Source organism: Pseudomonas sp. E1BtOHC1, assembly GCF_058744285.1.
Genome location: NZ_CP196023.1, coordinates 450,688 through 562,079, shown reverse-complemented (window position 1 = coordinate 562,079; position 111,392 = coordinate 450,688). Strand labels below are relative to the sequence as shown.

General features: G+C 61.7%; 109 protein-coding genes, 1 other RNA gene and 1 pseudogene (2 of these 111 only partly in view). 59 read left to right on the top strand and 52 right to left on the bottom strand.

Features of this window, described 5'->3' with window-relative positions; translation table 11 throughout:
• The 6 genes in view from ACSSVC_RS02645 to lptM are tightly spaced (at most 13 nt apart) and all read right to left on the bottom strand, a layout consistent with a single transcriptional unit that may run on beyond the window.
• Positions 1-480: the 5' portion of an HAD family hydrolase gene (locus ACSSVC_RS02645; RefSeq protein WP_346633372.1), read on the bottom strand. It extends 225 nt beyond the left edge of the window; the window shows 480 of its 705 coding nt (coding positions 1-480); it begins with the start codon at positions 478-480; the stop codon falls past the left edge of the window.
• Complete coding sequence (gene xerC / locus ACSSVC_RS02640; RefSeq protein ID WP_123726803.1) at positions 480-1,376, bottom strand: tyrosine recombinase XerC; 897 nt, start codon at positions 1,374-1,376, stop codon at positions 480-482. Before xerC ends, ACSSVC_RS02645 begins: the two co-directional genes overlap by 1 nt.
• A gap of 2 nt (positions 1,377-1,378) precedes the next feature.
• A complete protein-coding gene (locus tag ACSSVC_RS02635) occupies positions 1,379-2,104 on the bottom strand; it encodes a DUF484 family protein (RefSeq protein WP_404937893.1) in 726 nt (241 codons plus the stop codon).
• A gap of 13 nt (positions 2,105-2,117) precedes the next feature.
• Positions 2,118-2,948, bottom strand: coding sequence for a diaminopimelate epimerase (gene dapF / locus ACSSVC_RS02630; RefSeq protein WP_346633369.1), 831 nt, complete (start codon positions 2,946-2,948; stop codon positions 2,118-2,120).
• A gap of 4 nt (positions 2,949-2,952) precedes the next feature.
• Entirely contained in the window at positions 2,953-4,200 is a 1,248-nt protein-coding gene (lysA, locus tag ACSSVC_RS02625; protein ID WP_346633368.1) for a diaminopimelate decarboxylase, read from the bottom strand.
• A 9-nt stretch (positions 4,201-4,209) separates the two neighbouring features.
• Positions 4,210-4,368, bottom strand: a complete 159-nt coding sequence (gene lptM, locus ACSSVC_RS02620; RefSeq protein WP_011064184.1) for an LPS translocon maturation chaperone LptM — start codon at positions 4,366-4,368, stop codon at positions 4,210-4,212.
• Positions 4,369-4,607: 239 nt separating this feature from the next.
• On the opposite strand from lptM, the gene cyaY reads away from it, so the two are divergent.
• From cyaY to rnk, 3 genes are all read left to right on the top strand, one after another.
• Positions 4,608-4,940 (top strand): iron donor protein CyaY, encoded by a 333-nt coding sequence (gene cyaY, locus ACSSVC_RS02615; RefSeq protein ID WP_011064183.1) that lies wholly within the window; start codon positions 4,608-4,610, stop codon positions 4,938-4,940.
• A gap of 4 nt (positions 4,941-4,944) precedes the next feature.
• Entirely contained in the window at positions 4,945-5,178 is a 234-nt protein-coding gene (locus ACSSVC_RS02610; protein ID WP_346633367.1) for a DUF1289 domain-containing protein, read from the top strand.
• Positions 5,179-5,320: 142 nt separating this feature from the next.
• On the top strand, positions 5,321-5,734 hold the full coding sequence (rnk, locus tag ACSSVC_RS02605) for a nucleoside diphosphate kinase regulator (RefSeq protein WP_011064182.1): 414 nt from the start codon (positions 5,321-5,323) through the stop codon (positions 5,732-5,734).
• A gap of 7 nt (positions 5,735-5,741) precedes the next feature.
• Here rnk and ACSSVC_RS02600 read toward each other — a convergent pair whose 3' ends face one another.
• The 3 genes from ACSSVC_RS02600 to ACSSVC_RS02590 form a co-directional block, all read right to left on the bottom strand.
• Entirely contained in the window at positions 5,742-8,588 is a 2,847-nt protein-coding gene (locus ACSSVC_RS02600) for a class I adenylate cyclase (RefSeq protein WP_492611967.1), read from the bottom strand.
• Between the two features lie 167 nt (positions 8,589-8,755).
• Positions 8,756-9,001 carry a TIGR02647 family protein gene (locus ACSSVC_RS02595; RefSeq protein ID WP_123726799.1) on the bottom strand — a complete coding sequence of 82 codons (246 nt, stop codon included), beginning with the start codon at positions 8,999-9,001 and terminating at the stop codon, positions 8,756-8,758.
• Positions 9,002-9,194: 193 nt separating this feature from the next.
• Positions 9,195-9,479, bottom strand: coding sequence for a hypothetical protein (locus ACSSVC_RS02590; RefSeq protein WP_102862226.1), 285 nt, complete (start codon positions 9,477-9,479; stop codon positions 9,195-9,197).
• A gap of 125 nt (positions 9,480-9,604) precedes the next feature.
• On the opposite strand from ACSSVC_RS02590, the gene ACSSVC_RS02585 reads away from it, so the two are divergent.
• Positions 9,605-10,252 (top strand): glutathione S-transferase family protein, encoded by a 648-nt coding sequence (locus ACSSVC_RS02585; protein WP_492611966.1) that lies wholly within the window; start codon positions 9,605-9,607, stop codon positions 10,250-10,252.
• A 60-nt stretch (positions 10,253-10,312) separates the two neighbouring features.
• Here the strand turns inward: ACSSVC_RS02585 and argH are convergent, their stop codons facing one another.
• Complete coding sequence (gene argH, locus ACSSVC_RS02580; RefSeq protein ID WP_346633364.1) at positions 10,313-11,707, bottom strand: argininosuccinate lyase; 1,395 nt, start codon at positions 11,705-11,707, stop codon at positions 10,313-10,315.
• 625 nt (positions 11,708-12,332) lie between these two features.
• On the opposite strand from argH, the gene ACSSVC_RS02575 reads away from it, so the two are divergent.
• The 7 genes from ACSSVC_RS02575 (at position 12,333) to ACSSVC_RS02545 (ending at position 18,655) form a co-directional block, all read left to right on the top strand.
• Positions 12,333-13,079 carry a LytR/AlgR family response regulator transcription factor gene (locus ACSSVC_RS02575; protein ID WP_123726797.1) on the top strand — a complete coding sequence of 249 codons (747 nt, stop codon included), beginning with the start codon at positions 12,333-12,335 and terminating at the stop codon, positions 13,077-13,079.
• 126 nt (positions 13,080-13,205) lie between these two features.
• Positions 13,206-14,147 carry a hydroxymethylbilane synthase gene (gene hemC, locus ACSSVC_RS02570; RefSeq protein WP_346633363.1) on the top strand — a complete coding sequence of 314 codons (942 nt, stop codon included), beginning with the start codon at positions 13,206-13,208 and terminating at the stop codon, positions 14,145-14,147.
• Positions 14,144-14,911: a uroporphyrinogen-III synthase gene (locus ACSSVC_RS02565; RefSeq protein WP_346633362.1), complete on the top strand. Its 768-nt coding sequence runs from the start codon at positions 14,144-14,146 to the stop codon at positions 14,909-14,911. The genes hemC and ACSSVC_RS02565 overlap by 4 nt, the downstream gene beginning before the upstream one ends.
• Before the next feature lie 16 nt (positions 14,912-14,927).
• Positions 14,928-16,067 (top strand): uroporphyrinogen-III C-methyltransferase, encoded by a 1,140-nt coding sequence (locus ACSSVC_RS02560; protein WP_346633361.1) that lies wholly within the window; start codon positions 14,928-14,930, stop codon positions 16,065-16,067.
• Positions 16,064-17,302, top strand: coding sequence for a heme biosynthesis protein HemY (locus tag ACSSVC_RS02555; RefSeq protein WP_492611965.1), 1,239 nt, complete (start codon positions 16,064-16,066; stop codon positions 17,300-17,302). The genes ACSSVC_RS02560 and ACSSVC_RS02555 overlap by 4 nt, the downstream gene beginning before the upstream one ends.
• Positions 17,303-17,467: 165 nt before the next feature.
• Positions 17,468-17,989 carry a disulfide bond formation protein B gene (locus ACSSVC_RS02550; RefSeq protein ID WP_492611964.1) on the top strand — a complete coding sequence of 174 codons (522 nt, stop codon included), beginning with the start codon at positions 17,468-17,470 and terminating at the stop codon, positions 17,987-17,989.
• 207 nt (positions 17,990-18,196) lie between these two features.
• Positions 18,197-18,655 carry an Rsd/AlgQ family anti-sigma factor gene (locus ACSSVC_RS02545; RefSeq protein WP_011064170.1) on the top strand — a complete coding sequence of 153 codons (459 nt, stop codon included), beginning with the start codon at positions 18,197-18,199 and terminating at the stop codon, positions 18,653-18,655.
• Positions 18,656-18,716: 61 nt separating this feature from the next.
• Here ACSSVC_RS02545 and ACSSVC_RS02540 read toward each other — a convergent pair whose 3' ends face one another.
• A complete protein-coding gene (locus ACSSVC_RS02540; protein WP_346633358.1) occupies positions 18,717-19,382 on the bottom strand; it encodes an FKBP-type peptidyl-prolyl cis-trans isomerase in 666 nt (221 codons plus the stop codon).
• Positions 19,383-19,575: 193 nt separating this feature from the next.
• Between ACSSVC_RS02540 and ACSSVC_RS02535 the strand changes: the two genes are divergently transcribed.
• Complete coding sequence (locus ACSSVC_RS02535) at positions 19,576-20,676, top strand: AlgP family protein (protein WP_446439389.1); 1,101 nt, start codon at positions 19,576-19,578, stop codon at positions 20,674-20,676.
• Here ACSSVC_RS02535 and ACSSVC_RS02530 read toward each other — a convergent pair.
• Positions 20,673-21,137 carry a TIGR02444 family protein gene (locus tag ACSSVC_RS02530; RefSeq protein ID WP_492611963.1) on the bottom strand — a complete coding sequence of 155 codons (465 nt, stop codon included), beginning with the start codon at positions 21,135-21,137 and terminating at the stop codon, positions 20,673-20,675. The two genes, ACSSVC_RS02535 and ACSSVC_RS02530, sit on opposite strands and share 4 nt — an antisense overlap.
• 50 nt (positions 21,138-21,187) lie before the next feature.
• Here ACSSVC_RS02530 and ACSSVC_RS02525 point away from each other — a divergent pair, with 50 nt between their 5' ends.
• From ACSSVC_RS02525 to ACSSVC_RS02515, 3 genes are all read left to right on the top strand, one after another.
• The gene (locus ACSSVC_RS02525) at positions 21,188-23,098 is read left to right on the top strand and encodes an ATP-binding cassette domain-containing protein (RefSeq protein ID WP_404937885.1); all 1,911 of its coding nucleotides are present in this window, start codon (positions 21,188-21,190) and stop codon (positions 23,096-23,098) included.
• Entirely contained in the window at positions 23,098-23,679 is a 582-nt protein-coding gene (locus ACSSVC_RS02520) for a mechanosensitive ion channel family protein (protein ID WP_123726787.1), read from the top strand. The genes ACSSVC_RS02525 and ACSSVC_RS02520 overlap by 1 nt, the downstream gene beginning before the upstream one ends.
• A 115-nt stretch (positions 23,680-23,794) precedes the next feature.
• Entirely contained in the window at positions 23,795-24,427 is a 633-nt protein-coding gene (locus ACSSVC_RS02515; RefSeq protein ID WP_492611962.1) for a LysE family transporter, read from the top strand.
• 57 nt (positions 24,428-24,484) lie between these two features.
• Here ACSSVC_RS02515 and ACSSVC_RS02510 read toward each other — a convergent pair whose 3' ends face one another.
• The 5 genes from ACSSVC_RS02510 to ACSSVC_RS02490 form a co-directional block, all read right to left on the bottom strand.
• Positions 24,485-25,228 (bottom strand): penicillin-binding protein activator LpoB, encoded by a 744-nt coding sequence (locus ACSSVC_RS02510; RefSeq protein WP_123726785.1) that lies wholly within the window; start codon positions 25,226-25,228, stop codon positions 24,485-24,487.
• 3 nt (positions 25,229-25,231) lie between these two features.
• Positions 25,232-25,819, bottom strand: a complete 588-nt coding sequence (gene lpoB, locus ACSSVC_RS02505; protein WP_123726784.1) for a penicillin-binding protein activator LpoB — start codon at positions 25,817-25,819, stop codon at positions 25,232-25,234.
• 33 nt (positions 25,820-25,852) lie between these two features.
• A complete protein-coding gene (locus tag ACSSVC_RS02500; protein WP_346633354.1) occupies positions 25,853-26,224 on the bottom strand; it encodes a YcfL family putative periplasmic lipoprotein in 372 nt (123 codons plus the stop codon).
• 12 nt (positions 26,225-26,236) lie between these two features.
• Positions 26,237-27,730: a COG3014 family protein gene (locus ACSSVC_RS02495; protein WP_346633353.1), complete on the bottom strand. Its 1,494-nt coding sequence runs from the start codon at positions 27,728-27,730 to the stop codon at positions 26,237-26,239.
• Positions 27,731-27,950: 220 nt separating this feature from the next.
• Entirely contained in the window at positions 27,951-29,324 is a 1,374-nt protein-coding gene (locus tag ACSSVC_RS02490) for a COG3014 family protein (RefSeq protein ID WP_492611961.1), read from the bottom strand.
• A 242-nt stretch (positions 29,325-29,566) separates the two neighbouring features.
• On the opposite strand from ACSSVC_RS02490, the gene ACSSVC_RS02485 reads away from it, so the two are divergent.
• The gene (locus ACSSVC_RS02485) at positions 29,567-31,465 is read left to right on the top strand and encodes an FTR1 family protein (RefSeq protein WP_346633351.1); all 1,899 of its coding nucleotides are present in this window, start codon (positions 29,567-29,569) and stop codon (positions 31,463-31,465) included.
• Between the two features lie 82 nt (positions 31,466-31,547).
• Positions 31,548-32,003 carry a YaiI/YqxD family protein gene (locus ACSSVC_RS02480; RefSeq protein WP_346633350.1) on the top strand — a complete coding sequence of 152 codons (456 nt, stop codon included), beginning with the start codon at positions 31,548-31,550 and terminating at the stop codon, positions 32,001-32,003.
• 42 nt (positions 32,004-32,045) lie between these two features.
• Here the strand turns inward: ACSSVC_RS02480 and elbB are convergent, their stop codons facing one another.
• The gene (elbB, locus tag ACSSVC_RS02475) at positions 32,046-32,714 is read right to left on the bottom strand and encodes an isoprenoid biosynthesis glyoxalase ElbB (RefSeq protein ID WP_346633349.1); all 669 of its coding nucleotides are present in this window, start codon (positions 32,712-32,714) and stop codon (positions 32,046-32,048) included.
• Positions 32,715-32,763: 49 nt separating this feature from the next.
• The gene (locus tag ACSSVC_RS02470) at positions 32,764-33,390 is read right to left on the bottom strand and encodes a DedA family protein (protein ID WP_346633348.1); all 627 of its coding nucleotides are present in this window, start codon (positions 33,388-33,390) and stop codon (positions 32,764-32,766) included.
• A 207-nt stretch (positions 33,391-33,597) separates the two neighbouring features.
• On the opposite strand from ACSSVC_RS02470, the gene hemB reads away from it, so the two are divergent.
• Both hemB and ppk1 read left to right on the top strand, forming a co-directional pair.
• Entirely contained in the window at positions 33,598-34,611 is a 1,014-nt protein-coding gene (gene hemB / locus ACSSVC_RS02465) for a porphobilinogen synthase (RefSeq protein ID WP_060841658.1), read from the top strand.
• 18 nt (positions 34,612-34,629) lie between these two features.
• Entirely contained in the window at positions 34,630-36,843 is a 2,214-nt protein-coding gene (gene ppk1 / locus ACSSVC_RS02460; RefSeq protein ID WP_346633347.1) for a polyphosphate kinase 1, read from the top strand.
• A gap of 171 nt (positions 36,844-37,014) precedes the next feature.
• Here the strand turns inward: ppk1 and ppx are convergent, their stop codons facing one another.
• From ppx to ACSSVC_RS02435, 5 genes are all read right to left on the bottom strand, one after another.
• A complete protein-coding gene (gene ppx / locus ACSSVC_RS02455; RefSeq protein ID WP_346633346.1) occupies positions 37,015-38,517 on the bottom strand; it encodes an exopolyphosphatase in 1,503 nt (500 codons plus the stop codon).
• Between the two features lie 154 nt (positions 38,518-38,671).
• Positions 38,672-39,406 carry an amino acid ABC transporter ATP-binding protein gene (locus tag ACSSVC_RS02450; protein WP_346633345.1) on the bottom strand — a complete coding sequence of 245 codons (735 nt, stop codon included), beginning with the start codon at positions 39,404-39,406 and terminating at the stop codon, positions 38,672-38,674.
• The gene (locus ACSSVC_RS02445) at positions 39,393-40,043 is read right to left on the bottom strand and encodes an amino acid ABC transporter permease (RefSeq protein WP_346633344.1); all 651 of its coding nucleotides are present in this window, start codon (positions 40,041-40,043) and stop codon (positions 39,393-39,395) included. The genes ACSSVC_RS02450 and ACSSVC_RS02445 overlap by 14 nt, the downstream gene beginning before the upstream one ends.
• Positions 40,040-40,708 carry an amino acid ABC transporter permease gene (locus ACSSVC_RS02440; RefSeq protein ID WP_213665230.1) on the bottom strand — a complete coding sequence of 223 codons (669 nt, stop codon included), beginning with the start codon at positions 40,706-40,708 and terminating at the stop codon, positions 40,040-40,042. Before ACSSVC_RS02440 ends, ACSSVC_RS02445 begins: the two co-directional genes overlap by 4 nt.
• 21 nt (positions 40,709-40,729) lie before the next feature.
• A complete protein-coding gene (locus tag ACSSVC_RS02435; RefSeq protein WP_404937880.1) occupies positions 40,730-41,515 on the bottom strand; it encodes a transporter substrate-binding domain-containing protein in 786 nt (261 codons plus the stop codon).
• Positions 41,516-41,770: 255 nt separating this feature from the next.
• Here ACSSVC_RS02435 and ACSSVC_RS02430 point away from each other — a divergent pair, with 255 nt between their 5' ends.
• The 6 genes from ACSSVC_RS02430 to ACSSVC_RS02405 all read left to right on the top strand — a co-directional run bounded on the left by ACSSVC_RS02430 (position 41,771) and on the right by ACSSVC_RS02405 (position 47,854).
• Positions 41,771-42,475, top strand: coding sequence for a FadR/GntR family transcriptional regulator (locus tag ACSSVC_RS02430; RefSeq protein WP_346633341.1), 705 nt, complete (start codon positions 41,771-41,773; stop codon positions 42,473-42,475).
• 120 nt (positions 42,476-42,595) lie between these two features.
• Positions 42,596-42,925 carry a thioredoxin TrxA gene (gene trxA, locus ACSSVC_RS02425; RefSeq protein WP_016967174.1) on the top strand — a complete coding sequence of 110 codons (330 nt, stop codon included), beginning with the start codon at positions 42,596-42,598 and terminating at the stop codon, positions 42,923-42,925.
• Between the two features lie 247 nt (positions 42,926-43,172).
• On the top strand, positions 43,173-44,432 hold the full coding sequence (gene rho, locus ACSSVC_RS02420) for a transcription termination factor Rho (RefSeq protein ID WP_017125454.1): 1,260 nt from the start codon (positions 43,173-43,175) through the stop codon (positions 44,430-44,432).
• A 125-nt stretch (positions 44,433-44,557) separates the two neighbouring features.
• Entirely contained in the window at positions 44,558-46,024 is a 1,467-nt protein-coding gene (ubiD, locus tag ACSSVC_RS02415; RefSeq protein WP_492611960.1) for a 4-hydroxy-3-polyprenylbenzoate decarboxylase, read from the top strand.
• Positions 46,024-46,992 carry a CDP-6-deoxy-delta-3,4-glucoseen reductase gene (locus ACSSVC_RS02410; RefSeq protein ID WP_492611959.1) on the top strand — a complete coding sequence of 323 codons (969 nt, stop codon included), beginning with the start codon at positions 46,024-46,026 and terminating at the stop codon, positions 46,990-46,992. The genes ubiD and ACSSVC_RS02410 overlap by 1 nt, the downstream gene beginning before the upstream one ends.
• A 211-nt stretch (positions 46,993-47,203) precedes the next feature.
• Positions 47,204-47,854 (top strand): gamma-glutamylcyclotransferase, encoded by a 651-nt coding sequence (locus ACSSVC_RS02405; RefSeq protein WP_346633339.1) that lies wholly within the window; start codon positions 47,204-47,206, stop codon positions 47,852-47,854.
• Positions 47,855-47,870: 16 nt separating this feature from the next.
• Here ACSSVC_RS02405 and ACSSVC_RS02400 read toward each other — a convergent pair whose 3' ends face one another.
• The gene (locus ACSSVC_RS02400) at positions 47,871-48,848 is read right to left on the bottom strand and encodes an NADPH:quinone oxidoreductase family protein (RefSeq protein ID WP_346633338.1); all 978 of its coding nucleotides are present in this window, start codon (positions 48,846-48,848) and stop codon (positions 47,871-47,873) included.
• Positions 48,849-49,006: 158 nt separating this feature from the next.
• Here ACSSVC_RS02400 and ACSSVC_RS02395 point away from each other — a divergent pair, with 158 nt between their 5' ends.
• Positions 49,007-49,414 (top strand): flagellar basal body-associated protein FliL, encoded by a 408-nt coding sequence (locus ACSSVC_RS02395; protein ID WP_123726765.1) that lies wholly within the window; start codon positions 49,007-49,009, stop codon positions 49,412-49,414.
• A 102-nt stretch (positions 49,415-49,516) separates the two neighbouring features.
• Here the strand turns inward: ACSSVC_RS02395 and ACSSVC_RS02390 are convergent, their stop codons facing one another.
• From ACSSVC_RS02390 to ACSSVC_RS02375, 4 genes are all read right to left on the bottom strand, one after another.
• Complete coding sequence (locus ACSSVC_RS02390; RefSeq protein ID WP_492611958.1) at positions 49,517-50,635, bottom strand: ABC transporter permease; 1,119 nt, start codon at positions 50,633-50,635, stop codon at positions 49,517-49,519.
• On the bottom strand, positions 50,635-53,352 hold the full coding sequence (gene rbbA, locus ACSSVC_RS02385) for a ribosome-associated ATPase/putative transporter RbbA (protein ID WP_492611957.1): 2,718 nt from the start codon (positions 53,350-53,352) through the stop codon (positions 50,635-50,637). Before rbbA ends, ACSSVC_RS02390 begins: the two co-directional genes overlap by 1 nt.
• Positions 53,349-54,314, bottom strand: a complete 966-nt coding sequence (locus ACSSVC_RS02380; RefSeq protein WP_492611956.1) for an HlyD family secretion protein — start codon at positions 54,312-54,314, stop codon at positions 53,349-53,351. Before ACSSVC_RS02380 ends, rbbA begins: the two co-directional genes overlap by 4 nt.
• Positions 54,315-54,498: 184 nt before the next feature.
• Positions 54,499-54,948: an EVE domain-containing protein gene (locus ACSSVC_RS02375; RefSeq protein WP_492611955.1), complete on the bottom strand. Its 450-nt coding sequence runs from the start codon at positions 54,946-54,948 to the stop codon at positions 54,499-54,501.
• A gap of 47 nt (positions 54,949-54,995) precedes the next feature.
• Here ACSSVC_RS02375 and ACSSVC_RS02370 point away from each other — a divergent pair, with 47 nt between their 5' ends.
• Positions 54,996-55,292, top strand: coding sequence for a hypothetical protein (locus ACSSVC_RS02370; RefSeq protein ID WP_102862188.1), 297 nt, complete (start codon positions 54,996-54,998; stop codon positions 55,290-55,292).
• A gap of 33 nt (positions 55,293-55,325) precedes the next feature.
• On the opposite strand, the gene ACSSVC_RS02365 is transcribed toward ACSSVC_RS02370, so the two are convergent.
• The 4 genes from ACSSVC_RS02365 to ACSSVC_RS02350 all read right to left on the bottom strand — a co-directional run bounded on the left by ACSSVC_RS02365 (position 55,326) and on the right by ACSSVC_RS02350 (position 56,752).
• Positions 55,326-55,931 carry a 5-formyltetrahydrofolate cyclo-ligase gene (locus ACSSVC_RS02365; RefSeq protein ID WP_346633334.1) on the bottom strand — a complete coding sequence of 202 codons (606 nt, stop codon included), beginning with the start codon at positions 55,929-55,931 and terminating at the stop codon, positions 55,326-55,328.
• An 89-nt stretch (positions 55,932-56,020) separates the two neighbouring features.
• A non-coding RNA gene (gene ssrS / locus ACSSVC_RS02360) (6S RNA) lies at positions 56,021-56,199 on the bottom strand.
• Positions 56,200-56,222: 23 nt separating this feature from the next.
• Positions 56,223-56,546, bottom strand: coding sequence for a cell division protein ZapA (locus ACSSVC_RS02355; protein WP_016962902.1), 324 nt, complete (start codon positions 56,544-56,546; stop codon positions 56,223-56,225).
• Positions 56,543-56,752 (bottom strand): TIGR02449 family protein, encoded by a 210-nt coding sequence (locus tag ACSSVC_RS02350; RefSeq protein ID WP_011064144.1) that lies wholly within the window; start codon positions 56,750-56,752, stop codon positions 56,543-56,545. Before ACSSVC_RS02350 ends, ACSSVC_RS02355 begins: the two co-directional genes overlap by 4 nt.
• Positions 56,753-56,987: 235 nt before the next feature.
• Here ACSSVC_RS02350 and ACSSVC_RS02345 point away from each other — a divergent pair, with 235 nt between their 5' ends.
• The 9 genes from ACSSVC_RS02345 (at position 56,988) to gcvH (ending at position 66,330) form a co-directional block, all read left to right on the top strand.
• On the top strand, positions 56,988-57,545 hold the full coding sequence (locus ACSSVC_RS02345) for a YecA/YgfB family protein (RefSeq protein ID WP_123726759.1): 558 nt from the start codon (positions 56,988-56,990) through the stop codon (positions 57,543-57,545).
• A 23-nt stretch (positions 57,546-57,568) separates the two neighbouring features.
• Complete coding sequence (gene pepP / locus ACSSVC_RS02340) at positions 57,569-58,903, top strand: Xaa-Pro aminopeptidase (RefSeq protein ID WP_346633333.1); 1,335 nt, start codon at positions 57,569-57,571, stop codon at positions 58,901-58,903.
• The gene (gene ubiH / locus ACSSVC_RS02335) at positions 58,900-60,087 is read left to right on the top strand and encodes a 2-octaprenyl-6-methoxyphenyl hydroxylase (RefSeq protein WP_446439383.1); all 1,188 of its coding nucleotides are present in this window, start codon (positions 58,900-58,902) and stop codon (positions 60,085-60,087) included. Before pepP ends, ubiH begins: the two co-directional genes overlap by 4 nt.
• Positions 60,080-60,565, top strand: a complete 486-nt coding sequence (locus ACSSVC_RS02330) for a DUF4442 domain-containing protein (RefSeq protein WP_346633331.1) — start codon at positions 60,080-60,082, stop codon at positions 60,563-60,565. Before ubiH ends, ACSSVC_RS02330 begins: the two co-directional genes overlap by 8 nt.
• A 9-nt stretch (positions 60,566-60,574) precedes the next feature.
• Positions 60,575-61,792 carry a 2-octaprenyl-3-methyl-6-methoxy-1,4-benzoquinol hydroxylase gene (locus tag ACSSVC_RS02325; protein WP_492612548.1) on the top strand — a complete coding sequence of 406 codons (1,218 nt, stop codon included), beginning with the start codon at positions 60,575-60,577 and terminating at the stop codon, positions 61,790-61,792.
• Positions 61,793-61,929: 137 nt separating this feature from the next.
• The gene (locus tag ACSSVC_RS02320; protein WP_346633330.1) at positions 61,930-62,931 is read left to right on the top strand and encodes an extracellular solute-binding protein; all 1,002 of its coding nucleotides are present in this window, start codon (positions 61,930-61,932) and stop codon (positions 62,929-62,931) included.
• Positions 62,932-63,041: 110 nt separating this feature from the next.
• The gene (locus ACSSVC_RS02315; protein WP_346633329.1) at positions 63,042-64,658 is read left to right on the top strand and encodes an ABC transporter permease; all 1,617 of its coding nucleotides are present in this window, start codon (positions 63,042-63,044) and stop codon (positions 64,656-64,658) included.
• A gap of 154 nt (positions 64,659-64,812) precedes the next feature.
• On the top strand, positions 64,813-65,895 hold the full coding sequence (gcvT, locus tag ACSSVC_RS02310; RefSeq protein WP_346633328.1) for a glycine cleavage system aminomethyltransferase GcvT: 1,083 nt from the start codon (positions 64,813-64,815) through the stop codon (positions 65,893-65,895).
• Positions 65,896-65,946: 51 nt separating this feature from the next.
• On the top strand, positions 65,947-66,330 hold the full coding sequence (gcvH, locus tag ACSSVC_RS02305) for a glycine cleavage system protein GcvH (protein WP_346633327.1): 384 nt from the start codon (positions 65,947-65,949) through the stop codon (positions 66,328-66,330).
• A gap of 60 nt (positions 66,331-66,390) precedes the next feature.
• Here gcvH and ACSSVC_RS02300 read toward each other — a convergent pair whose 3' ends face one another.
• Positions 66,391-67,530: a DegT/DnrJ/EryC1/StrS family aminotransferase gene (locus ACSSVC_RS02300; RefSeq protein ID WP_492611954.1), complete on the bottom strand. Its 1,140-nt coding sequence runs from the start codon at positions 67,528-67,530 to the stop codon at positions 66,391-66,393.
• 191 nt (positions 67,531-67,721) lie between these two features.
• Here ACSSVC_RS02300 and gcvP point away from each other — a divergent pair, with 191 nt between their 5' ends.
• Positions 67,722-70,595 carry an aminomethyl-transferring glycine dehydrogenase gene (gcvP, locus tag ACSSVC_RS02295; protein WP_492611953.1) on the top strand — a complete coding sequence of 958 codons (2,874 nt, stop codon included), beginning with the start codon at positions 67,722-67,724 and terminating at the stop codon, positions 70,593-70,595.
• Between the two features lie 7 nt (positions 70,596-70,602).
• Here gcvP and ACSSVC_RS02290 read toward each other — a convergent pair whose 3' ends face one another.
• The 6 genes from ACSSVC_RS02290 to ACSSVC_RS02265 form a co-directional block, all read right to left on the bottom strand.
• Complete coding sequence (locus ACSSVC_RS02290; RefSeq protein ID WP_492611952.1) at positions 70,603-71,535, bottom strand: fumarylacetoacetate hydrolase; 933 nt, start codon at positions 71,533-71,535, stop codon at positions 70,603-70,605.
• Positions 71,536-71,541: 6 nt separating this feature from the next.
• Complete coding sequence (locus ACSSVC_RS02285) at positions 71,542-72,819, bottom strand: MFS transporter (protein WP_346633323.1); 1,278 nt, start codon at positions 72,817-72,819, stop codon at positions 71,542-71,544.
• A gap of 112 nt (positions 72,820-72,931) precedes the next feature.
• Entirely contained in the window at positions 72,932-73,981 is a 1,050-nt protein-coding gene (locus ACSSVC_RS02280) for a type III polyketide synthase (protein WP_346633322.1), read from the bottom strand.
• 208 nt (positions 73,982-74,189) lie between these two features.
• Positions 74,190-74,630: a Zn-ribbon domain-containing OB-fold protein gene (locus ACSSVC_RS02275; protein WP_102862172.1), complete on the bottom strand. Its 441-nt coding sequence runs from the start codon at positions 74,628-74,630 to the stop codon at positions 74,190-74,192.
• A 12-nt stretch (positions 74,631-74,642) separates the two neighbouring features.
• Positions 74,643-75,839: a thiolase family protein gene (locus ACSSVC_RS02270; RefSeq protein WP_346633321.1), complete on the bottom strand. Its 1,197-nt coding sequence runs from the start codon at positions 75,837-75,839 to the stop codon at positions 74,643-74,645.
• Positions 75,840-75,868: 29 nt separating this feature from the next.
• Positions 75,869-76,957, bottom strand: a complete 1,089-nt coding sequence (locus tag ACSSVC_RS02265) for a hydroxymethylglutaryl-CoA synthase (RefSeq protein ID WP_404937875.1) — start codon at positions 76,955-76,957, stop codon at positions 75,869-75,871.
• A gap of 461 nt (positions 76,958-77,418) precedes the next feature.
• On the opposite strand from ACSSVC_RS02265, the gene ACSSVC_RS02260 reads away from it, so the two are divergent.
• Entirely contained in the window at positions 77,419-78,021 is a 603-nt protein-coding gene (locus ACSSVC_RS02260; protein WP_346633319.1) for a TetR/AcrR family transcriptional regulator, read from the top strand.
• Positions 78,022-78,073: 52 nt separating this feature from the next.
• Here ACSSVC_RS02260 and phlG read toward each other — a convergent pair whose 3' ends face one another.
• Positions 78,074-78,958, bottom strand: a complete 885-nt coding sequence (gene phlG, locus ACSSVC_RS02255; RefSeq protein ID WP_346633318.1) for a 2,4-diacetylphloroglucinol hydrolase — start codon at positions 78,956-78,958, stop codon at positions 78,074-78,076.
• Positions 78,959-79,100: 142 nt separating this feature from the next.
• Here phlG and ACSSVC_RS02250 point away from each other — a divergent pair, with 142 nt between their 5' ends.
• The gene (locus tag ACSSVC_RS02250) at positions 79,101-79,775 is read left to right on the top strand and encodes a TetR/AcrR family transcriptional regulator (RefSeq protein WP_346633317.1); all 675 of its coding nucleotides are present in this window, start codon (positions 79,101-79,103) and stop codon (positions 79,773-79,775) included.
• A 74-nt stretch (positions 79,776-79,849) separates the two neighbouring features.
• Here ACSSVC_RS02250 and ACSSVC_RS02245 read toward each other — a convergent pair whose 3' ends face one another.
• The 7 genes and pseudogenes from ACSSVC_RS02245 to ACSSVC_RS02215 form a co-directional block, all read right to left on the bottom strand.
• Entirely contained in the window at positions 79,850-80,167 is a 318-nt protein-coding gene (locus ACSSVC_RS02245) for a DUF2388 domain-containing protein (RefSeq protein ID WP_016966055.1), read from the bottom strand.
• 71 nt (positions 80,168-80,238) lie between these two features.
• On the bottom strand, positions 80,239-80,688 hold the full coding sequence (locus tag ACSSVC_RS02240) for an NfeD family protein (protein ID WP_346633316.1): 450 nt from the start codon (positions 80,686-80,688) through the stop codon (positions 80,239-80,241).
• A gap of 10 nt (positions 80,689-80,698) precedes the next feature.
• The gene (locus ACSSVC_RS02235; protein ID WP_102862164.1) at positions 80,699-81,619 is read right to left on the bottom strand and encodes an SPFH domain-containing protein; all 921 of its coding nucleotides are present in this window, start codon (positions 81,617-81,619) and stop codon (positions 80,699-80,701) included.
• A gap of 130 nt (positions 81,620-81,749) precedes the next feature.
• Complete coding sequence (locus ACSSVC_RS02230) at positions 81,750-82,463, bottom strand: methyl-accepting chemotaxis protein (RefSeq protein ID WP_430962719.1); 714 nt, start codon at positions 82,461-82,463, stop codon at positions 81,750-81,752.
• Positions 82,464-82,604: 141 nt separating this feature from the next.
• Positions 82,605-82,931 (bottom strand): annotated as a pseudogene (locus ACSSVC_RS02225) (HAMP domain-containing protein); the annotation flags it as partial.
• 506 nt (positions 82,932-83,437) lie between these two features.
• Complete coding sequence (gene tfpB, locus ACSSVC_RS02220) at positions 83,438-85,216, bottom strand: type IV pilus assembly ATPase TfpB (protein ID WP_492611951.1); 1,779 nt, start codon at positions 85,214-85,216, stop codon at positions 83,438-83,440.
• A 111-nt stretch (positions 85,217-85,327) separates the two neighbouring features.
• Positions 85,328-85,657, bottom strand: coding sequence for an ACT-like domain-containing protein (locus tag ACSSVC_RS02215; protein WP_346633313.1), 330 nt, complete (start codon positions 85,655-85,657; stop codon positions 85,328-85,330).
• A gap of 124 nt (positions 85,658-85,781) precedes the next feature.
• Between ACSSVC_RS02215 and ACSSVC_RS02210 the strand changes: the two genes are divergently transcribed.
• On the top strand, positions 85,782-86,252 hold the full coding sequence (locus tag ACSSVC_RS02210) for an Lrp/AsnC family transcriptional regulator (RefSeq protein WP_065902318.1): 471 nt from the start codon (positions 85,782-85,784) through the stop codon (positions 86,250-86,252).
• 9 nt (positions 86,253-86,261) lie between these two features.
• Here the strand turns inward: ACSSVC_RS02210 and ACSSVC_RS02205 are convergent, their stop codons facing one another.
• A complete protein-coding gene (locus tag ACSSVC_RS02205) occupies positions 86,262-87,629 on the bottom strand; it encodes a CYTH domain-containing protein (protein WP_346633312.1) in 1,368 nt (455 codons plus the stop codon).
• A gap of 159 nt (positions 87,630-87,788) precedes the next feature.
• Between ACSSVC_RS02205 and argE the strand changes: the two genes are divergently transcribed.
• The 11 genes from argE (at position 87,789) to coaA (ending at position 99,181) form a co-directional block, all read left to right on the top strand.
• On the top strand, positions 87,789-88,946 hold the full coding sequence (gene argE, locus ACSSVC_RS02200) for an acetylornithine deacetylase (protein ID WP_404937872.1): 1,158 nt from the start codon (positions 87,789-87,791) through the stop codon (positions 88,944-88,946).
• 136 nt (positions 88,947-89,082) lie between these two features.
• On the top strand, positions 89,083-90,381 hold the full coding sequence (gene argA, locus ACSSVC_RS02195) for an amino-acid N-acetyltransferase (RefSeq protein WP_123726743.1): 1,299 nt from the start codon (positions 89,083-89,085) through the stop codon (positions 90,379-90,381).
• A gap of 499 nt (positions 90,382-90,880) precedes the next feature.
• On the top strand, positions 90,881-92,242 hold the full coding sequence (locus tag ACSSVC_RS02190) for an OprD family porin (RefSeq protein WP_346633310.1): 1,362 nt from the start codon (positions 90,881-90,883) through the stop codon (positions 92,240-92,242).
• Between the two features lie 274 nt (positions 92,243-92,516).
• Positions 92,517-93,155, top strand: a complete 639-nt coding sequence (locus ACSSVC_RS02185) for a peroxiredoxin (RefSeq protein WP_492611950.1) — start codon at positions 92,517-92,519, stop codon at positions 93,153-93,155.
• A gap of 313 nt (positions 93,156-93,468) precedes the next feature.
• Positions 93,469-94,062, top strand: coding sequence for an NADPH-dependent FMN reductase (gene ssuE, locus ACSSVC_RS02180; protein WP_123726740.1), 594 nt, complete (start codon positions 93,469-93,471; stop codon positions 94,060-94,062).
• A 91-nt stretch (positions 94,063-94,153) separates the two neighbouring features.
• Entirely contained in the window at positions 94,154-95,119 is a 966-nt protein-coding gene (locus ACSSVC_RS02175; protein ID WP_346633309.1) for a sulfonate ABC transporter substrate-binding protein, read from the top strand.
• Positions 95,120-95,143: 24 nt separating this feature from the next.
• Positions 95,144-96,292 carry an FMNH2-dependent alkanesulfonate monooxygenase gene (ssuD, locus tag ACSSVC_RS02170; protein WP_446439380.1) on the top strand — a complete coding sequence of 383 codons (1,149 nt, stop codon included), beginning with the start codon at positions 95,144-95,146 and terminating at the stop codon, positions 96,290-96,292.
• 9 nt (positions 96,293-96,301) lie between these two features.
• Entirely contained in the window at positions 96,302-97,090 is a 789-nt protein-coding gene (gene ssuC / locus ACSSVC_RS02165) for an aliphatic sulfonate ABC transporter permease SsuC (protein WP_346633307.1), read from the top strand.
• The gene (ssuB, locus tag ACSSVC_RS02160) at positions 97,087-97,893 is read left to right on the top strand and encodes an aliphatic sulfonates ABC transporter ATP-binding protein (protein WP_492611949.1); all 807 of its coding nucleotides are present in this window, start codon (positions 97,087-97,089) and stop codon (positions 97,891-97,893) included. Before ssuC ends, ssuB begins: the two co-directional genes overlap by 4 nt.
• Before the next feature lie 34 nt (positions 97,894-97,927).
• Entirely contained in the window at positions 97,928-98,143 is a 216-nt protein-coding gene (locus ACSSVC_RS02155; protein ID WP_011064106.1) for a TOBE domain-containing protein, read from the top strand.
• 120 nt (positions 98,144-98,263) lie between these two features.
• Positions 98,264-99,181, top strand: coding sequence for a type I pantothenate kinase (gene coaA / locus ACSSVC_RS02150; protein ID WP_346633305.1), 918 nt, complete (start codon positions 98,264-98,266; stop codon positions 99,179-99,181).
• 4 nt (positions 99,182-99,185) lie between these two features.
• Here the strand turns inward: coaA and ACSSVC_RS02145 are convergent, their stop codons facing one another.
• Complete coding sequence (locus ACSSVC_RS02145; protein WP_346633304.1) at positions 99,186-99,824, bottom strand: TetR/AcrR family transcriptional regulator; 639 nt, start codon at positions 99,822-99,824, stop codon at positions 99,186-99,188.
• A gap of 136 nt (positions 99,825-99,960) precedes the next feature.
• Positions 99,961-101,337, bottom strand: a complete 1,377-nt coding sequence (locus tag ACSSVC_RS02140; RefSeq protein WP_346633303.1) for a glutamine synthetase family protein — start codon at positions 101,335-101,337, stop codon at positions 99,961-99,963.
• Between the two features lie 278 nt (positions 101,338-101,615).
• On the opposite strand from ACSSVC_RS02140, the gene ACSSVC_RS02135 reads away from it, so the two are divergent.
• The 8 genes from ACSSVC_RS02135 (at position 101,616) to ACSSVC_RS02100 (ending at position 110,801) form a co-directional block, all read left to right on the top strand.
• Positions 101,616-102,398, top strand: coding sequence for a gamma-glutamyl-gamma-aminobutyrate hydrolase family protein (locus tag ACSSVC_RS02135; RefSeq protein ID WP_446439379.1), 783 nt, complete (start codon positions 101,616-101,618; stop codon positions 102,396-102,398).
• Positions 102,399-102,436: 38 nt separating this feature from the next.
• A complete protein-coding gene (locus ACSSVC_RS02130) occupies positions 102,437-103,795 on the top strand; it encodes a glutamine synthetase family protein (RefSeq protein WP_346633301.1) in 1,359 nt (452 codons plus the stop codon).
• Between the two features lie 56 nt (positions 103,796-103,851).
• Positions 103,852-105,216, top strand: coding sequence for an aspartate aminotransferase family protein (locus ACSSVC_RS02125; protein ID WP_346633300.1), 1,365 nt, complete (start codon positions 103,852-103,854; stop codon positions 105,214-105,216).
• 185 nt (positions 105,217-105,401) lie between these two features.
• Positions 105,402-106,499 (top strand): polyamine ABC transporter substrate-binding protein, encoded by a 1,098-nt coding sequence (locus tag ACSSVC_RS02120; protein WP_102862145.1) that lies wholly within the window; start codon positions 105,402-105,404, stop codon positions 106,497-106,499.
• 189 nt (positions 106,500-106,688) lie between these two features.
• A complete protein-coding gene (locus ACSSVC_RS02115; protein ID WP_446439378.1) occupies positions 106,689-107,783 on the top strand; it encodes a polyamine ABC transporter substrate-binding protein in 1,095 nt (364 codons plus the stop codon).
• Positions 107,784-107,854: 71 nt separating this feature from the next.
• Positions 107,855-108,997 (top strand): ABC transporter ATP-binding protein, encoded by a 1,143-nt coding sequence (locus tag ACSSVC_RS02110; protein ID WP_346633298.1) that lies wholly within the window; start codon positions 107,855-107,857, stop codon positions 108,995-108,997.
• A 35-nt stretch (positions 108,998-109,032) separates the two neighbouring features.
• Complete coding sequence (locus ACSSVC_RS02105) at positions 109,033-109,914, top strand: ABC transporter permease subunit (protein WP_170001853.1); 882 nt, start codon at positions 109,033-109,035, stop codon at positions 109,912-109,914.
• A complete protein-coding gene (locus ACSSVC_RS02100; RefSeq protein WP_346633297.1) occupies positions 109,911-110,801 on the top strand; it encodes an ABC transporter permease subunit in 891 nt (296 codons plus the stop codon). The genes ACSSVC_RS02105 and ACSSVC_RS02100 overlap by 4 nt, the downstream gene beginning before the upstream one ends.
• A 184-nt stretch (positions 110,802-110,985) precedes the next feature.
• Here the strand turns inward: ACSSVC_RS02100 and ACSSVC_RS02095 are convergent, their stop codons facing one another.
• Positions 110,986-111,392, bottom strand: the 3' end of a protein-coding gene (locus ACSSVC_RS02095; protein ID WP_492611948.1) for a penicillin acylase family protein. The gene runs 2,002 nt beyond the window's last position; 407 of the gene's 2,409 nt are visible here — the last part of the coding sequence; its start codon lies off the right edge, out of view; it ends in the stop codon at positions 110,986-110,988.

The window sequence follows — 111,392 nt, the reverse complement described above, 5'->3', positions numbered from 1 at the left end:
CCGGGCGTCCGGCTTGGCGATGCCAATGTCTTCGGCGCACAGTGCGAACTTGAAGTAGTCCGCCAGGCCCAGGCGACGCACGTCGGCATTGCCGTTGGTGACGACCCCGAGGGCGAAGTGATTGGCCAGGGCTTCCAGGGTCGGCTGGACCTCGGGAAAGATCTCCAGCTGATGCCGCGCATGCAGGAATACTTCGAAGCTCTGATCGGCCAGCTGGTTGGCTTGACTGTGCTCATACCCGGCCTCTTCCAGGGCATGAAACAGCACCTGGCGGCGCAGGGCGCTGATCCGGTACTTGAGGTGTGGTTGTTCGAGCAGCACGCGCTCGCGAATGGCCCACAGGTGTTCCACCGGTACGCCGCCAAGATTCGGTGCGTGGTCCGTCAGCCACTGACGCAGAGTGGCTTCGGCGCTGACGATCACTGGAGCGGTGTCCCACAGGGTGTCATCGAGGTCGAAGGTGATCAGCTTGATGGTCATTACTCACCGCCTTTGTTGCGTTTGGCCCGTGGATGGGCGCTGTCGTAGACCGCTGCCAGGTGCTGGAAGTCCAGGTGGGTATAGATCTGTGTGGTCTTGATGTCCGAATGCCCCAGCAGCTCTTGCACAGCGCGTAGGTCCTGGGAGGATTCCAGCAAATGGCTGGCAAAGGAATGGCGCAGCATGTGCGGGTGCAGGTTCTGTCCCAGTTCCCGCTCGCCGGCGGCCTTGACCCGCAACTGGATGGCCCGTGGCCCCAGGCGCCGGCCCTTTTGGCTGACGAACAGGGCGCCATCGGGCGGGTTGCTCAGGGCTCGCAGCGGCAGCCACAGCGCCAGGGCTTCCCGGGCCTTCTTGCCCACCGGCAGGACCCGGGTCTTGCTGCCCTTGCCCAGGACCTGCACCAGGCCGTCCGCCAGATCCAGCTGTTCGAGGTTCAGGCTGGTCAGCTCGGAAAGACGCAAGCCGCAGGAGTAGAACAGTTCCAGGATCGCCTGGTCGCGATGCGCCAGGAAGTCGTCTTCCACCGCACCATCGAGCAGTTGCAGGGCGCGATCGGTATCCAGGGTCTTGGGCAGGCGACGTTCGCCTTTGGGCGGCGCCAGGCCGTTGGCCGGGTCGTGATCGCACAGCCCTTCGCGGTTCAGGTAGTGGTAGAGCCCGCGCACTGCGGACAGTAGCCGTGCGAGGCTGCGCGATGACTGACCCTGTTGGTGCAGGCGGGCAATCATGCTGCGCAAGCCCTGGATATCCAGGTCGGTCCAGCTGCGCACCTGCTGCTTTTCACAGAACCCCAACACCTTGTCGAGATCGCGACGGTAGGCCAGCAGGGTGTGGGGCGACACCTGGCGCTCACTGCGCAGGTGTGCGCAGTAGGCGTCCAGCTGTTGTTGCATGGTCAGCGTACCGAGCGCAGCGAGTGGGTGAAGCGCGGCAGTACGCGGCCTGTGACTTCGGCGATGTAATTGAGGAACAGGGTGCCTACCGAGCTCTTGTAGTGCTGCGGATCACGGCTGGCGATGGCCAGTACCCCGTGCATGCCCTGGTGCGCCAGGGCGACAACCGCCGTGGAGCCGATCTGCTTGCGCTGCTCTTCGCCAAAGAGAAAGTCCAGTTCGTGCTCGCGCAGGCTGCCACTGACACTCTTGCCTTCCGACAGCAGGCCGCCGATGGCGCCCTGAGCTTCGGCGGCCGAGACCCAGCGGCCTACCGGCATGGAGCTGTCGCTGAACAGGATCAGGCTGACGAAGGGCACCTGGAAATCCTGGCGCAGGCTGTCTTCGACACTCATCACCACCTCTTCCAGGCTGGTGGCATCCATCAGGGCGAGAATCAGGCGGCGGGTCTTGTCGAACAGCCGGTCGTTGTCCCGGGCCACGTCCATCAACTGCGACAGGCGATGGCGCATCTCGATGTTGCGCTCGCGGAGGATCTTCATCTGCCGCTCCACCAGCGACACGGTATCGCCGCGCTGGTGGGGGATGCGCAAGGCCGGAAGCAATTCGTCGTGGTCGACGAAGAAATCCGGGTGGGCTTCCAGGTAGGCGGCGACGGTCGCCGCCTCCAGGTTTACGGACGGTGACTCGTCGGGCTTTTCGGCGGGAACCTGAGGCTGATCAGTCATGGATTTCGCTCACTTAAAGACGCACCTGTCCTTCGTATACGCGGACTGCCGGGCCGGTCATCATCACCGGTTGGCCAGGGCCTGCCCATTCAATGGACAGGCGCCCGCCCGGCAGGTCGATCAATAGGGGCGAATCCATCCACCCCTGGCTGATCGCGGCCACAGCCGCTGCACAGGCGCCGGTACCGCAGGCCTGGGTTTCCCCGGCGCCACGTTCCCAGACCCGCAATTGCGCGCGCTGGCGGTCCAGGACCTGAAGAAAGCCCACGTTGACCCGCGCCGGGAAGCGCGGGTGATGTTCGATCTTCGGCCCCAACTCGTGCACCGGCGCGCTGTTGATGTCATCCACCCGCAACACAGCGTGGGGGTTGCCCATGGACACGGCTGCCAGCTCGACCTGACGGCCGTCGACGTCCAGCGTGTAGCTGTCGGCTTGGGCCGGTGCCTGGAACGGAATGTCCGCTGGCACCAGGCGCGGAGCACCCATGTTGACGCTGATCTGTCCGTCGTTGCGGATATCCAGTTCGATGACGCCGCTCTTGGTCTCGACGCGGATCTGACGCTTGGTGGTCAGGCGCTTGTCCAGTACGAAGCGGGCGAAGCAGCGGGCACCGTTGCCGCACTGTTCCACTTCGGAGCCGTCGGAGTTGAAGATCCGATAGCGGAAGTCCACGTCCGGGTTGCTCGGAGCCTCGACGATCAGCAGTTGATCGAAGCCGATTCCGGTATTGCGATCACCCCATTGTTTGGCGTGCTTGGGCAGAATATGCGCGTGCTGGCTGACCAGGTCGAGAACCATGAAGTCATTGCCCAGACCGTGCATCTTGGTAAAACGCAGCAGCATGGTCTTACTCCGGCAGCAGGCTTTCGCCAGCGAATAACTCGGCTACCGTCTCGCGGCGACGCACTTCAACAGCCTGGTCACCATCGACCAGTACTTCTGCGGCACGGCCGCGGGTGTTGTAGTTCGAGCTCATGACGAAACCATAGGCGCCGGCGGAATGCACCGCCAGCAGGTCGCCCTCGGCCAGGGCCAGGTAGCGCTCCTTGGCGAGGAAGTCGCCGGTTTCGCAGATCGGTCCGACAATGTCGTAGGTGCGGGGTTCGGCATCCCGTGGCTGGACGGCACTGACATCCATCCAGGCCTGGTAAAGCGCTGGGCGGATCAGGTCGTTCATGGCGCCGTCGACGATGGCGAAATCCTTGTGTTCGGTGTGTTTGAGGTACTCGACCCGGGTCAGCAGTACACCGGCGTTGGCCACGATGAAGCGGCCCGGTTCGAACACCAGGGCCAGGTCGCGGCCATCGAGGCGTTCACGCACGGCCTTGATGTAGTCGGCGGCCAGTGGTGGCTCTTCGTCGCGATAACGCACACCCAGACCGCCACCCAGATCGATGTGGCGCAGGTAGATGCCGCACTCGCCAAGGCGATCCACCAGATCCAGCAGGCGGTCGAGGGCGTCGATGAAAGGGGCCAGGGTGGTCAGCTGAGAGCCGATGTGGCAGTCGACACCGACGATGTCCAGGTTCGGCAACTGTGCGGCGCGGATATACACGTCCTCGGCAGTCGCAATGTCGATGCCGAACTTGTTTTCCTTGAGGCCGGTGGAGATGTACGGGTGGGTACCGGCATCGACGTCGGGATTGACCCGCAGCGAGATCGGCGCGCGAACACCCAGCTCGGCGGCCACCAGTTGCAGGCGCTCAAGCTCTTCGGCGGACTCGACGTTGAAGCAATGGACGCCCACTTCCAGGGCCCGGCGCATGTCGTCACGGGTCTTGCCGACGCCGGAAAAGACAATCTTGTCGGCTTGGCCGCCAGCGGCCAGGACACGCTCCAGCTCGCCCCGGGAGACGATGTCGAAACCAGCGCCCAAGCGCGCCAGGACATTCAGCACGCCCAGGTTGGAGTTGGCTTTTACCGCGAAGCAGACCAGGTGCGGCATGCCGGCAAGCGCCTCGGCATAGGCCAGGTACTGGGCCTCGATGTGCGCTCGGGAATAGACGTAGGTCGGCGTGCCGAAACGCTCGGCAATGGCGGACAGGGCTACGCCTTCCGCGAACAGCTCACCGTCGCGGTAGTTGAAAGCGTCCATGGTGAGCCCTTAGTAGGTGTCGTGCTTGTGCGACTGCGATTGCGATTTCGCCTGTTCTTCAGGGGATTTGCTGTCATCAGGCAGATACAGCGGGCCTTTCTGGCCGCAGGCGGTAACAAGGCAGGCAACCGCGACGAGCGCAGCAAGGGAAGAGATCAGGCGCTTCATGGCGAAATCCTTGAGAATGCGTAAATTGCGCCCGAGTATACCGGCCACCCGGCAGCTTGCCTATGCAGCGTAACTCCCGTCCAGCGGGCCTTTGCCAGGGGCTGCTGAGAGGCTTTGGTCGGCTTCCGGCACAATGGACGTCGCATTTATCCGCCTGTTCGGTATCCTTTGCATTCGCCGGGGAGCGCCCGTATCTTGCGGCGCTTGAGCGTGAGTAGACACTTTTTGAGGTTCCCGCAATGAGTTTGACCGAAGCCCGTTTTCACGACCTGGTGGACGCCACCCAGCAGACGCTGGAGGATATTTTCGATGAGAGCGACCTGGACATCGACCTGGAAAGTTCCGCCGGGGTGCTCACCGTCAAGTTCGACAACGGCAGCCAGGTGATCTTCAGCCGCCAGGAGCCTTTGCGCCAACTGTGGCTGGCCGCCCGCTCCGGTGGTTTCCACTTCGACTACGACGAGGAAAGCGAGCGCTGGATGTGCGACAAGAGTGAAGAGCAGTTGGGGGAGATGCTGGAGCGCATCGTTCTCGAACAGGCAGATATCAAACTCGAGTTCGAAGGTCTCTGAAGTCGTGACTCAGCCTGCCGCAGCCCGACCGCCCAAGCCGCTGTACAGCAACGTCAGTCCGGCGGTCAGTTCGCCATGCATCAGCCTGTGCCGTCTCGATGAGGAAAAGGTCTGCCGTGGCTGTTTCCGCCATGTGGAGGACATTCGCGAGTGGCGTTCGGCCGATGACGAGCGGCGCCGAGTGATCTGCGCACAAGCGTTGCAGCGCAAACAGAGCGCTACAGCCGGGGGGCTTTAGGTTCGTACTGGTACGGTTTGTTTATTCAGTGTGCTGTGATAGTGTCCGACTTCGCCTCGCTACATCGAGGCCGGTGAGAACCCCGTCTTATTTGGCGGGGTTTTGCTTTTTTGTGCAGAAAAAATAGGAGTCAGCCAGGATCATGAGTACTGCACCATCCATCATCCTTACCCGCCTTGACGTGCAACGTCTGGAGCGCCTGATCGACAGCCTGGACGACTCGCTGCCAGGCGTCATTGCACTGCAAACCGAGTTGGATCGTGCCGAAACGCTGGTGGGTCACGATGAAGTCCCGGCCGGTGTCGTAACCATGAACTCGCGTGTGCATTGCCGTGAAGAAAGCAGTGGCAAGGACTACCACCTGACCCTGGTTTATCCACAGGACGCCAACGCCGACGAAGGCAAGATTTCGATCCTTGCACCCGTGGGCAGCGCCTTGCTGGGCTTGCAGGTTGGTCAATACATCGACTGGCCGGCGCCGGGTGGCAAGACTCTGAAGCTGACCCTGCTGGAAGTGGAATACCAGCCGGAAGCCGCAGGCGACTACCACCTCTGATTTGCGGCTAGACCTGCTCGAGCGCGTCGTTCAGTGCGCGCTCCAGGCTGGCCTTGTAGCGCAGATACACAATGCTCGAACTTTGCCCATCACCGAGCAGGCCGGACAGGTCCAGATCGGTGATGTAGCAGCGGTAGCGCTCCGGTTCACGGCGCTGTCCGACGATTTCCTGGGCCACCACGCTGAACAGCTGGTTGCCATATTCCAATTCAGAAAACTCCCGTTGATTGCAGTACAGCGAGACTTGCACCTGGCCAGGTGCAGCTTTGCCGATGATCGCCTGCACGTCATAAAAGGCCTTGTCCACGGGTGTCGCAGGTGCTGGTCGCGCCTCTACCCGGCGCGCCCGACCGGTGCCTGAGGGCAGTATCTGCAAGTAGAGTGTGTCCAAAGGTTTCTCGTCCTGACTATTGTCCATCGACAGTAGCGCCTCGCGGCGGTAGAGGATCGACTGCAGGAAGCGCTGCAGGGGCACCAGCAGGCTTTGTTCGTCGTGGTAGGGCAGGGTCTGCTGCCACAGAGCGTTGTGCTCATCGAGGACATAGAGCTCGGCATGGTGCTCGATGATCCGGTAGAACACCTGAATGCAATCCGGCTGGCCCATGGGCAGGATCAGCGCCAGATCGTGATCTTCCAGGGCCATCGGATCGAGGTGCAGGGGGCTGTAGCGGGCTTGTTCCTGGCCCAGGTATTCAAGCAGCGCGGCGGGTGTCGCCATGGCCCGATGCCGAACCTGGCCGGGCACCAGTTCGAGGACGTGAAAGTGCTGCTGAACCTGGATCAGGTAGCGGTAATTGAGCTGACTGAGCAGGAGGTGGTGCGCAGTTTCGAACAGCTCCTCCACCCGTCGGGCGATGAACTGCGCGCGGTTGTGGCAGAAGCAGCGGACCCGCAGCCGTGGTTGTGAGTCGGACGGCAGGTTGTTGAGGTAGTCCCGCAGGCAATCGAGTAATGCATGTTCAGCGTCGTAGCGACCGACCATGACCTCGTTCCAGCTATTGAGGGTGACCTGATCCAGGGTCAGCACCAGGTTCTCTCGCACCCCGGCGTAGCTCAGAGAGTCGGTGCGCTCGGTGGTCATGAGAATGTTCAGGTCGCGGTGATGCTTGAGTGGGTCGACTCCGACGTTCACCAGAATCAGCACTTCGCCGGGCACGCTGGCATGCAGCAACTGCTCTTCGCCGACGGTGGTCAATGGCAGGGCCACGGTCTGTTGCAGGCTGCCGAGCAAGTTGAACAGTTCGAATTCGCTCAGGTCGCTGCTGCCAGGGTGCAGGGCCAGGCGCGTGCTGCTGTCGATCACCCCGTTGCGATGGCACCAGGTCAGCAGCTCAAGCAATTCACGGCTGCGCTTGATAGGGGCGAAGTGTTCCCACTCCAGGGCGGTCAGGTTGCCGTTGTATAGGCCCCAATGAGTCTGCCCCGGTTCTTTCTTGTTTGGTGACTGCACCAGGGTCAGGGTGTCTTCCGCGAGGTCCGGGGCGATGCCGGGGTTGATGAACTCGATTTTCCCCGCCTTGCGTTCGAATGCCGCGTACAGGCGCCGGCCCAGCACGTTCAAGTCACGTTTGTTGATCAGGCTGGCGGCCTGTTCGGTGCGGGCGAACTGGGTCAGGAAGCGGTAGCTGTAGTTGAGCTCGTTGACCAGCGCCCGGCGCTCACTGCTGACCTGGCGTACCTTCCATTGGCTGCGGCTGTCCAGCAGGGCCAGTTGGCGCTGATCCCAGCCCCATTCGCTGGCCAGGCGCTCAAGCAGCGCTCGCTGCCAGCTCGGACTGCGAGCGCCATTGCCGCTGGAAAGCTTGCGGTTGACCTTGAGATACAGGCTGCGCCGCACCAGCTCCAGACGCTCGGGCTCACCACGAGCCTTGAGGTATTCCTCGATGCGTCGATAGACCACGATATAGGGGTCCAGCTCGTCCAGATCCAGGCGGTTGGCGAATACCGCCTGCTTGAAGCGCAGGCTCAGGCACTGGACCTTGGGATGCTCGCTGGCGTAGACCTCGATCAGCAGCAGCTTGAGCACCGACTTGTAGGGCGACTCGATGCCTTTGAATAGCTGCCAGAGTCCAGCGCCGATGAATTCCCCGGGAGGGATGCGGGCCATGTGGCCCAGGTCGAGGTTTTCCTCGGCGGGGACAAAACGTTTGGACAGCAGCGTGTGGATATACCGCTCGTAGCGACCTTCTTCATACACCGGTACCAACCACCACAGGGGCGTGCGTCCGGCCAGCCAGATGGCGGTGCGGTAGAACTCGTCCAGCAGCAGGTAGTGCTGGGTGGTGCCGCAATCGTCCGAACTCAACTGTGTATCCCGCTCGCCGCGGATAAAGCGGCTGGGGTCGATCAGGAAAAAATGCGCCTCGGCGCCCTGGCCCGCAGCCCAGGCTTCCAGCAACTGGCATTTCTTCTGCAGTTCCGCCAGCTCGGTTTCGTTCAGGTCTGGGGCATGGCAAACCCAGACATCCATGTCGCTTTGGTCGGCCTGGGCCAGGGTGCCCAGGCTGCCCATGAGAAACAGGCCGTGGATAGGTCGAGGTGGGTTGCCATGACGAGGCTTGTAGGAAAAGGAACGGGTCAGGCGCTGGGCTTCAGCCAGGGCTTGCGGGTCGGGCTCGTAGTTGGACAACCCCGCCGGGGTAGCGCCGGAAACATAGCCGGGCAGCAGTGGATGATTGACGTGAAAGAACAGTGGCAGCAGGTTGAGGACCAACTGCTGGCGTGCCGACAACCCTTCCATTGCCCGAGCCATGCGTCCTGCATTGAGGGTGAGAAAGCGCGCGCGCAGTTGACTGAGAACCTTGCGATCGATTCCTTCATCCAGATCGGGACGGATTTCATGGGTATGGGGCATTTCAAGCGGAGCTCGAACGTGGCGGTTTGAGGACGGCAGCAGTTTATCGTCAGACAAGGCTGAGCCTTAAGCTGATTTTGTTTTTTGACGCCAGATTTCTAGCGTATTGGCGGGAGGGTGCCTACGGAATCCGACAGACGGGAACCCCGCAGGCCGAGGAGCAGTGTTCAGGCGGTTTCTTTGACGCTCAGGATGGTCAGCAGGCCTTGAGCATGCTCGGCTGCATCCCGGCCAAGGCTGGTCAGGTAGCCCCCATCGGGTTGGGTCAGCAGTTCTTTGTCAAACAGGCGTTGGGCGGCGGCGATGGCAGAAGGGGCAGCGGTCTGATGGATTTTCAGGCCTTCCTGGGAGTTGTCCAGGTTGAAGAGTGCAAGGATTTCCAGTTCGGCAACCAACTCAGGGGTATACGACATAAGGACTCCAGACTTTCTAGGAATGAGAGGTCAGCGTTCTTAAGGTGACCGCAGAACGGCGGCGTGTCCAGCGTTCGCTGAGGACTTTTGTACCTGAGGGCAGCGGTCTTTGGCCGCAGGGTGCCTGCAGTGTAGTCAGGTCGGCAGTGGCGTGCCGGAACGTTGCTGCGGGCAGCGCTCCGGTGGTACCGGCTTACTGCTTCTCTGGAGGCAGTTCTGGCAGGGCGCGCAGCGCGGCTTCGTACCATTGGGTATCGAAGGCGCGGTCTTCCTCGAGGATCGCATCGATCTCGACAGCCAGGACGTGGGCCATCAGGTTGAGGATTTCTTCGCGCTCGTAACCCACCAGGGTCAGCTTGTTGAAGGTGGCCTTGGCTGCTGGCGGATTGTCGCTTTCGATCTGGTTCTCGATCGCTTCGATCAGGGTGTTTTCGGCGAACTCTTCTTCGTCGTTGTCGATATCGGTTGGCTCGCTCATGGCAGGCTCCTCAAGGAAAGGTCGCCAGTTTACTCGTATTCAGAGGCTGGATGCTGCTGGTCAGAAGCGGATTAACCTTCTATAAAAAGTCCTGCCGACCCCCTGCACGGCCTGGAGGCTATGGGATGTTCAAGCTTTATGGGTTCGCCATCAGCAACTACTACAACATGGTCAAACTGGCCCTGCTGGAAAAGGGCCTGCCCTTCGAGGAGGTGCTGTTCTACGCCGGCCAAAGCCCCGAGGCGCTGGCCATCAGTCCCCGGGGCAAGGTTCCGGTGCTGGAAGTGGAGCAGGGCTTTATCAGCGAAACCAGCGTGATTCTTGATTACCTGGAGCAGGTCCATCCTGAGCCGGCGCTGCTGCCGGGAGATGCCTTCGAACGAGCTCAGGTGCTGGCACTGGCCAAGGAGATCGAACTCTATATCGAGCTGCCGGCCCGGGCCTGTTTCCCCGAAGTGTTCTTTGGTGCGACGCTGCCCGAGGCGATCAAGGAAAAGGCCGGAATCGAATTGCTGCAGGGCTTTGCCGCATTGCGCCGGCATGCCCGGTTCGCGCCTTATGTGGCGGGTACCAGCCTGAGCGTGGCGGACCTGTATTTCCAGTACAGCGTGAACCTGGCCCTGGTAGTCGGGGACAAGCTGTTCGGGATCGACTTTCTGGCCGATATGCCAGAGGCCAAGGCCCTGTTGGAGCGCCTGGAACAGACGCCCAACGCCAGGCGGATTGCCGCTGACAAGGCTGCGCTTATTACCGCCAGGCGATCGGGACGCTAGCGCCGGGCAGCCAGTTTGCAAGGACCGGCAGAGGGTTGCCGGCCCCTGCGGGCAGGGTGCTTAGCGGCTGGCCAGCAACGCCTGGCCGCGAGCCACCGCAGCCCGGACCTGAGTTGGAGCGGTGCCGCCGATGTGGTTACGGGCATTGACCGAGCCTTCCAGGGTCAGTACGGCAAACACGTCCTGCTCGATCTGGTCGCTGAATTTGCGCAGTTCTTCAAGGCTCATTTCTGCCAGGTCCTTGCCAGTCTCCACACCGTACTTCACGGCGTGGCCGACGATTTCGTGGCAGTCACGGAACGGCAGGCCACGGCGCACCAGATAGTCCGCCAGGTCAGTGGCGGTGGAGAAGCCGCGCAGGGCCGCTTCACGCATGATGGCGTGCTTGGGCTTGATGGCTGGGACCATGTCGGCAAAGGCCCGCAGCGAGTCGCGCAGGGTGTCGGCGGCGTCGAACAGCGGCTCCTTGTCTTCCTGGTTGTCCTTGTTGTACGCCAGGGGCTGGCCCTTCATCAGGGTCAGCAGGCCCATCAGTGCGCCAAACACCCGGCCGCTCTTGCCCCGTACCAGCTCCGGCACGTCGGGGTTTTTCTTTTGCGGCATGATCGAGCTGCCGGTGCAGAAGCGGTCCGGCAGATCGATGAACTGGAATTGCGCGCTGGTCCACAGCACCAGCTCTTCGGAGAAGCGCGACAGGTGCATCATCGCCACGCTGGCGGCGGCGCAGAATTCGATGGCGAAGTCACGGTCCGAAACGCTGTCCAGGGAGTTGCCGCCCACGGCTTCGAAGCCCAGCAGCTGGCAGGTCAGCTCGCGGTCGATGGGGTAGGTGGTGCCGGCCAGCGCAGCGCTGCCCAGGGGCATGCGGTTGGTGCGCTTGCGGCAGTCCACCAGGCGCTCGTAGTCGCGGCTGAGCATTTCGAACCAGGCCAGCATATGGTGGCCGAAGGTCACGGGCTGGGCGGTCTGCAGGTGAGTGAAGCCCGGCATGATGCTCTCGGCTTCGCGCTCGGCCAGCTCCAGCAGGCCTTTCTGCAAGCGGGTGATTTCGGCCAGGATCAGGTCGATTTCGTCCCGCAGCCACAGGCGGATGTCGGTGGCCACCTGATCATTGCGGCTGCGACCGGTGTGCAGCTTCTTGCCGGTGATACCGATGCGATCGGTCAGGCGCGCTTCGATGTTCATGTGCACGTCTTCAAGGTCCACGCGCCAGTCGAAGCTGCCGGCCTCGATCTCGCCCTGAATGGTCTTCAGGCCGTCGATGATGCTGTCACGCTCGGCGTCGGTGAGCACACCAACCTTGGCCAGCATTGTGGCATGAGCGATGGAGCCCATGATGTCGTGGCGATACAGGCGCTGGTCGAAAGTGACAGAGGCGGTGAAGCGGGCGACGAAGGCGTCGACGGGTTCACTGAAGCGGCCGCCCCAGGACTGATTGGTCTTGTCAGTGCTCATGAATTCGCTCGTGATCTGCTGAAGGAAGATGGCGTGAAAAACAGGCGCCGATAATAACAGGGTTGCCTGGGCTGTCGCTGGCACTGGTCGGCAGCTTTTTTTCTCCTGGCCTGCGCTGCATGGCTTGTCGCCGGCCCCGAGGGCGCAGAGACTGAGATCGGCACAATTCGGAGCGCACCAGGGCAGGGGCGCCTTGAGTGCGGAAGGTGATATCGATCAAACGATATTTATCGATTGAGCAATATCGTCTTGGCAACCGTCTACAGTTGGACAGGAGGACCGGCACAATTGCGTAACACCCCTCGCGTGTTCGCACTGGGTCTGTCCATCGAGTTCACTCCGCGCAGGTCCATGCAACCCGTCCACGAAACGAGGCGGGTGTGGCCAGGGTGGACGCCGACCACAGTAACGAGGGGGGCTTTGTGTTGAATACCAGCATTCCCTGCGACGCCGTCGCGCATCCACCGACCTGGGGCGGTATCGGGCAGGTACGGGTAAATATTGGTGCCCGACTTGCGGCACTTTTTGGCCTTAGCACTAGTCTTAGCGTGGATCGCCGTGACGGACGTCACTCCACCTGTCTACGCTATCCTTGTGCGAGACTCACGCAGGAATCCAGCGCAATATGAATGTCCTGATCGTTGATGACGAACCCCTAGCCCGCGAGCGCCTGAGCCGAATGGTCAGTGAGCTTGAGGGATACAGTGTCCTGGAGCCCAGCGCCACCAATGGCGAAGAGGCGCTGAGCCTGATCGAGAGCCTGAAGCCGGATATCGTCTTGCTCGATGTCCGCATGCCGGGCCTGGACGGTCTGCAGGTCGCCGGTAAATTGTGCGAGCGCGAGACGCCTCCGGCGCTGGTGTTTTGCGCGGCCCCGGACGAATTTGCCTTAGAGGCTTTCAATGCCAGTGGGGTCGGCCACCTGGTCAAACCCGTGCGCCCAGAGCTGCTGCTGGAGGCGCTGAAAAAGGCCGAGAAACCCAATCGTGTGCAGTTGGCGGCCCTGACTCGGCCGGCGGCGGAAAGCGGCAACGGCCCACGCAGTCACATCAGTGCTCGCACCCGTAAGGGGATCGAGCTGATTCCTCTGGCTCAGGTGGTGTATTTCATTGCTGACCACAAGTACGTGACTTTGCGCCATGAAAGCGGCGAAGTACTTCTGGATGAGCCATTGAAGGCATTGGAAGACGAATTTGGTGAACGCTTTGTGCGTATTCATCGCAATGCGCTGGTGGCCCGCGAGCGGATCGAGCGTCTGCAACGTACGCCCCTGGGGCATTTTCAGCTGTACCTCAAGGGGCTCAATGGCGATGCCCTGATCGTCAGCCGGCGCCATGTGGCGGGTGTGCGCAAGATGATGCAGCAGCTCTAGACCGAGACTCAAGGCCCGCAAAAAGGCAAGCCTGGCGTCGGGAGGACGCTGCGTTTCTGATACAAGTCAAAGCTGCTTTGGCTGAGCTGTTATTATCTGCCGTATCTATTCAGTACGGATTGATCCATGTCCTCTCGCGAAATCCGCATCGCTACCCGCAAAAGTGCACTGGCCTTGTGGCAGGCCGAATACGTCAAAGCCCGTCTGCAAGAGGCCCATCCGGGCCTCGTCGTGACCCTGGTGCCCATGGTCAGTCGCGGCGACAAACTGCTGGACTCGCCCCTGTCGAAAATCGGCGGCAAGGGCCTGTTCGTCAAGGAACTGGAAACCGCACTGCTGGAAAACCAGGCCGACATCGCCGTGCATTCGATGAAAGACGTGCCCATGGACTTCCCCGAAGGCCTGGGGTTGTTCTGCATCTGCGAGCGCGAAGACCCACGTGACGCTTTCGTCTCCAATACCTACGCCAGCCTCGAGCAATTGCCGGAAGGCAGTGTGGTGGGTACCTCCAGCCTGCGCCGCCAGGCCCAACTGCTGACCCGTCGCCCTGACCTGCAGATTCGTTTTCTGCGGGGCAACGTCAATACCCGGCTGGCCAAGTTGGACGCCGGCGAGTACGACGCCATTATCCTGGCCGCCGCCGGCCTGATTCGCCTGGGCTTCGAAGACCGCATCAGTTCGTCCATCAGTGTCGATGACAGTCTGCCCGCCGGTGGCCAAGGCGCTGTCGGTATCGAGTGTCGTAGTGTCGATACTGAAATTCACGCGTTGCTGGCGCCTCTGCACCATGCCGACACGGCCAGCCGGGTGACTGCCGAGCGAGCGCTGAACAAGCATTTGAACGGGGGCTGCCAGGTTCCGATTGCCTGCTACGCAGTGCTGGAAGGCGATCAGATCTGGCTGCGTGGCCTGGTCGGCGAGCCTAGCGGCGGCCTGCTGTTGAGCGCCGAAGCGCGAGGCCCGCGAGCGTCGGCCGCTGAACTGGGGGTGAAGGTGGCAGATGACCTGCTGGCCCAAGGCGCCGATGACATCCTGCGCGCGGTCTACGGCGAGGCGGGCGAAGAGTGATCGGGTGGCGCCTGCTGCTGACCCGGCCGAGCGAGGATAGCGCTGCATTGGCAGCAACCCTGGCCGAGGTCGGTGTCTTCAGCAGCAGCCTGCCGTTACTGGAGATTCAAGCCTTGCCCGTCAGCGATTCGCAGCGGGCGACCCTGCTGGAACTGGATCGTTACTGTGCGTTGATCGTGGTCAGCAAGCCTGCCGCGTACCTTGGTCTGGGCCTGCTGCGAGCCTATTGGCCCCAGCCCCCCGCTCAAAGCTGGTTCAGTGTCGGTGCCGGCACCGGGCAGATCCTTGCGGATGCAGGCCTGCAAGTGTTTTATCCCCAAGCAGGCGATGACAGCGAAGCCTTGCTTGAACTTCCCCAATTGCGCGAGGCTATCCGGCGCCCTGAGCCAAGGGTGCTGATCGTGCGTGGAGAGGGCGGTCGCGAGCTGCTCTCTGAGCGCTTGCGTGACCTAGGTGCTAGTGTCGATTATCTGGAACTCTACCGCCGGTGCCTGCCGCATTACCCCGAGGATGCGCTGCTTGAGCGGATTCAGGGGGAACGCTTGAACGGCCTGGTGGTCAGCAGTGGACAGGGTTTCAGCCACTTGCAGCAGTTGGCCGGCCCAGCCTGGTCGCAGTTGGCGAAGATGCCGTTGTTTGTTCCAAGCCCCCGGGTTGCCGAAATGGCACGTGCCGCCGGGGCGGAAAAAGTTGTGGATTGTCGCGGCGCCAGTGCCGCGGCTTTGCTAACGGCGTTACGGGAGCAACCCGTGCCCGTTCTCTAACGCAAAGGATGGATACGTGAGCGAAACAGCCTTGCCTAAAGATGAAGTCCGGCCGGTGCCTGAAGCACCTGCTGAACCCACGACCCCAACCGTTGAACGTCGTGGCAACGGGTTGGCGATACTGGCCCTGCTGCTGGGGGCGGCGGGTGTCGCCGCCGGCGGTTGGGGGATCTGGCAGGTGCGTAGCCTGCAAGCCAACAACCAGCAGCAACTGAGCCAGCTGCAGGCCCTGGGGGATCAGGCGCAGAGTTTCAAACTCAGTGAACAGCGCCTGAGTGCGCGCTTGGAACAACTGCCGGCAGCCGATGAGCTGGAGGACCGGCGACGGCTGGTGGCCCAGTTGCAAGCTGATCAGCAGCGCTTGAATCAGCGTCTGGAAACCGTGCTCGGCGCCAGCCGCAAGGACTGGCGTTTGGCCGAGGCCGAGCATCTGCTGCGCCTGGCCAGCCTGCGTCTGTCTGCGCTGCAGGACATCAGCAGCGCTCAGGCGCTGGTCCAGGGCGCCGACGATATCCTGCGGGAGCAGAACGACCCGGGTTCCTTCGCTGCACGCGAGCAGTTGGCCAAGAGCCTGGCGGCCCTGCGCAGCACCGAGCAACCGGATCGCACCGGGCTGTTCCTGCAGCTGGGTGCCCTGCGTGATCAGGTCCTAGAACTCAGCGCCGTGGCTCCCGAGTACAAGGATCGCGGCGAATCATTGCTGGGGCTGACCGCCGACGGTGACGGCGCAAGCCGTTGGGCGCAGTGGTGGGATCAGGTCTCCCGCTATTTCCGCATCGACTTCAATGCCGACAAGAACATCCGTCCATTGCTGGCCGGCCAAGGGCTGACTCAGGTACGCCTGGCCCTGAGCCTGGCACTGGAACAGGCCCAGTGGGCCGCCTTGAATGGTCAGGCGGCGGTCTATACCCAGGCACTGACCGAGGCACGTGATGTGCTGACTGGCAACTTCAATCAGGACAATCCGCAAAGCAAGATCATGCTTGAGCGCTTGTCCGAACTGAGCAAGCAGCCGGTGACTGTTGTCACCCCGGATCTGGCCAAGACCCTGAGCACGGTCCAGGCCTATCTCGAGCGGCGCAATCTGAACGCTGAGGATTCAGTCAAGCCTCTGGCCAAACCTGCGGCGAACACCGCCCAGGAGACGAGCCCATGAAGCGCGCCTATGTGATCGTTCTACTGGTCATCGCAGCCATCGGCCTGTTGGGACTGGCCATTGCCGAGCATCCCGGGTACGTACTGATCGCCTACAGCAACTTTCGCTACGAATCGAGCCTCTGGGCAACCCTGGCCCTGGTGGCGCTGATCTGGTTGGTGATCTGGGGCATCAAGTTGCTGATTGAATTGGTGATGGTCTCCGGTGGTGTGGTCAACCCCTGGTCGCGGCGCAATCGTAGCCGCCGAGTGCAAATCGCCATCGAGCAGGGCCAGATGGACCTTGCCGAAGGTCGTTGGGCCAGCGCGCAAAAACACCTGCACCGTGCCGCGGAAGCCGAACGTCAACCGCTGTTGTATTACCTCGGTGCGGCCCGTGCCGCCAACGAGCAAGGCCACTATGAAGAGTGTGATCAGTTGCTGGAGCGGGCGCTGACCCGCCAGCCCCAGGCCGAGCTGGCGGTGGCTCTGAGTCATGCCCAGTTGCAGACCGACCGCGGTGATACCGAAGGTGCCCTGAGCACCCTGCACGCGATGCATGAGCGCCATCCCCATAGCGTTCAGGTCCTGCGCCAGTTGCAGCGCCTGCATCAACAGCGTGGCGACTGGTCGGCGCTGATCCGTTTGTTGCCCGAGTTGCGCAAGGACAAGGCACTGCCGGCCAGCGAGTTGCAGGAGCTGGAACGTCGCGCCTGGGGTGAGAACCTGACCCTGGCGGCGCGGCGCGAAGAGGATCAGGTGGCGGGCCTGCAGTCTCTCAACCGGGCCTGGCAGCAACTGACTTCGGCGCAACGCCAGGAGCCACAACTGGTGCTGGCCTACGCCGAGCAACTGCGTCAGCTGGGGGCGGGAGCCGAGGCTGAAGAGGCCCTGCGCACAGCCCTCAAGCGTAAATATGAAAGCCATCTGGCACGGCTTTACGGGCTGGTGCGGGGCAGCGATCCATCTCGTCAGTTGCAGACTGCCGAGCATTGGCTGAAGGAGCATGCGGACGACCCGAGCCTGCTGCTGACCCTGGGCCGTCTGTGCCTGCAGAACAGTCTGTGGGGCAAGGCCCGGGACTATCTGGAAAGCAGCCTGCGCCTGCAACGCAATCCTGAAGCCTGTGCCGAGCTGGCTCGTTTGCTGGCTCAGTTGGGTGATACCGAGCGCAGCAACCAGCTGTTCCAGGAAGGCCTGGGAATGCTCGACGAGCGCCTGCTGGCGTCACCGTTGCCGGTTCCGGTACGGATCTGAAGCGTCTTCGGGGCCGGTTGCCTGTTGCAGGTAACCGGCCTTTTTTGTCCGGGTTTGATGGCTCATTCACTGTCAATCGTCGACCCACTGCGGCATAGCGCTCCTTGAAAGGAGCGAGCGCTTTCTCTACCGTGGCTGCCTGTTTCTCTCCGTTACGGATATCTCATGTCGCTGGCCGGCTCCCGCTTGCTGTTCTCCCTGGTGTTCCTGGTGGGGGCTTTTGCCTCGTGGGCGGCGTTCAACCTGCAATCTGGTGGTGGCCTGGAATCCTGCCCCTTGTGGGGCGTGCAGCGCTTGCTGCTGATGATGTTTACTGGCGTCAATCTACTGGCCGTGGTGCAGGGGCCGGGGCGCATGGGACGAGCGGTCTACTGGGCGCTCAACCTGGTACTGGGCCTGTTCGGAGTGATCACCGCCGGGCGTCATGTGTTGCTGCAGAACATTCCTTCCGAGCAACTCCTGGCCTGCCTGCCGGACATGCCGTTCATGCTGCGCAACCTGTCCTGGTGGCAGGCGTTGCAATTGACCTTCATGGGGACGTCGGACTGCGCGGAGGTCACCTGGACCCTGCTCGACATGAGTCTGCCCGAATGGAGCCTGCTGTTTTTCGTCATCATGCTGATCTTCAGCGGCTACCGTCTGCTGCGCCTGTCTCGAGCCAGGCGCAAGGCTGCGGTGTTGCCCTGAGTCATTGTTTGGTGGGAGGGCGCGGATTAAACGCTTGTATGAACTTTATCTCCTGCGTACCTTGATGCTGTTGTCGAGCGGGCATAATCTGGCCCGCACGCGTCACTGGAATTATGTTGCTCGATGCCGTTGCGCCTGACCGGATCCAGAGTCTCCAAAGAGGGGCGGCGGGCAAGTGGCATGACCCATAAGGGAAGAGAGATCACCATGCTCGAAAGTTGTCAGAATGCTCAGGAACGCTGGGGTGGAGTGCATCTGCTGATCGACCGCTGGTTGCAGGAGCGTCACGAACTGGTTCGAGCCTATGATGCGTTGGGCGCCGAGCCTGAAGCCCTGAGCGAGAGCAAGAAACCGCTGCAGGAATTCTGCGGGATTCTGGTGGACTACGTTTCCGCCGGTCATTTTGAAATCTACGAACAGCTCACCAGCGAGGCCAAGGCCTTTGGCGACAAGCGCGGGCTCGAGCTGGCCGATACCCTTTATCCGCGCATCGACGTGATCACTGAAAAGCTCCTGGCGTTCAACGACCTGTGTGATGCGGGTCAGTGCGTGGCGCAGAAGTTCAAGGAGTTGGGCGGTCTGTTGCACGAACGCTTCGAACTGGAAGATTGCCTGATCGAAGTGCTGCATAACGCCCACAAGCAGGAAGCGGTAGCTCAAGCCTGAGAACAGGGCCGAGCAATACAGGAACGGCACGCCTTGGCGTGCCGTTTTTCGTTTCTGTGCTTTAGCCGGCGACGCCCAGCAGTTCGATCTCGAATACCAGCGGTGTGTAAGGCGCGATCAGGTCGCCCGCGCCTTCGGTGCCGTAGGCCTGATTCGAAGGAATCACCAGTCGCCATTTGGCGCCGGTGGGCATCTGCGACAAGGCGCTGCGCCAGCCTTCGATCACACTGTCCAGGCGAAACCACTGCGGTTGCTGGGTCTGATCGAACACGGTGCCATCGGGCAGGCGTCCGGTGTAGCGCACCTGGACTGAGCCGTTGGGGCTGGCCTTGTTACCACTGCCGGGTGCCAGTTCGGTCAGGAGAATGCCATCGGCCAGTTGGCGAACGCCGGGCTTGGCTTTTTCCTGGTCGAGAAAGCGTCGTTCGTTTTCCAGGGCCGCTTCAGTTTTCGACTTGGTCGACTGCTCACTGATCTGCGCATCGTGCTCAGTCAGGATCTGTTCGATGCGTTCGGTTTTTAGGGCCAGTGGCTTGCCTTGATAAGCGGCTTTCAAACCCTCGACCAATGCCTGGATCTGCAGATCGGGCACTTCGTCGCGCAGTCGTTCACCGAGGCTTGCGCCCAGGCTGTAGGCAAGGTCGTGAGCGTCATTGGGCGGCGCTTCGGCAGCAGCCTGAGCCAGTGGCAAGAACAGGCTCAGGGATAAAAACAGGTAACGCGACATGGGCACTCTCCGGCCTGAGTAGCGGTGGATTATGCCAGCGACAAAGCACGGGTTGGTGAGCAACTTCGATGACGGCGAAGAACATTTTCAATCCGCTGCAACGCCGGGCTTTCGATACTGTCAACATGCCCTAGCGGCGGTAGCAGCAGAGGTCTAGTATGAGCCGCAACTCACGTCAGCCAGGAGGTAAACCATGTCGGCCAATAAGAAGCCTGTAAATACTCCGTTGCATTTGCTCCAACAGCTGTCGGGCAGCTTGCTCGAACATTTGGAAAACGCTTGTTCCCAAGCCTTGGCTGATGCTGAAAAACTGCTCGCCAAGCTGGAAAAACAACGGGGCAAAGCGCAGGAAAAACTGCACAAATCGCGCACCAAATTGCAGGACGCTGCGGCGGCCGGCAAGGCCAAGGCACAAGCCAAGGCCAAGACCGCGGTGAAGGAACTCGAAGACCTGCTGGATGCATTGAAAGAGCGCCAGGCACAGACCCGCAGCTACATTCTGCAACTCAAGCGCGATGCCCAGGAAAGCCTGAAACTGGCCCAGGGCGTGGGTCGTGTGAAGGAAGCAGTGGCCAAGGTATTGAGCACTCGTGATGCCAAGCCGGTAGCTGTCGCAGCGAAGAAACCAGCGGCCAAGCCTGCAGCCAAAGCACCTGCCAAATCTGCCGCCAAGCCAGTGGCGAAAAAAGCGGCTGCCAGTGCAGCTAAACCCGCAGCCAAACCCGCGGCGAGCAAACCCGCAGCGGCTAAACCTGCCGCCAAGCCTGCGCCTGCCAAACCTGTTGCCGCCAAGACCGCTGCCGCCAAGCCTGCAGCCAAAGCTGCCGCCAAGCCAGTGGCTAAACCTGCAGCCAAACCTGTAGCAGCCAAACCTGCCGCTAAACCCGCTGCCAAGCCTGCGGCCAAACCCGCAGCGGCTAAAACAGCCGCCGCAAAACCTGTGGCAGCCAAACCCGCAGCTAAACCTGCCGCCGCAAAAGCGCCGGCCAAACCTGCTGCCAAACCCGCCAGCAAGCCTGCAGTAGCCGCCAAGCCAGCAGCATCGTCGGCTGCGAAACCAGCAGCCAAGCCGGCGGCTAAACCTGCAGCTAAACCGGCTGCGAAAAAGCCGGCGGCAGCCAAGCCAGCAGCCAAGCCTGCTGTAGCCAAACCCGCCACCCCGGCGGCCAAGCCAGCTGCTCCAGCAGCGGTTGCGGTCAAGCCTGCTGCGCCCGCGCCTGCAGCCTCGCCAGCAGCTGCGAGCACCGCTCCTGCCGCTCCGGCTCCTGCCGGTACTCCTTCCAGCGCTTCTTAAGCGCCGGTCACCGCGACGCGCAGCACCTGCAGCGCGTCGCGGTTGCGTTCGGCGGCTCCGGCCGCCAACCCTCCAAGCCAGTCTTCCAGGCTCTTCGCTTGAGCTTCCGGCCATTCCCGTACCCGCTCCTGCAGGCGCAACAGCAATTGCCGTTCGGCTTCCAGTTCCAGGGTCTTGACCTGTTCGCGCAAGGCACTCAACTCAAGGTCCTCGCGGGCCGCATCGCGCCAGCCAATGCGTAAGTCGCGCAGGGGCTGAACCACGTCCCGGTGCCAGGGCGCCGCGAACGCTTTCAATTGCTCCAGGCGCTGACTATCGCAGCGGATTCCCCGCCGGCCAAGCCAGGCGCCGCAGAGCAACAGGCAGACATTGGCACCCTCGCCCTGCAGTTGCAGGCAGGCTTCCTGCACGCCGGGAAGGGCATAGGTGTTCAGGGAAAAACTCCACAGGTCAGAGGACATAGTGCTACTCGCGCCAGTTGCGAGCGAAGCTGGTAGACTCCGCCGCCATTATGATTCGACTTCAGAACCTGACTTTACAGCGTGGCCCGCAACGTCTGCTAGAAGACGCCGAGCTGACTCTGCACGCCGGCCAGAAAGCCGGCCTGATCGGTGCCAACGGCGCCGGCAAATCCAGCCTGTTCGCCTTGTTGCGTGGAGAGCTGCATCCGGATTCGGGTGACTGCTTCCTGCCCGCCGACTGGCGCATTGCCCACATGCGTCAGGAGGTCGATACCCTCGAGCGCCTGGCGGTGGACTATGTGCTCGACGGCGACCTGCGTCTGCGCCAGGTACAGCGAGAGCTGGCCGCCGCCGAAGAGGCCCATGACGGCGCCGCCCAGGCACGGCTGCACGCCGAGCTGGACAGCGCCGACGGTTACACCGCTGACGCCCGGGCGCGCAAGCTGCTGGCTGGACTGGGCTTCACCAACGAACAGATGGACCGCCAGGTCGGTGATTTCTCCGGGGGCTGGCGGATGCGCCTGAACCTGGCCCAGGCGCTGATGTGCCCGTCGGACCTGTTGCTGCTCGACGAACCCACTAACCACTTGGACCTCGATGCCATCATCTGGCTCGAAGACTGGCTCAAGGGTTATCCCGGCACCTTGCTATTGATCTCCCACGATCGGGATTTCCTCGATGCTGTGGTCGATCACGTGGCTCACGTCGACCAGCGCAAGATCACCCTCTATCGCGGTGGCTACAGTGCCTTCGAGCGGGCCCGTGCCGAGCGTCTGGCCCAGCAACAGCAGGCCTACGAGAAGCAGCAGGCGCAACGCGCGCACATGGAAAGCTACATTGCTCGCTTCAAGGCCCAGGCCACCAAGGCTCGCCAGGCCCAGAGCCGGATCAAGGCCCTGGAGCGGATGGAAGAGCTGTCGGCGGCCCATGTGGATTCGCCGTTCGACTTCACCTTCCGCGAATCGACGAAGATCTCCAGCCCGCTGATCGACCTCTCCGATGCCCGTCTGGGTTATGGCGAGCGCGCGGTCCTGGAGAAGGTCAAGCTGCAGCTGACGCCGGGCGCGCGGATTGGCCTGCTGGGCCCTAACGGCGCCGGTAAGTCGACCCTGATCAAGAACCTCTCCGGTGAGCTGCAGCCGTTGTCCGGACGCCTGACCCGGGGCGAGAACACCGTGGTGGGCTACTTTGCCCAGCATCAGTTGGACTCCTTGGACTCCAAGGCCAGCCCCTTGCTGCACCTGCAGCGGCTGGCACCCACCGAGCGCGAGCAGACCTTGCGTGACTTCCTCGGCGGCTTCGACTTCCGCGGCGCGCGGATCGACGAGCCGGTGCTGAATTTCTCCGGCGGTGAAAAAGCCCGCCTGGCCCTGGCCCTGATCGCCTGGGAACGGCCGAACCTGTTGCTGCTCGACGAACCCACCAACCACCTGGACCTTGAGATGCGCCTGGCCCTGACCATGGCCCTGCAAGAGTTCAGCGGCGCGGTGCTGGTGGTTTCTCACGATCGTCATTTGCTCAAGAGCACCACGGACAACTTCTTCCTGGTAGCCGACGGCAAGGTCGAGGAGTTCGACGGCGACCTGGATGACTACACCCGTTGGCTGGTGGACTACCGCCAGCGCAATGCCCCGGTCAGCAACACGCCGGTCAATCCGGACAAGACCGACAAGAAAGCTCAGCGTCAGGCCGCGGCTGCATTGCGTCAGCAATTGGCACCGCACAAGCGTGAGGCCGACAAGCTGGAAGTCGAACTGGGCAAGGTCCATGAGCGCCTGGCCAAGATCGAGACCAGCCTGGGCGACAGTGGTCTTTACGAATCGGCGCGCAAGGATGAGCTGCGGGATCTGTTGGCTGAGCAAGCCAAGCTCAAGTCCCGTGAGTCCGAGCTGGAAGAGGCCTGGATGGAAGCCCTGGAGTTGCTGGAAAGCATGCAGGCGGAACTTGAGGCGCTGTCCTGATGGAGGCGCTGCAACTGTCTTTGCCGGCGCAATGGATCGCGCCTCTGTGGATCGGCGTGCAGATCTTGCTGATTCTCCTGGCGGGCTACCTGGCTCAGCGTTTTGTCGCCCGTGGCCTCACCCGCCTGGGTGAGCGTTACCCGTTCCCGCCGCAATTGCTGATGCCCCTGCGTGGCGGTCTGCGCTGGCTGATCATGGGCAGCGCGGTGATCTTCGTCCTGGAGCGCCTGGGGGTTTCCGCCACGGTACTGTGGACCGCCCTGTCCGGGTTTGTCGCGGTGGCGGCAGTGGCGTTCTTCGCCATGTGGAGCGTGCTCTCCAACCTGCTGTGCGCGATCCTGATCTTCACCGTCGGTCCGTTCCGTCTGGGTGACGTGGTGGAGTTGGTGGACACTGTCGACAAGCCCGGCGTCAAGGGCCGGGTCGTGGCGATCAACCTGCTGTACACCACCCTGATCGAGTCCGAGGAAGCCGGTACCGGCAGTGCCATGGTCCAGGTGCCTAATAGCCTGTTCTTCCAGCGCTCGGTGCGTCGCTGGCGCGGCAGCGATGTGCTGCCGGTGGGGACTGGCGAAAAGTAGTCCCAGGGGACTGCGGACAGGTTGCGATCAGGAACCATCCGAGAAAAAAATATGGTCAGCCGCGGGTCGGAGGATTAGCTTAGGCAGTCACGACCAATCCGATCCGAGGTGTGCGATGGTGCTTGAGACATGGCTGGCGTTCTTTGCCGCCAGTTGGGTGATCAGTCTTTCCCCGGGAGCCGGCGCCATTGCGTCGATGTCCTGCGGCCTGCAATACGGTTTCTGGCGCGGCTACTGGAACGCCCTGGGCCTGCAATTGGGCCTGGCCCTGCAGATTGTCATTGTCGCCGCCGGTGTCGGCGCCATCCTCGCCGCCTCTGCCACCGCCTTCTATGCAATCAAGTGGTTCGGTGTGGCCTATCTGGTGTACCTGGCAGTCAAGCAATGGCGCGCGCTGCCCAGCGATCTGAGCGATGACGCCGCCATCCGCCCCATCGGCAAGCCTCTGGCCCTGGTGTTTCGCGGCTTCCTGGTGAACATCAGCAACCCCAAGGCCCTGGTGTTCATGCTGGCGGTACTGCCGCAGTTCATCGACCCCCATGCGCCCCTGGTCAAGCAGTACCTGATTCTCGGTGCCACCATGATCGGGGTCGATCTGATCGTCATGGCCGGCTACACCGGGCTGGCGTCCAAGGTCCTGCGCTTGTTGCGTACCCCGGTCCAGCAGCGTCGGATGAACCGTACCTTCGCCGGCTTGTTCCTCGGCGCGGCGGGCTTCCTGGCGACCATTCGCAAAGCGGCGGCCTAGGTTTTTCAGAGACAAAAAAAGGCGACCCACGGGTCGCCTTTTTCGTTTGCGTACGGCTTAGCGCAGGATTACCGGCGCTGTGTCCGGCGGCAGGTTGTTGCGCATCGGCGCTTGCCCCTGTTGCTCGTAGCCACCGCGACCCAGTTGCTCGGCCATCTGCCGGGTAACGTCTTCGCCCAGGGCCTTGGAGACTTCGCGCACCACCCGTGGCCGGTTCAGCGAGACACGGATGTCGCGGCTGTTCACCAGCTTGGTGTCCTGGCCTTCGCCCATGGCGGTGAACGCCGAGGTGATCTCGAAGGTGCGGGTGTTGATCAGGCTGAAATCCGCCACCAGGGTAAGGCCCAGCACCGCCGAGTAGCTGTTGGTATTGGCCAGCTCGTTGATGTCCTGGGTGAAGTCGATGTCCGACACCGTACCGAACAGCACATAGTCGGCACCCTTGAAGTTGCCGGCCTTGATGCGCTTGATGATGTCGTAGACGTTGGTCTTGGACGAATCGGTGTGGGGCGACCCCTGCACCAGCTGGAACATCCCGGACTTGAGAATCCCGCCCTTGATATCACCGGTGAACTTGCGCAGTTCGCCTTCTTCGATGTAGCTGGTGCTGGCTTCCAGTTCGTTGTAGCTGGCCGAACCGCTGGAGCTGTAGTAGCCCTCACGGTAGTTCTGCTGGGCCGAAACCACGTGAATGTATTCCTGCACACGTTCCTGGTAGGCCAGGTCCATGACTGCAACTTTCGGGGCCGCCTGGGCGCTGAACGCACAGGCCAGGGCCAGGATGCCAATCCATGCACGCATTGTTTAGCGCTCCGTGGTCTTGCGGATCTCTTTCTCGTCCATCCACTCGGCCAGACCGCTCTCGACGTCGATCAGTTGCAGGCTGAATTTGTAGAAGACGTCCTTGTAATCGCTGCTGCGCTTGACGATGGAGCTGATGGAGCCCTCAAGACGGTATTTGGCGGCGACCATGTTGCCAGTCTTGGCCACGGTGGACTTCTTGTACAGGCCGCTCTGGTTCTGCAGCTTGAGCTGGTCTACCTGGCTCTGCATGGCGGTGTTGTCGCTGGCGAAGCGCGCGGTGCCGGACTTCATCAGTTGGGTCTTGATCGAGGTGGTGATCTCGCGGGTGTCGATGTACTCGCTGGTCTTGTTCTTCACATCGTAGACCTGCACCACCGGGCGACCCTGGAGGATGCCGGACTGGGCCAGGGAGCGAGTCATGGACTCGGCGATCATCTGCAGGTCGGTGGAGCCGAACTCGTTGGTCACCAGTTCCACGGCCTTGCTGTCGCCGTAGCTGATGTTCTTGCCGCCCAGGACCGGGGAGGTATTGGCGCAGCCGCTGGCCAGCAGGGCGACCACGGCGAGGAAGGAAAAGCGTGCAAACATGGAAGTGCTCTCTTGATCGGGTTCAGGAACGGCTTATTGGGTTTTGACTTCCAGGCGGAAGTCAGTGGCCTTGGGCACCGGTGCGATGGCCGGCAAGAAGGTGGCCTGGGCCGCGTACAGGTTGAAGACTTTCCAGCTTTCTTCATCGGCAACCGGGAAACCGTCGTCACCCAGCCAGACAAAGCGGTAGTACATGGTCATGTTGGTGTGGCTGGTGTTGTTCAGCGCCACCTTGACCGTCAGGAAGCCGTTTTCACGGGCGACCCGCATCGCGCCGATGGCGATGTTGTTGAACTTGTTCATCACCACCACCTTGCTCGCGGCGCTGCCGGGAGCAGGAGGTGGTGGGGTGGCGCAACCGGCCAGAACGGCCAGTGCGGCAACAGCGAGGAGTTTCAAGCGCATGGGGGGCTCCGCTTAAGGACGTTGGTTGCTGGCCATGTTCTGGCCGGCGTTGTTCGGGATGACATGAGCGGCCAGGCCGCTGCTGAACACCTGGTTGCCCACCACCCGTAGGGCGATCACCTGATAGCGCTGATCAACCTTGACCTGCACTTGAGTGCCGCCCTGGGCGTTGGGCAGGCTGAGGCTGTGTTCGCCCTGCTTGAGACGCAGGCGGGCTACCTGGGTGTTGTCCGGCAGGGTACGCCAGGTGCGGGTATCGGCACCTTCGGTCACCGCCGAAGCCAGGCCCACGGCCAGGCCGGCCAGGGGATTGACCTCGTTGAGGTTCTTTTGCGCCACGCCACGGGTCACTGCGCGCACGGTGGTGCGCAGGATGATTCCCGGCATGTCGTCACGCAGGGCGCGGCGGGACATGGCGGTGGTGCTGTTGAGCAGGGTCAGGTTCTGCTGCTGACCGTCGATGCCGATCTGGGCAAAGGTCTGGGTCGAGGTGTCGGCCTTGATCACCGGGAACGACAGAGGGGTGATGACCAGGTTGCCGTTGATCGGCAGCGGCAGGGGGATGCGCACCGAGTCCCGGGCCGGGGCCAGGCCGCTTTGCACCACGATCAGCACGTCGCTCTCATCTGCCGCCAGGGCTGCTACCACGGGGGCCTTGACCGGAGCCTTGGCTGCCGTCTTGCGTTTGGACTTGGCCGAGGACTTGCTCGGGGCTTCGACTTTCAGCGGCTCCACGGGGGCGTCCAGATTCAGCAGCGCCTGTTCCAGCAACGGCGTGTTGGGACGCAGTTCCGCGGCCTTGCGATAGCCGGGAGCCGCCAGGTCCTTCTCGCCCAGAGCTTCATAGACAAAGCCGGCCAGGTAGTGGCTGAACGCACTCTGGTAGCTGTTCTTCAGGTTGACCACATCGGGAGCATCGAGGGCTTCCACCGGGTAGCCCTTGAGGTCCTTGTACTCGGTCTTGACCCCTTGCTTCTCGGCTTCGTCCTCGCGCTTGAGGTATTCCTTGTCCCGCAGTTCGGCGATCACCGCTTCGCGTTCGTGGGTCTTCTTGATCGCCATGCGGGCGCCGTCGAAGTCGTTGCTGGCCAGCAGGTTCATGGCCATCTGGGTCGTCAGCATGACCTTTTCGTAGTCATAGCCTTCGTAACGACGAACTTTGTCGTTGACCAGGAAACTGCCGAACTGGGCCAGGTACTTGTCGGTGTCGAGCTTGACCGAGTCTTCCCAGTTGCCCACGACTTGATCGGCATGGCCCCAGGCGGCCTGGCTGCCATTGAGGTCGCCCTTGGCTCGCAGCAACTCGCCCTTTTCGAAGTAGTAGAGCAGGTCCTTGTCTTCACCCTTGTTGTTTTTTTCCAGCAGGGTCAGGGCGGCATCGAGGTTGCCGGCGCGCAGTTGCTGGTTGGTTTCCTGAAGCTCGTTGTCGTAGCTACGGAAGGCCGAACAGCCAGCGAGCAGAGTGACTGCGCCAAGCGCAATCGAGGTGAGGACGCGGGATGCCATGGGTACTTCTTCTTCCCTGAATGAGACAGCCTGGCGTGCGGGTCGGGCTGGACGAACCCACTGGCAGGAACAGCGGCTATCCTGCCAATTCCTCATAAAAAGAGGAGCTTAAATGCCGTCTCGCGATAACGAGGGCGCGGCATTATAAACGCGGAGTCTGGCGCTGTAATGGCTTTTTAACTTCAATTTGATTGGTGTTTGCCACTATGTGAGCCGCTGCTCATTGGTTGCCGAACCAGGCCGCCAGCGGGTTCTTTTCCAGGGGGGCAGGGGCGATGACGAACAGCTGATCACCCACGCGCCGCAGGCTGATGACCTGGTAGCGCTGGTCCAGCTTGAAGCGCAATTGGCCTGTCTTGCCCAGGGTCAGTCTGTGTTGGCCTTTTTTCAGGCGCAGGCGAGTCACTTGGGTGGTGTCGGGGAGGGTGCGCCAGGTGCGGGTGTCGGCATCTTCTATCAGCACGTTGAGACGCTGACGTTCCTTGGCCCGTTCCGGGTCCTTCTTCAATTGCTGGGCCTGGAAGGATGCGTAGGACTGGGCGCGATAGGTGGTACGCAGGATGATCCCCGGCATATCGTCACGCAGGGCGCGGCGGGACATGGCGCTGACACTGTTGAGGGCTGTCAGCGTCTGTTTGCGGCCATCCACACTGATCTGGCCCAGGGCGCTGGTGGAGTGATCGGCCACCATGATCGGAAAGGACATCAGTGTGGGGATCGGCTGACCCTCGATGTCCACGGTCACCGGCAATTGCACCGAGCCGCGGGCGGGTGCCAGGCCGTTTTGCACGATGATCAGCAGGTCGCTTTCGTCGGCCTTGGCGGTCGCCCGATCGAGGCTGCCCAGGGCCTGCTCCAGCAGCGGAGTATGGGGGCGCAGCTCGATGGCCTGGCGATAACCGGCGGCGGCCAGGGCTTTTTCCCCCAGGGCTTCGTAGAGGTAGCCGGCCAGGTAATGGCTGAAGGCGCTCTGGTAGCTGTTTTTCAGCGCCAGCACTTCGGGGGCGTCCAGGGTGGCGACCGGATAGCCCTGCAGATCCTGGTAGCGCACGTTGATGCCCTGGTTGCGGGCCTGCTCTTCGAGTTGCAGGTATTGCTTGTCCCGCAGCTCGGCGATCAGCGCTTCGCGCTCATGGGTTTTCTTGATCTCGATGCGCGCGCCGTCGAAGTCCTGCAGGGCCAGGTGGTTGATCGCCATCTGGGTGGTGAGCATGACCTTTTCGTAGTCGTAGCCTTCGTAGCGCCGGACCTTGTCGTTGATCAGGTAGCTACCGAATTGGGCCAGGTATTTGGCGCTGTCGAACTTCACCGATTCCTCCCAGGTGAACACCACCCGGTCGGCCCGGCGCCAGGCCAGCTGGCTGCCAATCAAGTCGCCCTTGGCCCGCAGCAGCTCGCCTTTCTCGAAGTAATAGAGCAGGTCCTTGTCTTGCCAGGGATTGTGCTGTTCCAGCAGGTCCAGGGCGCCGTCGACATTGCCTGCTTGCAGTTGCTGGTTGGTCTGTTGCAGCTCCAGGTCGTAGTTGCGAAAGATCGAACAGCCGCTCAACAGCAGCAGGATCGACATCAGCAAGGGTATGAGACAGCGGGTCATAGATGGTGTTTCTTCCCTGAACGAGACCTGCAAGAGGTGGCGCATTATCAGTGGCAGGCAGTGGGCAGGGAAGGGCTATCGGGTCGTGGTGGCCGGCTTGAGCGCTTGTCGCACGGTCGGCGGGCGGGTGCCGTTGGGCAGTCGGTGGTCGGCGCAAGTGTTTCAACAGGCGGATAAGCCTTGAGTGAAACTCACTGGGAGTGAACAATATGTTACTTCGTATTTCCATTTGAGATTCGTTCATGACTGGCCCTTCCCGTTTACTGGCATTGCTGGTGCTGCCGGTACTCGCGCTCTGCAGCTCCAACCTGCTGGCCGATACCGTCGATGGCGCGCCCAAGGCCCTGCATCTGCTGGATTACATTGGCGCCGATTACCCGCCCACGGTTGACGCCGGCAAGGTCATCGACGAGTCCGAATACCGCGAGCAGGTGGAGTTTCTTGGAGTCCTGCAGGGGCTGATCGCCGACCTGCCGGCCAAGCCGGAGAAAGCCGAACTGGAGCAGGGCATCGTCAGCCTGCGCAAGGCGGTGGACGATCGCGTCGAGGGTAGCCAAGTGGCACGCCTGGCGCGGCAGATGGGGGCCAAGCTGGCGGTGGCCTATGAGGTCAGTCAGGCACCGGTCATCACCCCGGACCCTGCTCGTGGTGCGCCGCTGTATGCCCAGCATTGCTCGGTCTGCCACGGGGAGAAAGGCGCTGGCGATGGTCCGGCAGGTGTGGGCATGACTCCGCCGCCGGCCAACCTGCGGGATGCCGAGCGTCTTGATCGCCTGAGTCTGTACGCGGTCTACAACACCCTGGGGCTGGGTGTCGAAGGCACCGACATGCCGGCCTTCGCCGATCAGTTGGATGACCGTCAGCGCTGGGACCTGGCCACCTACATCGCCGGGTTCAGCGCCGATCCTGCAGCGGCCAAGGGCGAGCAGAGCTTTAACCTGGCCGACCTGGCCCGGCAGACACCTGCTGAAGTGCTGGCCGCCCAGGGGCCGCAGGCAGCCGCTACGTTCCGCGCGCAGCGGGCCCAGCCGCCTCAGGTCAAGCGTGGCCCGGCGCAGTTGTTGGACTACACCGCTTCGACCCTGGACAAGAGCCTCGCGGCCTATCGCAACGGCGACCATGAGCAAGCCTACGATCTTTCGGTAGCGGCTTATCTGGAAGGTTTCGAGCTGGTGGAAAGCTCCCTGGACAACGTCGATGCCACAGTGCGCAAGGACACGGAGAAGGCCCTGATGGCCTACCGGCAGTCATTGCAGGACGGGCTGCCAGTGGCCCAGGCTGAACAGCGCCTGGACGCCGCCAAGGCCAAGCTCAAGGCGTCCGCCGAGTTGTTGGGTGGCGACAGCCTGAGCTGGTCCCTGAGCTTTATCTCCGGTTTGCTGATCCTCCTGCGCGAAGGCCTGGAAGCCATTCTGGTGCTGGCGGCGATCCTTGCGTTCCTGCGCAATACCGGCCAGCAATCGGCGGTGCGCAGTGTCAACGTCGGTTGGGGGCTGGCCCTGTTGGCCGGTCTGGCCACCTGGGCCCTGGCGGCCTATGTCATTGATGTCAGCGGGTCCCAGCGGGAGCTGCTGGAGGGGGCCACGGCGTTGTTCGCCAGTGTCATGGTGTTGTGGCTCGGGGTGTGGATGCACGACCGCCGGCATGCAGCGGCCTGGCAGGATTACATCAAGAGCAGCCTGGTGGGCGGCGGCGGACGTTTCGGCTTTGCCGTGCTGGCGTTCTTCTCGGTGTATCGCGAGCTGTTCGAGGTGATCCTGTTCTACGAGACCCTGTGGCTGCAGGCCGGTCCCGCCGGGCATAACGCGGTACTGGCCGGTGGTGCCACCGCTCTGGTGTTGCTGGTGGGCCTGGCGTGGGTGATCCTGCGAGGCTCGGCCAAGCTGCCTCTGGCGCTGTTCTTCGGCATCAACGCGGCGCTGTTGTGTGCCTTGTCGGTGGTATTTGCCGGGCACGGGGTCAAGGCGTTGCAGGAAGCGGGCATCTTCGGCACCCGGCCGGTACCCTTCTTCGACTTCGACTGGCTGGGCATTCATGCTGATGCCTACTCGCTGGGGGCTCAGGCCGTGGCGATCCTGGCGATCGTGGTGCTGTACAGTCGCAGCCGCATGAGTGAGAAGCAGCGACTGCGCGCGTCTTGAGTCGGCAGCGTCGCTGATCGCGGGCAAGCCCGCTCCTGCGGGGGCTGGCTTGCCCGTTTTGCATTTTGTGAGGAGAACATCAATGCGTGTCTGGATCGATGCCGACGCTTGCCCCAAGGCGGCCAAGGAGCAGGTGGTGCGCTTTGCCTTGAAGCGTCAGTTCGAGGTGGTGCTGGTGGCCGGGCAAGCGCAGATCAAGCCGGCCTTTGCCTGCGTCAAATTGATTGTGGTGCCCAGTGGCCCGGATGCTGCCGACGATTATCTGGTGGAGCATGCAGTGCCCGGTGAACTGGTGATCTGCAGTGATGTGCCGTTGGCCGATCGTTTGGTGAAAAAGGGTGTGTCGGCCCTGGACCCGCGAGGCAAGGAGTTCGATGCGCAGAACATGGGGGAGCGCCTGGCGGTGCGTAATCTGTTCACCGATCTGCGGGAGCAGGGGCAGGTCAGTGGCGGGCAGGCGCCTTATGGCGAGCGGGAGAAGCAGGCGTTCGCCAATGCCCTGGACCGGATTCTGACCCGGCTGGCGCGTCAGGCCTGATGGAGGAGCCAGCGGCTCCTCCTGAAGTGGGGGGCTAGGGGATTACTGCTCGCCTTCGTGGGTCAGTTCCAGCACCCGGTCTACCAGTTTGTTGATCCCGGCGGCGGCTTCGCTGATGGATTGCGCCAGCATGTAGGCGGGGGTGCTCACCAGTTTGCGCGCCTTGTCTTCGACGATGTCGCCCACTGCGCATTCGGCGTGGCTGGCGCCCATCTTGCCCAGGGCTGCGGCGGTATCGGCATCGTTGCCGATGGTACAGGTCACGCCAGGACCATAGATTTTCGCCGCCAGGGCCGGGGCGATGCACATCAGGCCCACCGGCTTGCCCGCTTCGGCAAAGGCTTCGGCCAGGGCCAGGACGTCCGCCTGGACTGTGCAGGCCGCGCCTTCGGTGGCAAAGCTGGAGAGGTTCTTGGCCGCACCGAAACCGCCGGGCACGATCAGCGCATCGAAGTCTTCGACATTGGCCTCGCGCAGGTCCTTGACCTGGCCGCGAGCAATGCGCGCCGACTCCACCAGCACGTTGCGGGTCTCGGGCATGGCTTCGCCGGTCAGGTGGTTGAGCACATGCATCTGCGGGATGTTCGGGGCAAAGCACTGCACCTGGGCGCCGCGCTGGTCGAGGCGCAGCAGGGTAATCACGCTTTCGTGGATCTCGGCACCGTCGAACACGCCGCAACCGGAAAGGATCACTGCAACTTTTTTGCTCATGGTTTTTCTCCAGGTTCAGGGTGCTGACAGCATGCCAATGACCGGCGTGTTACTCCACTGGTGTCGTCGGAGCCTTGGCCTTGTCCTGTTCGGCGGCTTGTTCGGCTTCATAGATCTGCTTGGCCAGGCGGGCGTTCTTGAAGCGCCGCCGCAGCCACAGGCCGAAACCCAGTACCAGCAACGCGCCCAGCACCCACAACTCGTACTTCTTGATGCTGCCGAGCATGCCTTCCATGACGGCGCCGAAGTGGTACGCCGCCGAAGCCAGGGCTACCGCCCAGATGGCTGCGCCAATACCGTTGAGCAGCAGATAGCGGCCCGGCGGATAGCCGGACAGGCCAATGGCCACCGGCATCACGGTACGCAGGCCATAGACGAAGCGGAAGCTCAGCACCCAGATATCCGGATGCTTGCGGATATGTTCCAGCGCCCGATCGCCCATCATCTGCCAGCGCGGTTTGCGCGCCAGCAACTTGCGGCCATGCTTGCGCCCCAGGAAGTACCACAGCTGGTCACCGGCGTAGCTGCCGAAGAAGGCAACCACCATCACCAGGTTGATATCCATGTATCCGCGGAACGCTAGAAACCCGGCTAGAACCAGAATGGTTTCGCCTTCGAAAAACGTGCCGAGAAAGAGGGCGAAGTAGCCGAAATCCTGAAGAAATTGTTGGAGCATTGTCTGGATGCTGGCGAAATGAACGCGCAGCCTACCCCTTCGACGACGTTCGGGAAAGTATCGAAATGTGTCTCGACGTGAACAATTGGGCCAATGACAATGAGTGTTGCTGCCGGTCAACAGCTTGAGCACAACTGTCATCTGTTCGTCATAATGCCCGCTTATAACTGTCACGCTCGCCCGCCAGCGCGGGCCCTGGAGTCCGCCGTGAGCTTTACCCCTGCCAGCCGCCTGTTCCCTGCCACTCGCCTGCGGCGTAACCGTCGTGATGATTTCTCGCGCCGTCTGGTGCGCGAAAACCGGTTGAGCGTGGACGACCTGATCCTGCCGGTGTTTGTGCTCGACGGTGAGAATCGCCGCGAGGCGGTGGCCTCGATGCCGGGTGTGGAGCGCTTGACCATTGACCTGTTGCTGGAAGAGGCGGCGCACTGGGTCGAGCTGGGGATTCCGGCCCTGGCGCTGTTCCCGGTGACGCCGGCCGGGCTCAAGTCCCTGGATGCGGCCGAGGCCTGGAACCCTGAAGGTATTGCCCAGCGCGCCACCCGCGCCTTGCGCGAACGCTTCCCGGCGCTGGGCGTCATCACCGACGTGGCCCTGGACCCGTTCACCACCCATGGCCAGGACGGGATCCTCGACGAACAGGGTTATGTACAGAACGACATCACCGTTGATGCCCTGGTGCGTCAGGCCCTGTCCCACGCCGAGGCCGGAGCCCAGGTGGTGGCACCGTCGGACATGATGGACGGGCGGGTCCAGGCGATTCGCGAAGCCCTGGAGCTGGCGGGGCATGTCAATGTGCGGATCATGGCCTACTCGGCCAAGTATGCCAGTGCCTACTACGGCCCCTTCCGCGATGCGGTGGGCTCGGCGCTGAACCTGGGCAAGGCCGACAAGGCCTCGTACCAGATGGACCCGGCCAACGGTGACGAAGCCCTGCATGAAGTGGCGGCGGACCTGGCTGAAGGGGCGGACATGGTCATGGTCAAACCGGGCATGCCGTACCTGGATATCCTTTTTCGGGTCAAGGATGAATTCAAGGTGCCGACCTTTGTCTATCAGGTCAGCGGCGAATACGCCATGCACATGGCGGCGATCCAGAATGGTTGGTTGGGTGAAGGGGTTATTCTTGAATCCCTGACCGCTTTTAAACGTGCAGGTGCCGATGGCATCCTGACTTACTTTGCCGTTCGTGCTGCTCAATTGTTACGAGAGCAAAAATAGCCCTCCCAGGAACACGCGATGAATACTGAAGGACTCTCAGAAGTTGCCGTAAAAGACGCTCAGCCGGTGGTCGAGCAAGTGGTTGAAACCCCGCCGGAGCTCGAGCCCGCGCCCGTGGTGGCCGAGGCGCAACCGACGCCGGCCATTGTCATTCCCAACCTGGATGACAGTAGCCTTTATATCCACCGCGAGCTGTCGCAACTGCAGTTCAATATCCGTGTGCTGGAACAGGCGCTGGACGAGTCCTACCCGCTGCTGGAACGCCTGAAGTTTCTGCTGATCTTCTCCAGCAACCTGGACGAGTTCTTCGAGATTCGCGTCGCGGGTCTGAAGAAGCAGATCACCTTTGCCCGGGAACAGGCCGGTGCCGACGGCCTGCAACCGCACCAGGCTCTGGCCCGCATCAGCGAGCTGGTACATGGTCACGTCGATCGCCAGTACGCGATCCTCAATGACATCCTGCTGCCGGAACTGGAGAAGCATCAGATCCGCTTCATCCGTCGCCGTCACTGGACCACCAAGCTCAAGACCTGGGTCCGGCGCTTCTTCCGCGACGAGATCGCGCCGATCATCACCCCCATCGGCCTCGATCCGACGCACCCGTTCCCGCTGCTGGTGAACAAGAGCCTGAACTTTATCGTCGAGCTGGAAGGCATCGATGCCTTCGGTCGCGATTCCGGCCTGGCAATCATCCCGGCGCCGCGCCTGCTGCCGCGGATCATCAAGGTCCCGGAAGAAGTCGGCGGCCCTGGCGACAACTATGTGTTCCTCTCGTCGATGATCCACGCCCACGCCGATGACCTGTTCCAGGGCATGAAGGTGAAAGGCTGCTATCAATTCCGCCTGACCCGTAACGCCGACCTGGCGGTGGACACCGAAGACGTCGAAGACCTGGCCCGCGCACTGCGCGGCGAGCTGTTCTCCCGTCGCTACGGTGATGCGGTGCGTCTGGAAGTGGCTGACACTTGCCCGAAACACCTGTCGGACTACCTGCTCAAACAGTTCAACCTGCACGAGACCGAGCTCTATCAGGTCAACGGTCCGGTGAACCTGACGCGGTTGTTCAGCATCACCGGCCTGGACAGTCATCCGGAGCTGCAATACACCCCGTTCACCCCGCAGATCCCGAAACTGCTGCAGAACAGCGAGAACATCTTCAGCGTCATCAGCAAGCAGGACATCCTGCTGCTGCACCCGTTCGAGTCCTTCACCCCCGTGGTCGACCTGCTGCGCCAGGCCGCCAAGGACCCGCATGTGCTGGCGGTGCGCCAGACCCTGTACCGCAGCGGCGCCAACTCGGAGATCGTCGACGCCCTGGTGGACGCGGCGCGCAACGGCAAGGAAGTCACCGCGGTGATCGAGCTGCGTGCGCGTTTCGATGAAGAGTCCAACCTGCAGATGGCCAGCCGTCTGCAAGCTGCCGGCGCGGTGGTGATCTACGGCGTGGTGGGCTTCAAGACCCACGCCAAGATGATGCTGATCCTGCGTCGCGAGGCGGGTGAAATCGTGCGTTACGCGCACCTGGGTACCGGCAACTACCACGCGGCCAACGCCCGCCTGTACACCGACTACAGCCTGCTGACCTCCGACGATGCCCTGTGCGAAGACGTCGGCAAGCTGTTCAGCCAGCTGATCGGCATGGGCAAGACCCTGCGCATGAAGAAGCTGCTGCATGCGCCGTTCACCCTGAAGAAGGGCATGCTCGACATGATCGCCCGGGAGACCCAGTTCGCCCTGGACGGCAAGCCGGCGCACATCATCGCCAAGTTCAACTCGCTGACCGATCCGAAGATCATCCGCGCGCTGTACAAGGCCAGCCAGTCCGGCGTGCGCATCGACCTGGTGGTGCGGGGCATGTGCTGCTTGCGTCCGGGAATTGCCGGGGTTTCCCACAACATCCATGTGCGCTCCATCATCGGTCGCTTCCTGGAGCACACTCGGGTGTTCTACTTCCTCAACGGTGGCGAGGAGCAGATGTTCCTTTCCAGTGCCGACTGGATGGAGCGCAACCTCGACAAGCGGGTCGAGACTTGCTTCCCGGTGGAAGGCAAGAAGCTGATCCTGCGGGTCAAGAAAGAGCTGGAAAGTTATCTCACCGATAACACCCACAGCTGGAGCCTGCAGTCCGACGGTCGTTACATCCGCAACACGCCGACCGGCAACCAGAACCCGCGCAGTGCCCAGGCGACCCTGCTGGAGCGACTCGGCAGCCCGGTGTTGCCAGTGCGCTAAGCGCTACAGGCGCCAATGAAAAAGGCCAGCCCGATCACCGGGCTGGCCTTTTTTTGTGCAGCTTGCAAGAGGCTGTAGGGGCTGGCTTGCCAGCGAAGGCGGCCTTGAGAACTATGCAGGGTTTCCCGGTCTCTTCGCCGGCAAGCCGGCTCCTACAGGTCTGTGGCGGGGTCAGCGGACGTTGAGCACGATGCCGACCCGGGTCAGCCATTCGGCTTCAAGAGCGAAGTCGGCCTGGGTCAGCTGGTTTTCATCCAGCCAGTTTTCCGGGAACTCCACATCCAGATGATCGCCTTCGGCGCTCAGGCTCACCTGAGGCATCTGCTGGGTGCCACGGATGTGATGGAACAGGATGGCGAAGCGCAGCAGCACGCAGAGGCGGATCAGCTTGATGCCGTCATCGCCGAACTCGGCGAATTTCTCCTTGGGAATGTTGCGGCGGTGGCCGCGCACCAGCAGGGCCAGCATCTGCTGGTCTTCCCGGGAGAAACCAGCCAGGTCCGAGTGCTCGATCAGGTAGGCGCCATGCTTGTGGTAGTGGTAATGGGCGATATCCAGTCCCACTTCGTGAACCTTGGCGGCCCAGCCCAGCAGCTCGCGCCAGACACCGTCCTCCAGGTCCCAGTCCGCCGCCACCTGATCGAAGGCGCGCAGGGCCTTGCCTTCGACGCGGGAGGCCTGCTCCAGGTCCACGTGGTAGCGCTCCATCAGCGAGCCGAGGGTGCGTTCACGGACGTCTTCATGGTGGTGGCGGCCCAGCAGGTCGTAGAGCACGCCTTCACGCAGGGCGCCTTCGCAGTGGTCCATGCGCTGCAGTTCCAGGGCGTCGAAGATCGCTTCGAGAATCGCCAGGCCGGCGGGGAAGATCGCCCGGCGATCGGGCTTGATGCCTTCGAAGTCGATCTTCTCGGCATCACCGAGCTTGAACAGTTTGCGCTTGAGCCAGGCCAGGCCTTCGGCATTGACTTCGCCGCTGCCCTGGCCGCCGGCCTTGAGGGCCAGGCCAATGGCACGGATGGTCCCGGAGGAGCCGATGGCTTCGTCCCAGGTCAGGCGATGCAGGGCATGCTCGATGCTCATGATCTCCAGCCGCGCTGCGGTGTAGGCCTGGGCGTAGCGGGCGGGGGTGATCTTGCCGTCGCGGAAGTAGCGCTGGGTGAAGCTGACGCAGCCCATCTGCAGGCTTTCCCGCAGCAGGGGCTCGAAGCGCTGGCCGATGATGAATTCGGTACTGCCGCCACCGATGTCGGCCACCAGGCGCTTGCCCGGGGTATCGGCGAGGGTGTGAGACACCCCGAGGTAGATCAGTCGGGCCTCTTCACGGCCGGAGATGACCTCGACCGGGTGGCCGAGAATCTCCTCGGCCCGGCGAATGAACTCACCGCGGTTGCGGGCTTCACGCAGGGCGTTGGTGCCGACGATGCGCACTGTGCCCGGCGGCATGCCATTGATCAGTTGGGCGAAGCGCTTGAGGCAGTCGAGCCCGCGCTGCATGGATTCTTCGTTGAGCTGGCGTTCTTCGTTGATTCCGGCGGCCAGTTGAACCTTTTCACCGAGCCGCTCGAGAATGCGGATTTCACCGTTCCGGGCCTTGGCCACGACCATGTGAAAGCTGTTGGAGCCCAGATCGATCGCGGCGATCAGGGACAGATTCTTGGCTTGGGATTGGGGCATGGTTGGGGGTCTCGGTCGATAACCTCGCCATCCTGCCACGATCAACGGCTCGCGCCAACGCGCAGTGTCCAATGCGTTGATTCAACGCATAAAACCCTCGGCAGGCTGCGCTGTCGCTGTTCGCCGGCCAGCCGGCTCCTGCGACACGGGAGCCTCAAGCCTGTTCGGTGCTGCCAATGAAGTTCGCCAGCTCGGCGGTCTGCGGATGAGCGAACAGCTGCTTGGGATCTCCCACTTCATGCACTTTGCCCTGATGCATGAACACCAGCTTGTCGCCCACTTCTCGGGCAAAGCGCATCTCATGGGTGACCATGATCAGGGTCATGCCGTCCCGGGCCAGCTGACGCACCACGCTGAGCACTTCATTGACCAGTTCCGGGTCCAGGGCCGAGGTGATCTCATCGCACAACAGCACCTTGGGCGACATCGCCAAGGCTCGGGCAATGGCAACCCGCTGCTGCTGGCCGCCGGACAATCGATCCGGAAAGGCATCGAACTTCTCCGCCAGACCGACCCGGGCCAGCATCTGCCGCGCCAGTTCGGCAGCCTGGGCCTTGGGCACTTTCTGCACCACTTGCGGGGCCAGCATCACGTTCTCGCCCACGGTCAGGTGAGGGAACAGGTTGAACTGTTGGAACACCATGCCGACCTTCTGTCGCAGGCTGCGCAGATCGGCGCGGGCGGCGTCCAGGTATTCCCCATCGACCTCGATCACGCCATCGTTGATCGACTCCAGGCCGTTGAGGGTACGCAGCAGGGTGCTCTTGCCCGAGCCGCTGCGACCGATGATCGCCACTACCTGGCCCTCCTCGATGCTCAGGTCGATGCCTTTGAGCACATGGTGCTCGCCGTAATATTTATGCAGGGCGGAAATTCTAAGCAGAGGCATGCAGTCTCCTTTCCAGGTAGCGCGCGCTGAGGGACAGGGGGTAGCAGAGCAGGAAGTAGCCGAGGGCCACCAGGCCGTAGACCATGAAGGGCTCGAAGGTGGCATTGGCCAACATGCCGCCGGTCTTGGTCAGCTCGGTGAAACCGATGATCGAGGTCACCGCGGTGCCTTTGACCACTTGCACCGAGAAACCCACGGTGGGTGCCACGGCGATGCGCAGCGCTTGAGGCAGGATCACGTAGCGCAGCTGTTCATAGGGATTGAGCGCCAGGCTCGACGAAGCTTCCCACTGCCCGTGGGGGATCGATTCGACGCAGCCGCGCCAGATCTCCGCCAGGTAGGCGCTGGTGAACAGGGTCAGGGCGATGGCGGCCGCCAGCCAGGGCGAGATATCCACACCCAGCAAGGCAATACCGAAGAACACCAGGAACAGCTGCATCAACAGCGGCGTGCCCTGGAACAGTTCTATATAGGTGCGGGCGAAGGCGCAGGCAAAGGTCTTGTCGGAGATCCTCAGGGTCATGACCAGCAGGCCGATCACACCGCCGCCGACAAAGGCCACCAGGGACAGCAACAGGGTCCACTGCAAGCCGCTGAGCAGGTTGCGCAGGATGTCCCAGAAGGTGAAGTCGCTCATCGGCCGTTCCTCAGGATGTAGCGCTGGCCGAACCAGTTCAGCAACTGGCGGATGAGCAGGGCCATGCACAGGTAGATCAGGGTGGTCAGGGCGTAGGTTTCAAAAGCGCGGAAGTTGCGCGACTGGATGAAGTTGGCGGCGAAGCTCAGTTCCTCGGTGGCGATCTGCGAGCACACTGCCGAGCCCAGCATGACGATGATGATCTGGCTGCACAGGGCCGGCCAGACCTTGCCCAGGGCCGGCAGCAGCACCACGTGGCGAAAGGCTTCGAAGCGGCTCATGGCCAGGGCCGCTGCGGCCTCCAGCTGGCCCTTGGGAATCGCCTGGATGCCGGCACGGATGATTTCCGTGGAGTAGGCACCGAGGTTGATCACCATCGCCAGCACCGCCGCCTGCCACTCGGAAATCTGCAGGCCCAGGGATGGCAGCCCGAAGAAGATGAAAAACAACTGCACCAGGAACGGCGTGTTGCGGATCAGCTCGACGTAGACGCCGAAAATCGCCGCCAGGGGCTGGATCTTCCAGGCCCGCACCAGGGCCCCGGCTATCCCCAGGCTGACCCCCAACAGGGTGCCTATGGCGGTCAACTCCAGGGTGAATAGGGCGCCGCGCAGCAGCAGGCCGGTATTTTCCAGCACCGGCAGGAAGTCGAACTGATAAGCCATGCTCAAGCTCCGGGGCGACGATCAGAGGTCAGCCGGCAGTGGCTCTTTGAGCCACAGCTGGGAGTTCTTCTCCAGGGCGCCGTCAGCCTTGGCGGCACTGAGGATCTGGTTGACCTTGTCCAGCAACTCCGGCTGGTTCTTGTTGACGCCGACGTAGACCGGGGAGTCCTTGAGCTTGATCTTCATCGCCGGAATGCGTTTGGGATTGCGTTGGCTGATGGCGACCATCACCACGTTGCCGCTGGCGATCAGGTCCACCTGGCCGGCAAGGTAAGCGGCGATGGTGGAGTTGTTGTCCTCGAAGCGCTTGATGATCGCGCCTTGTGGGGCCACGGCGCTCAGCTCGATGTCCTCGATGGCGCCCCGGGTGACGCTGATGGTCTTGCCCTTGAGGTCGTCGAGGCCGGCGATGGCCGCGTCGGGCGCGCCGAAGACTGCGAGGTAGAAGGGCGCATAGGCCTTGGAGAAATCGATGACTTTCTCCCGCTCCGGGTTCTTGCCGAGGCTGGAGATCACCAGGTCCACCTTGCCGGTGGTGAGGAACGGAATGCGGTTGGTGCTGTTGACCGGGGTCAGCTCCAACTTGACCTTGAGCTGCTCGGCCAGCAGGCGCGCGGTGTCGATGTCCAGGCCACGGGGCTGCATGTCCGGGCCTACCGAGCCGAAGGGCGGGAAGTCCTGAGGCACCGCGACCTTGAGGGTGCCGCGGGCCACCACGTCGTCCAGGGCATTGGCCTGGGCCGGGGCCTGGGCCAGCAGCAGGCTGGCAAACAGGGCAGAGAGCAGGGCGCTGCAGCGTTTGGTCATGGCGAATCTCCGCAAGTCGTGGGAAGTGATTTCTGTGTGGCGACAGAGCACAGGCCATGCCAACACGCGGAAAAGGTCCTGGAAATACGGGTTTTACTGGCTTCTGTCGGTCTTACTGGTCTGAACAGTTGCGTGTTTTTTCGCACTCGGATCGGGCATAGGGTCGTGCCGTCGAACCCCCTTGGGGCACGACTTGCCGGGTTCGGCGAATAGCTTTACAAGGGAGCTTTTCCTGCACCGGCCAGCCTCAAGCCCATGAATTCGATTACCCGTGCCGTACCCGAAGTGGCGCTGCAAGCCATTCGCCAATTGATCAGCGAGCAGGGCTTCGGCCCGGGGGATGCGCTGCCTTCGCAGCGGGATCTGGCGCTGCAGTTGGGAGTCAGTCGGGCGTCGCTGCGTGAGGCGCTGTCATCCTTGAGCGCGCTGGGGGTGATCAGTGTGCAGCCGGGCAAGGGCGTGTTCGTCCAGGCTCCCGAGGCTCCGGCAGCCGGTGTCGGCTTGAGTTGGCCGTTCGCCGCCCAGGCTTCACCTGTGGATATCTTCCAGTTGCGCTATGCCCTGGAGGGTTTTGCCGCGGGGTTGGCGGCGGTGACCCTGACCGCTGATGAGCTGGATGCCCTGGAAGACAATGTCGAGGCCATGCGTCGCGAGTTGCGGTCCGGGGATTTTGAGGCGGCGGCGCGGCTGGATTTCGAGTTTCACCGAAAAATCCTCCTGGCCAGCGGCAACCAAGCGATGCTGAGTATCCTCAGCACCAGCGCCGAGATTTTCCTGGAAAGTCAGAAACTACCGTTCATCCGACCCGAACGGGCCATGGAAACTTGGCAGGAACACCGCAAGATCCTCCGCGCCCTGGCCCGGCACGCCTCGGGAGCGGCACAAAAGGCCATGCAGGAGCATGTGCGCAATGCGGCCTTGCGCACCGGAATCGCCTTTGTCACCCCCGCTTCTTCTTGAGCTGAGCTATACCCAAACTCATGGGGCACCATAGTTAGAGTCAATCATCTCCGGCTTCCTGAACGCGGGAAGGGCAGATATGATGGGCCACGTTTTTTTGCTTACAACCTGGAGAATTCCATGAGCAGCGATCTTATCAAACACGTCAGCGATGCCAGCTTCGAGGCCGACGTACTCAAAGCCGAAGGCGCTGTACTGGTCGACTACTGGGCTGAGTGGTGCGGCCCATGCAAAATGATCGCTCCGGTTCTGGACGAAATTGCTGAAACCTACAAAGGCAAACTGACCGTTGCCAAGCTGAACATCGACGAAAACTCGGAAACCCCGGCCAAGCATGGCGTGCGTGGTATCCCGACCCTGATGCTGTTCAAGAACGGCAACGTCGAAGCCACCAAGGTCGGCGCACTGTCCAAGTCGCAATTGGCAGCTTTCCTCGACGCGAACATCTAAGCGTCGATTTTCAGTGCCCTGGAAAAGCCCCGCAAAATGCGGGGCTTTTTCGTAATTGAGGGCTAGACGCTCCGAAACTCAGGTGTTACATTCGGCCCCGCACTGGTTTCTCCAGTGCCCCCTGCAAGCCGTCGCCGACGCTCTCCTTTTCGAATAAGTACGCGATCCTGTCGCCTTCTCTGCGGCGCGGCCTCATTAAGCCAAAAGCTTAATTTCCCCCCTCTATAAATGATTACGTCATTCCTATATGAATCTGACTGAACTCAAGCAAAAGCCGATTACCGAACTGCTCGAATTGGCCGAACAGATGGGCATAGAAAATATGGCCCGTTCGCGCAAGCAGGACGTGATTTTCTCCCTGCTGAAAAAGCACGCGAAAAGCGGTGAGGAAATTTCCGGTGATGGCGTGCTGGAGATCCTCCAGGACGGCTTCGGCTTCCTCCGCTCCTCCGACGCCTCCTACCTGGCCGGCCCGGACGATATCTACGTCTCGCCAAGCCAGATCCGTCGCTTCAACTTGCGCACCGGTGACACCATCGTTGGCAAGATCCGCCCTCCGAAGGAAGGCGAGCGGTACTTCGCGCTGCTCAAGGTCGATACCATCAATTACGACCGTCCCGAGAACGCCAAGAACAAGATTCTGTTCGAAAACCTGACGCCGCTGTTCCCGACCGTGCGCATGAAGATGGAAGCCGGCAACGGTTCCACCGAAGACCTGACCGGTCGTGTCATCGACCTGTGCGCTCCGATCGGTAAAGGCCAGCGTGGTCTGATCGTTGCTCCGCCAAAGGCGGGCAAGACCATCATGCTGCAGAACATTGCTGCGAACATCACCCGTAACAACCCTGAAGTTCATCTGATCGTGTTGCTGATCGACGAGCGTCCGGAAGAAGTGACCGAAATGCAGCGCACCGTGCGCGGCGAAGTGGTCGCCTCCACCTTCGACGAGCCGCCAACCCGCCACGTACAAGTGGCCGAGATGGTGATCGAGAAGGCCAAGCGCCTGGTTGAACACAAGAAGGACGTGGTGATCCTGCTGGACTCCATCACCCGTCTGGCCCGTGCCTACAACACCGTGATCCCGAGCTCCGGCAAGGTTCTGACCGGTGGTGTCGATGCCCACGCCCTGGAAAAACCGAAGCGTTTCTTCGGCGCCGCGCGGAACATCGAAGAAGGCGGCTCGCTGACCATCATCGCCACCGCACTGGTTGAAACCGGTTCGAAGATGGACGAAGTGATCTACGAAGAGTTCAAGGGTACCGGCAACATGGAACTGCCCCTGGACCGCAAGATCGCTGAAAAGCGCGTCTTCCCGGCAATCAACATCAACCGTTCCGGCACCCGCCGCGAAGAGTTGCTGACCGCCGACGACGAGCTGCAGCGCATGTGGATCCTGCGCAAGCTTCTGCATCCCATGGATGAAGTTGCAGCCATCGAGTTCCTGGTCGACAAGCTGAAACAGACCAAGACCAACGATGAGTTCTTCCTGTCGATGAAACGCAAGTAAATCGATCAGGCCAGCAAGAGCCGGGGAAACCCGGCTTTTTGCTATCTGACATTCTCTATTCTGAACCTGTGGGTTCGGCGCTAAACTGCCTGCCCCGAATGCCACGGCGAAAACGAGGCTCACGCATGCAGTATCGCGACTTGCGCGACTTTATCAGCGGCCTGGAACAGCGCTCGGAACTCAAGCGCATCCAGGTTCCGGTGTCCCCAGTGCTGGAAATGACCGAGGTCTGCGATCGCACCTTGCGTGCCAAAGGCCCGGCCCTGTTGTTTGAGAACCCCACCGGTTATGACATCCCCGTGCTCGGCAACCTGTTCGGTACCCCCGAGCGCGTGGCCCTGGGCATGGGCGCCGAAGCCGTCAGCGAACTGCGCGAGATCGGCAAGCTGCTGGCTTTCCTCAAGGAGCCGGAGCCGCCCAAGGGCTTGAAGGATGCCTGGTCCAAGCTGCCGATCTTCCGCAAGATCATTTCCATGGCACCCAAGGTGGTCAAGGATGCGGTCTGCCAGGAAGTGGTGATCGAAGGCGACGACGTCGACCTTGGCATGCTGCCGGTACAGACCTGCTGGCCAGGCGACGTCGGGCCGCTGATCACTTGGGGCCTGACCGTGACCAAGGGTCCGAACAAGGACCGGCAGAACCTCGGTATCTATCGTCAGCAGGTGATCGGCCGCAACAAGGTGATCATGCGCTGGTTGAGCCATCGTGGCGGCGCCCTGGATTACCGCGAGTGGTGCGAGAAGCATCCGCGCACGCCGTTCCCGGTGTCCGTTGCCCTGGGCGCCGACCCGGCAACTATCCTGGGTGCCGTGACCCCGGTGCCGGACAGCCTCTCCGAATACGCCTTCGCCGGCCTGCTGCGGGGCAACCGCACCGAACTGGTGAAGTGCCGTGGCAATGACCTGCAAGTGCCGGCCACCGCCGAAATCATCCTTGAAGGGGTGATTCATCCCGGCGAGATGGCCGATGAAGGCCCGTACGGCGACCATACTGGCTACTACAACGAAGTCGACAGCTTCCCGGTGTTCACCGTGGAGCGCATCACCCACCGCATCAAGCCGATCTATCACAGCACCTACACCGGCCGGCCGCCGGATGAGCCAGCGATTCTCGGCGTGGCGCTGAACGAAGTGTTCGTGCCGATCCTGCAGAAGCAGTTCCCGGAAATCACCGACTTCTACCTGCCGCCAGAAGGTTGCTCGTACCGCATGGCGGTGGTGACCATGAAGAAGCAGTACCCGGGCCACGCCAAGCGGGTAATGCTGGGTGTCTGGTCGTTTTTACGACAGTTCATGTACACCAAGTTCGTTATCGTCACCGACGACGATATCAATGCCCGGGACTGGAACGACGTGATCTGGGCCATCACCACGCGCATGGACCCCAAGCGCGACACGGTGATGATCGACAACACCCCGATCGACTACCTCGACTTCGCCTCGCCGGTGTCTGGCCTTGGCTCGAAGATGGGGCTCGATGCCACTCACAAGTGGCCCGGAGAAACTACCCGAGAGTGGGGCCGGGTCATCGTCAAGGATGAGGCGGTCACCCGCCGGATCGATGCCATCTGGAATCAGTTAGGAATAGATTGATGCGTGTAACCTTGCAGCCCTCCGGAGCGGTGCTTGAGATGCTGCCCGGCGAGCGGATTCTCGATGCGGCGCGGCGCCTGGGCTATGAATGCCCGCAGAGCTGCCGCAATGGCAACTGTCACGTGTGCGCGGCCCTGCTGGTGGAGGGCAGCGTGCAGCAAGCCGGCGATGTGCGTGACCACGGTGAGTTCTACACTTGCATTGCAGAGCCGCTGGAAGACTGCATTGTGCTGTGGGATGGCGTCCTTGCGCTGGGAGAGTTGCCGGTGCGCAGCTTGTCGTGTCAGCTCACTGAGTGCCTTGAGGTCGGCGGCGATGTCTGGCGGGTCAGGCTGCGGGCGCCGGCCGGCAAGCCACCTCGCTATCACGCGGGCCAGTACCTGATGCTGGAGCGGGATAACGGTGAGAAGTCGGCCTTCTCCCTGGCTTCGGCGCCCCATTGCGGGCGTGATCTGGAACTGCATGTGCTGGTGCGCGAAAACAGTGCGCAGAGCTTGATGGAGCAGTTGCAGCGCAACCGCATGGCTCGGGTCGAATTGCCTTTTGGCGACACTCACCTGGCCGAGTTACCGGAGGGACCGCTGGTGCTGATCGCTGCCGGTACCGGTATGGCACAGATGCACAGCCTGATCGAGCACTGCCGGGCCAAAGGCTTCAAGTATCCGGTGCACCTGTATTGGGGTGTACGCCGGCCGGAAGATTTCTATCAGCTGGAACACTGGGATGAGTGGCAGCAACTGCCCAATCTCTATCTGCACAAGGTGGTCAGCGACCTGTGCGGTTGGGAGGGGCGCTGCGGCATGCTGCATGAGGCGGTTTGCGAGGACATCGCCGACCTGTCGTCGGTGCATGTCTACGCCAGCGGTTCGCCAGCCATGATCTACGCCACCTTGGACGCTCTGGTGAACGCCGGTATGGATGCCCATCAAATGCGGGCGGACGTGTTTGCCTACGCCCCGCGGCCCTGACTGCATCGGCCCCGTCCTTTCGTTATAACTCTGTATATAGCCCATCGGTATTTAGATAATTAAATAAATATCGGTAGGTTATATATAAGCCTTCAACTTGAGTGCTGCTCTAGTGGCACTTAACTTGCCTTGAAACTTATGTGTCTTGTAGTTACTGCCAAGCGTTCTATTAAGTAACTTCTTTTACGCGGGGAGCCGAACGCTATTCGCCATGACAGCCCTTGAATCCAGTTATCTGAATCTGGCTTACCCTCCGCGGCTCGATCTGGGACCGCAGCTGACACACGAACAACTTCTCAGCTCCATGCAGTCCACCATGGCCCGGCACAAGGGCGGCCCGGTCTGGTTGTTCGCCTACGGTTCATTGATCTGGCGCCCGGAGTGTTCGGCGGTCGAGCGCATGCGTGGCCGGGTGCATGGCTATCATCGCGGTCTCTACTTGTGGTCCCACGAGCATCGCGGTACTCCGGAGCTGCCGGGGCTGGTGTTCGGTCTGGATCGCGGGGGCTCCTGCAGCGGCTTTGCCTATCGGCTGCCGGAGGAGCAATTGGATGCGTCGCTGTATGCCCTGTGGCAACGTGAAATGCCTTATCCCTCTTACCGTCCGCACTGGCTCAACTGCCGCCTTGAGGACGGCAGCCAGGTCCAGGCCCTGGGCTTTGTGCTGGAACGGCACCTGCCCAGCTATGCCGGCAATCTGCCGGATCATGTACTGAGTCAGGTGTTCGAAAGCGCTTGCGGGCGTTATGGCACCACCCGCGATTATGTCGAGCAGACGGTCCAGGCCCTGCGCAGCCACGCCATGCCGGATCGCAACCTGGAAGCGCGGCTCAAGCGCTGCAAGGGCGCTGTCGCCCATTGAGCCTCGGCAGAGGCTCTTAGCGAACCTGTACCACGACTTTACCCACTGCTTTGCGCTGACCGAGGTCATCAATGGCCCGGGCGGCTTCGATCAGTGGGTAGACCTGGGATACCAGCGGTTTCAGCTTGCCTTCGGCGAACCAGCCGAACAGTTGCTGGAAGTTCGCGGCGTTGTCCTGGGGTTGGCGTTGGGCGAAGGAGCCCCAGAACACTCCCACCACAGCCGCGCCCTTGAGCAAAGCCAGGTTAACGGGTAGTTCAGGAATGCGCCCGCTGGCAAAGCCCACCACCAGCAGGCGGCCATTCCAGGCAATGGAGCGGATGGCCTGGTCGAACAGGTCGCCGCCCACCGGATCGTAGATCACGTCGGCACCGTTGCCATCGGTCAGGCGCTTGATCTCGTCCTTCAGGTTGCTTTCGCTGTAGTTGATCAGCTCATCGGCGCCGGCGGCCTTGGCCACGGCGAGCTTTTGCGCGCTGCTGGCGGCGGCGATTACCCGGGCGCCCATGGCCTTGCCGATTTCCACCGCCGCCAGTCCGACTCCGCCCGAGGCACCGAGCACCAGCAGGGTTTCACCGGGTTGCAGGTTGCCCCGCTGCTTGAGGGCGTGCATCGAGGTGCCGTAGGTCATGCTGAAGGCGGCAGCGGTGTTGAAGTCCATGGCGGCAGGAATCGGCAGCACGTTGTAGCCCGGCACCGCCACCTGCTCGGCGAAGCTGCCCCAGCCGGTCAGGGCCATGACTCGGTCGCCAACCTTGAGATGGCTGATCTTCTCGCCCACTGCACTGACCACACCGGCCGCTTCGCCGCCCGGGGAGAAAGGGAACGGCGGCTTGAACTGGTATTTGCCCTCGATGATCAGGGTGTCCGGGAAGTTGACCCCTGCGGCATGCACGTCCAGCAGGACCTCGTTCTTCTTCGGCACGGGACTTGCGACCTCTTCCAGCACCAGCGTTTCGGCGGGGCCGAAGGCTTTGCACAGCACGGCTTTCATCAGGGCTATTCCTTTGGGAGTGGTGGCCGATAAGTGTAGGAGTGTGAATCAGGCGGTCAACGAGCATGCCCAGCCCTGATGGTCAGCCATAAGCTTGTGCTTGGGCTCAGGCGGGCGGGCCTTTATGCTAGGCCGCAAACCGGATTAAGGAGCGAATTGTGAAAGCGTGGATCATGTTGCTGCTGGCCCTCTCTCTGCCGATGGCAGCCGGGGCTGAAGAGGCCAAAGAAGGCGAAGCACCGAAAGTCAGCTACATCAGCCTGAGCCCACCATTCGTAGGCAACTACGGCCTGGATGGCGGCCCCAAGCTTAAGGTCTACAAGGCTGACGTGGCTCTGCGGGTGACCGGCGATGCCTCGGCCCAGGCGGTCAAGGCCAACGAGCCACTGATTCGCAATCAGTTGGTGGCGCTGTTCGCCCAGCAGACCACCGACACCATGAACAACGTCGAGGCCAAGGAAAAGCTGCGCCAGGAAGCCCTCAAGCAGGTGCAACAGGTGATGAACGATGAAACCGGCAAGCCGGTGGTGGAAGATCTGCTGTTCAACAACCTGATCATCCAGTAACCCTGCCAGCAGTAGGAGCTGGCTTGCCAGCGAAGACGTCCTAGCGGGCGATGCAGGGCTGAAGGGTCCTTCGCCGGCAAGCCGGCTCCTACCGGGTGCGAGTCATGAGGCGAGGCTTTTGCGAAAGCGCGCCAGGGCGATGGCGAAGAACAGCAGGCCGATTGCTGTCAGCGCCAGCAGGTCCGGCCAGACGACGTTGACCCCGGCATCGCGAAACAGGATTGCCGCGCTGAGGCTGACGAAATGGGTCGAGGGTGAGCCCTGCATGACCCATTGCAGCCATTGCGGCATGCTGTCCAGCGGCGTGCTGCCACCGGACAACAGCAGCATGGGAATGATCACCGGGATCGCCAGCAGGCCAAACTGCGGGGTGGAGCGGGCCAGGGTGGCAAGGAAGATCCCCAGGGCGGTGCTGGCGAACAGATACAACGCGGTGACCATCAGGAACAGCCCCATCGAGCCCGCCAGCGGCACACCCAGCACGCCTTTGACTATCACCTCCAGCGATATCCAGGTGCACACCACCACCACCAGCATATTGCTCCAGATTTTCGCCAGCATGATCTCCAGGGCCGTCAGCGGCAGTACCAGCAAGTGGTCGAGGGTGCCGTGCTCGCGCTCGCGCAGCAGCGCGGTACCGGTGAGCACGATCGCCAGGATGGTGATGTTGTTGACGATCTGGATCACCGCAAGAAACCAGCCTCCCTCCAGGTTAGTGTTGAACAGCGCGCGGGTGGTGAGCAGGGCCGGGGCCTTGCTCGCGGCATCCGCCTGGTTGGCATAGTTGAGCAACTCGCGCTGGAAGATCCGGCCAATGTAGCCGGCGCCCATGAACGCCTGGCTCATGGCGGTGGCGTCGACGTTGACCTGCACCGCCGGCTGGCGGCCGGCCAGCAGGTCGCTCTGGAAGTTGGCGGGGATGTTGATCACGAAAGTGTACTGGCCGCTGTCCATCACCTTGTCCAGTTGGTCGTAGGGCAGGGCGACCGGGTTCTGGAACTCCGGTGGTTGCAGGGCTTCTGCCAATTGTCGTGACAGTGCGCTGTGGTCTTCATCCACCAGGGCCACGCTAGCGTTGTGTACGCCAATGACCGAGCCGGCTGCCGGCAGGTAGATGGCCACGGTGAAGGCATACAGCAGGAACAGCAGCAAGACGCTGTCGTGACGCAGGCTGGTGAGCTCCTTGAGACCCAGGCGCAGGATGTGGGCGAGTCGATTCATCAGACCTCCTGCTTTTTCAACATGATCAGGCTGAGCCCGGTGAAACCGAGGAAGAACCCGATCAGTGCCAGGCACTGAGGCCACAGCTCCCGTAGGTCCAGGGCCTTGGTGAAGGTGCCGACGGCGATGTCGAGGAAGTACCCGGCGGGGAACAACTGCCCCATGATCGCCGCCGATCCTTCCAGGGATGAGCGCGGTACGATCAGCCCGGAGAACTGGATCGTGGGCAGGCTGGTGATGATCATGGTGCCGAGAATCGCCGCGATCTGCGTGCGGGTGAAGGCCGAGATCAGCAGACCCATGCTGGTGGTGGCCAGCACGTAGAGTACGCCGCCCAGGGCCAGGGTCAGGCCGCTGCCCTTGAAGGGCACGCCGAACAACCAGCGGTTCATGGCCACCAGCAATCCCAGGTTGACCAGGCTCACGGCCAGGTACGGCGCCTGCTTGCCAAGGAGGAACTCCAGGCGGGTCAGCGGGGTGGCATAGAAGTTGGTGATCGAGCCCAGTTCCTTTTCGCGAACGATGCCCAGGGCGGTAAGCATGGCCGGAATGAACGCCAGGATCAGCGCCATGACCCCGGGGCCGATGGCGTTGACGCTGACCACATCCTGGTTGTAGCGAAAGCGTGTTTCCAGCTTGGCTGCGGGCCTTGAGTTAAGTGCCGGACTGCTTTGTTCAGCCAGGCGCTCGAGGTTGGCCTGGTGCACTGCCTCGACGTAGTTGCGGCTGGTTTCCGCGCGAAACGGCATGCCGCCATCCAGCCAGGCCGCCACCGCCGGTTGGCGGCCGGCATACAGGTCACGGCCAAAGCCGGGAGGGATTTCCAGGGCCAGCTTGATCTCCGAACGCTGCAGGCGCCGATGCAGTTCGGCGGAGCTGCGGATGGTGGGTTTTTCCTCGAAGTAGCGTGAGCTGCGGAAGGCCTCCAGGTAGGCGCGGCTTTGCGGCGTCTGGTCCTGGTCGTAGACGGCGAAGGCGAGTTTTTCCACATCCAGGGAAATGCCGTAGCCAAAGATCACCATCATGAAGATCGCCCCTAGCAGGGCAAAGCCCAGGCGCACTTTGTCCCGCAGTAGTTCCTTGCCCTCCCGGGTCGCCACCGCCAGCAGTCGGGCCAGGCTCAGGCCCGAGCGCGGAGGCGCGATGGTGCTGCCGGCGGCTGCGGGTTGCGGAGGCGGCGGTGTGTCCGCAGGCCCTTGGGCCTCTTCCAGGCAGCGGACGAAAGCCGCCTCCAGCGTTTCACCGGCAAATTGCTGTTGTAGCGCCGCCGGAGTGTCGCAGGCCAGTACCTTGCCGGCGTGCATCAGCGAGATGCGGTCGCAGCGCTGGGCCTCGTTCATGAAGTGGGTGGAGAGGAAGATCGTCACCCCCTGATCTCGGGACAACTCGATCAGCAGGCGCCAGAAATCGTCACGGGCCGCCGGGTCGACCCCGGAGGTGGGTTCGTCAAGGATCAGCACTTCCGGGCGATGCAGCACCGCCACCGCCAGGGACAGGCGCTGGCGCAGGCCCAGGGGCAGGGCGCCGGATTGCTGCTCGGCGATTGCGCCCAGGTCGAAGCGCTGGATCAGTTCCTCGATGCGTGAGCCGCTCTCGGTTTTCGGCAGGTCGAACAGGCGGGCATGCAGCTCCAGGTTCTGGCGCACGCTGAGTTCGCCATAAAGAGAAAAACTCTGGGACATGAAGCCGACCCGCTTGCGGGTGGCCAGGTCCTTGGCGTCCACCGGATTGCCCAGCAGTTTGGCGCTGCCTTCAGTGGCGGGCATCAGCCCAGTGAGGACTTTCATGGTGGTGGTCTTGCCGCAGCCGTTGGAGCCGAGGAAGCCGAAGATCTCTCCGCGACCAATGGCGAAACTCACCTTGTTGACTGCGGTGAAGTCACCGAAGCGCAAGGTCAGTTCGTGGGCTTCGATGGCGATGCCCTGAGCGTCGCCGGAGCGGGGCGGGATCACCAGGGGCTGGTTGTCGTGGCCGCTGTCACCCTGGAAATGGGTGAAGGCATCGTCCAGCTTGCCGCTGCCCGTCACCTGCGCCAGCTCTCGGCTCAGGCCCTGGGCGATCAATTTGCCCTGGTCGAGCATCAGGCAATGCTCGAACTGTTCGGCTTCTTCCATGTAGGCGGTGGCCACCAACAGGGTTAGTTGTGGCCGTTGCTGGCGCACATCCTCCACCAGTTCCCAGAAGCGTCGGCGGGAAAGCGGATCGACCCCGGTGGTGGGTTCGTCGAGGATCAACAGATCCGGTTCGTGGATCAGCGCGCAGCACAGACCGAGTTTCTGCTTCATCCCACCGGACAGCTTGCCCGCCGGGCGTTCGGCAAAACGCAGCAGGTCGGTGGCCAGCAGCAGGCTGTGCATGCGCTGGTCGCATTCGTCACGGGGCAGACCGAACAGGGTGGCGAAGAAGCGGATGTTTTCGCTGATGGACAGCTCGGGATACAGGTTGCCCCCCAGCCCCTGGGGCATGAAGGCGATACGCGGGTAGAGGCTGCTGCGGTGGCGGCGCTGGGAGATGGCTCCGCCGAGTACCTCGAGCTCGCCTTGCTGAAGCTTCTTGACCCCGGCAATCAGCCCGAGAAGGCTCGACTTGCCGGCACCGTCAGGACCGATCAGGCCGCAGCGCGTGCCTGCCGGGAGGCTGAAGCTGATGTCGATCAGGGCCTGTTGGGCGCCGTAGCGATGGCTGATGCCGGTGGCGTGCAGCGCCAGGGCACTCATTGCAGGTTAGCCGGCCAGTCCACGGGGGCGGTGCGCACATAACCGGCACCGGGCATGCCCGGTTTGGCCTGGGGCACGGCGGCGGGTTGAGTCAGGCGCACCTTGACCCGGAATACCAGTTTCTGGCGTTCGTCCCGGGTTTCCACTTCTTTGGGGGTGAATTGCGACTTGGCCGCGACGAAGCTGATCTTCGCCGGCAGTGGCTGGTTGGGCAGGGCGTCGAGAACAACCCGCGACTCATCGCCCACCGTCAGGCGTCCGGTGACCGAGGCTGGCAGGTAAAGGTTCATGTATTGGTCGTTGGGATCGATCAACAGCAGTACTCGGCCGCCGGCCCCCAGTACTTCGCCAGGTTCGGCCAGACGCAGTTGGATGATGCCGTCGATGGGGGCACGCAGGCTGCTGTCGTCGATCTCGCTGGTGAGCTGGGCAACCTGGGCCAGGGCGGCGCCGATAGCGGCCTTGACCGCTGCAACCTGAGCCTGGGCCGCCAGCACGGCTGCATTTCCGGTGTTCAGCCGAGCCTGTTGCTGATCGATGATCTGCTGGCTGGCGAAGCCGCGCCTGAACAGTTCCTGGGAGCGCTTGAGTTCCTGATTGGCCAGGAGCAACTCGCTCTGGCGCAGTTGCACGTTGGCTTCTGCGGCGGAGAGGTTTTCCCGGGCGCGCAGCACTTCGGCTTCGGCCTGGCTGCGCTGGGCCTCCAGGGTGCGGGTGTCCATGCGGGCCAGCAGTTGGCCCTGGAGCACTTTGTCGCCTTCATTGACCCGCACTTCCGCCAGCCGCCCGGGAATCTTGCTGGCGATCTGCACCTCGGTGGCTTCGAGGCGGCCATTGCCCATGCTCAACCCTTCCGGCAGACGGTCCTGGAGGGATTTCCAGTAACCGAAGCCACCAGCGGCGAGCAACAGAATCAAGAGGGAAACAGCGAAAAGGCGGGAAGAACGGTGGTTCGTCGACATGTGTTCTGCGTCCTGCGGCTATAGCGTCCTAGTCTGACGGATCAAGGCTTTTACCCGCTTGATGCTCGTCAAATGAAAGGGCCAAGCCTAAACCTATTGTTCGCAGGCTGCATGGCGATCGGGGCAAAAAACTGGAGCGAGTGCCGTGGCGCTTGCCAGGCCACGGCACGCCGGGGTGGGTGGGTCAGCGTAGAGAGAGCACGGTTGCCCATTGTTCTGTGGTCACTGGCATGACGGACAGGCGACTGCCTTTTTGCACCAGGGGCATTTCAGCGAGGGCTGTCTGCTGCTTGAGATAGTCCAGGCACAGGACCTTGTTGAAGGTTTCCACGTGGGTTACGTCGATTGCGCTCCAGACATTTTTCTCGGCGCTGGACTTGGGGTCGAAGTAGACGTTGTCCGACTCCAGGGCCGTGGGGTCCGGGTAGGCCGTCTTGATGATTCGGCCGATGCCGGCGATGCCCGGCTCCGGACAACTGGAGTGGTAGAAGAAGAACTCATCGCCGACGGCCATGGCGCGCAGAAAGTTGCGTGCCTGGTAGTTGCGCACCCCGTCCCAACGAGCCTGGCCAAGCTTGTTCAGGTCCTGGATCGAGAGTTCGTCTGGCTCGGATTTCATCAGCCAATAGGCCATCTTTCTTACCCTCCAAAGGGTGGTTGGGCAGGTTGTCGGAGGATTTTATGACAAACCGACAGTCGGTTGACGCCAGCATTTGCGTGTCGGTTCACGTTATCGCAGAATGCCGGGATTTTAAGCTTGACGCTGCTGCACGGCCTGTTATGGAAACCGTTGCTGTCATCGTGTGTGACTTGCCCGAGGGGGGGCAATCGATGAAACGCCAACCGGATTTACTATGGATTTTGGTTATTTTGTTCGGTTTGGGCGTCGTGACCACCGGTTATGCGCAGAGCTTGTGGGCCAACAAGACCGATGCCCCGATCGAGATTGCCCAACAGCCGCAACCCTTCAAGCGCTGAATCTGTCCCGGCGTCGCTGAGCGAACGCGACGTCTATCGGGCGCAGTACCATCCCTGATCAGTCACGGTGCCCTGTAGCGGCACATCCCAACTGGCCTGATCCAGTCTCGCGACTTTCTGACATTCATGGGCCAGCCCCAGCAGCTTCGGCTTGCGCCAGCTCTTGCGCCGCGCCAGGTAGGCCAGGCTGCGGTCGTAGAAGCCGCCGCCCATTCCCAGGCGCCCACCGTCTTCGTCGAATCCCACCAAGGGCAGGAGCACCAGATCCAGCGCCCAGACTTTGCGTTGGCGTGCGACGTTGATCCTGGGTTCGAGGATACGAAAGCGGTTGGGGCGTAGTTTTTCTCCGGGGCGCACGCGCTGGAAGACCATTTTGGTCCGCGGCCAGGCACTGAGCACAGGCAAATAGGTGGCCTTGCCCCGACGTTGCGCGGCACGCAGCAGCAGGCGCGGATCGATTTCTCCGTCAGTGGGCAGGTACAGGGACAGGTGTCGGGCTCGGCGAAATACCGGATTCTGCGCCAGTTGGCGGTACAGCCCGCAGGCGGCCTGGCGTTGCTGGGCAGGTGTCAGAGCACGACGGGCTTTACGCAGCATGCGTCGAAGTTGCGGGCGGGAAAGCGGCGCAGGTTCGGTCATGGAGGAGGCTATGGAAGGTCGGACATGGCAGAACAGCCTACCCGGAAAAACCAATGCCAGCATGGATAACTGGCATTGGGTGACAATTCAGGCTCCCCGGGTGAACCGCTGTCAACTTAGCCCTTGAACCCGAAAGTTCAAGGCGGAAGATGCAGCAGGCTTTAAGGCTTTCCGTCTAGCGGACATGCACACCAGCCCAACGTGCAACTTCCAGGGTAGTGCGAATCGGCTCAGGGACATCGCCAACTGGCAAGCACCCCAGGGAGTGGCGCAAGTATACCGCAAGCGTTGTCAGGAATCAGCCTTGCTTGCGTCCGAATCGGTGGCCAGGACCAGATCAACACGTTCCAGCAGATCTCGTACCTGTTCGCGGGTGGTGGCACTGGCCTGCACATCCGGACGTTCCTGGCGATGCAGCAGGTCGTGGGTGATGTTCAAGGCGGCCATGACGGCGATGCGATCGGCGCCTATGACTTTGCCGCTGCTGCGGATCTCGCGCATCTTGCCGTCCAGGTAACGGGCGGCGCTCACCAGATTGCTGCGTTCTTCCTGGGGGCAGATGATCGAATATTCTTTGTCGAGGATCTGCACGGTAACGCTATTGCTTGAACTCATGAGTCTTGCTCCAGGGCCTTGAGGCGCGAAATCATCGATTCGACCTTACGCCGGGCGATTTCGTTTTTTTCAATGAGGTGCGCGCGTTCCTCGCGCCAGGTCTTTTCCTGAGCTAATAAGAGTGCGTTTTGACTCTTTAGTTGCTCGACCCGGGTAATAAGCAGTTCGAGTCTGGCCATCAGTGCGTGCAGGTCGGTGTCTTCCATTGTGTCCCACTGAAGTTGGTCTGATGAGTGGCAACTGGCTGGGCAGCGCCTGGACGGCCTGAACGGTCCTGGCGCATCGGGTGCTGTCCGGTCGGCAATCTGTCCGTCGCCCAAGGCCCCGCGGACCGCTGTAACGGGGCGCAAGGCGCAACGCGGCGCTGGCAATGAATGATGACACGCCCTACGATACAAGGCCTTCATTCTAGACATTGCGCCGCTTGGCGCCTAGCTGCCCATGCCCATTCAGAATTCCCCGTACAACGCCTTCGCCACCCTGCTCAGCAGCAGCGGTCATCCTGTTTCTCCTGCCGAATTGCACGGCCTGTTGCTGGGCCGTAGCTGCGCCGGCGCCGGCTTCGAGGTCGACGGCTGGCTGGTGGACGCTTCCGAGCTGCTCGAAGGCGAGCCACAAGACAACGTGCGCAATGCCTTGATCGGCCTGCAGGAAATGGTCAAGGGCGAGCTCACCAGCGACGACATGACCGTGGTCCTGCTGCTGCCCAGCGACGACGCGCCATTGACCGAACGTGCCGCGGCCCTGGGCCAGTGGTGCCAGGGTTTCCTCGCCGGTTTCGGCCTCAACTCCCGTGACAGCAGCGCCCTGAGCGTCGAGGCCACGGAAGTGTTGCAGGACCTTGCAGCCATCGCTCAGGTACAGGATGCGCTGGAAGAGTCCGACGATGGTGAAAGCGACTACATGGAAGTGATGGAGTACCTGCGGGTCGCGCCATTGCTGCTGTTCACCGAAACCAACAAGACCGTTGCACCGGCTGCCAAGCCTTCTCTGCACTGACTGACAGGGAACTGCATCTGCCCATGATTCATATCCCTAGAGCGGAATACAGCCGTCGCCGCAAGGCGCTCATGGCGCAGATGGAGCCCAACAGCATTGCGATCCTGCCGGCGGCGGCCGTGGCCATTCGCAACCGCGATGTGGAGCACGTCTACCGTCAGGACAGTGATTTCCAATACCTCAGCGGTTTTCCCGAGCCCCAGGCCGTGATCGTGCTGATGCCCGGTCGCGAGCATGGCGAGTACGTGCTGTTCTGTCGTGAGCGCAATGCCGAGCGGGAACTGTGGGATGGCCTGCGGGCCGGCCAGGAAGGCGCGATCCGTGACTACGGCGCGGACGATGCATTTCCCATCACCGATATCGACGACATTCTCCCGGGCCTGATCGAAGGTCGTGACCGGGTCTATTCGGCCATGGGCAGCAACCCGGAATTTGATCGCCACCTGATGGACTGGATCAACGTGATCCGCTCTAAGGCGCACCTTGGCGCCCAGCCGCCGAACGAATTCGTTGCCCTGGATCATCTGCTGCACGACATGCGTCTGTATAAATCGGCGGCAGAAGTGAAGGTGATGCGCGAGGCCGCGCGGATTTCCGCCCAGGCCCATATCCGGGCCATGCAGGCCAGTCGCGCCGGGCTGTACGAATTCAGCCTGGAAGCCGAACTGGACTACGAGTTCCGCAAGGGGGGAGCGAAGATGCCGGCCTATGGCTCCATCGTCGCGGCGGGGCGCAACAGCTGCATCCTGCACTACCAACAGAATGACGCCCTGCTCAAGGACGGTGATCTGGTGTTGATCGACGCCGGTTGTGAAATCGACTGCTACGCCAGCGATATCACCCGTACCTGGCCGGTCAATGGCAAGTTCTCTCCCGAGCAGAAGGCGATCTACGAGTTGGTGCTGGCGTCCCAGGAAGCGGCATTTGCCGAGATCGCCCCGAACAAGCACTGGAACCAGGCCCATGAGGCGACGGTTCGGGTGATCACAGCCGGCCTGGTGAGACTGGGCCTGCTGGAAGGCGAGGTCGACGAACTGATCGCCAGCGAGGCCTACAAGGCGTTTTACATGCACCGCGCCGGGCACTGGCTGGGCATGGATGTACACGATGTCGGCGAATACAAGGTCGGCGGCGAGTGGCGGGTGTTGGAGGTCGGCATGGCGCTGACCGTGGAGCCGGGCATCTACATCTCCCCGGACAACCAGCAAGTGGCGAAGAAGTGGCGCGGCATTGGCGTGCGCATCGAGGACGACGTGGTAGTGACCAAGCAGGGCTGTGAAATTCTGACAGGTGGCGTGCCGAAAAGCGTCGCCGAGATCGAGGCGCTGATGGCTGCTGCCCAGGTCCAGGCCTCATGAGCCGGGTCAATCTGGCAATCATCGGCGGCGGCCTGGTCGGCGCCAGCCTGGCCCTGGCCCTGCAGGCCGGAGCCAAGGCCCGGGGCTGGAAGATCGTGCTGATCGAACCCTTTGCCCCCGGCGACAGTTTCCAGCCCAGCTACGATGCCCGCTCCTCGGCCCTGTCCTTTGGCGCCCGGCAGATCTATCAGCGCCTGGGCCTGTGGCAGGCGATTTCCCGGCGCGCCGAGCCGATCAAGCAGATTCACGTGTCCGACCGCGGGCGGTTTTCCACCGCGCGCCTGTCGGCCATGGAAGAAGGGGTTCCGGCCCTGGGTTATGTGGTGGAAAACGCCTGGCTCGGCCAGTGCCTGTGGCAAGGCCTGGACAAGGACGTGATCAGTTGGCGCTGCCCGGCGGAAGTCACCCGCCTGGAACCTCTGGAAGGCGGCTATCGCCTGACCCTGAATGACGAAACCACGCTGGAATGCGACCTCGCGGTGCTCGCCGACGGTGGCCGCTCCGGCCTGCGTGAACAGTTGGGTATCGGGGTCAAGAATCGCCCCTATAACCAGAGCGCGCTGATTGCCAACATCACCCCCAGCGAAGCCCACAATGGCATGGCCTTCGAGCGCTTCACCGATGATGGGCCGATGGCGTTGCTGCCATTGCCGGAAAATCGCTGCGCGTTGATCTGGACCCGCCAGGGCATGGACGCTCAGCGTCTGGCGGACCTGGATGACCGTAGTTTCCTCAGTGAATTGCAGGGCGTATTCGGTTATCGCCTGGGCACCTTGAAGCAAGTGGGGGCGCGGCATCTGTATCCGCTGTCTCTGGTAGAAGCCGAAGAGCAGGTACGCCCCCATCTGGTGGTGCTGGGCAATGCCGCCCACAGCCTGCATCCGATTGCCGGGCAGGGTTTCAACCTGTCGTTGCGTGATGCCCAGGCCCTGGCGGATGCCTTGTTGGCCAGCGAGCAGCAGCCGGGCGACTTTGCCGTGCTGCAGGCTTATCGCGAGCGCCAGCGCCTGGACCAGAACCTGACCGTGGGTTTCTCCGATCAGGTTACGCGGCTGTTCGGTAGCAAGCTGCCGCTGCTGTCGGTGGGGCGCAATCTTGGTTTGCTCGGGCTGGACCTGTTGCCCCCGGCCAAGCGCTGGTTCGCGCGCCAGGCCATGGGCCTGGGCACTCGTCCGGATGCGTGAGTGGTTGACCCGACGCGTCGGTAAGGCGCGTCTTTTGCGCTGGGTGTTGAACCTGTATCCACCCTACCTTGGGGCCGGTGTACGGATTCGCCAGATCAGTGCGGATTTCCGCGAAGTCCAGGTCTCCATGGGCCTGGGCTGGTACAACCGCAACTATGTCGGCACCCAGTTCGGTGGCAGCCTGTATTCGATGGTGGACCCGTTCTTCATGCTGATGCTCATGGAGAACCTGGGGCGCGACTACATCGTCTGGGACAAGGCTGCAGCCATCGATTTCATCGCTCCGGGCAAGGGCCCGGTGTTTGCTCGGTTCAGCATCGACCAGGCGTTGCTCGACGAGGTTTGTCGGCAGACTGCCAGTGGCGAGAAGTACCTGCCGCAGTTGCAGGTCGAGATTCATGACGGCTCCGGCACCCTGGTGGCGCGGGTCGATAAAACCCTTTATGTGCGGCTCAAGCCGCAAGCGAGACAGGCCTAAAGCATGGAAATGCGCGCAGATGTGCTGATTGTCGGAGCCGGAATGGTCGGCAGTGCCTTGGCGTTGGCATTGCAGGGCAGTGGCCTGGAAGTGCTGCTGCTCGATGGCGGCTCCCTGAGTGTCAAACCCTTCGACGCCGAGTCGCCGTTCGAACCGCGGGTCAGTGCCTTGTCGGCCGCCAGCCAGCGGATTCTGCAGCGCCTTGGCGCCTGGGACGGTATTGCCGGACGGCGCAGCAGCCCCTACTGCGACATGCAGGTCTGGGACGGCAGCGGCACCGGGCAGATCCATTTCTCGGCCTCCAGCGTGCATGCCGAGGTGCTGGGGCATATCGTCGAGAACCGCGTGGTGCAGGACGCCTTGCTCGAGCGTTTGCACGAATGCGACATCGGTTTGTTGGCCAACGCCCGCCTGGAGCAGATGCGCCGCTCAGGTGATGACTGGTTGCTGACCCTGGCGGACGGCCGAGTGCTGCGCGCGCCGTTGGTGATCGCCGCGGATGGTGCCAATTCGGCCGTACGTCGCCTGACCGGCTGCGCCACCCGCGAGTGGGATTACCTGCACCACGCCATTGTTACCAGCGTGCGTAGCAGTCAGCCGCATCAACTGACGGCCTGGCAACGTTTCACCGATACCGGCCCACTGGCGTTTTTGCCGCTGGTACGGGATGGGCAGCACGATTGGTGCTCCATTGTCTGGTCCACCACACCCACCGAGGCCGAACGCCTGATGGCTCTGGATGACACGGCGTTTTGCGCTGAGCTGGAGCGCGCCTTCGAAGGCCGTTTAGGCAAGGTGCTCGGTGCCGACCCGCGGCTCTGTGTACCGCTGCGCCAGCGCCACGCCAAGCGTTACGTGGCCGAAGGCCTGGCGCTGATCGGCGATGCTGCCCACACCATTCATCCGCTGGCGGGGCAGGGGGTCAATCTGGGCTTCCTCGATGCTGCGGTGCTGGCCGAAGTGCTGCTGCAAGCGGCCAGCCGTGGCGAGCGCTTGGCCGAGGTCAAGGTGCTGAGCCGTTTCGAGCGCCGGCGCATGCTTCACAACCTGGCGCTGATGGCTGCCATGGAGGGCTTCGAGCGGTTGTTCCAGGCCGACCCGCTGCCCATGCGCTGGCTGCGCAACACCGGCCTCAAGGTGATCGACCAGATGCCCGAGGCCAAAGCGCTGTTCGTGCGTCAGGCACTGGGCCTGAGCGGCGATCTCCCGGAACTGGCCAGAGCGTAGGAGCCGGCTGGCCAGCGAAGCGTCTGAGAGGACGACCCTACGCAACATCTGGTAACTCCTCGGCGCCGGGTTCGGTTGAGATGGCAAATGGGAGTCCTTATCATTTCGCCTCATTTTGAAATCGAGAGACTGCTCCCATGTTGGCACCGAAGCGTCTACTGACCGCCCTGGCACTCACACTCATCGGCGGCACCGCCCATGCTGCCGATGAAGTCGTGGTCTACTCCTCGCGTATCGATGAGCTGATCAAGCCGGTGTTCGATGCCTACACCCAGAAGACCGGGGTGAAGATCAAGTTCATCACCGACAAGGAAGCGCCGCTGATGCAGCGGATCAAGGCCGAAGGCGAAAACGCCACCGCCGACCTGCTGCTCACCGTGGACGCCGGCAACCTCTGGCAAGCCGAGCAGATGGGCATCCTGCAACCGTTCACCTCCAAGGTCATCGACAGCAACATTCCCCTGCAATATCGCTCTTCCAACCACGCCTGGACCGGCCTGAGCCTGCGGGCGCGGACCCTGGCCTACTCTACGGACCGGGTCAAACCTTCCGAACTGACCACCTATGAAGCCCTGGCCGACAAGCAGTGGGAAGGCCGTCTGTGCCTGCGTACCGCGAAGAAGGTCTACAACCAGTCGCTGACCGCCACCCTGATCGAAACCCATGGTGCCGAGAAAACCGAAGAGATCGTCAAGGGCTGGGTCAACAACCTGTCCACCGATGTGTTCTCCGATGACATCGCGGTGCTGGATGCGATCAACGCCGGTCAGTGTGACGTTGGCATCGTCAACACCTACTACTACGGCCGCCTGCACAAGCAGAAGCCAGATCTGGCGGTGAAGCTGTTCTGGCCGAACCAGGGCGATCGCGGGGTGCACGTCAACCTGTCGGGTATCGGCCTGACCAAGCACGCGCCGCATCCGGAGGCGGCCAAGGCGCTGGTGGAGTGGATGACCACGCCTGAAGCGCAGAAGATCTTCGCCGACGTCAACCAGGAGTTCCCGGCCAACCCGGCGGTGGCGCCTTCTGCGGAAGTGGCCAGCTGGGGCAAGTTCGTCGCCGATACCTTGCCGGTTGAGATCGCCGGCAAGCGCCAGGCCGAAGCCATCCGCTTGATGGACCGCGCTGGCTGGAACTGAGCCTGCCGTTATACTGCGCCCCGCTTTTGCGGGGCGTTTTCTTTAACGGCCCTCGCCACCAACGCTGTCCGCAAGCACGTTTGTCTGTCCCATCTGCCCGAGAGCTTTTTGTGGCCCATCCCGCCCAACGTCGCTGGTATCCCCTGGTCTTCGCCGTAGCGGCCCTGGTCCTGCTGCCGCTCAGCGTGTTGCTGTTGTCCTGGCAGGCCGTCGATCAGCAGATCTGGTCCCACCTGTGGGATACCCAGATGCCGCGTCTGCTGAGCAACACCCTGACCCTGGTGCTTGGGGTGGGTGTGGGCGTGACCCTGCTGGGAGTGAGCCTGGCCTGGCTCACCAGCCTCTGCGAGTTTCCCGGGCGGCGCTGGCTGGATTGGGCGCTGATGCTGCCTTTCGCGATCCCGGCCTATGTACTGGCCTTTGTCTTCGTCGGCCTGCTGGATTTTTCCGGGCCGGTGCAAAGCCTGCTGCGGGATTGGTTCGGCACCGGGTTGCGGCTACCGAGAGTGCGCTCCACCGGCGGTGTGATCCTGGTGCTGGTGCTGGTGTTCTATCCCTACGTCTACCTGTTGGCACGCAACGCCTTCCTGGCCCAGGGCAAAGGGTTGATGGAGGCCGCCCGAGTGCTTGGACAGTCGCCCTGGCAGGCCTTTTGGCGTGTGGCGCTGCCCATGGCGCGGCCGGCCATCGGCGCTGGGGTCGCCCTGGCACTGATGGAGACCCTGGCAGATTTCGGCGCGGTGTCGGTGTTCAACTTCGATACCTTCACTACCGCCATCTACAAGACCTGGTACGGCTTTTTCAGTCTCTCCAGCGCCGCACAGCTGGCCAGCCTGTTGCTGCTGGCGGTGATGCTGGTGCTGTACGGCGAACGACGCGCCCGTGGCGCCAGTCGCACCGGCCACGAGCGGCCACGGGGCAAGGCGTTGTACCACCTGTCTGGACTCAAGGCCGTTGCGGCCACGGGCTGGTGTCTGCTGGTATTCGCCTGTGCCTTCGTGATCCCGCTGCTGCAATTGCTGGTGTGGTTCTGGCAGCGCGGGCGCTTCGACCTGGATGAGCGCTATGCCGGGCTGATTGTCCACACCCTGTACCTGGGAGGGATGGCGGCGCTGATCACCGTCAGCGTGGCGTTGCTGTTGGCATTCGCCCGACGCCTGGCGCCGACCCGAGGCATCCGCGCCGGGGTCAGCCTGGCCAATCTCGGTTACGCCTTGCCCGGCTCGGTGCTGGCGGTATCGATCATGCTGGCTTTCAGCTACCTGGACCGGGAACTGGTGATCCCGCTTTCCGGCTGGTTGGGCGGGGCCGGCAAGCCGCTGTTGCTGGGCAGCCTGTCCGCCTTGTTGCTGGCCTATCTGGTGCGTTTTATCGCGGTGGCCTACGGGCCCCTGGAAAACAGTCTGGAGCGGATTCGCCCCTCGTTGCCTGAAGCGGCGCGCAGCCTCGGAGTCAGCGGCCCGCGACTGTTTTTCAAAGTGTATCTGCCGCTGTTGCTGCCCGGGACCTTGAGCGCCGCCTTGCTGGTGTTCGTCGATGTGCTCAAGGAAATGCCCGCCACCTTGCTGATGCGCCCGTTCGGCTGGGACACGCTGGCGGTGCGGATCTTCGAAATGACCAGTGAAGGGGAGTGGGCGCGAGCTTCGTTGCCGGCACTGACCTTGGTGCTGGTGGGGCTGCTGCCGGTGATTGGCCTGATTCGTCGCTCGGCCCATCGAATCGGTTAGGTGCCAGCCTTCCACCTTGCGGCTACAATGCGCGGCATTCGGTGCGGCCTGTTGTTTGGCCGGGACGCTGAAATCGGCTGTAAGCCATCTATTTCAAGGCTTTCACCCTAGCAGCGCCAGTCCGCACCCTCGCCACGCCCGGAAGGAGAAACCCATGGGACAGCGTACGCCTCTGTATGACCTGCATCTCGCCCTCGGCGCGAAAATGGTCGATTTTGGCGGTTGGGATATGCCTTTGCATTACGGCTCGCAGGTCGAGGAGCACCATCAGGTGCGACGTGATTGCGGTGTGTTCGATGTATCCCACATGACCGTGATCGATGTCAGCGGTGCCCAGGCCAAGGCCTGGCTCCAGCAGTTGCTGGCCAATGATGTCGAGCGTCTGCAAAGACCCGGCCAGGCTCTGTACAGCACCATGCTCAACGAACATGGCGGCATCGTCGACGACATGATCGTCTATCGCCTCGAAGACGCTTATCGCCTGGCGCTCAACGCCGCGACCCGTGACCAGGACCTGGCCTGGATGCAGGCGCAGCTGGGGGATTTCCAGGTGCAGTTACGTGAGCGCCCGGAGCTGGCGATGCTGGCGATCCAGGGCCCACAGGCGCGCAACAAGATTGCCGAACTGGTGACCCAGTCGCGCGGTACGCTGATCCAGCAGCTCAAGCCATTCGAAGCCGGTTTCGACGGTGACTGGTTCATTGCCCGCACCGGCTACACCGGTGAGGACGGTCTGGAGATCGTCCTGCCCGCCGACCAGGCACCGGCCTTTTTCAACGATCTGGTGGGGGCGGGGATCTCGCCCATCGGTCTGGGCGCCCGGGATACCCTGCGTCTGGAAGCCGGCATGAACCTCTATGGCCAGGACATTCACCAGGACGTCTCGCCCCTGGCGGCGAACATGGCCTGGAGCATTGCCTGGGAACCGGCCTCGCGCAAATTCATCGGCCGCACCGCCCTGGAGGCCGAGCGAGCATCTGGGATAAAGCAGAAATTGGTGGGCCTGGTCCTGGAAGAGCGCGGGGTTTTGCGCGCACATCAGGTGGTTCGCATCGCCGATGTTGGCGAAGGTGAGATCACCAGTGGTAGTTTCTCCCCTACGCTGAGTAAATCGATCGCACTGGCGCGGGTGCCGATGGCCACCGCCGACCGTGCTGAAGTGGAAATCCGTGGCAAGTGGTACCCGGTTCGGGTGGTCAAACCGACTTTCGTGCGCCATGGCAAAACCTTGATCTAACTTTTTGCACCGGCATTGCGCCGCTGACATTTCTTCTTGAGGACACTGAACATGAGCGATATCCCTGCCCACCTGCGTTTTGCCGATAGTCACGAATGGGCCCGTCTGGAAGCCGACGGCAGTGTGACCGTGGGTATTAGCGACCACGCCCAGGAAGCCCTGGGCGATGTGGTATTCGTCGAGCTGACGGAAGTTGGCAACGTGTTTGGCGCAGGTGACCAGGCGGGTGTGGTGGAGTCGGTCAAGGCCGCTTCCGACATCTATGCCCCGGTGGCTGGTGAAGTGATCGCCGTCAACGAAGAGTTGAGCGCCAGCCCCGAGCTGCTCAACAGCGACCCCTACGGTGCCTGGATCTTCAAGCTCAAGCCAAGCAACCCGGCCGATCTGGACAAGCTGCTGGACGCTGCCGGCTACAAGGCTGCCATCGGCGAGTAAGCTGTTCCTGCAAGCAGGCCCGCTCCCGTTCTGCAGGAGCGAGCTTGCTCGCGAAGATGCTTAAGCCTGCAACACCTCTTTCACTGCCGCCACCGCACGTTCCACGTCGGCCTTGCTCATGGCAGTGAACATTGGCAACGAGACGATCAGACGACCGACCCGTTCCGCCACCGGGAACATTCCCTCCTTGAAACCGCGCTCGCGGTACAGGCTCAGCAAGTGGATCGGCGGGTAGTGATAGCCGATGCCGATGCCCCGTTCCTGCATCTGCTCCATGAAGGTGGCGCGAGCCGGCTTGCCGTCCTTGCGCTCCGGCAGCACCAGTTGGAACAGGTGCCAGTTGCTGTTGCTGAAATCCGCCGGCGGTAGCTGGGCGCCATAGCGGGCCTCGAAGTCGCTGCCGAAGCATTCGAAGTAGTGCCGGGCCAGCTCACGGCGGTGGGCGGTGATCGCCTCGATATGGGCGAACTGGCCCAGGCCGATGGCAGCGGCGACGTCGGTCATGTTGAACTTGCCCCCCAGCACATCCACATCCAAGCCGTCGAAGCCGTTGCGGGTCACGCCTTGTAGGCGGTACTTCTCGGCCAGGCGCACTTCCTCCGGTGTGTTGAGTACCAGGCAGCCGCCCTCTGAAGAGGTGACGTTCTTGTTGGCCTGGAAGCTGAAGGACACGAAGTCGCCACCGGCGCCGATGCGTTGGCCATCCCAGCTGGAGCCCAGGGCCTGGGCGGCATCTTCGACCACCCGCAGGCCGTGCTTCTTGGCCAGGGCATAGAGGCGGCTCATGTCCACCGGCAGGCCGGCGAGGTACACCGGGATGATGGCCTTGGTACGCGGGGTGATGGCGGCTTCGACTTGATCCAGGTCGATATTGCGGGTGATTGGATCGATATCGGCGAACACCGGCGTGGCGCCGACTTCGAGGATCACGTTGGCGGTGGCCACCCAGGAAATCGGCGTGGTGATGACTTCATCTCCAGGGCCGATGCCGGCAACGCGCAAGGCGATCTCCATGGTGCAGGTGCCGGAGTTGAAGGTGCGTACCGTGCGTCCGCCGAAGAACTCCGAGAGCTGGGCCTCGAAAGCCTGGACCTTGGGGCCACTGGTGATCCAGCCCGAACGCAGCACTTCGCCGACGGCGGCGATGGTGGATTCATCGATGGTGGGTTTGGAGAACGGCAGGAAAGGCTGTTGGTTCATGACGATGGGGCACCCGATAAGCGGACGATGAGAGCAGGGGTTGAGGCGCACCGGGGCCGGCGCGCGAACGCTGTGCATGATGGTACCGATTGCCTCGGGATGCCAGCGCGTCGACGCGGGGAATCGGCTGCTATGCTGCTTGGCACCCTGTTGCATCGACGCTGAGCGCCGCTTATCGGAGAGAGCCTGCCATGTCCCCGTCGCCATCCCTGAGCCAGTTACGCGAGCCCAACGCATTTCTCCACCGGCACCTGGGGCCCGATGCCGAGGAGCAGCAGGCGATGCTCGCCAGTCTCGGGCTGGGCAGTCGGATCGAGCTGATCGAGCAGACGGTGCCGCCGGGAATCCGCCTCAACCGCGCCCTGGACCTGCCGCCGGCACTGGACGAGCAGGCGGCCCTGGCCAAGCTCAAGGGTTATGCCTCGCAGAACCAGGTCTGGACCAGCCTGATCGGCATGGGTTACCACGGCACCCTGACGCCGACGGTCATCCTGCGCAACGTGTTGGAAAACCCCGGTTGGTACACCGCCTACACGCCCTACCAACCGGAAATCGCCCAGGGCCGGCTCGAAGCCCTGCTGAACTTCCAGCAGATGACCATCGACCTCACCGGCCTCGATCTGGCCAATGCCTCTTTGCTGGACGAGGCCACCGCAGCGGCCGAGGCCATGGCGCTGGCCAAGCGCGTGGCCAAGTCCAGGAGCAATCTGTTTTTTGTCGATGAACACTGCCATCCCCAGACTGTCTCCGTGGTGCGCACCCGGGCCGAGGGTTTCGGTTTCGAGGTGATCGTCGACGCTGTGGATAACTTGTCTACGCATCAGGTGTTTGGCGCGCTGTTGCAGTACCCGGATACCCACGGCGAGATCCGCGACCTGCGGCCGTTGATCGATCAATTGCATGCCCAGCAGGCCCTGGCCTGTGTGGCCGCCGATCTGCTCAGTCTGCTGGTACTGACCCCGCCCGGCGAGCTGGGGGCCGATGTGGTCCTGGGTTCCTCCCAGCGCTTTGGCGTGCCCATGGGCTACGGCGGTCCTCACGCAGCGTTTTTCGCTTGTCGCGACGAGTACAAGCGGGCGATGCCCGGGCGCATCATCGGCGTGTCCAAGGATGCCCGGGGACAGGTGGCCTTGCGCATGGCCCTGCAAACCCGCGAGCAACATATCCGCCGCGAGAAGGCCAACTCCAATATCTGCACCGCCCAGGTGTTGTTGGCCAACATCGCCAGCTTCTATGCGGTCTATCACGGTCCGGCCGGCCTCAAGCGCATTGCCCAGCGGGTGCATCGCTTGACTTGCATCCTCGCTGCGGGCCTCGAACGCCACGGCATAGCGCGGGTCAACCGGCACTTTTTCGACACCTTGACCCTGGAGGTGGGCGGTAGCCAGACCGCGATCATCGAGAGCGCCAAGGCGCTGCAGATCAACCTGCGGATTCTCGGTCGTGGCCAGTTGGGCCTGAGCCTCGATGAGACCTGTGACGAAACCACCGTGGCCCGGCTGCTGGACGTGTTTCTCGGCGCGGACCATGGGTTGGACGTCGCCGAACTGGATGCCGAGTCGCTGGCCTCGGGTCTTCCTGACAGCTTGTTGCGCCGCAGCCCCTACCTGACCCATCCAGTGTTCAGCGCCCATCACAGCGAAACCGAGATGCTGCGCTACCTCAAGCAACTGGAGAATAAGGACCTGGCGCTCAACCAGTCGATGATCCCCCTGGGCTCCTGCACCATGAAGCTCAATGCCAGCAGCGAGATGATCCCCATCACCTGGCCGGAGTTCGCCAATCTGCACCCCTTCGCCCCCCGGGAGCAGGCCGCTGGTTACACCTTGATGATCGAGGAACTGGAGCGTTGGTTGTGCGCGATCACCGGCTTCGATGCCATCTGCATGCAGCCCAATTCCGGTGCCCAGGGCGAGTACGCGGGGTTACTGGCCATTCGTCGTTACCACGAGAGCCGCCAGCAAGGCGGGCGGCACATTTGCCTGATACCGGCCTCGGCCCATGGCACCAATCCGGCTTCGGCGCAGATGGCCGGGATGCAGGTGGTGATCGTCGAGTGCGATGAGGCCGGCAACGTCGACCTGGAGGATCTGACGGTCAAGGCCCAGGCCGCCGGCGATCGGCTGTCCTGCCTGATGGCCACTTACCCCTCGACCCATGGCGTCTATGAAGAGGGCATCAGCCATATCTGTGAAGTTATCCACAGCCACGGCGGCCAGGTGTACATGGACGGCGCCAATCTCAATGCCCAGGTGGGCCTGGCCCGACCTGCGGACATCGGCGCCGATGTCTCGCACATGAACCTGCACAAGACGTTCTGCATTCCCCATGGCGGCGGCGGGCCGGGGATGGGACCCATCGGCGTGCGCGCCCATCTGGCGCCCTTTGTCGCCAATCATCCGGTGGTGCCGATCGACGGGCCGCTTGCAGAGAATGGCGCGGTCAGCGCGGCGCCCTGGGGCAGCGCCAGTATCCTGCCAATCAGCTGGATGTACATCGCCCTGATGGGGCCGCAACTGGCGGATGCCAGCGAGGTGGCGATCCTCGCCGCCAATTACCTGGCCGCCCAGCTCAGTGGTGCCTTCCCGGTGCTCTATAGCGGGCGCAATGGCCGAGTGGCCCACGAATGCATTCTCGACCTGCGGCCGCTCAAGGCCCTGACCGGGATTACCGAGGAGGATGTGGCCAAGCGTCTGATGGACTACGGTTTCCATGCCCCGACCATGTCGTTCCCGGTGCCGGGCACGCTGATGGTGGAACCCACAGAAAGCGAGTCCAAGGCCGAGCTGGACCGCTTTGTCGAGGCCATGCTGAGCATTCGTGCCGAGATCGCCCAGGTCCAGGAGGGCAATTGGCCGGCCGAAGACAATCCGCTCAAGGGCGCGCCCCATACCCTGGCGGACATCACCGGGATCTGGGAGCGGCCCTACAGCATCGAGCAGGCGGTGCTGCCCAGCGCCCACGCCCGGGCCCACAAGTACTGGCCGGCGGTGAACCGGGTGGACAACGTCTACGGCGATCGCAATCTGTTCTGCGCCTGTGTTCCGGTGGAGGCCTATCGCTGAATTCGCCTCAGTAGGGGGGGTGTAGCCGCGTCGGACGACTGCCTTGGGTGTTGCGCCGTAATGGTTGAGTTTCCAGGGGATAGAGGTGCAGCAGTTCTTCTTCGATGACCTGGTTGCTCAGGCCCAGTTCCAGTTCCGGGCAGTCCAGGTCCAGCCAGTCGCCGTGTTGCAACTGCAGTTCGCTCTCGCGCCGGCAGGCACTGTGAAACACGTAGTGGACCATGCCCGGTTGCAGGAACTGCTCATGCTGTTCGAGGAACGCCTGGGAGTATTTGCGGATCGCCCACCAGTTCTGCAGATCGAGGCGATAGCTGAGGTAGGACAGCTGCACACCCTGGCGTTCAACCCGTACATTGAGTGACAGGCTGCTCTGCAGCTCGCCGAGGATCAGCGCCGGAGTGATGGCGCACTGGCGCAGGCGTGATTGTGCACAGGAACTGGCGTCCTGGCGGCTGAGCAGCGGGTCATGGATGTCATGACCCAGGCTGAAGCCGACAAAGCGCAGTTGCTTGAAGTGGTCCACCAGATACACGCACATCACGCCTGGCTGACTGCAAATACTCAGGGCGTGATACGGGATCATCAGCGCCTCGCCGTCGGTCTTGAGCAGGCTGCCGTTGCCCTTGTAGAACCAGCCCTGGCGGGTGTTCGGGGTGTTCAGGGTGACCTCGCTGACCTGGGCCAGCAGGCTGTCGCTGGGCTTGAGTGGCGGACGCAGCGGCCCTTGCGGGTGTCCCTCGGGAGGCTGTTGCGGATGGGGTGGCAGGCTGCGCAGGTACTCGCCCCAATCCAGGTGCCGGCGGGCGCAGAAATGCAGGGTTTCGTATAACCCACCGTGTTCGGACAGGGCGTGCATGCTGCGACCATTGTGAAAGTCGAACAGCCCGATGGTGCGCTGTTCCTTGTGGCAGACATCCAGCAACAGCAGGTAATCGTCCATGATTCTCTAGTCCTTCAGGGGCAAGGGGGCGGGGAGGATGGGCAGCGGCTCGGGGGCTCGCGTCCGGCGAGGTTCGAGCGCACTTTCCTTGAGCAGAAATGACATCAGCAAGCCGATCAGGCTGCCGCTCAGGGCCACGTACAGGATCGACGGCAGGCCGAAATGGCTGGCGGCAAACCCGGCCACGGCCGGGGACAGCCCGCCCCCGAGAATTTCGCCGAAACCCACGACAATCCCGGTCGCCGTCGGTAGCAGGGCCGGGGCCACGGATTCACTGGTCAGCGGGCCGACCGTCATGCAGATCAGACTGAAATTGAAAAACGACAGCAGGAACAACAGCAGAAACAGCAGCCAGGGAATCGCCGGGCTGACGATCAGCAGGCCCACCAGGGTGCTGCTGGTCATGAAACAGGCCGATACCACCGGTTTGCGTCCGAGGCGGTCGGACATTCCGGGAATGATCAATTGGCCGATGAAACCGCCCAGGCCAATGGCCGAGATGACAAAGGCCATTGACAGGGTTTCCAGGTGCAGGTGGTCGGTCAGGTAACTGGGCAGCATGGCGCAGAGCACGAACTGGCAAGTCAGGATGCAGAACATCATGAGGATGTTCAGGCGAACATTGCCGCTCTTGAAGGCCGCTAGCCAGTGGCTTCTGGCAGTACCGGCGAGTTGCACGCAGGGCGCCGCGGGCAGCGGTCGGTAGACCTTCCACAGGTAGCCGGCCAACAGCAGGCCGGGCAGGGCGATGATCGCGAAGACCGCACGCCAGGAGCCGGTAAGTTGCAGCAGGCTGGCGGCGATCAGCGGTCCCAGGCATAGGCCGAGAATCGGAAACAGCGCCTGCTGGATGCCCAGGTTCTGTCCGCGTCGGTCGGGGCGCGAGACTTCGTTAGTGACAATGATGCTCGTCGGCGTGAAGGCACCTTCGCAGATGCCCATCAGTCCCCGTAGAGTCACCAGCCCCAGTACGCCGGTGGCCAGTGCGGAGAAACCGGACAGCAACGACAGGACCGCGATGGAAACCACCAGTACGCGACGGGTTCCCAGGCGGTCAATCACGCTGCCCATGCCCAGAGCGGATAGTCCCCAGGTGAAGGCCAGCGCGGCCGACAGGTAGCCCAGGTCCTGATAGTCCAGTTGCAGGTCGTGCATGATCACCGGAAACAGCGGCAGGATGATGAAGCGATCCAGCCCCACCAGCCCGAAACTCAGTGACAGCAACACCACCATGGATCTTTCGTAACGGCTGTCGGCAGCCGTGGTTGGTATTCCAGCGTTCATCGCTCAGCTTCCTTGTGAAAACCATGAACCCGGCGCGGTGCGCCGTGAGGGTGCGGCCTGACGTTGCCTTGCAGCCTGGCAACGTCAGGTCGGACTGGCGCAGGGTTTCCCTTCAGGCGGTCCACTCTCCGACGGCCATTTCCGCGGTGAAGCCCGGGCCGAAGGCTGCCAGCAGGCCGATATCGCCTCGATTCAGGTTGGAATCGAACTGCCGCTTGAGTACGTCGAACACCACTACGCTGGCGATGTTGCCGGCTTCCGAGAGGCTGCTGCGTGATTGCGAGACCCGGTTCGAGGCCAGGTCCAGGTGCATCACCAACTCGTCGAGGATCTTGCGTCCCCCGGTGTGAAAGATGAAGAAGTCGTTGTGCGCGCAGTTCTGTTCGAAGCTGTCGTAGTTGAGCTTCTCCATGACCGGTGCCACGTCCTTGATGGAGTTCATTACCGCCTTGTCGAGGGTGAAGTGGAAGCCGGTATCCTTCACGTCATACTTGATGTAGTGCTCACTTTTGGGCAGGAAGAACGACTCAGTCTTCTTGATCTTGAAGCCGCCGGCCTGGTCATCGGCGCGCAGCACGCAGGCCGACACCGCATCGCCGAACAGCGCCGCGGAGATGAAGGCGTGCAGCTTGGTATCGTCCGGCTGATAGCACAGCGAAGAGAACTCCAGGGACACGATCAGCACGTGGTTGCGCGCATCGAGCCGGGCGAAATCGTTGGCCCGGTTGATGGCCGCGGCACCGGCCACGCAGCCCAGTTGGGCGATCGGCAGTTGCACGGTGGAATTGGGCAGGCCGAGATCGTTGATCAGGTGCGCGGTCAGCGACGGCATCATGAAGCCGGTGCAGGAGGTGACGATCACCATGCGGATGTCGCTGATCTGCAACCCGGCATTCTCGATGGCCTGGCGCGCCGCCGCCGACGACATCTGCCGGGCTTCACGCTCATAGACGATGCTGCGGTGGGTAAAGCCGGTGTGTACCGCCAGTTCGTCGATCGGCAGTACCAGATGGCGCTCATTGACTTCAGTGTTGGCGATCATGCGTTTGGCCAGGGCCATGCGCGGATGGTCGGCGTGGAGGTTTTCCAGGTGATCAACCATCTGCTGTTGGGTGATCTTGTGTTGCGGAAACATGACGTGTGGAAGGCAAAGAGTAGACATGATGGGTCCTTGGCGCTAAGTAAGCCAATAAGTTAAGGGTTGGGGATAGTCCCCGTTCATAGGCACAGGAATCTGTAGGCCCTAAAGGAAATCAGGGCCTTAAGGCAACTTCGAGGCGTGAAGCGGCCGTTGATGTAACTTTTAAGTTGGATTTTATTTTAATGGCTAACTTCAAGGTGCCTTATATAAAGGCACCTTGAATAACAACTTATATATCCAGTACGAACTTATAAGCGTATTGCCAGGCCAGGTTGCTTTCGCGCACATGCTTGCGAATCACCATGCGCACTGGCGCGCCGACTTTCAGCTGCTGTGGATCGCAGACGTCGACGATCTCCGAGGCAATCACCAGGCCGTCATCCAGGCGCACCATGGCCATGACACGCGGCACGGTTTCGCCATAACCCATGGCGGCCAGGACTGGGTTCTCGGCGTGGGCCATGACTTCGATCTTGCCCGTGCGCTTGCAGCGGTAAGGTTTCACGCTCAGGGAGTTGCAGGCGCCGCAGACGGTACGCCGGGGGAAGAAGATCTCGTTGCATTCTTCGCACTGGCTGCCTTCGAGGCGGTACTTGCCGCCATGCTCGCGCCATTCGCGAAGCATGCTGGCGGTGGTCATTCTGTGGATCTGCTCTGGGTACATGGACATGGTCCGGGCTCCTTAGTCGTTCGAGAGGACAATCACTGAGTTGTGGGCCGCATAACCGCCAAGGTTCTGCGACACGCCGATGCGTGCGCCCTTGACCTGGTTGTCGGATTCCCCCCTCAGCTGCCGGAACAGCTCGGTGATATGCAGAATGCCGTCGCATCCCGAGGCGTGGCCGCGGCCGATATTGCCGCCGTCGGTGTTCAGTGGCAGTTGGCCGTCCAGGGCGATGCCGCCCTCGAGTACGAAGTCGCCGGCCTGGCCCTTGCCGCAGATGCCCATGGATTCCATCTGGATCAGCCCGGCGCCGAGCAGGTCGTAGACCTGTGCCACGTCGATGTCCTTGGCGGTGATCCCGGCCTTTTTATAGGCAATTTCCGCACAGGCGATGGAGTTGGCCGAGACGGCCATGCCCACGTCCTTGGGCAGGCCCGGATGGTGCAGGGTCGGATTGTGGAAGCGCGTGCCGAAGTAGTGCGAGACCCCGGTGTAGGCACAGCCGCGCACGAACACGGGTTTGTCGGTGTACTTGTGGGCCAGGTGCTCGGCCACCAGGATTGCGCAGCCACTGGCTTCGCCCCAGGCCAGCATCGAACCGCAGGCTTCGCTGTTTTTCAGCGCTTCGATGGATGGGATTGGCTGGCCATAGCGGGTGGCGGTCGGCGTGTTCTGGGCGTAGATGCGCATCTGCCGACCGAAGGTGGCAAGTACATCGGCCTCGCGACCGGCATAACCGAACTTCTGGAAGTACTCGGCAGTGGCCAGGGCGAAGGCGTCGGTGTGGGAGATGCCGAGGAAGTAGTCGTATTCACATTCAGTGCTGGAGCCGATGTATTCGGCGTAGTTGAAGTGATCGGTCATCTTCTCGAAACCGCCGCACAGGACGATGTCGTATTCCCCGGACGCCACCATCTGGTGACCCATCTGGAACGACACCGAGCTACTGGTGCAGTTGGCGGTGCTCATGAAGGTTGGTGCCGGGCTGATGCCCAGGGCGTCGGAAATGGTCGGGCCCAGGCCGCCATATTCAGAGATGCCTTCACCGTGATAGCCGTAGGCGACACCCTGGATTTCCCGAGGATGCATCTTGGCGTCCTTGAGCGCCTTGTAGGCGGATTCGACGATCATTTCCTTGAACGTCTGCCGAACTCGTGAACTTCCGGGCTTCGGCGTATAGGCGGCCGAAACTATTGCAACACGACGTGCGCACATGTGCATGCTCCTTGCGTAGACAGGCGTAATCAGAGATAGGCGGTCAGGGCGTAATCCGCCCGCAGGTACTTGAACTCGTACTTGATGGAGGTGCCGTAATCGACATAGGTCTTGGTTTCGAGCAGTTCGCGCAGGGGCTTGTTGTGCTTCTGGTACTGCTCGATGGCGTCGGTGACGGTCAGGGCGATGGCGTCACTGCCGGCCCCGAAACCATAGGACACCATGAGGATCTTCTGCCCCGGACGGGCCTGGTCCAGCACGTTGATCAGGCCGAGCAGCGGGCTGGCGGCGCCAGTGTCACCCACATCGCCGGCGTAGATTCCCGGTTCGATCTGCTTGGTGTTGAAGCCCAGGTGCTTGCCCAGAGAGTAGGGCGTGGACACCAGGTTCTGCTGGAACACCACGTAGTCATAGTCGGCGGCGCTGGTACGCAGCTTGGCCATCAGGCCCTCGGCAGCGCGGCGGGTCTGATCTTCCAGGCCGATGCTGTTCTTGTCCGAGCCCAGGCCCATCCCGGAACGAATGTAGCGATCGCCCTGGGGGCGGATGTTGTCGGCGATATCCGCAGCGCAGGAAAAACTGCCGTCGAACTCGGCGATGACGTTCTGATTGCCGATCAGCAGGGCGGCGGCGCCGGCTCCAGCATAGGACTCGGTCAAATCACCCGGCGCGGTATTGCGGTTGATGGTGTCGGCGCCGATGGCCAGGGCACTACCGGTCATGCCGGAGGCCACCAGGGCCTGGCAGATCTGCAGGGCGGAGGTGCCGGACTTGCCAGCAAACTGCACGTCGGCGCAATAGGCGTCGTAACCGCTGCCGAGCATTTCCAGGATGATCGAAGCCGAGGCCCGTGAGTCGTAGGGGTTGGTGCAGGTGCCCAGGTACAGGGCTTCGAGCTCGTGGCCGGGGACTTTATCCAGGGCCCGTTGCGCCGCCAGCACACCGAGGGTGATGACATCTTCGTCCGGCTGCAGTACGGCTCTTTCAGTGACGCCGAGGTTTTCCTCGACCAACTTGAGCTCGGTGTTTTTCCAGACGTTGATCACGTCCTGAACTTTGAGGCGGCATACCGGAATACCCGCGCCATAGCTGACAATGCCTACTTTTTTCACGTTCATTTTCCTCTTGATTCCATTCTTTTTGAGAAAACTGGGTCGTGCCTGCTCAGAAGCACCCTTGAACATACGGAAAACAATTTTGCTGCCTGTCTCGTGGCGACACCGCATAAACCGGCGGCCCAGAGGAGGGGGACAGCAGACTCCGAATAGGGGAAAACCCACTCGAAAGCTGTTTTTCTTAACCTCTCTATGCTATGATACGGAACGTTTCGTTTAGTAATAATTTAAGACGATCTAGTCTCTTTTTGGGAAGCGGGCCGCAGCCTCGAATCCGAGGAACTCGCAGTTGCAGGGCCTGATTTACTCAACCCTAAAGAGATACTTTAAAAACTAGATAGATCGGTACAAGAAGTTCATGATTCTTTCAAGAATGAAACGAAACGGACCGTTTCATTTCAATTCGGAGGAATCCTATACCCTGCGTTGCGTTTGTCAAGCGCCCTGCCTGGAGATTTTTTATTGTGGCTCGTACCCCATCTCGCAGCTCCATCGGCTCGTTGCGAAGTCCCCATACCCATAAAGCCATCCTCAGTTCCACCATCGAAATCCTTAAGGAATGCGGTTATTCCGGGCTCAGTATCGAGTCCGTCGCCCGCCGGGCGGGTGCCAGCAAGCCAACGATTTATCGGTGGTGGTCGAACAAGGCGGCATTGATCGCGGAAGTTTATGAAAACGAGAGTGAGCAGGTCAGAAAATTTCCTGATCTCGGCTCGTTCAAGGCGGATCTCGACTTTTTGCTCCACAATCTCTGGAAAGTCTGGCGAGAAACCATTTGCGGAGAGGCTTTCCGCTGTGTCATCGCTGAAGCGCAGTTGGATCCAGCAACATTGACCCAGCTCAAGGATCAATTCATGGAGCGCAGAAGGGAGTTGCCGAAAAAGCTGGTGGAAAATGCCATCAGCAATGGCGAGCTACCCAAGGACACCAACCGTGAATTGCTGCTGGATATGATTTTTGGTTTTTGCTGGTATCGGTTACTGACCGAGCAGTTGACGGCGGAACAGGACATTGAGGAGTTCACTTCTCTGCTGATCAACGGTGTTTGTCCTGATACGCAACGTTGATCCATTGTCAGCCATTAAGCCCTTGAGTTGCGCGGGCTTAATGGCTGTTGTTTCAGGCTGAAGTCGCGCCGAACTCCCGATACAGGTCCGGCAGGAAGCTGGCCAGATGATTGAACTCGCACATATCGTGCACGGCAAATTCATAGGCCAGGGTTTCCAGCTCGGCTTCGCCAAAGCCACTTTCCTTAAGCAGCGCCGATGCTTTTTCAGCTCCGGGAAAGCGGGCCATCGATGGGTGCGATCCGACCCAGTAACGGCTGGTAAGGTACATGCCGCCCGGCACCTCCTTGAACAGATGCACCATCAATGACACCGGCACCTGTGGGTGATCGGCCAGGCTCATCAAGGCACTGACGCTGCCGTCGATTTTCGCTTCGCGATACAGATCAGGGTCAAGGCCCAGGCTGGCCGGTTCCTGAAAATCGATGTGCAAGTGCATCAGGCGATCGCCGACATACTCCGATGCGCAGAAAGTGTTGCCATACAGCCGCTCCTCGAAGCTCAAGGATTCGTCGCTCAGGCGCTGATGGTTCATGCAGGGGTTGCTGACATGGGCGTAGGGGAACCACAGGGTATAGCGCTCCGATTCTGCCGGGTGCCACATGAACCACCACTTGAACATCTGTGCGGTGCAGCCGGGGAAGAACTTGCGGCTTTGCACATAAGCCATCGGCCCCGGTAGCAGGGCGTAGCCGGACTCCTCACTGACGAAGTCCGGGTCGAGCAGGCGATTGATGTCTTCGACGCTTGGGGTCAGGGTGTCTTTCAGGTCCATCGGGCCTTGCTGGATCTTGCGTACGGCGGACAGCGGCACGCGCATCTCCGAACGGAAATACTTGGCGTAGGGCTTGTTCCGGATTGCCGCCTGGTTGCGCAGGAAGAGCTTCTGCATGGGCAGTGAGAAGTAGGTGAAGGGAGTCATGATGCGCGCTTCCATGCTGATATCCTTTGGCGTGAATTGACGAGTAGCCGCCACGTTCGTGCAATCCGCTCGCGGAGTTGAACGAGAAACTGGCGCTTTGTAGCTAAGCAGTCCATAAACAAAAGTCAAATTTGAATTTAACTTAGTGAGAGCGTCTATGGCCGTTTCCGCTTCCCCGCCGCCTGCTGCGGCCCGTGCGCCGCGTCAGGATGGCCAGGCAACTCGCCAGCAGATCTTGGAAACGGCTGGCCAGCTCTTTGCCGAGCTGGGGTACGCCAACACCACCAGCAAGCAGATTTGCGAAAACTCCAAGGCCAACAACGCCTCGGTCAACTATCACTTCGAGAACAAGGACGGCCTGTACCGGGCGGTGCTGCGCGAGGCCCATGACCGCCTGGTGCGGATCGAGACCATGATCAGCCTGAGCGAGAGCCAGGACAGCGCCGAAGATAAGCTGCGGGCGATCATCACTGTGCTGATCGAGGGGCTGAACAATCAGCGCGAGGGCTGGGCACTGAAAGTGCTGACCCGCGAGCTGCTGTCGCCCTCGTCTGTGCTGCCGGTGGTCCTGGAGGAGCAGGCGTTCCCCAAGGCGAAGATCGTGCGCGTCATTCTCGGCCAGATCATGCACCTGTCGCCGGAAGACCCAGCCACGTTACGCAGTGCCGTCAGTGTGTTTGCGCCCTGCCTGTTCCTGCTGATCGCCCATCAGCCACTGGCGCGCAACGTACTGCCTGGCCTTGAGCTGGACCCGCCGGCCCTGATCGAGCACATGATGGATTATGCCCTGGCCGGCCTGGCGGCGGTGGCTCGGACTTCCGGCAGGGCCTAGCGCGTTATTTTCGGGCACAAAAAAACGCCGACCCTGAGGTCGGCGTTTTCTGTCAGCCATCCCTGGGACGATCCTTACTCCTGCGCGACGGCGTTCTTCGCCAGGATCGCGTTGGCCAGCTCCATGTCGGTAGCCTTGAGGCCGGGATTGTCGGCGCGGACTTTCTGCATGGCGGCTTCCAGGTACGGGCCGCGAATGCTGCCTTCGCTGGCGACGAAGCTGCCCGCGTCGTCCTGCGCGGCGACGATCAGCTTGTGGTCCTTGAAGGTCAGGTAGGTGGAACCGGTGGTGGCACCGGAGGAAATGACGTTACGCCAGAAGGTGTCGGCCATTGCCGAACCAACAGGGAGAGAAAGCAGGGCAAGGGTGGCGACAGCTATTTTCAGACGCATGATGGGTGACTCCAACTGGGGGTTATCTGCACAGTTTGATTCTAGATACCCCAGCGGAGTTCCGTGACCCATCAGTCAAGGTTTTCGACCAGCAGAATGGCGCCTTCTTGGCCGATCACGCGCACCCGGGCGCCCACAGGCGCGTCGGCGCCCTTGGCGATCCATACCCCATCGGCGACCTTGATCCGGCCCCGGCCGTCAACTATCGCCTGATGCACCACAAAGGTCTTGCCCATCAGTTCCTGGCCCCGCAGGTTCAGGTTCGGCTGGTCGCTGGGGCGCACCACATTGCGCTGGCGACGCCACCAGTACAGGGCTGTCAGCACCGATAGCAGGCCGAACAGGAGGAACTGCACCTCCCAGGTCAGGCCGGGAATCACAAAGGTCAGGACCCCTACGGCGGCAGCCGCCAGGCCGATCCACAGTAGATAGCCGCCGGCGCCGAACACTTCGAAAATCAGCAGTACAGTGCCCAGGGCCAACCAGTCCCAGAACGATAGCGCGTGCAGGAATGCCAACATGGATCGAGCCTCAGACCTTCTTGCCGTCGAACGTGGCCTTGACGATTTCGCCAATGCCGCCCACGGCGCCTATTACCTGGCTGGCCTCCAGTGGCATCAGGATCACCTTGCTGTTGTTGGCCGACGCGAGCTTGCCCAGGGCATCGATGTATTTTTGCGCGACGAAGTAGTTGATCGCCTGGACGTTGCCGCTGGCGATCGCCTCGGATACCACCTGGGTCGCCCGGGCCTCGGCTTCGGCCTGGCGCTCCCGGGCTTCGGATTCAAGGAAGGCCGCCTGACGTTCACCCTCGGCTTCCAGAATCTGCGCCTGCTTCTTGCCTTCGGCGGTCAGAATGGCCGCTGCCCGCAGGCCTTCGGCTTCGAGGATCTGGGCGCGCTTGACCCGTTCGGCCTTCATCTGCCCGGACATGGCCGCCATCAGGTCGGCAGGCGGGCTGATGTCCTTGATCTCGATACGGGTGATCTTGATCCCCCAGGGGGCGGTGGCTTCGTCAACGGTTCGCAGTAGTTTTTCGTTGATGCCGTCACGTTGGCTGAGCATCGCGTCCAGTTCCATGGAACCGAGCACGGTACGGATATTGGTCTGCAGCAGGTTGCGGATGGCGTGCTCAAGGTTGTTGACCTCGTAGGCCGCCTGGGCGGTGTTGACCACCTGGAAGAAGCACACGGCGTCGATCTGCACCGTGGCGTTGTCGGCGGTGATGACTTCCTGGGGGGGAATGTCCAGCACGCTTTCCATGACGTTGATCTTGCGGCCGATGCGGTCCATCACCGGAATGATGATGTTCAGCCCTGGCTTGAGGGTGTTGGTGTAGCGGCCAAAGCGCTCCACTGTCCACTGGTAGCCTTGGGGCACGACCTTGAACCCCATGAATACCAGGGCCACCGCGAGGCCGACAAAAAGTAACAGTACGCTTCCGATCTGCATAACATTCACCTGTTCAGTCATTGCTCAAGGGGCACGAGTGTACGGCGGTGCCAGGCCCCCCGCCGGGATACCTTCGTCCTTGCATCATCAGGACACACATCACCGGCGCGACTCAGGCACGCCGCGAGGTTCAGAGCTGGAAGCGGGTGACCGAGGTTTGCAGGGTCGCCACAGAGTTTTCCATCTGCTCCACCGTTTGCGTCAGCTCACGCATGGCCTGACTGTTGCGCCGGGCCACCTGGCTGATCATCTCCACCCGTTGCGCCACTTCGCTGCTGGCCTTGGACTGCTCGCCGATGGTGTGGGAAATCTCTTCCACCATCAGCGCCGACCGCTGGGCACCCTGGCGAATCTCGTTGATCGAAGTCCCCGCCTGCTGGGCCATGTTCACCCCGTCGTTGACCCGGCTGACCCCGGTTTGCATGCTGCTCACCGCCTGCCCGGTGGTTTCGCGGATGCGCTCGATCATGCCAGTGATTTCCCGGGTGGATTGCGCGGTGCGCGCCGCCAGGTTGCGCACCTCGTCGGCGACCACGGCGAATCCGCGTCCGGCCTCGCCGGCCCGGGCCGCTTCGATGGCGGCATTCAGGGCCAGCAGGTTGGTCTGCTCGGCGATGCCATTGATCACCTGGATGATCGAATGGATCTCCTCCGAGGACTGGCCCAGGGCGGTGATGCTCTGGGACGACTGGTTCACCGCCTCGGCGATGTGGCTCATGCCGTCCACCACCCCGAGTATCACCTGGCCGCCGCTGCCGGCCAGGGACTCGGATTGGGCAGCAATGCTCTGGGCATTGCGGGCGTGCTCGGCGACCTGGGCAATGTTGCTGATCATCTGTTCCATGGCCGCCGCCATGTTGGTGGCGCCGTCGGCCTGCTCGGTGGCGCCGTCGGCGATGCCCAGCGAGGTGTCGCTGAGGCTGTGGGAGCGCCCCCGCAACTCTTCGCTTTCATGGCGGATGGTGGTGATCATCTGCCGCAGGTTGTCCTGCATCTCGCCAAGGGCCTGTTGCAACTGACCGGCTTCGTCCCTGCTGTCGATACTGATGACCGTGGTCAGGTTGCCCTGGGCGATGGCCCGGGCCGTGGCGACGGATTTTTCCAGGGGCTTGAGGACCCGGATGAGCAACTGGCGGGTCAGCAGGCACAGGGCCAGGGCGGCAATCAGGCTGCCGCCGATCAGCCACCAGGCGGCTTGGCGTACGGCGGTTTCACTGCCTTCGCGGGTCTGGGCGGTACTGGCTTCGATCTTGCTGCTCAGGGCCGTATTGCGGGCTTCCACTTCACTGAAACGCTGGGAAAACTCCGGCATCTGCAAGCGCGCGGCCTGAGGATCCTTGAGGGCCTGTTCAGCGATGCTTTCGGCCGCATGAATGTAGTTTTCCAGGACCGGCTGTAACTCGCTGATGGCATCGCGGATATCCGGTGCCAGGGGCAGCCGGGCGTTTTCCGCCAGGGCCTTGCGGAACCAATCGCCGTGTTCGCGCAGACTGTTGCGCACCTCCTCGCCGGCCGCGCTGTCGCCGGGCTCACTGCTCAGGGCCTCCAGCACATCGGCCCGCAGGGCGTCGTGCATCATGTCGGCTTCCAGGTGATTGCGCAGTGCGCTGGCATTGAGTTCATTGTCATGCAGGGCACTGGCCAGGCGTGACTGTCCCCAGAGACCGAGGCCGGCCACGAGGGCAATGGCCAGCAGGCTGAGAACCCCGGAGGCGATCATGTTGTGACGAATATTCATGCCTGGCTTCCTGCTTTTCTTGGCGGTGGTTAGAGCGTAGTCCAGCACTTGGGGTTCGCCTTCGGGCAAGCAGGGCCTGGTTACTGGTTTTCGCTTTGAGGTGTCACCCGCAGCACTTCCTCCAGGCTGGTCAGGCCATCGGCAAGCTTTTGTGCGGCGGCCAGGCGCAGGCTGCGCATGCCGTCCTCGCAAGCCTGGCGACGCAGGCCGGCGAGGTCGAGGTCGCCATGCACAAGAGCCTTGAGCGGGGTACTCAAGGGCATGATTTCGTAGATCCCGGTACGCCCGTGATAGCCGGTGCCACGGCACTCTGCGCAGCCCACGGCCCTTTTGCTCAGGGGCGGAAGCGGCAGTTGTCGGGGGTGGGTCAGGCTCTGCCAGTCATCCAGGGCGAGGGCCGCGGGAGCCTTGCAATGGGGGCACAGGGTACGCAGCAAGCGCTGGGCCATGACGCCGATCAGGGTGGCCTTGATCAGGTAGTGAGGCACTCCCAGTTCCAGTAGGCGGCTGATGGCTCCGGGGGCATCGTTGGTATGCAGGGTGGAGAGCACCAGGTGCCCGGTGAGTGCAGCCTGGATAGCCATTTCGGCGGTCTCCAGGTCGCGGATCTCGCCGATCATGATGATGTCCGGGTCCTGGCGCATCAGCGCACGCACGCCGCTGGAAAAGCTCAGGTCGATATTGTGCTGCACCTGCATCTGGTTGAACGCCGGCTCGATCATCTCGATCGGGTCTTCGATGGTGCACAGGTTGATCTCGGGGCTCGCGAGCTTTTTCAAGGTGGTGTAGAGGGTGCTGGTCTTGCCCGAACCTGTGGGGCCGGTCACCAGGATGATGCCGTGAGCCTGTGCGGCCATGGCTTGCCAACGGTTCAGGTCGTCGGCGCCGAAGCCCAGTTGGTCGAAATCCTTGAGCAGCACCTGTGGGTCGAAGATACGCATCACCAACTTCTCGCCGAAGGCCGTGGGCAGGGTCGAGAGCCGCAACTCGATCTCGCTGCCTTCCGGAGTACGGGTCTTGACCCGGCCATCCTGGGGTTTGCGTTTTTCCGCTACGTTCATCCGTCCCAGGCTCTTGAGGCGGCTGACGATGGCCAGAGTCACCTGGGGCGGGAACTGGTAAACGTTGTGCAGCACCCCGTCGATGCGAAAGCGCAGGGTGCCGTGCTCGCGGCGGGGTTCGATATGGATATCGCTGGCCCGTTGCTGGAAGGCGTACTGAAACAGCCAGTCGACGATGTTGATGATGTGGGCGTCGTCGGCATCCGGCTCCTGGTCTCTGGCCCCGAGCTTGAGCAGTTGTTCGAGGTTGCCCGGGCCGCTGGCCCTCTGTTCGCTGCTGGCCCCGCTGACCGACTTGGCCAGGCGATAGAACTCCAGGGTCAGGCGCTGGATATCCACCGGGCTGGCCACCACCCGTTGGATCGAGCGCTTGAGGACATGGGCCAGATCGGCTTCCCAGGCGCTGACGTAGGGTTGGGCGCTGGCCACGGTGACGCTTTGGGCATCCACTGCTACGGCGAGGATCTTGTGCCGCTGGGCGAAGGCGCAGGACATCAGCGGGGTGATGCTCGCGACGTCGATCTGCAGCGGGTCGATGCGCAGGTAGGGCTGGCCGGCTCGCCGGGCCAGCCAGGCGGTGAGACTGTCCAGATCCAGATGCTGGCCGGGACGCTGCAAGTCCGGCAGATGCTGACTGGCGATCAGTTCCAGGGGGTGCACGGGGTTGCTGGTGCCGTGAGGGCGGGCGCTGATGGCCTGTTCGGCGGCATCCTGGCTGATGCGGCCCTGGGTCAGCAGTTCACGCAGCAGCTCACTGAGCTCCAGCCAGTGATCCTGGGGCGTTTGCGTGGCAGCCATGGGGGCTCCTTGGGGCTGTTGTCCAGAGGCGGGTCTCTGACCACAAATGGCCAAGAATAGCCCCGCCAGGCCGGGCCACCGGCTACCAAGGGTTGCAGGATTTTTCCGACCTCAGCCGGCGGCCTGCAGCTGCGCCGGCTCTGCCAGTTCCAGTTCTACCGAGCAGACGCTGATCAGGTTGCGCAACTTGTCGCCGATCACCCGGGCCCGATGCCAGCTCAGGCCGTCGAGTTGCACGTCGATGTGCAGCGTGGTGTCTTGCTGGATCACCGTGACCCGCTGGGGTACCAGAAATTGCAGGGCGAAGTGGTTGAGCACCCGGCACAGGACATCAGCTTCGGCCTCGGCGGTCATCTGGTAGTGCACGCGACAGTGGGCATTGTCCTGGTTCCAGACATCGGCGCGGGATGATTGGCCAGGGGCAGGTTCGAGATGGGGCATGGCAGTCTCCAGATCAGTGGAGAAATTTTTACATTCGGTTCCGGGTATTTCTTATCTAAGATTGAGCAGAATTCATAAAAATCGAATCGTTTGATTCAAAATTTTATAGATAAGGGAATTTGTTATGCACAGCGAACTGGACGCCTACGACCGCCGGATACTCGCGTTGCTGCAAGAGGATGCGTCACTTTCCAGCGCGCAGATTGCCGAACAGGTGGGCTTGTCCCAGTCGCCGTGCTGGCGGCGGATTCAACGCTTGAAGGAGGAGGGGGTGATCCGTGGCCAGGTGACCCTGCTCGATCGCAAGAAGATCGGCCTCAACACGCAGATTTTTGCCGAGATCAAGCTCAACGCCCACGGACGCTCCAACTTCACCGAGTTCACCGAGGCGATTCGCGGCTTTCCGGAGGTGCTGGAGTGTTATGTGCTGATGGGGGCCGTGGATTTCCTGTTGCGCATCGTGACGGCGGACATCGAAGCCTATGAGCGGTTTTTCTTCGAGAAACTGTCCATGGTGCCGGGCATTCAGGAGGTGAACTCGATCGTTGCCCTGTCGGAGATCAAGTCCACCACCAGCCTGCCGGTACTGCGCTGAGGGAGCGGCTTACATGCGCAGCAGGGTTTTCCAGGCGCGGTTCTGGTACACCGCGATGGCCTGCTGTTTGCGGGCATCGAGGGCTTCGTCGGTGATGGGTTCGTTGGCCAGTTGTGCCAGCTTGTTCAGTTCACCGTAGAGACGATCCAGTTCAGGGATCTCCAGCACGGCACGGGCATGATGCAGCCAGGCTTGGATGCGCTCGATACGCGGCAGCTGCTCGGCCAGGTCTTCGGGTTGCTGCTGGTAGCGCGGCAACTGCAGGGCGGTGGCTTCCTCGGCCAGCAGACGTGGCAGCCAGCTACCCAGTTGCGCTGCGCCCTGGCGGTTGCCACGGGTGTTGCGCTCGGCGGTCCAGGCGCGGGCCAGCAGCCAGCGAGAGGTGTTCAGGGAGAACAGGCCCCAGCGCACGTCCTGCAACTCTTCGAGGTATTGCTCCGGCGCGGCCTTGCGCACGTCTTCATCGTCGAGGCCGGCTTGTACCAGCGGACGCCAGTCTTCCAGCAGGGCATCCAGGGCGCTGCGCAGTTCAGCGGTGGACTGGCGTGGCGCAGCCTGGCCCAGGCTGCTGGCCAGAGCTCGCAGTTCGGCGAGGTTATCCACCCAGTCCTGCAGCAGGCGCCAGTGGCCGTTGAAGCGATACTGTTCGGCCAGGCGCTGGCTGCTGCCCAGCAGGTGCCAGGCCAGGGCAGCGAAGGCGTCGTCCAGTGGGGTTTCGGCACTCAGTTGTGGCGCCGGCAGGCTCAAGGAGTAGCTACCGGCATCGAACAGGCGATAGCCACGCTCGGCCTTGCTGATGTCGCAGGGCATCAGGGGCAGGGTGAGGGCCAGCTCTGCCGCCAGTTCCAGCAGGGCGGCGGGCTCGCCTTCGCGCAGCTCCAGCTCCAGCTCGCAGATTTCTTCCTTGTGCTTGCCGGCGATCACCTGGCCCAGGTCCAGGGCCGCTTCGATCACCACCTTGGCCTTGCCGCGGCCCCAGGCGATTTCCGCGCGTTCACGGACAAAGTCGGTGGTGAACAGTGGCTTGAGGGTCTTTTTGTCCAGCTCGGCCAGGGCTTCGGGCCAGCATTCGCCGTCGAGCTTTTTCACGTCGAGCTTGGCTTTGGCCAAGGACCAGTCGTATTCGTTGCGCTCGGACAGGCCGGCAACGCTCTGGCCGCTGGTCTTGAGGGTCTGAATCACTGCGTCACCGTCACGACGCAGGCGTAGGGCAACTTTGGCCCGGGCCAGATCGCGCTCTGGGGTGTCGAAGTACTGGTTCATCAGCTCACGGCGTTCCCAGCCACTTTTGTTGCGTTTTTTCAGTAGCGGGTGCTCGCGCAGGGCGGCGAGGGTTTCGCGGCTGACGCGGAGTTTGATTTCGGTTTCTTTCTGCATGGCCGGAAAATCCAGGATCGGGAGTGCAGCCGGGGGAAGAGTTGGCTGCCAAGGCCGTGCAGTGTACAGGACCAGGCGCCCGGAGGCGCCACGACGGTTCCTTCCTCTCACGAGATGCCTCTATGATGGTCCCCATCTTGGGATTTCCGGAGCCAGCTCATGCCATTGCCGTCCATGAAGGATCAGTTTGCCGCACTGATCGCCGCGCCGTCGGTGAGCTGTACTCAACCTGCGCTGGACCAGTCCAACCGTCCGGTCATCGACTTGCTGGCCAGTTGGCTCGGCGACCTCGGTTTTGCCTGCGATATCCAGCAGGTCAGCCCTGGCAAGTTCAATCTGCTGGCCAGCTTCGGCAGCGGTCCTGGCGGCCTGGTACTGGCCGGACACAGTGACACGGTGCCGTTTGATGCCGCTCTGTGGCAGACCGATCCGCTGAAGTTGACCGAGGTCGACGGCCGCTGGGTCGGTTTGGGCAGTTGCGACATGAAGGGCTTTTTCGCCTTGATCATCGAAGCGGTGCGACCGTTGCTGGAGCAGCCATTCAAGCAGCCGCTGCTGATCCTGGCGACCTGTGATGAAGAAAGCTCCATGGCCGGGGCCCGGGCCCTGGCGGAAGCCGGGCGGCCGCTGGGGCGCGCGGCGGTGATCGGCGAGCCCACGGGCCTCAAGCCGATCCGCCTGCACAAGGGGGTGATGATGGAGCGCATTGATATCCTCGGGCGCAGCGGCCATTCCTCAGACCCGAGCCTGGGCCGCAGCGCTCTGGAGGCCATGCACGATGCCATCGGCGAATTGCGGGGGCTGCGGCTGCTGTGGCAGCGCGAATACCGCAATCCGCAGTTCAGCGTGCCGCAACCAACCTTGAACTTCGGTTGCATCCACGGTGGTGACAATCCCAACCGCATCTGTGGCCAGTGCTCCCTGGAGTTCGACCTGCGTCCCTTGCCGGGCATGGACCCGCAAGTGCTGCGCGAGGCGATCCGGCAGAAGCTCCAACCGATTGCCGAGCGGCATGAAGTGCAGATCGACTATGCGCCGCTGTTCCCTGCGGTGCCGCCGTTCGAGCAGTCCGAGGACGCGGAGCTGGTGCGGGTGGCGGAACGGCTTACCGGGCATCGTGCCGAAGCAGTAGCGTTTGGCACTGAAGCGCCTTATCTTCAGCGCCTTGGCTGCGAGACTCTGGTGCTTGGCCCGGGTGACATTGCCTGTGCCCACCAGCCCGGGGAGTACCTCGAAATGTCACGCTTGCAGCCTACTGTGCAGTTGCTACGAGAGTTGATTGAACATTACTGCCTGACACCGGCCCAATTTCAGTAAATTACCGGCGTCCCGATCCGTACCCATGAGGAGAGTAAGCGTGTTGCCAAGCCTGTTCCGACGATAACCATCAGCCCGTTGTGCGTTTTCCGTTTCGTCCTTTTATAGGCTGCTTTTTATTTACAGGCTCAGGTTCATGCCCGAATACGTCAATTGGCTCCGCCACGCGTCTCCCTATATCAACGCCCACCGTGACTGCACCTTCGTGGTCATGCTCCCCGGTGACGGCGTTGAACACCCCAACTTCGGCAATATCGTCCACGACCTGGTGCTGCTCCACAGCCTGGGGGTTCGCCTGGTGCTGGTGCACGGTTCGCGCCCACAGATCGAAGCCCGCCTGGCGGCTCGCGGTCTGGCGCCCCATTACCATCACGGTCTGCGGATTACCGATGCAGCGACCCTGGAATGCGTGATCGACGCCGTGGGCCAATTGCGCATTGCCATTGAAGCGCGCCTGTCCATGGACATGGCTTCTTCGCCCATGCAGGGTTCGCGCTTGCGGGTCGCCAGCGGCAACCTGGTGACGGCCCGTCCGATCGGGGTGCTGGAAGGTGTCGACTACCACCACACCGGCGAAGTGCGTCGGGTCGATCGCAAGGGCATCAATCGCCTGCTGGACGAGCGCTCCATCGTGCTGCTGTCGCCCTTGGGGTATTCGCCCACTGGCGAGACCTTCAATCTGGCTTGTGAAGATGTGGCCACTCGCGCGGCCATCGATCTGGGGGCCGACAAGCTGCTGCTGTTTGGTGCCGATCCCGGTCTGCTGGATGAAAACGGCAAACTGGTTCGCGAGTTGCGTCCGCAGCAGGTTCCGGCGCACTTGCAGCGTCTGGGTGGCAACTATCAGGCCGAACTGCTGGACGCCGCTGCCGAGGCTTGTCGTGGTGGTGTGGGACGTAGCCATATCGTCAGTTATGCCGAAGATGGCGCCCTGCTGACGGAGCTCTTTACCCGTGACGGCGGCGGTACCCTGGTGGCCCAGGAGCAATTCGAGCGGGTGCGCGAGGCGGCGATTGAAGACGTCGGCGGGTTGTTGGATCTGATCAGCCCGCTGGAAGAACAGGGCATCCTGGTGCGGCGCTCCCGGGAGGTACTGGAGCGTGAAATCGAGCAGTTCAGCGTGGTCGAGCGCGAGGGCATGATCATTGCCTGCGCTGCCTTGTACCAGATTGCCGACTCCGATGCCGGCGAGCTGGCCTGCCTTGCGGTGAACCCTGAGTATCGTCATGGCAAGCGCGGCGACGAACTGTTGGAAAGGATTGAAGCCCGGGCCCGGGCTCAGGGGCTGAAGACCTTGTTCGTGCTCACTACCCGCACGGCCCACTGGTTTCGCGAGCGGGGTTTTGTGCCCAGCAGCGTCGAACGTCTGCCTTCGGCCAGGGCCTCGTTGTACAACTACCAGCGCAATTCGAAGATCTTCGAAAAGGCCCTCTGAGTCTTTTTCTCGTCGTGCAATAGGCAACGCCTCGATCCCTGGATCGAGGCGTTGCCGTTTTCTGCACATGTCAGAAAAATTTCATTTCGATACAAAAACTGTAACAAATTGACGGGAGGATAGGCTCTTAGCCATGATTGCGTCGCTTTTTTGATCCTCCATGACGTTTTACGCCTCTGGCGCGGGGGATCTTGGGGGCTGGATCGGGGAAATATTTTTCAGAAATAAGCTTGCGAGTGTCTAGGCTGGGATTCTCGGCTTTACCGTGGCGAGCTTTATTCCTGAAAGGTATGAAAAAGAATTAAACAATTCTTTTTGGGTTTATGAGTAATTCATTACCCTGCATGGACCAAATCACTGCGATTAGACCATGGTCGTAGACACAGTCCGTTACGATTGACTTATCAGTCACGGTCTGGCGCTAATCGCGCATCTGTGGCACCCGGGCGTTCGATCTGGGGCCAGGAACCACAAGAATTAGAAACGAGAGGAGCGAAACATGAACAAGTCCACCTTGGCCCTGGCTGTGGCCGTAGGGGTTTTGGCGCAGCAGGCAGGCGCCGCCGGTTTCATCGAAGACAGCAAGGCTACCTTGGGGCTGCGCAACTTCTATATCAATACTGATAACCGTGACCATGCGGCAGCAACCGCCAGCAATGTTCAGAGCAAGAACGAAGAGTGGGGCCAAGGCTTTCAGCTCAACTTCACCTCTGGCTACACCCAGGGCACCGTAGGTTTCGGTCTCGACGCGATCGGCCTGCTGGGTATCAAGCTGGACTCGGGGGGCGGCACCAACGGCGCTACTCCTAGCTCCTACGGCGGTACCGTATTTCCAAGCAAATCCAATGGCGAAGCCGTTGACAACTACTCCAGCCTGGGCCTGACTGCCAAAGCCAAGATCTCGCAAACCGAGCTGAAGCTGGGCACCCTGCAGCCAAAACTGCCGGTTATCGTGACCAACGATGGTCGTATGCTGCCGCAAACCTTCCAGGGCGGTCAGATCACTACCAACGACATCAAGGATCTGACCCTGATCGGTGGTCAGATCGAGCACGCCAAGGGCCGTAACTCCAGCAACAACGAACAACTCTCCATCGCTGGCGCCAACAGCCGCGGTGCAAGCTTTCGTGATAGCAACAAGTTCATCTACGGTGGTGGCGACTACAAGATCACCAAGGACCTCACCGCTCAGTACTACTACGGCAACCTGGAAGACTTCTACAAGCAGCACTTCCTGGGCCTGACTCATAACTGGGCAATCGGCCCGGGCGTATTGAAGTCCGACCTGCGTTACTTCAACAGCCGCGACGATGGTGCTAATGGTCATGACTCCACCTACTTCACCACTGGCAACTACTCTGGTGTAGCAAGTGGTAAAGGCAAGGTTGACAACAACCTTTATAGCGGCCTGTTCCTGTACTCGGTTGCCGGTCATACCTTTGGTGGCGGCTACCAGGTCAGCAACGGCAGCAGCGATTTCCCTTGGCTGAACCAGGGTGATGGCTCGTCGGCCTACATCATCACCGACATGCAGATCCAGAAGTTCGCCCGTGCCGGCGAGCGTACCTGGCAAGCGCGCTACTCCTATGACTTCGCCAAACTGGGCGCCCCTGGCCTGACTGCCGGTGTGGTTTACCTGCGCGGTGACAACATCGACACCGTAACCGCTAAAGGTGCTGTAGCTGGTAGCGGCCGTTCCGAGTGGGAACGCGACCTGACCGTCGCTTACGTTGTTCCGGAAGGCCCGCTGAAGAACCTGGGCTTCACTTGGAAAAACGCCATGTGGCGCAACGACATCCCGAGCCAGCGCGATCAGGACGAAAACCGTCTGATCGTCAGCTACTCGATCCCGCTGTTGTAATAGCGCGATAAAGCCTCGCCCGGCGCAATGCCGGGCGAGGTATTGCTTCAAGTCAGGCCCACCCCCGTGAGCCCTTCCTGAATCCCCCTCTTTGTACAGCTACTCAAGGCCTTCTCGAACCTTGTTGAGAAGGGTGGTCTTCGCCTGCGCGCGCGTCCAGTGAAGAGATTTTTAATATTCAATTCAGTTATGAATAAATCGATATTTATTCTTTTTAAATAAGCTCCGGTGCAGGCAGAGTAGCTCCATCACGCACTCACAGGAGCAGCACCCCATGAGCCTCAGACTGGGCGACATCGCCCCCGACTTCGAACAGGATTCCAGTGCCGGCAAGATTCGTTTCCACGAGTGGCTGGGCGATAGCTGGGGCGTGCTGTTTTCCCACCCCGCAGACTTCACGCCGGTGTGCACCACCGAGCTGGGTTTCACCGCCAAGCTCAAGGACGAGTTCGCTCAGCGCGGAGTCAAAGCCATTGCCCTGTCGGTGGACCCGGTGGATTCCCATCACCGCTGGATCGAGGACATCAACGAAACCCAGCACACCATCGTCAATTTTCCGATCCTGGCGGACGCCGATCGCAAAGTGTCGGACCTCTATGACCTGATTCACCCCAATGCCAACGACACGCTGACCGTGCGTTCGCTGTTCGTCATCGACCCGAACAAGAAGATTCGCCTGACCATCACCTATCCCGCCAGTACCGGGCGCAATTTCCACGAAATTCTCCGGGTGATTGACTCGTTGCAACTCACCGACAACTACAAAGTGGCTACTCCGGCTAACTGGCAGGATGGTGACGAGGTGGTGATCGTGCCCTCGCTCCAGGACGAGGAAGAGATCAAGCGCCGCTTTCCCAAAGGTTATCGCGCAGTGAAGCCTTACCTGCGCCTGACGCCGCAACCCAACCGTTGATACACGAGCCGCTGTAGGAGCCGGCTTGCCGGCGAAGGCGGTCGTGAGGCCGATGCAAGGTTTTGCGGGCTTTTTCGCGGGCAAGCCCGCTCCTACGGAGAGTTCAGGGGTAACAGATCCATAAAGCAGGGGTTTTAAGGCCGTTTCGACGGCCTATTTTTTTGCCTGCGAGAAATACTTCCTTATATGCATATAAGGAATAAACAAATGAATAAATAAGATTTATGGATATAAAAATAGACTGTTAAGGTCTGTCCAGTCCGGCGAGATCGCATCCCGCGAATCGCTTTATCTTGTTCAAGGAATCCCCTGCATGCTGGTGGTCTCTCTCGGTGGCAGTCCCAGCCAACGCTCCCGTTCCGGGGTGCTGCTGGAGTTGGCCAAGCGCTGGTTGCAGCAGCAAGGCGTGGAAGTGGTCAGTTACCAGGTGCGGGACTTCCCGGCCGAAGATCTGCTTCACGCCCGCTTCGACAGCCCCATGGTCATCGATCTGCTGCAACACATTGAGCAGGCCGACGGCCTGCTGATTGCCACGCCGGTGTACAAGGCGTCTTTTTCCGGGGCCCTGAAAACCCTGCTCGACCTGCTGCCGGAACGTGCCCTGAGCCACAAGGTGGTGCTGCCCATGGCCACGGGCGGCAGCATCGCCCACATGCTGGCGGTGGATTACGCCCTCAAGCCTGTGCTCTCGGCACTCAAGGCCCAGGAAATGCTCCAGGGCATCTTTGCCGAGGACAGCCAGATCGCTTATGGCGAAGGCAGTGTCCAGCCGCAGCTGGCGCAGGCTCTGGAGCAACGCTTGAGCGAAGCCCTGGAGCAGTTCCACAGCGCGATGGCACGTCGTCCCAAACCGCTGGACCCGCATGTGTTGAATGAACGTCTGTTGAGTGCTCGCTGGAGCATTTGAGTCACACCCCTGATTTGAAGTACTGGCCTTACTCGCCCGCCAACGGGCAAGCAGGTGCAGCCACAACCCCCACAGCAAAAAGGAGAGCGCCATGCGCCCTGTCATTTTGCGTCGCGGTCTGGTCGCTCTGTTTGCTGCGGCTGTGTCCTTCGGCGCCATTGTTCAAGCTCAAGCCGAGACCTTGCGTATCGGTTATCAGAAATACGGCACCCTGGTGCTGCTCAAGGCCAAGGGCTCCCTGGAAAAGCGCCTGGCGCAGCAGGGCGTAGACGTGCAATGGACCGAGTTCCCGGGCGGCCCGCAGCTGCTGGAGGGGCTGAATGTCGGCTCCATCGACTTCGGTGTGACCGGCGAAACTCCACCGGTATTTGCCCAGGCTGCCGGTGCCGATCTGCTCTACGTGGCCTATGAACCGCCGGCGCCCCATAGCGAAGCGATCCTGGTGCCCAAGGACTCGCCGATCAAATCGGTGCAGGACCTCAAGGGCAAGAAGGTGGTGCTGAACAAGGGCTCCAACGTCCATTACCTGCTGGTCCGCGCCCTGGAAGACGCCGGCCTCAAGTACAGCGATATCCAGACTGTGTTCCTGCCCCCGGCCGATGCCCGCGCAGCGTTCGAGCGTGGCAGTGTCGACGCCTGGGTGATCTGGGACCCTTACCAGGCGGCGGCCGAGCAGCAACTGCAGGCACGCACTCTGCGTGACGGCAGTGGCATCGTCGACAACCACCAGTTCTACCTGGCGACCAAACCCTACGCACAGCAGCACCCCGAGGTGATCAAGGCCCTGGTGGAGGAAGTGCGGGCCGTGGGCGAGTGGTCCAAGGCCAACCCGCAGGAGGTCACCCAGCAGGTGGCGCCGCTGTTGGGCCTGTCTACCGACATCACCCTGACCTCGGTGAAACGCCAGGGCTACGGTGCGGCCTTCCTGACTCCGGAAGTGATCGCCGCGCAGCAGAAAATCGCCGACAGCTTCTATCAGCTCAAGCTGATTCCCAAGCCGCTGAGCATCAAAGACGTGATCTGGACGCCCACTGCCGCCGTGGCCAAAGCGCCGTAATTCGACCCCTTAGGAGACAACTCCATGAGCCTCAACATCTTCTGGTTTCTGCCCACCCACGGCGACGGCCATTACCTTGGCACCGCCGAAGGCGCTCGCGCCGTCGATCATGCATACCTGCAACAGATCGCCCAGGCTGCCGACCGCCTTGGTTTTGGCGGGGTGCTGATTCCCACCGGGCGGTCCTGCGAGGATTCCTGGTTGGTGGCGGCCTCGCTGATTCCGGTGACCCAGCGTCTGAAGTTTCTGGTAGCCCTGCGTCCCGGGATCATTTCCCCGACGGTGGCGGCGCGTCAGGCTGCGACCCTGGATCGCTTGTCCGGTGGTCGGGCGCTGTTCAACCTGGTGACCGGTGGTGATCCGGACGAGTTGGCCGGCGATGGCCTGTTCCTCGACCATGAAGAGCGTTACCAGGCCTCCGTGGAATTCACCCGTATCTGGCGGCGGGTGCTGGAAGGCGAAACCGTGGATTACGACGGCCAGCACATCAGCGTGAAGGGCGCCAAGCTGCTCTATCCGCCGCTGCAGCAACCCCGTCCACCGCTGTATTTCGGCGGCTCTTCGGAAGCCGCCCAGGACCTGGCCGCCGAGCAGGTGGAGATGGTCCTGACCTGGGGCGAACCACCGGCCGCCGTGGCCGAGAAGATCCAGCAGGTGCGGGACAAGGCCGCCAAGCTGGGGCGCACCGTGCGTTTTGGCATCCGCCTGCATGTGATTGTGCGAGAAACCAATGCCGAGGCCTGGCAGGCCGCCGAGCGCCTGATTTCCCATCTGGACGACGACACCATCGCTCGGGCCCAGGCGTCCCTGGCCCGCTTCGATTCCGTCGGCCAGCAGCGCATGGCGGCCCTGCATGGAGGGCGCCGCGACAAACTGGAAGTGAGCCCGAACCTCTGGGCCGGGGTAGGCCTGGTGCGTGGTGGCGCCGGCACGGCCCTGGTGGGCGACGGTCCTACGGTGGCAGCGCGGATGCAAGAGTACGCAGACCTGGGCATCGACACCTTTATCTTCTCCGGTTATCCACACCTGGAAGAGTCCTACCGGGTGGCCGAACTGCTGTTTCCGCATCTGGACATCGAGCGCCCCAAGCTGCCTGAAGCTGCAGGTTATGTCAGTCCGTTCGGGGAAATGGTCGCCAACGACATCATCCCCAAAGCCGCGTCCCAGAGCTGAGGTGCGGTCATGAGTGGACAACGCATAGTGCATCGGCTGGCGCCCTGGGGGCTGCCGTTGCTGCTGCTCGCGGTGTGGCAGCTGTCGGTGTCGGCGGGTTGGCTGTCGACCCGTATCCTGCCGGCCCCCAGCGCGGTGATCGAGGCCGGGGTCAGCCTGGTACGCAGTGGCGATATCTGGACTCACCTGGCCATCAGTGGCTGGCGTGCGGGGCTGGGTTTTGTCATCGGCGGCGGTATCGGTCTGGCGCTGGGCTTCATCACCGGTTTGTCGAAATGGGGCGAGCGCTTGCTGGACAGCTCGGTGCAGATGATCCGCAACGTACCGCACCTGGCGCTGATTCCCCTGGTGATCCTGTGGTTCGGTATCGACGAGTCGGCGAAGATCTTTCTGGTAGCCCTGGGCACTCTGTTCCCGATCTACCTCAACACTTACCACGGCATTCGCAACGTTGATCCGGCGCTGGTGGAGATGGCCCGTAGCTACGGACTGTCGGGGTTCGCGCTGTTTCGCCAAGTGATCCTGCCGGGAGCCTTGCCCTCGATCCTGGTGGGGGTGCGTTTTGCCCTGGGCTTCATGTGGCTGACGCTGATCGTTGCTGAAACCATCTCCGCCAGCTCCGGCATCGGCTATCTGGCCATGAATGCCCGTGAGTTCCTGCAGACCGACGTGGTGGTGCTGGCCATTGTCATGTACGCGGTGCTCGGCAAGCTCGCCGACCTCGCAGCGCGGGGCCTGGAGCGGGTCTGGCTGCGCTGGCATCCGGCCTACCAAGTGGCCAGGGGAGATGCTCAATGACGGCTCAACAACCTCCACGGCTGCTGCGGGGCATTCCCCTGGTCGTGCGCAAATTGCAAAAGACCTTCGGTTCGCGGCAGGTGCTGCGGGAAGTCGATCTGCACATTCCTGCCGGTCAGTTCGTGGCGGTAGTGGGGCGCAGCGGTTGCGGCAAAAGCACCTTGCTGCGCCTGCTGGCCGGTCTCGATCAGCCCACGGGCGGCGAGTTGCTGGCAGGCTCCGCGCCCTTGAGCGCAGCCATCGAAGACACCCGGTTGATGTTCCAGGAGGCACGTTTGCTGCCCTGGAAGAAAGTCATCGACAACGTCGGGCTCGGCCTCAAGGGCAACTGGCGGCCTCAGGCCCTGGAAGCCCTTGAAGCGGTGGGCCTGGCGGATCGCGCCAATGAATGGCCGGCGGCGCTGTCAGGTGGCCAGAAACAGCGGGTGGCCCTGGCTCGTGCCCTGATTCATCAGCCGCGACTGTTACTGCTGGACGAGCCGCTGGGGGCACTGGATGCCCTGACCCGGATCGAGATGCAGCAGTTGATCGAACGTTTGTGGCAGCAGCATGGCTTCACCGTATTGCTGGTCACCCACGATGTCAGTGAGGCCGTGGCGATTGCCGATCGGGTGATCCTGATCGAAGACGGCGAGGTGGGGCTTGACCTGCACGTCGAGCTGCCACGCCCGCGGGTGCGAGGTTCCCATCGCCTGGCGGCCCTGGAAACCGAAGTCCTCAATCGCGTGCTGGCACTGCCAGGTTCACCACCGGAACCGGAACCCGTTTCACCCTTGCCCACGCAGTTGCGCTGGGCGCTTTAAAACAGCGAATCATTTCGATCCCAGGAGAAATACCATGACCATTAAAGCCATCAACGTTCGCAATCAGTTCAAGGGCACCATCAAGGAAATCGTCGAAGGTGACGTGCTGTCGGAAATCGACGTGCAGACCGCGTCCGGGATTGTCACTTCGGTGATCACCACCCGTTCGGTCAAGGAGCTGGAACTGTCCATCGGCAGCGAGGTGATTGCCTTCGTGAAATCCACCGAGGTGTCGATCGCCAAGTTGTGAGCAATGCAGTGCAACAGCCCCGAAGGGTGCGAGTCCTTCGGGGCTTTTTTCATGGACGCTGTAAATAACGGTCAGATTTGATACTTTCCCTGCTTTCGGCAAGGCCTGAACAGTACAAACATGACAACAGAGCAGGGTCCAAACGTAGGGTATCTGGAGTTTGATCGCGATCGCTGGTCAGCTCTGCGGGCCGCAGAACCCATGAGTCTGTCACCGTCCGAGATGGAGACGCTGACCAGTCCGACCCAGCCCATGGCGTCCGAGGAGGTGAGGCAGATCCTGCTCCCGCTGTCGCGGCTGCTGCATTTGCATGCGGCCCAGGTGCAGTCGCTCAAGGCCCCCCAGGCAGGTTTCAAGGCACCTTATGTCATAGGTGTATCCGGCAGTGTCGCGGTGGGCAAAAGCAGTTTTGCCAGGGTCCTGGCGGCCCTTCTGGCCTATTGGCCGGACAAGCCCAATGTGCATCTGGTGACTACGGACTCCTTTCTTTTCCCACTGGCGACCCTCCAGGAAAAAAATATTCTGCACCGCAAGGGGTTTCCCGAATCCTACGATGAGCCGTTGTTCGTGGATTTTCTGCAGTCGGTGTGCAGGAAGGGCGAGGCCGTCAGGATTCCCATCTATTCCCACGTCCGCTACGACATCCTGGCCGATGAGGCGCAGTCGGTGGAGGCTCCGGATATCATCATCCTCGAAGGCCTGAATGTGCTGCAGGGCGAGCAGGGGCAAGGCTTGAACCCCCTGGATTTCATCGACTTCTCCATTTACGTCGATGCGTCCGAGGAGGCGATCAAGGCCTGGTACCTGGAGCGCTTTGTCTACTTGAAGAACACCGCGTTCCAGGCGGCAGATTCCTACTTCAACAAGTACAAGGGGCTTTCGGACCTTGAAGCCCTGTCGGTGGCATCCGATACCTGGGATCGGGTCAACCTGAAGAATCTCGTCGAAAACATCCTGCCGACCCGGGAACGGGCGAACCTGATCATTCACAAATCAGCGGATCACAGCATCGACAGGTTGCTGTTGCGGCAGGCTTGAGCGCTCAGAGAGACGCTGGACGCTTGGGCAGGTAGGGCGGCAAGTAGAGGCTCAGGTAGGCATCGAAGACCCGCATGCCTTCCTCCGCCATGCGCGGGGTGATTTGCCCGTGCTGTTGCACCGAACGGGCGTACACCCGATCTCCCAGCTCCATGGCCAGGGCGAATACATCCACATCCCGGGGCAGGGTCGGCAGCTCGAAGTGGTGATCGAACAGCTTGTGCATCAGGTCACCCAGCTCGATGTCGTGCTGGCGATCGGCTTGGGTGACTTCCGTCAAGCCGTGTTGGGCGAGGATCAACTGGCGGGCCGCCGCGTCCTCGCCGTAGATGTCGAGCATGCGTTGTTCAACCAGGCGTGACAGGTCCCGCCAGCTGTCGAGCCGGTCGTGGTCGATGGGAGCTTGCAGGCAGGCGCGAAACCCGGCGTGGACATCAGCGGTCAGGGCTTCCAGCAGGGCAGGGACACTGGCGAAGAAGTGATAGACCGAGGACGGTGGAATCTGCGCTCGTTCCGCCACGCTGTAGATCGACAGGCTGGCCACCCCCTCGCTGGCCAGCAGGGTCCGGGCGGCGTCGAGTATCGAGTCGATCCGGGCCTGGCTGCGTGCACGGGGTTTGCGAAGAGGGGCGGTGCGCGTCATCGGTGTCTCCTACTGGGCAGCGGGCATTGTACGCGAGAGCGCCAGGATTCCTGTATCCGCCGGCCATAACGGCGAGGCACAAAAAAACGCCGCGGGCTGTGTGAGCTCCGCGGCGTTGTTTTTTTGCAACAACCGCTTAGACGGTGTGCAGGTACCAGTTGTACTCGAGGTCGGAGATGGAGTGTTCGAACTCCTCCAGCTCGCTCTCTTTGCAGGCCACGAAGATGTCGATGTATTTCGGATCGATGTACTTGGCCATCACCTCACTGTCGTCCAGCTCGCGCAGGGCATCGCGCAAGTTGTTCGGCAGGCTCTGCTCGTTCTGCTCGTAGCTGTTGCCTTCGGTCGGCGCAGGCGGCTCGATCTTGTTGGTCAAGCCGTGATGCACGCCCGCCAGGACCGAAGCCATCAACAGGTAAGGGTTGGCGTCGGCGCCGGCGACCCGGTGTTCCAGGCGCACGGCATCGGCCGAACCGGTAGGCACCCGCAGGGCCACGGTACGGTTGTCCAGGCCCCAGCTCGGCGAGTTCGGCACATAGAACTGTGCGCCGAAACGACGGTAGGAGTTGACGTTCGGGCAGAGGAAAGCCATCTGCGCCGGTAGGGTCTCGAGCACACCGCCGATCGCGTGACGCAGTGCGGCGTTCTGCTCGGGATCCTCGCTGGCAAAGATGTTCTTGCCATCTTTATCCAGAATCGAAATGTGGACGTGCAGACCGTTGCCCGCCTGGCCCGGGTAAGGCTTGGCCATGAAGGTGGTGTCCATCTCATGGTCGTAGGCGATGTTCTTGATCAGGCGTTTGAGCAGTACCGCGTAATCGCAGGCCTTGATCGGGTCGGCGACGTGGTGCAGGTTCACTTCGAACTGCGCCGGGGCACTTTCCTTGACGATGGCGTCTGCGGGGATGCCTTGCTCTTTGGCACCTTCGAGAATGTCCTGGAGGCAGTCGACGTATTCGTCGAGATCGTCGATCAGGTAGACCTGGGTGGAATGCGGGCGTTTGCCGGAGATCGGCGAACGTGGCGGTTGTGGGCGGCCGTTCACGTTCTCCTGGTCGATCAGGTAGAACTCCAGTTCGAAGGCGGCGCAGATGGTCAGTCCCAGTTCGTCGAACTTGGCCACGACCTGGCGCAGTACTTCTCGTGGATCGGCGAAGAACGGATCGCCTTCAAGCTCGTGCATGGTCATCAGCAGTTGCGCGGTAGGACGCTTCTGCCAGGGCTCGTTGCACAGGGTATCGGGGATTGGATAGCAGATTCGGTCAGCATCGCCGATGTCCAGGCCCAGGCCGGTGCTTTCCACCGTAGAACCATTGATATCCAGGGCAAACAGGGAGGCCGGCAGGTTGATGCCTTTCTCGTAAACCTTGTGGAGGCTGGTGCGTTCGATGCGCTTGCCGCGCACCACACCATTCATATCCGCAATCAGAAGGTCAACGTACAGAACCTCAGGATGTTCCTTAAGGAACGCGTTCGCTTCGTTGAGCTGAACGGCACGCGGGGGTACCGACATGATGCAACACCTTTGTTGTTAAAAATATCAATCATTGATCTTTTCTGGTTTCAGTCAACCCGAACGGCATGCCGAAGTCAAGTAAGGCCTTTTATGCCCTAATAAAGGGCTGGCGAGGCTCTTTTGAGGCAAAACAGGGCGTTTTTTGGGCTTCGACTACCTTGGGTACCGCAGGCTTGAGCGGGCCGTGTTGTATTTTTTACGGGGGTGTTGTGTAAAAAAATGAACAACGCTAAGCTCGAATCAAACCCATAACAGCAATAATACCGGGGTGTTTCATGTCTCGCCTGCCGTTAATCGGCGTCACCGCCTGCTCCAGGCAGATCGGTCTGCATGCCTATCACATCAGTGGCGACGAGTATGTACAGGCGGTAGCCAGCGCAGCCCAGGGCGTGCCGGTGATTCTTCCGTCCATGGCGCAGTGGCTTTCCCCGTCCGATATTCTGGACGGCCTGGACGGCATCCTCTTTACCGGTTCTCCTTCCAATATCGAACCTTTCCATTATCAGGGGCCTGCCAGCGCGCCGGGCACTGCTCATGATTCTGCACGGGACGCGGCCACTCTGCCGCTGTTGAATGCAGCCGTCGAAGCCGGTGTTCCGGTGCTGGGTATCTGTCGCGGATTTCAGGAAATGAATGTGGCCCTGGGCGGCAGCCTTCATCAGAACGTGCATGAAGTGCAGCCGTTCATGGACCACCGCCATGATGAAGAGCCCGATCAGCCCCTGGATGCCTGGTACGCGCCCGCCCATGATCTGCACGTTCAAACGGGCGGGATCCTGGCGAATCTGGGCCTGCCGCAGAAGATTCAAGTCAACTCGATTCATGCGCAAGGTATTGAACGTCTGGCGCCGGGCCTGCGGGTCGAGGCGCTGGCGCCTGACGGTCTGGTGGAGGCCATCTCGGTCGAGGGAGGCAAGGCATTTGCTTTAGGGGTGCAATGGCACCCCGAATGGCAGGTAAGCTGCAATCCTCACTATCTGGCCATCTTCCAGGCTTTTGGTGATGCCTGCCGCAAGCGGGCAAAACAACGCGACGCCGAAGCGTCACACAAGGCCTGACTTAATAGAGAGTCAGGAAACTCAGCCTAGAGGCATTTATGAGTAACAACCTCGACCAGCTCACCGATTGGTTGAAAGACCACAAGATCACAGAAGTCGAATGCATGATCGGCGACTTGACCGGTATCACCCGGGGCAAGATCTCGCCGACCAACAAGTTCATTGCCGAAAAAGGCATGCGCCTGCCCGAGAGCGTGCTGTTGCAGACCGTGACCGGCGACTATGTCGAAGACGACATCTATTACGAGCTGCTGGACCCGGCGGACATCGACATGGTCTGCCGTCCCGACCAGAACGCGGTGTATCTCGTGCCCTGGGCCATCGAACCCACTGCCCAGGTGATCCACGACACCTACGACAAGCAGGGCAACCCCATCGAGCTGTCGCCACGCAACGTCTTGAAGAAGGTCCTCAAGCTCTACGCCGACCACGGCTGGCAGCCCATCGTGGCGCCGGAGATGGAGTTCTACCTGACCAAGCGCAGTGACGACCCGGACTATCCCTTGCAGCCGCCCATCGGCCGTTCCGGCCGTCCTGAAACCGGGCGCCAGTCGTTCTCCATTGAAGCGGCCAACGAATTCGATCCGCTGTTCGAAGATGTCTACGACTGGTGCGAACTGCAGGAGCTGGACCTGGACACCCTGATCCATGAGGACGGCACGGCGCAGATGGAGATCAACTTCCGTCACGGTGACGCCTTGTCCCTGGCTGACCAGATCCTGGTGTTCAAGCGCACCATGCGCGAAGCCGCACTCAAGCATGACGTGGCCGCAACCTTCATGGCCAAGCCCATGACCGGCGAGCCTGGCAGCGCCATGCACTTGCACCAGAGCGTCATCGACATCAACACCGGCAAGAACGTCTTCTCCAACGAAGACGGGACCATGAGCCAGCTGTTCCTCAACCACATTGGCGGTTTGCAGAAGTTCATCCCCGAGCTGCTGCCGCTGTTCGCCCCCAACGTCAACTCGTTCCGCCGCTTCCTGCCCGATACCTCGGCGCCAGTGAACGTCGAGTGGGGCGAAGAAAACCGCACCGTGGGCCTGCGGGTGCCGGATGCCGGGCCGCAGAACCGTCGGGTGGAAAACCGCCTGCCGGGCGCCGACGCCAACCCTTACCTGGCCATTGCTGCCAGCCTGCTGTGCGGCTTCATTGGTATGGTCGAAGGCCACAACCCGAGCGCGCCAGTGGTCGGTCGTGGTTATGAACGACGCAACCTGCGCCTGCCGTTGACCATCGAGGACGCCCTGGAGCGAATGGAAAACAGCAAGACCATCGAGAAGTACCTGGGCCAGAAGTTCATCACCGGCTACGTCGCGGTGAAGCGGGCCGAGCACGAAAACTTCAAGCGCGTGATCAGTTCGTGGGAGCGGGAATTCCTGCTGTTCGCCGTCTGATTCGCCGGGCGCCGCTGCCCCCCAGCGGCGCCTTCACTGACACTTAGGAGAGATTGATGACTCATAAAAACCCGCAAACCCGCGAGTGGCAAACCCTCAGCAGTGATCACCACCTGGCGCCTTTCAGCGACTTCAAGCAATTGAAGGAGAAGGGGCCGCGGATCATCACCCATGCCAAGGGTGTGTACCTCTGGGACAGTGAAGGCAATCAGATTCTCGACGGTATGGCTGGCCTGTGGTGCGTAGCCATCGGCTATGGTCGTGATGAATTGGCGGAAGCCGCCAGCAAGCAAATGCGTGAACTGCCCTATTACAACCTGTTCTTCCAGACCGCCCACCCGCCGGTGCTGGAGCTGTCCAAGGCAATCGCCGATGTCGCACCGGAAGGCATGAATCACGTGTTCTTCACCGGCTCCGGCTCCGAAGGCAACGACACCATGCTGCGCATGGTCCGCCATTACTGGGCGATCAAGGGCCAGCCGAACAAGAAGACCATCATCAGCCGGGTTAACGGCTACCACGGCTCCACCGTGGCGGGCGCCAGCCTCGGCGGCATGACTTACATGCACGAACAGGGCGACCTGCCGATTCCGGGCATTGTCCACATCCCGCAACCGTACTGGTTCGGCGAAGGCGGCGACATGAGCCCAGAAGAGTTCGGCATCTGGGCGGCCAACCAGCTGGAAGAGAAGATCCTGGAGCTGGGCGTGGATAACGTCGGTGCCTTTATCGCCGAGCCGATCCAGGGCGCTGGCGGCGTGATTGTGCCGCCGGACAGCTACTGGCCGCGGATCAAGGAAATCCTCGCCAAGTACGACATCCTCTTCGTCGCCGACGAAGTGATCTGTGGCTTCGGCCGCACCGGTGAGTGGTTCGGTAGCGATTTCTACGATCTCAAGCCCGACATGATGACCATCGCCAAGGGCCTGACCTCCGGCTACATCCCCATGGGCGGCCTGATTGTCCGTGACGAAGTGGTGGCGGTGCTCAACGAGGGCGGTGATTTCAACCACGGTTTCACCTACTCCGGCCATCCGGTGGCCGCAGCCGTGGCCCTGGAAAACATCCGCATCATGCGCGATGAAAAAATTATCCAGCGCGCCCACGAAAAAGCGGCACCCTATTTGCAGAAACGTCTGCGTGAGCTGAGTGATCACCCGTTGGTGGGCGAAGTTCGCGGGGTAGGCCTGCTGGGGGCGATCGAGCTGGTCAAGGACAAGGCCACCCGGGCACGTTACGAAGGTCGTGGCGTAGGCATGATCTGCCGACAGTTCTGCTTCGATAACGGTCTGATCATGCGTGCCGTCGGCGACACCATGATCATTGCGCCACCGCTGGTGATCAGCGAGGCGGAGATCGACGAACTGGTGGCCAAGGCGCGCAAGTGCCTGGATCTGACCTTGAGTGTGCTGCAGAGCTGAGTGCTAGGCTTTGAGCGCGGTGCTTGCGGGCACGGCGCTCGAAGCAGATATAAAGGATGGGTCTTTCCTTGAAAGCCGGCCTTGGATCTTGCCAGACTACCCGCCGTTTTGGTCGCCCCGAGACTGGCCGCTGAGCGAGTGGTTAAAAAAGAATAATTGGAGCATTACGCATGAAGGCATTAGGTATGAAGTTAGCTGGCAAGACCCTCCTCGCCATGTCCCTGATGGGCGTGATGGCGGCGGCAGCGCAGGCGGACGATAAAGTGCTGCACGTTTACAACTGGTCCGATTACATTGCCCCGGACACCATCAAGAAATTTGAAGCCGAGTCGGGCATCAAAGTGGTCTATGACGTGTTCGACAGCAACGAAACCCTGGAAGCCAAGTTGCTCGCCGGCAAATCCGGCTACGACGTGGTAGTGCCTTCCAACAACTTCCTGGCCAAGCAGATCAAGGCCGGTGTCTATCAGGAACTGGACAAGTCCAAGTTGCCGAACTGGAAGAACCTCAACGAATCGCTGCTCAAGGCAGTATCGGTGAGCGACCCGGGCAACAAGCACGCCTTCCCTTACATGTGGGGTTCGATCGGCATCGGTTTCAACGCCGAGAAGGTCAAGGCCGTATTGGGCGCCGACGCACCCACCAACTCCTGGGACCTGCTGTTCAAGCCGGAAAACGCCGAGAAGTTGAAGGCGTGCGGCGTCAGTTTCCTCGACTCGCCAACCGAGATGATTCCGGTGGCGCTGCACTACCTGGGCTACCCGACCGACAGCCAGGACAAAAAGCAACTGGCTGAAGCCGAAGCGCTGTTCCTCAAGATCCGTCCTTCGATCGCCTACTTCCACTCGTCCAAGTACATCTCCGACCTGGCTAACGGCAACATCTGCGTCGCTGTGGGTTACTCGGGCGACATCTATCAGGCCAAGGCTCGTGCCGCCGAAGCCGGTGACAAGGTCAAGGTCAGCTACAACATTCCCAAAGAGGGTGCTGGCAGCTTCTACGACATGGTCGCCATCCCTAAAGACGCGGAAAACGTCGACGGCGCCTACAAGTTCATGACCTTCCTGCAAAAGCCTGAAGTCATGGCCGAAATCACCAACGCCGTGCGTTTCCCCAACGGTAACGCGGCTGCAACCCCGTTGGTCGATAAAGACATCACCAGCGACCCGGGCGTTTACCCGCCGGCTGATGTACAGGCCAAGCTGTATGCGATCGCCGACTTGCCGGCCGCGACCCAGCGCATCCTGACCCGCAGCTGGACCAAGATCAAATCCGGTAAATAAGCCGATTTGCAGCACCACCTGTTGCCGTCGTCGTGGCGAGGGCGGCAACAGGAAACAATTAAATGACAGAAAGTTTTGCTGGATTGGTTTATCGAGGGTAAGTTGCGCGCCGGTTTTGTTGCTGGGCAGCTCGGAGGCTGTCAGGTAGCGCGGGGCAACTTGGGCCCAACTATTTAAGAGGACCTCCACTTGCCTATTTCTTTATTTCGCAAAGCCATGCTGGTCGCCGCCAGCCTGACGCTGGTGGCTGGCGCGCAGGCTGCACCGACCGTGCATATTTATAACTGGTCCGACTACATCGGTCAGAACACCCTGGCCGAATTTGAAAAAGCCACGGGCATCAAGCCGGTGTACGACGTATTCGATTCCAACGAAACCCTGGAAGGCAAGTTGCTGGCCGGTCGCACCGGTTATGACGTGGTGGTGCCGTCCAACCACTTCCTGGGCAAGCAGATCAAGGCTGGGGCTTTCCAGAAGCTCGACAAGAGCTTGCTGACCCATTATTCGAACCTTGACCCGGCCCTGCTCAAGCGCCTGGAAATGAACGATCCGGGCAACCAGTACGCGGTACCGTACCTGTGGGGCACCAACGGCATCGGCTACAACGTCGACAAGGTCAAGGCGGTCCTGGGTGTGGACAAGATCGACTCCTGGAGCGTGTTGTTCGAGCCGGAGAACATCAAGAAGCTCAATAGCTGCGGCGTGGCCTTCCTCGATTCTGCCGATGAAATGATGCCCACGGTCCTCAACTACCTGGGGCTGAACGCCAACAGCACCAATCCCCAGGACTACAAGAAGGCCGAAGCCAAGTTGCTGGCGGTGCGTCCTTACGTGACTTACTTCCATTCGTCCAAGTACATCTCGGACCTGGCCAACGGCAATATCTGCGTGGCCATCGGTTTTTCCGGCGACGTGTTCCAGGCCAAGGCCCGGGCCGCCGACGCCGGCAAGGGCGTGAACATCGCCTACGCGATTCCGAAGGAGGGAGGTGCCCTGTGGTTCGACATGCTGGCGATCCCCAAGGATTCGAGCAACGTCAAGGAAGCGCACGCCTTCATCAACTATTTGCTGCAACCTGAGGTGATTGCCCAGGTCAGTGACTACGTCGGTTATGCCAACCCCAATCCCGGGTCGGACAAGCTGATGGAGCAATCCATTCGCACCGACGAAGCGGTTTATCCACCGCAGGCCGTGCTCGAAAAGACTTACGTGTCCACCGAGTTGCCACCCAATATCCAACGCTTGATGACCCGCAGCTGGACCAAGGTCAAGACGGGTAAGTAGTTCCACAGGCTCAAACTATCCAAGGTCCGTCCACGTGGGACGGGCTGCAAATTTTGTTGGGAGTTTCGCAAATGGCAGTTGCCTCCGGCGCCTATAAGAAAGCCCTCGAGGGCGACCAGACACCTAAGCAGGTGCTGGTCAAAATCGACCGGGTCACGAAGAAGTTCGACGAGACGGTTGCCGTGGACGATGTGTCCCTGGAAATCAAGAAAGGCGAGATCTTCGCTCTGCTCGGCGGCTCGGGTTCGGGCAAGTCCACCTTGTTGCGGATGCTGGCCGGTTTCGAACGGCCAACGGAGGGGCGAATCTTCCTCGATGGCGTGGACATCACCGACATGCCGCCCTACGAGCGGCCGATCAACATGATGTTCCAGTCATACGCCCTGTTCCCCCATATGACCGTGGCGCAGAACATTGCCTTCGGCCTCAAGCAGGACAAGATCCCTGCCGCCGAGATCGACGCCCGGGTGGCGGAGATGCTCAAGCTGGTGCAGATGAGCCAGTACGCCAAGCGCAAGCCGCACCAGCTGTCCGGCGGCCAGCGCCAGCGCGTGGCCCTGGCCCGCTCCCTGGCCAAGCGTCCCAAGCTGCTGCTGCTGGACGAACCCATGGGCGCCCTGGACAAGAAGCTGCGCTCGCAGATGCAGCTGGAGCTGGTGGAGATCATCGAGCGCGTAGGCGTGACCTGCGTCATGGTGACCCACGATCAGGAAGAGGCCATGACCATGGCCGAGCGTATCGCCATCATGCACCTGGGCTGGATTGCCCAGATCGGCAGCCCGATCGATATCTACGAGACCCCGGTCAGTCGCCTGGTGTGCGAGTTCATCGGCAACGTCAACATCTTCGAAGGTGAGGTGGTGGACGATGCCGAAGGTCACGCGCTGATCACCTGCAAGGACCTGGACCGCAATATCTATGTCGGCCACGGCATCAGCACCTCGGTCCAGGACAAGTCGGTGACCTACGCGATCCGTCCGGAAAAGCTCCTGGTCACCGCCGAGATGCCGACCTGCGAGTACAACTGGTCCAGCGGCAAGGTCCACGACATTGCCTACCTGGGCGGTCACTCGGTGTTCTACGTCGAGCTGCCGAGCGGCAAGCTGGTGCAGTCCTTCGTGGCCAACGCCGAGCGTCGTGGCGCGCGGCCGACCTGGGGTGATCAGGTCTACGTCTGGTGGGAAGACGACAGCGGCGTGGTACTGCGCTCATGAACATGCGAAAGCTCAAGCGCCGACTCGATCGAATTATTCCCGGTGGCCGTCAACTGGTCATCGGGGTTCCGTTCATCTGGCTGTTTCTGTTCTTCATGCTGCCGTTCTTCATTGTCCTGAAGATCAGCTTCGCCGAAGCGGACGTGGCCATTCCGCCCTACACCGAGATCTACAGCTACGTCGATCAGAAGCTGCAGGTGCTGCTCAACCTTGGCAACTACGCGATGCTGGGGGACGACGAGCTGTACATCGCCGCCTACCTCGGCTCGCTGAAGATGGCGTTCTTCAGCACCATCCTCTGCCTGCTGATCGGCTACCCGATGGCCTATGCCATCGCCAGCGCCCGTAAAGAGCTGCAGACCGTACTGGTGCTGCTGATCATGATGCCGACCTGGACTGCGATCCTGATCCGGGTCTATGCCTGGATGGGCATCCTCAGCAACAACGGCCTGCTCAATGGCTTCCTGATGTCGATGGGCTGGATCAACGAGCCGCTGCAGATCCTCAATACCAACATCGCGGTGTACATCGGCGTGGTCTACTCCTACCTGCCGTTCATGATCCTGCCGCTGTACGCGAACCTGGTGAAACACGACACCAGCCTGCTGGAGGCCGCGGCCGACCTGGGCTCGAGTACGTTCAACAGCTTCTGGAAAATCACTGTACCGCTGTCCAAGAACGGCATCATCGCCGGTTGCATGCTGGTGTTCATCCCGGTGGTGGGCGAGTTCGTGATTCCGGAACTGCTGGGCGGCCCGGAAACCCTGATGATCGGTAAAGTGCTCTGGCAAGAGTTCTTCAACAACCGTGACTGGCCGGTGGCATCCGCCCTGGCAGTGGTGATGCTGGCGATCCTGATTGTGCCGATCATTCTGTTCAACCGCAGTCAGGCCAAAGAAATGGAGGGCAAGGAATGAAGCGCTTCAGTTTCTCGAGCATGATGCTGGTGCTGGGCCTGTTGTTCATCTATCTGCCGATGCTGATCCTGGTGATCTACTCGTTCAACGCCTCGAAACTGGTGACGGTATGGGGCGGCTGGTCGATCAACTGGTATATCGGCCTGCTGGATAACACCCAGCTCATGGGGTCGGTCTTACGTTCCCTGGAGATCGCCTGCTACACCGCCGTTGCCGCGGTGGCCCTGGGCACCTTGGCGGCGTTCGTCCTGACCCGGATCACTCACTTCAAGGGACGCACGCTGTTCGGTGGCCTGGTCACCGCGCCGCTGGTGATGCCTGAAGTGATCACCGGCCTGTCGCTGTTGCTGCTGTTCGTAGCCATGGCCCAAGCCGTCGGCTGGCCTCAGGAACGCGGGATCGTCACCATCTGGATCGCCCACACCACGTTCTGCGCCGCCTATGTGGCGGTGGTGGTGTCGGCTCGCCTGCGCGAGCTGGACCTGTCCATCGAAGAGGCGGCCATGGACCTGGGCGCGCGGCCGTGGAAGGTGTTCTTCCTGATCACCATCCCGATGATCGCGCCGTCCCTGGCAGCGGGGGGCATGATGTCCTTCGCCCTGTCCCTGGATGACCTGGTACTGGCGAGCTTCGTCTCTGGCCCGGGGTCCACCACCTTGCCGATGGAAGTGTTCTCGGCGGTGCGCCTGGGGGTCAAACCGGAGATCAACGCTGTGGCCAGCCTGATCCTGCTGGCGGTGTCCCTGGTGACCTTCCTGGTCTGGTTCTTCAGCCGTCGCGCCGAAGAAGCCCGCAAGCGTGCGATCCAGCAAGCCATCGAAGAGAGTGCTGCCGACTCCTGGAAGCAGCCGGACGTACGTCGGGCTCAGGCGCCGGAAGCTGCCTGACCCCAGGCTCGCGCTACCTTAGGTACGCAACAAAAAAACCTCGCCCCGGTAACCGGGAGCGAGGTTTTTTATTGCCCCACGCCGACTCCCGCCGTAGGAGCCGGCTTGCCGGCGAAGGCGACCCTGAGATACATGCCGGGCTTGCGGGCCTCTTCGCTGGCAAGCCAGCTCCTACAATAGGCGCTCAGGGGCGGCGGGCCGGCAGCAGCTTCAGGGTACTGCGGGTGTTGGCGCTGACTTCTTCGTCGCTGAAGTGCGCCTGTTGGTAGACCCCTTCGATGTAGGCCTCGGCCTGGTCGTCGTAGTGCTTGTCGAACAGCACACCGCTCTGGCCCACGGGGTTGATGGTCAGGCTGTGGGCCGGGTCGGCGAAGTCGATGATGCGCCGGGTCGAGGGGCCATACACCACGGACCAGGGCGCCGGGCCGATCTTGGCGGTGAGGTTGTTCGGCACTTCATGGCTGCCCGGGGCATCCAGGGGGCCGACGTTGAATACCCGGTCCAGGGGCTTCTGCATCCCTAGCGGATGAGCGTGGGTCAGGGTATGGGCGGTGCCCCAGCGCCATTGCGCGGGGTTGGCGCCCAGGGTGC

Coding starts and splice junctions, on each gene's coding strand:
- xerC (WP_123726803.1), bottom strand. CDS start 1,376: ATGCAACAACAGCTGGACGCCTACTGCGCACACCTGCGCAGTGAGCGC.
- ACSSVC_RS02635 (WP_404937893.1), bottom strand. CDS start 2,104: ATGACTGATCAGCCTCAGGTTCCCGCCGAAAAGCCCGACGAGTCACCG.
- dapF (WP_346633369.1), bottom strand. CDS start 2,948: ATGCTGCTGCGTTTTACCAAGATGCACGGTCTGGGCAATGACTTCATG.
- lysA (WP_346633368.1), bottom strand. CDS start 4,200: ATGGACGCTTTCAACTACCGCGACGGTGAGCTGTTCGCGGAAGGCGTA.
- lptM (WP_011064184.1), bottom strand. CDS start 4,368: ATGAAGCGCCTGATCTCTTCCCTTGCTGCGCTCGTCGCGGTTGCCTGC.
- cyaY (WP_011064183.1), top strand. CDS start 4,608: ATGAGTTTGACCGAAGCCCGTTTTCACGACCTGGTGGACGCCACCCAG.
- rnk (WP_011064182.1), top strand. CDS start 5,321: ATGAGTACTGCACCATCCATCATCCTTACCCGCCTTGACGTGCAACGT.
- ACSSVC_RS02600 (WP_492611967.1), bottom strand. CDS start 8,588: ATGCCCCATACCCATGAAATCCGTCCCGATCTGGATGAAGGAATCGAT.
- ACSSVC_RS02595 (WP_123726799.1), bottom strand. CDS start 9,001: ATGTCGTATACCCCTGAGTTGGTTGCCGAACTGGAAATCCTTGCACTC.
- ACSSVC_RS02590 (WP_102862226.1), bottom strand. CDS start 9,479: ATGAGCGAGCCAACCGATATCGACAACGACGAAGAAGAGTTCGCCGAA.
- ACSSVC_RS02585 (WP_492611966.1), top strand. CDS start 9,605: ATGTTCAAGCTTTATGGGTTCGCCATCAGCAACTACTACAACATGGTC.
- argH (WP_346633364.1), bottom strand. CDS start 11,707: ATGAGCACTGACAAGACCAATCAGTCCTGGGGCGGCCGCTTCAGTGAA.
- ACSSVC_RS02575 (WP_123726797.1), top strand. CDS start 12,333: ATGAATGTCCTGATCGTTGATGACGAACCCCTAGCCCGCGAGCGCCTG.
- hemC (WP_346633363.1), top strand. CDS start 13,206: ATGTCCTCTCGCGAAATCCGCATCGCTACCCGCAAAAGTGCACTGGCC.
- ACSSVC_RS02555 (WP_492611965.1), top strand. CDS start 16,064: ATGAAGCGCGCCTATGTGATCGTTCTACTGGTCATCGCAGCCATCGGC.
- ACSSVC_RS02550 (WP_492611964.1), top strand. CDS start 17,468: ATGTCGCTGGCCGGCTCCCGCTTGCTGTTCTCCCTGGTGTTCCTGGTG.
- ACSSVC_RS02545 (WP_011064170.1), top strand. CDS start 18,197: ATGCTCGAAAGTTGTCAGAATGCTCAGGAACGCTGGGGTGGAGTGCAT.
- ACSSVC_RS02540 (WP_346633358.1), bottom strand. CDS start 19,382: ATGTCGCGTTACCTGTTTTTATCCCTGAGCCTGTTCTTGCCACTGGCT.
- ACSSVC_RS02535 (WP_446439389.1), top strand. CDS start 19,576: ATGTCGGCCAATAAGAAGCCTGTAAATACTCCGTTGCATTTGCTCCAA.
- ACSSVC_RS02530 (WP_492611963.1), bottom strand. CDS start 21,137: ATGTCCTCTGACCTGTGGAGTTTTTCCCTGAACACCTATGCCCTTCCC.
- ACSSVC_RS02525 (WP_404937885.1), top strand. CDS start 21,188: ATGATTCGACTTCAGAACCTGACTTTACAGCGTGGCCCGCAACGTCTG.
- ACSSVC_RS02520 (WP_123726787.1), top strand. CDS start 23,098: ATGGAGGCGCTGCAACTGTCTTTGCCGGCGCAATGGATCGCGCCTCTG.
- ACSSVC_RS02515 (WP_492611962.1), top strand. CDS start 23,795: ATGGTGCTTGAGACATGGCTGGCGTTCTTTGCCGCCAGTTGGGTGATC.
- ACSSVC_RS02510 (WP_123726785.1), bottom strand. CDS start 25,228: ATGCGTGCATGGATTGGCATCCTGGCCCTGGCCTGTGCGTTCAGCGCC.
- lpoB (WP_123726784.1), bottom strand. CDS start 25,819: ATGTTTGCACGCTTTTCCTTCCTCGCCGTGGTCGCCCTGCTGGCCAGC.
- ACSSVC_RS02500 (WP_346633354.1), bottom strand. CDS start 26,224: ATGCGCTTGAAACTCCTCGCTGTTGCCGCACTGGCCGTTCTGGCCGGT.
- ACSSVC_RS02495 (WP_346633353.1), bottom strand. CDS start 27,730: ATGGCATCCCGCGTCCTCACCTCGATTGCGCTTGGCGCAGTCACTCTG.
- ACSSVC_RS02490 (WP_492611961.1), bottom strand. CDS start 29,324: ATGACCCGCTGTCTCATACCCTTGCTGATGTCGATCCTGCTGCTGTTG.
- ACSSVC_RS02485 (WP_346633351.1), top strand. CDS start 29,567: ATGACTGGCCCTTCCCGTTTACTGGCATTGCTGGTGCTGCCGGTACTC.
- ACSSVC_RS02480 (WP_346633350.1), top strand. CDS start 31,548: ATGCGTGTCTGGATCGATGCCGACGCTTGCCCCAAGGCGGCCAAGGAG.
- elbB (WP_346633349.1), bottom strand. CDS start 32,714: ATGAGCAAAAAAGTTGCAGTGATCCTTTCCGGTTGCGGCGTGTTCGAC.
- ACSSVC_RS02470 (WP_346633348.1), bottom strand. CDS start 33,390: ATGCTCCAACAATTTCTTCAGGATTTCGGCTACTTCGCCCTCTTTCTC.
- ppk1 (WP_346633347.1), top strand. CDS start 34,630: ATGAATACTGAAGGACTCTCAGAAGTTGCCGTAAAAGACGCTCAGCCG.
- ppx (WP_346633346.1), bottom strand. CDS start 38,517: ATGCCCCAATCCCAAGCCAAGAATCTGTCCCTGATCGCCGCGATCGAT.
- ACSSVC_RS02450 (WP_346633345.1), bottom strand. CDS start 39,406: ATGCCTCTGCTTAGAATTTCCGCCCTGCATAAATATTACGGCGAGCAC.
- ACSSVC_RS02445 (WP_346633344.1), bottom strand. CDS start 40,043: ATGAGCGACTTCACCTTCTGGGACATCCTGCGCAACCTGCTCAGCGGC.
- ACSSVC_RS02440 (WP_213665230.1), bottom strand. CDS start 40,708: ATGGCTTATCAGTTCGACTTCCTGCCGGTGCTGGAAAATACCGGCCTG.
- ACSSVC_RS02435 (WP_404937880.1), bottom strand. CDS start 41,515: ATGACCAAACGCTGCAGCGCCCTGCTCTCTGCCCTGTTTGCCAGCCTG.
- ACSSVC_RS02430 (WP_346633341.1), top strand. CDS start 41,771: ATGAATTCGATTACCCGTGCCGTACCCGAAGTGGCGCTGCAAGCCATT.
- trxA (WP_016967174.1), top strand. CDS start 42,596: ATGAGCAGCGATCTTATCAAACACGTCAGCGATGCCAGCTTCGAGGCC.
- rho (WP_017125454.1), top strand. CDS start 43,173: ATGAATCTGACTGAACTCAAGCAAAAGCCGATTACCGAACTGCTCGAA.
- ubiD (WP_492611960.1), top strand. CDS start 44,558: ATGCAGTATCGCGACTTGCGCGACTTTATCAGCGGCCTGGAACAGCGC.
- ACSSVC_RS02410 (WP_492611959.1), top strand. CDS start 46,024: ATGCGTGTAACCTTGCAGCCCTCCGGAGCGGTGCTTGAGATGCTGCCC.
- ACSSVC_RS02405 (WP_346633339.1), top strand. CDS start 47,204: ATGACAGCCCTTGAATCCAGTTATCTGAATCTGGCTTACCCTCCGCGG.
- ACSSVC_RS02400 (WP_346633338.1), bottom strand. CDS start 48,848: ATGAAAGCCGTGCTGTGCAAAGCCTTCGGCCCCGCCGAAACGCTGGTG.
- ACSSVC_RS02390 (WP_492611958.1), bottom strand. CDS start 50,635: ATGAATCGACTCGCCCACATCCTGCGCCTGGGTCTCAAGGAGCTCACC.
- rbbA (WP_492611957.1), bottom strand. CDS start 53,352: ATGAGTGCCCTGGCGCTGCACGCCACCGGCATCAGCCATCGCTACGGC.
- ACSSVC_RS02380 (WP_492611956.1), bottom strand. CDS start 54,314: ATGTCGACGAACCACCGTTCTTCCCGCCTTTTCGCTGTTTCCCTCTTG.
- ACSSVC_RS02375 (WP_492611955.1), bottom strand. CDS start 54,948: ATGGCCTATTGGCTGATGAAATCCGAGCCAGACGAACTCTCGATCCAG.
- ACSSVC_RS02370 (WP_102862188.1), top strand. CDS start 54,996: ATGACAAACCGACAGTCGGTTGACGCCAGCATTTGCGTGTCGGTTCAC.
- ACSSVC_RS02365 (WP_346633334.1), bottom strand. CDS start 55,931: ATGACCGAACCTGCGCCGCTTTCCCGCCCGCAACTTCGACGCATGCTG.
- ACSSVC_RS02355 (WP_016962902.1), bottom strand. CDS start 56,546: ATGAGTTCAAGCAATAGCGTTACCGTGCAGATCCTCGACAAAGAATAT.
- ACSSVC_RS02350 (WP_011064144.1), bottom strand. CDS start 56,752: ATGGAAGACACCGACCTGCACGCACTGATGGCCAGACTCGAACTGCTT.
- ACSSVC_RS02345 (WP_123726759.1), top strand. CDS start 56,988: ATGCCCATTCAGAATTCCCCGTACAACGCCTTCGCCACCCTGCTCAGC.
- pepP (WP_346633333.1), top strand. CDS start 57,569: ATGATTCATATCCCTAGAGCGGAATACAGCCGTCGCCGCAAGGCGCTC.
- ubiH (WP_446439383.1), top strand. CDS start 58,900: ATGAGCCGGGTCAATCTGGCAATCATCGGCGGCGGCCTGGTCGGCGCC.
- ACSSVC_RS02330 (WP_346633331.1), top strand. CDS start 60,080: ATGCGTGAGTGGTTGACCCGACGCGTCGGTAAGGCGCGTCTTTTGCGC.
- ACSSVC_RS02325 (WP_492612548.1), top strand. CDS start 60,575: ATGCGCGCAGATGTGCTGATTGTCGGAGCCGGAATGGTCGGCAGTGCC.
- ACSSVC_RS02320 (WP_346633330.1), top strand. CDS start 61,930: ATGTTGGCACCGAAGCGTCTACTGACCGCCCTGGCACTCACACTCATC.
- gcvT (WP_346633328.1), top strand. CDS start 64,813: ATGGGACAGCGTACGCCTCTGTATGACCTGCATCTCGCCCTCGGCGCG.
- gcvH (WP_346633327.1), top strand. CDS start 65,947: ATGAGCGATATCCCTGCCCACCTGCGTTTTGCCGATAGTCACGAATGG.
- ACSSVC_RS02300 (WP_492611954.1), bottom strand. CDS start 67,530: ATGAACCAACAGCCTTTCCTGCCGTTCTCCAAACCCACCATCGATGAA.
- gcvP (WP_492611953.1), top strand. CDS start 67,722: ATGTCCCCGTCGCCATCCCTGAGCCAGTTACGCGAGCCCAACGCATTT.
- ACSSVC_RS02290 (WP_492611952.1), bottom strand. CDS start 71,535: ATGGACGATTACCTGCTGTTGCTGGATGTCTGCCACAAGGAACAGCGC.
- ACSSVC_RS02285 (WP_346633323.1), bottom strand. CDS start 72,819: ATGAACGCTGGAATACCAACCACGGCTGCCGACAGCCGTTACGAAAGA.
- ACSSVC_RS02280 (WP_346633322.1), bottom strand. CDS start 73,981: ATGTCTACTCTTTGCCTTCCACACGTCATGTTTCCGCAACACAAGATC.
- ACSSVC_RS02275 (WP_102862172.1), bottom strand. CDS start 74,630: ATGTCCATGTACCCAGAGCAGATCCACAGAATGACCACCGCCAGCATG.
- ACSSVC_RS02270 (WP_346633321.1), bottom strand. CDS start 75,839: ATGTGCGCACGTCGTGTTGCAATAGTTTCGGCCGCCTATACGCCGAAG.
- ACSSVC_RS02265 (WP_404937875.1), bottom strand. CDS start 76,957: ATGAACGTGAAAAAAGTAGGCATTGTCAGCTATGGCGCGGGTATTCCG.
- phlG (WP_346633318.1), bottom strand. CDS start 78,958: ATGGAAGCGCGCATCATGACTCCCTTCACCTACTTCTCACTGCCCATG.
- ACSSVC_RS02250 (WP_346633317.1), top strand. CDS start 79,101: ATGGCCGTTTCCGCTTCCCCGCCGCCTGCTGCGGCCCGTGCGCCGCGT.
- ACSSVC_RS02245 (WP_016966055.1), bottom strand. CDS start 80,167: ATGCGTCTGAAAATAGCTGTCGCCACCCTTGCCCTGCTTTCTCTCCCT.
- ACSSVC_RS02240 (WP_346633316.1), bottom strand. CDS start 80,688: ATGTTGGCATTCCTGCACGCGCTATCGTTCTGGGACTGGTTGGCCCTG.
- ACSSVC_RS02235 (WP_102862164.1), bottom strand. CDS start 81,619: ATGCAGATCGGAAGCGTACTGTTACTTTTTGTCGGCCTCGCGGTGGCC.
- ACSSVC_RS02230 (WP_430962719.1), bottom strand. CDS start 82,463: ATGGAACAGATGATCAGCAACATTGCCCAGGTCGCCGAGCACGCCCGC.
- tfpB (WP_492611951.1), bottom strand. CDS start 85,216: ATGGCTGCCACGCAAACGCCCCAGGATCACTGGCTGGAGCTCAGTGAG.
- ACSSVC_RS02215 (WP_346633313.1), bottom strand. CDS start 85,657: ATGCCCCATCTCGAACCTGCCCCTGGCCAATCATCCCGCGCCGATGTC.
- ACSSVC_RS02210 (WP_065902318.1), top strand. CDS start 85,782: ATGCACAGCGAACTGGACGCCTACGACCGCCGGATACTCGCGTTGCTG.
- ACSSVC_RS02205 (WP_346633312.1), bottom strand. CDS start 87,629: ATGCAGAAAGAAACCGAAATCAAACTCCGCGTCAGCCGCGAAACCCTC.
- argE (WP_404937872.1), top strand. CDS start 87,789: ATGCCATTGCCGTCCATGAAGGATCAGTTTGCCGCACTGATCGCCGCG.
- argA (WP_123726743.1), top strand. CDS start 89,083: ATGCCCGAATACGTCAATTGGCTCCGCCACGCGTCTCCCTATATCAAC.
- ACSSVC_RS02190 (WP_346633310.1), top strand. CDS start 90,881: ATGAACAAGTCCACCTTGGCCCTGGCTGTGGCCGTAGGGGTTTTGGCG.
- ACSSVC_RS02185 (WP_492611950.1), top strand. CDS start 92,517: ATGAGCCTCAGACTGGGCGACATCGCCCCCGACTTCGAACAGGATTCC.
- ssuE (WP_123726740.1), top strand. CDS start 93,469: ATGCTGGTGGTCTCTCTCGGTGGCAGTCCCAGCCAACGCTCCCGTTCC.
- ACSSVC_RS02175 (WP_346633309.1), top strand. CDS start 94,154: ATGCGCCCTGTCATTTTGCGTCGCGGTCTGGTCGCTCTGTTTGCTGCG.
- ssuD (WP_446439380.1), top strand. CDS start 95,144: ATGAGCCTCAACATCTTCTGGTTTCTGCCCACCCACGGCGACGGCCAT.
- ssuC (WP_346633307.1), top strand. CDS start 96,302: ATGAGTGGACAACGCATAGTGCATCGGCTGGCGCCCTGGGGGCTGCCG.
- ssuB (WP_492611949.1), top strand. CDS start 97,087: ATGACGGCTCAACAACCTCCACGGCTGCTGCGGGGCATTCCCCTGGTC.
- ACSSVC_RS02155 (WP_011064106.1), top strand. CDS start 97,928: ATGACCATTAAAGCCATCAACGTTCGCAATCAGTTCAAGGGCACCATC.
- coaA (WP_346633305.1), top strand. CDS start 98,264: ATGACAACAGAGCAGGGTCCAAACGTAGGGTATCTGGAGTTTGATCGC.
- ACSSVC_RS02145 (WP_346633304.1), bottom strand. CDS start 99,824: ATGACGCGCACCGCCCCTCTTCGCAAACCCCGTGCACGCAGCCAGGCC.
- ACSSVC_RS02140 (WP_346633303.1), bottom strand. CDS start 101,337: ATGTCGGTACCCCCGCGTGCCGTTCAGCTCAACGAAGCGAACGCGTTC.
- ACSSVC_RS02135 (WP_446439379.1), top strand. CDS start 101,616: ATGTCTCGCCTGCCGTTAATCGGCGTCACCGCCTGCTCCAGGCAGATC.
- ACSSVC_RS02130 (WP_346633301.1), top strand. CDS start 102,437: ATGAGTAACAACCTCGACCAGCTCACCGATTGGTTGAAAGACCACAAG.
- ACSSVC_RS02125 (WP_346633300.1), top strand. CDS start 103,852: ATGACTCATAAAAACCCGCAAACCCGCGAGTGGCAAACCCTCAGCAGT.
- ACSSVC_RS02120 (WP_102862145.1), top strand. CDS start 105,402: ATGAAGTTAGCTGGCAAGACCCTCCTCGCCATGTCCCTGATGGGCGTG.
- ACSSVC_RS02110 (WP_346633298.1), top strand. CDS start 107,855: ATGGCAGTTGCCTCCGGCGCCTATAAGAAAGCCCTCGAGGGCGACCAG.
- ACSSVC_RS02100 (WP_346633297.1), top strand. CDS start 109,911: ATGAAGCGCTTCAGTTTCTCGAGCATGATGCTGGTGCTGGGCCTGTTG.